Origin of the sequence: Vibrio sp. Vb2131 (assembly GCF_033338535.1) — a bacterium.
Lineage (GTDB): Bacteria > Pseudomonadota > Gammaproteobacteria > Enterobacterales > Vibrionaceae > Vibrio > Vibrio alginolyticus.
In genome coordinates this window covers 57,672-173,014 of record NZ_JAWOSW010000009.1, presented here as the reverse complement: position 1 = coordinate 173,014, position 115,343 = coordinate 57,672, and the positions used below count along the sequence as shown (strand labels likewise).

Below are 115,343 nucleotides of genomic sequence, written 5' to 3'. Positions count from 1 at the left end.
TGCCTTCATTTTTGAGCAATATCGACAGCGCTGCAAAAATGAATAACAGCGCAATCATCACCGGTGTCGTCAACCAAGCTGAAGATCGACAGTTCTACAACAGTATTCTGTCCCTCGGCATCACACCATACGGTGACTACAGCTTCGATTTAAGCGAACGTTACCATAAGCATCACCTACTACCGTTTGGTGAGTTTGTACCATTTGAAGATATTTTGCGCCCATTAGCGCCATTCTTTAACCTACCGATGTCATCGTTTAGCCGTGGGGCTTTTGTGCAGCCAAACATCGTTGCGAATGGCATGCACATGGCACCAGCGCTTTGCTATGAGATCATCTTTAATGAGCAAGTGCGTCAAAATGTGACTGACGAAACAGACTTCATTCTAACGCTTTCAAACGATGCATGGTTTGGTCACTCTATCGGCCCTCTTCAGCATATGGAGATCGCCCGTATGCGTGCCTTAGAGTTGGGCAAACCGCTCATCCGCTCGACTAACAATGGATTAACAGCGGTAACCGATCACAAGGGTAAAATCGTTGAGCAAGTTCCGCAGTTTGAAACTGCAGTACTGCGCGCAGAGCTCACCCCAACCGATGGGAAAACGCCATATCGAATCGTTGGTACTTGGCCATTGTATATTTGGGTAGGGTTAAGTTTAGCGCTGGCTTTCGGTTTAAGAAGAAAACAGAGCTGATAACAGCTTGAAAGTAGAAAAGACAAAAAAGAGGCGACTAAGCCTCTTTTTTATTCATTGCATTATACAGTCGTTACTCGCCATTTATGGCTTTAATGACTGACGAGTAAAGCCTTTGTGACCACACTTAATACACGGAATGATTACTGTTGGGTGGTTATACGTTGTCTTGTGACCACACTCATCACAGACTAAAGTGCCTAAGCCTATCACCTCTCCTGCTTCATATAGCCCTTGATGCTCTAAGTCATCGAACAACTCAACCCACTCAACTTTAGTTCGGTCTGTAATCTCTAACAGCCCTTGCCATATCGAATCCGCAATCGTTAAGTAAAACGGACCGCTTTTGCTATCCTCGTAACTCTCTGAAAACTCTTTTAAGTCTGCTTTAAGGTACGCTTTGATTAAAGCCAATTCATCTTTGGTCAAGTCATTAGCAGCATCCACCACTTTGCCCGACGTCTCAATCGCTTTGTTAACTTCTTCCGGACTGTGCTTCAAGGTTTCAATCACATCCTCGAGCATTTCCTCATAACCTGTTTTACGTTTAGGCATAACTGACCTCCATCTTTCTCCTACCTGCGTCACTTAAGGGCGCATGGGTACAGATTGGCTATTGTTGTGATCCCTAGCTTTAGGTATTCTATGACGATCTATTTAAGTCTGTTCTAACCGAACTCACAAATTCCAAGATAACGGATACCATCGATGCAAGAACAATACAACCCACAAGATATTGAACAAAAAGTTCAAAAGCACTGGGATGACAACAAAACCTTTGTTGTAAGTGAAGACCCAAATAAAGAAAAATTCTACTGTCTGTCCATGTTCCCATACCCAAGTGGTCGACTGCACATGGGTCACGTGCGCAACTACACTATCGGTGATGTAATATCTCGTTTCCAACGCCTACAAGGCAAAAACGTGATGCAACCAATCGGTTGGGACGCATTCGGTCTACCTGCAGAAAACGCAGCAGTAAAAAACAAAACTGCGCCAGCACCTTGGACTTACGAAAACATCGAATACATGAAGAACCAACTTAAGCTTCTAGGCTTTGGTTACGATTGGAACCGTGAATTCGCAACATGTACACCGGAGTACTACCGCTGGGAACAAGAGTTCTTCACTAAACTTTACGAGAAAGGTTTAGTTTACAAAAAGACTTCTTCTGTTAACTGGTGTCCTAACGACCAAACTGTTCTTGCAAACGAGCAGGTTGAAGACGGTTGTTGCTGGCGTTGTGATACGCCTGTAGAGCAAAAAGAAATCCCTCAATGGTTCATCAAAATCACTGAGTACGCTCAAGAGCTACTAGACGACTTAGACAAGCTTGAAGGTTGGCCTGAAATGGTGAAAACCATGCAGCGCAACTGGATTGGTCGTTCTGAAGGTGTTGAACTGAAGTTTGAAGTTAAGGGTCAACAAGACCTAGAAGTTTACACAACACGTCCAGATACGCTAATGGGTGTGACTTACGTGGGTATCGCAGCCGGCCACCCTCTTGCAGCTCTTGCAGCAGAGAACAATCCAGAGCTTGCAGCGTTTATCGACGAATGTAAAAACAACAAGGTTGCAGAAGCTGAGCTAGCGACAATGGAGAAGAAAGGTATGGCAACTGGCCTTACTGCTATTCATCCATTGAACGGCCGCGAAGTACCAGTATACGTAGCAAACTTCGTTCTGATGGACTACGGTACAGGCGCGGTAATGGCTGTACCTGCGCACGACCAACGTGACTACGAGTTCGCAACGAAGTACGGTCTAGACATCGTGCCAGTTATCAAGCCTGCTGATGGCAGCGAGCTAGACATCTCTGAAGCAGCATACACTGAGAAAGGTGTACTGTTCGATTCAGGTGAATTCGATGGCCTAGAATTCCAAGCGGCATTCGACGCAATCGCAGCGAAGCTAGAAGCAGAGGGCAAAGGCACTAAGACTGTAAACTTCCGTCTACGCGACTGGGGTGTATCTCGTCAACGTTACTGGGGCGCACCAATCCCAATGGTAACGACTGAAGACGGTGAAGTTCACCCAGTACCTGCTGACCAACTACCAGTGATTCTTCCAGAAGACGTGGTAATGGACGGCGTCACTAGCCCAATCAAAGCAGACAAAGAGTGGGCGAAGACAACCTTTAACGGTGAACCTGCTCTACGTGAGACAGATACGTTCGATACGTTCATGGAATCTTCTTGGTACTACGCGCGTTACTGTTCACCACAAGCGGACGACATCCTAGACCCAGAAAAAGCAAACTACTGGCTACCAGTAGATCAATACATCGGTGGTATCGAGCACGCTTGTATGCACCTACTGTACTCACGCTTCTTCCACAAACTACTGCGCGATGCGGGTTACGTAACTTCTGACGAACCGTTCAAGCAACTACTGTGTCAAGGCATGGTACTAGCTGATGCGTTCTACTTCGAGAACGAGAAAGGCGGCAAAGAGTGGGTAGCTCCAACAGACGTAGCCGTTGAACGTGATGGTAAAGGCCGCATAACTTCTGCTAAAGACACTGAAGGTCGTGATGTAACGCACTCAGGCATGATCAAGATGTCTAAGTCTAAGAACAACGGTATCGACCCTCAAGAAATGGTAGACAAGTACGGCGCTGACACAGTACGTCTATTCATGATGTTCGCGTCTCCGGCGGACATGACACTTGAATGGCAAGAGTCTGGCGTAGAAGGTGCGAACCGCTTCCTAAAACGTGTTTGGAAACTAGTGAAAGAGCACACAGCGAAAGGCGCAGCAGAAGCAGTAGATACCGCAGCGCTTTCTGGTGATCAAAAAGCACTTCGCCGTGACGTTCACAAGACTATCGCGAAAGTGACGGACGATATCGCTCGTCGTCAAACATTCAACACCGCGATCGCAGCGATCATGGAGCTGATGAACAAACTAGCGAAAGCGCCTCAAGAATCTGCGCAAGATCGTGCAATCCTTGACGAAGCACTGAAAGCTATTGTTGTCATGCTTTACCCTATCACTCCGCATATCTCATACGAGCTATGGGCAGCACTAGGTGAAACAGACATTGATAACGCGGCATGGCCGACGTTTGACGAAAAAGCGCTAGTTGAAGACGAAAAAACTATCGTTGTTCAAGTTAACGGTAAGCTACGTGCGAAGCTAACAGTCCCAGCTGATATCTCTAAAGACGATATCGAACAGCTTGGTCTAAACGACGAAAACGTGGTTAAGTTCACTGATGGCCTGACTATTCGTAAAGTTATTTACGTTCCAGGTAAACTGCTGAACATCGTTGCAAACTAATCGCAGCTGTCAATTTGTCTCTGTTTAGCGAACTTATTTGTTAACCAAGAGTCATTAAACAGGGTAGTTCGCTACCCTGTTTATTTACCTCAAACCATTCACATGAGTGGTTTAAGGTAAATAACCCCTTCAATTTAGGATGAATACAATCAATGCGCTTTTTCTCTTTGATTAAACTACCAGTGGTATTGGTATTAGCGGGGCTTCTTTCTGCCTGTGGTTTTCACCTTCGCGGCGAGTATTCCGTACCGGAAGAGCTGCACACTATGTCTTTCTCCAGCTACGATGAATACAGTGAATTAACTCGCTATGTTCGCTCTCAACTCGAACTGAACAAAGTTGAACTTGTTCAACCATCATCGACGGTACCCAACCTTCATTTGACGGAAGCGACAATCGATGAGCGTACACTATCGCTTTATCAAAATAGCCGTGCAGCAGAAAAAGAGCTGACATACGTAGTAAAATACCGTGTGACAATTCCTGGCTATGGTTCTAAAAACTTTACGACAACAGTAAACCGCAACTACCTAGACAACCCGTTGACCGCACTTGCAAAATCTGTTGAGCGTGACGTAATTGAAGACGAGATGCGCTTGCAAGCTGCAAAACAGATGATGCGCCAGTTGGGCCGTATTCGTGCCGAATATGAAGCAGGACAAATCTCTGAGCCAGCGAACAAAAACTCTTAGTCACTATGCGAATTTATGCCGATAAGCTAACGGATCATTTAACTAAACAAATTAAACAGGTTTACTTAATCTTTGGTAATGAGCCGTTACTGATTCAAGAAAGCCGCCAAGCAATCCAAAAGGCAGCGTTTCAGCAAGGTTTTGAGGAAAAACACCGTTTTTCGGTGGATGCTAGCATCGACTGGAACCAAGTTTACGACTGTTTCCAAGCGATGAGCCTGTTTTCAAACCGTCAATTGATTGAGCTTGAAATTCCTGAAAGTGGCGTAACAACCGCCGTCAGCAAAGAGCTGCAAACACTGTGTGATATGCTTCATGATGACATCATGCTCGTCATTGTTGGTAGCAAACTGACCAAAGCCCAAGAAAATGCGAAATGGTTCAAAGCATTAAGCTCAAAAGGCGATTGGGTAAGCTGCTTGTCGCCAGACCTTCAACGCCTACCTGTGTTCATTCAGACACGTTGCCGCACGTTGGGACTAAAACCCGATCAGCAATCACTGCAAATGTTGGCTCAATGGCATGAAGGTAACCTATTTGCATTGACACAAAGCTTAGAGAAATTGGCCCTACTCTATCCGGATGGTGAGCTGACCATCATACGTTTAGAGGAAGCCCTAAGTCGCCATAATCACTTCACTACCTTTAACTGGATCGACGCCTTACTGGCAGGTAAAGCAAACCGTGCACAACGCATTCTTCGCCAACTTGAGGCGGAAGGGGTTGAGACCGTGATCTTGATTCGAAGTGTACAAAAAGAGTTGAGCCAACTTTTAAATATGCATCAAGACTTAACTCAAATGGGAATGAACCAGGTATTTGAGAAATATCGAGTTTGGCAAAACAAGCGTCCACTCTATAACGCAGCACTGACCCGCTTATCGGCGAGTCGTATTTGTGCATTGCTCTCCTTGTTGGCTCAAGCAGAGATAAAAGCCAAAACTCAATATGACGAGTCTGTATGGCCAACTATTCATCAGTTGAGCTTAGAAACCTGCTCTCCTGATATTAAGCTGGCAATTTAAAAATCAAAGCGTGATATAGTGCGCGACCTGTTTTGCAAGCAAGAATGTAAAACACTGTAGAGATAAGAGACAAACCGAGGAAAACCGAGTGCTTCGCGAAGAACTGAAAGACTTTTTAGCTGATAAAGCCGACGACATGAAAGCGGAAGACATTATCGTCCTAAATGTGGAAGATAAATCAAGCGTGACAGATTACATGATCATCTGTACTGGTACATCCAAACGCCACGTTTCATCCATCGCTGACCATGTTGCAACAGAAGTGAAAAAAGCCGGTCTTGAGCCACTAGGAATGGAAGGTGAAAACGAAGGTGAATGGGTAGTCCTAGATATGGGCGACGCCATGCTTCACGTGATGCAAGAAGAGCACCGCGAACTCTACCAGCTAGAAAAACTCTGGGGTTAATCTTTTGAAAATTCAACTAATTGCTGTTGGCACAAAAATGCCAAAATGGGTTGAGGAAGGCTTTCAAGAATATCGTCGCCGTTTCCCGCATGATATGCCGTTGGAGTTGATTGAAATCTCTGCTGGCAAGCGTGGTAAGAATGCCGATATCGCTCGCATCCTGCAAAAAGAAGGAGAAGCGATGCTCGCGGCGGTACCAAAAGGCAACCGTATCGTCACGTTAGATATCCCAGGTAAAAAATGGGACACTCCTCAACTCGCTGAGCAGTTAGAAGCTTGGAAATTAGATGGCCGTGATGTATCAATATTAATCGGCGGTCCCGAAGGACTCGCTCCTGCATGCAAAGCTGCAGCAGACCAAAGCTGGTCATTATCTGCCTTAACGCTACCCCACCCTCTAGTGCGTATCGTAATGGCAGAAAGCTTATACCGAGCGTGGAGCATCACCGCTAACCACCCTTATCATCGCGAATAATCGTTGTTTAACTTTAGAGCCAAGCGTTAATGATTCGTAAACGCCGCAGTCAAATCCGAGATTATCAAGCCGAAGCGCGTCTGTTTGCCAGCCGCGCTATTGTTGCTTTTATCGGCATTGTTGTCTTGATGGGAGCTCTGGTTGCCAACATGTACAACATTCAGGTGAACCAGTTTCAAGACTATCAAACCCGCTCGAACGATAACCGCATCAAAGTAGTGCCTATCGCGCCTAACCGAGGTCTAATTTATGACCGAAATGGCGTTTTACTGGCAGAGAACCGTCCCGTCTTTAACTTAGAACTGACCCCAGAAAAAATTAAAGACATTGATGCAACCATCCAAGAGTTACAAACTATTCTGGAAATTACACCAGACCAGATTGAACGTTTCCACCACGAGCGTAAACGGACTCGTCGATTTAAATCGGTCCCACTGCTTACCCAACTGAACGAAAAACAAGTAGCGGTATTCTCCGTCAATCAGTACCGCTTTCCAGGTGTGGAAATAAGTGCGACCTTAAAGCGCTACTACCCTTTCAGCGAAGTCTTAACCCACGTGATTGGGTATGTTTCTCGAATCAATGATCGCGACATGCAGCGCCTGATCCGAGAAGAAAAAGACGCAAACTATCAAGCCACTCGCGACATTGGTAAGCTGGGTATTGAAAAATACTACGAAGACCTCTTACACGGTACAGCCGGATATCAAGAAGTCGAGGTAAACAGCCGCGGCCGAGTAATTCGTACCTTAAAGTACGTTCCACCTGTACCCGGAAAAGACATCGTTTTAAACCTTGATATCAACTTGCAGTTGTACGTACACCAATTATTGGACGGCCGCCGAGGCAGTGCTGTAGTGATCGATCCTAGAGACAACGGCGTACTGGCTATGGTTTCGAGCCCTAGCTACGATCCTAACTCGTTCGTGCACGGAATCTCAGGTAAAGACTATCGCGCCCTTTTGAACGATAAAAACCGTCCTTTGGTCAACCGCACTACACTTGGCATTTACCCCCCTGCGTCTACCATCAAACCATTTATGGCGGTAGCCGCGCTGCAAGAAGGTGTCGTCACACCTAACACCACGCGAAATGATCCTGGTTATTGGCGCATACCAAACTCCAACACTCGCCCATTCCGTGACTGGTTGCGTTGGGGGCACGGACGCGTCGATATCATTAAGTCGATCGAAGAGTCTGTTGATACCTTCTACTATCAAATCGCTTATGACATGGGTATTGACCGTATTTCGAATTGGATGATGATGTTCGGCTTTGGTGATTACACTGGCATCGATATCTACGAAGAAAGTAAGGCGAATATGCCGACTCGTGACTGGAAAATGTCTCGCCATAAAACCCCATGGTATAAAGGTGATACGATCCCTGTGGGTATCGGCCAAGGATATTGGACAGCAACACCAATGCAAATCGCCAAAGCAACCTCCGTATTAGTAAACGAGGGAGAAGTGATCGCACCTCACTTGCTCAAAGCGACGATAGAAAATGGTAACGACTTCGAAGAGCAAAAAACGACAGAATACGTGACTTACCCACCAATCAAGAATGTGCCTAAAAAGTACTGGGATATGGCGAAAGAAGGCATGCGTCGGGTAAACCATGGCACGCGCGGAACAGCTCGCCGCTCATTCTACAAAATGAATTATGAAACAGCGGGTAAATCAGGTACTGCACAGGTCTTCGGTCTGGGTGAAAACGAAGAATACAACGCCGATGAGATCGCCGAGCACTTACGTGACCATGCGTTATTTACTGGCTTTGCACCATTTGATGATCCTAAAGTGGTCGTCACTGTAGTACTAGAAAATGCCGGTGGTGGTTCTAGTAACGGTGCCCCAGTAGTAAGGAAAATTTTTGACCGAGTCGTTCTTGGTCCAGAAGAAATTGAGCCTGAAAACAATGCGAAGAAAGAGGTAAAACAGTAATGAAGATGGATCCCTCTACAGGTAAAAATCGCGCCCTGTTTGAACGCTTCCATATCGACTTACCACTCCTACTTGGCATACTGGCCCTGATGGGGTTTGGCCTGGTGATCATGTACAGCGCCAGTGGCCAAAGTTTACTGATGATGGATCGCCAAGCCATGCGAATGGTGCTTTCACTCGTTGTGATGCTCGTCCTTGCACAGCTTTCTCCACGAACTTACGAAAGCTTGGCACCTTTGATGTTCGTTGGTGGCGTTATACTACTTTTCGGCGTGCTGTTTTTCGGTGAAGCATCGAAAGGCGCGCAGCGTTGGCTTAACCTCGGTTTTGTGCGCTTTCAACCGTCAGAGCTATTGAAGCTCGCAGTGCCATTAATGGTGGCTCGCTATGTCGGTAGACAGCCCCTTCCACCAACGCTAAAAACACTCATTGTTGCACTGATTATGGTCTGCTTACCAACCATTCTCATTGCAAAGCAGCCTGACTTAGGTACCTCAATCCTGATCGCGGCTTCCGGTATTTTTGTTATCTTCCTCGCCGGCATTAGCTGGAAAATAATTGCTGGTGCTGCGATTGCATTAGGTGGTTTCATTCCAATTCTGTGGTTTTTCTTGATGCGAGAGTATCAAAAAGTGCGAGTTCGTACTCTATTTAACCCGGAGTCTGATCCGCTAGGAGCGGGCTACCACATTATTCAGAGTAAAATTGCGATTGGCTCCGGCGGTATTTCCGGCAAAGGTTGGTTGCAAGGTACGCAGTCACAACTAGAATTTCTTCCTGAACGACACACTGACTTTATCTTTGCAGTAATTGCTGAAGAATGGGGTATGATTGGCTTCCTTTGCCTTTTAGCCATCTATCTATTTATTATTGGACGAGGTTTATATCTCGCCAGCCAAGCGCAAACCGCATTTGGACGAATGATGGCAGGCAGTATTGTACTCAGCTTCTTCGTGTATATTTTTGTAAATATTGGCATGGTAAGTGGCATCCTACCTGTAGTAGGTGTACCGTTGCCACTCATCAGTTATGGCGGCACATCAATGGTAACCTTGATGGCTGGTTTTGGTATTCTGATGTCGATTCATACGCACCGAAAAGCATTCTCTAAGGCGACCTAGACATGCAAAAACGCGCTTTATATTCCTTGGTTTTCTCTGCTCTTATTTTGGCAGGCTGTTCATCAACTAGCCAAAAAGAACAAGAAGGCCGTTACGAACTCGAATCCGATGTTGCACCGGATACACCGCTTTCAGTCGAACACATCGAGGATGCGCATCCTAAATATGAACCGTACAGCCTAGGTGGGAACAAAGATTACCACTTGCGTGGCAAAGACTACAAAATAGTTCGCAATGCGAAAGGCTTTAAAGAAAAAGGCCGCGCATCTTGGTATGGGAAAAAATTCCAAGGTCATTTGACTTCTAATGGCGAAATCTATGACATGTACTCAATGACGGCAGCGCATAAAACGCTACCGTTACCAAGTTACGTAAAAGTTACCAATACTGACAACGGCAAAACCACCGTAGTACGAGTTAATGACCGAGGTCCTTTTCACGATGGTCGTATCATTGATTTAAGCTATGCCGCCGCACACAAGTTAGATGTCATAAAAACAGGCACCGCGAACGTGGAAATTGAAGTGATCAGTATCAATCAGCCCACGGACAAAAAGTCATTAGAAGCGCACCCTAGGTACGTTATTCAAGTGGCATCATCAAAAAATGAAGAACGCGCGCGAACTTTAGGTACCGAGCTTGGTCAAAAATTGGATACAGAAACTTTCCTAGAGAGTGCGAAAGAGTCTTATCGCTTGTTGTTAGGGCCATTTACTGACTATTCCCTGACGCAAGCCACATTAGATAAAGTAAAGTTGCTCGGCTATTCGTCTGCATTTATTAAAAAACACAACACTGCCAAATGACCTCGTGTCATGAATTTCTCTTTGATCCCCCTCTTACATAACTAGGGATTCTGATAAGATGTCTGCAGTTAACCCAAAAATTTGAATTACCATGAATAAAAATAAGTTTGTGAAATCTATTCTCGTTTCTTCGGTTGCCCTTTCTGCAACTTTCGCTCAATCTGCTCTTGCATCACCTATCGTTGTTCCAGATGCCCCTCAAATCGCGGCGAAGGGCTACGTGCTGATGGATTACCATTCAGGTAAAGTACTGGCAGAGAAAGAGATGAACACAAAATTGTCTCCAGCTAGTCTGACTAAGATGATGACCAGCTATGTAATCGGCCAAGAGCTAGCGCGTGGTAATATCTCAGAAGATGATGATGTCACCATCAGTAAAAATGCGTGGGCGAAAAACTTCCCTGATTCATCAAAGATGTTCATTGAAGTAGGCACAACAGTTAAAGTACGTGACCTGAACCGAGGTATCATCGTCCAGTCAGGTAACGATGCCTGTGTTGCGATGGCAGAACATATTGCAGGTTCAGAAGATGCGTTTGTTGACCTAATGAACGCTTGGGCCAACACATTGGGTATGACTAACTCGCACTTTGCCAACGTTCATGGCTTAGATAACGCAGAATTGTACTCAACACCATACGACATGGCACTGCTAGGTAAAGCACTTATCCGTGACGTACCAAATGAGTACCGAGTGTACTCAGAGAAGAAATTTACTTACAACGGCATCACCCAATACAACCGTAACGGTCTACTTTGGGATAAGAGCATGAACGTTGACGGCATCAAAACGGGTCACACAAGTAATGCGGGTTACAGCCTAGTAAGTTCAGCAACTGAAGGTCAAATGCGCTTGGTTGCGGTCGTTATGGGTACTAAAGATGCCAATGCTCGTAAGTCAGAAAGCAAAAAGCTGCTAAGCTACGGCTTCCGTTTCTTCGAAACAGTGGCACCGCACAAAGCAGGTGAAACGTTCGTAGAAGAAAAAGTGTGGATGGGTAACAAAGACACCGTAGCACTGGGTCTTGACCAAGATACTTACGTAACACTACCGCGTGGTGAAGCGAAAAACCTAAAAGCAAGCTTCGTCCTTGAAAAAGAGCTAGAAGCCCCAATTAATAAAGGTGATGTAGTTGGTAAGCTATACTATCAGATCGATGGTGAAGATATTGCCGAGTACCCACTAATGGCACTAGAAACCGTAGATCAAGGTAGTCTATTTAGCCGCATGTGGGATTACATCGTATTGTTATTCAAGAGCTTCTTCTAAAAAGAACATTAGAGTAGCAAACTTATTCGCAAAGCCGCCTGAATGGGCGGCTTTTTAAGTTTGAGCTCCTCGTCTTGAGTTCCCCCTAATTTGACTGTACTATTTCGCACCGCAACGAATATCTACTGGAGTTATCGATATGCTAACCATCAACTCTGATGCAAAATTAAAAGACCTGCTTGAGTTCCCTTGTTCATTTACTTACAAGGTAATGGGTCATGCAAAGCCTGAACTTCCAGAGCTTGTTCTTGAAGTTATTCAGCGCCATGCTCCAGGTGACTACAGCCCGACCGTTAAACCAAGTGCTAAGGGCAACTACCACTCTGTGTCAATCAACATTACTGCAACCTCTATCGAGCAGGTTGAGACACTGTACAAAGAGTTAGGTGAAATTGACATCGTACGCATGGTTCTATAATTTTTTGATATATTAAATTTTTTTTGAAAGCAGCCTTGGCTGCTTTCTTTTTATTTATCAAAGAGATAACGAGGCTTTACATCGCTTTCAGTTAAAAATCTGTTACGCAGCGGTAGAGCATCAGGGTTATCCGGTTTATAATCCAAAAACTTTATATATTAGCAACAGGAATTCCCATGCAACACCAACTTGTTGTAAAACGACTTGGCCGCCAAGACTATGAGCCTGTATGGAAGGCGATGCATGAGTTCACCGACCAACGCACAGAAGAAACCCGTGATGAAGTCTGGTTGGTAGAACATAACCCAGTATTTACGCAAGGACAGGCAGGTAAAGCTGAGCACTTGATTAACACTGGCGATATTCCTGTTGTACAAAGTGATCGCGGAGGCCAGGTTACGTATCATGGCCCTGGTCAGTTGGTCGCCTACTTCTTGATCAACCTACGCCGTAAAAAATTAGGTGTACGAGATCTCGTTACCACAATCGAGAACCTCGTGATCAACACGCTAAAAGCATACAATATTGACTCAGCCGCGCGACCTGACGCACCAGGTGTCTACGTTGCCGGTAAGAAAATATGCTCTCTCGGTTTACGCATTCGTAAAGGATGCTCGTTTCATGGTTTAGCCTTGAACGTAAATATGGATTTAACACCGTTTCTGCGTATTAACCCTTGTGGTTATGAAGGTATGGAAATGGTTCAGGTCAGCCAATTTGGCGGCCCAGACAATGTAGAAGCCGTAGAAAAACAATTAATAGAAGAACTCGTTACTTTGCTCGATTATGAGCAAGTAGAATTCAGCACAGAAGCACCTTCTCAAGGTAATAAAGCATGAGCAAACCAATCCAGATGGAAAAAGGCGTTAAATATCGTGACGCCGATAAAATGGCATTGATTCCCGTAAAGAACATGCCTACAGAGCAGAAAGAAGTGCTACGTAAGCCTGATTGGATGAAGATCAAGCTACCAGCCGACAGCCAACGAATTCAAGACATCAAAGCGGCGATGCGTAAGAATAAACTTCACTCCGTATGTGAAGAAGCATCTTGCCCGAACCTAGCGGAATGTTTTAACCACGGTACAGCAACCTTCATGATCTTAGGTGCTATTTGTACTCGTCGTTGTCCTTTCTGTGACGTTGCTCATGGCCGCCCATTACCACCGGAAGCAGAAGAGCCTCAAAAACTGGCGAAAACCATTGCCGATATGAAGCTGAAATACGTAGTAATCACTTCTGTTGACCGTGACGATCTGCGTGACGGCGGTGCACAACACTTTGCCGATTGTAACCGCGAGATCCGTGCGTTAAACCCGCATATTAAGATTGAAACACTGGTTCCTGACTTCCGTGGTCGCATGGATGTAGCGCTTGATCTAATGAAAGACAATCCGCCAGATGTCTTCAACCACAACTTAGAAACCGCGCCACGTCTTTACCGTAAAGCTCGCCCAGGTGCGAACTATAAATGGTCACTTGAGCTTCTTAAGAAGTTCAAAGAGCAGCATCCCGATGTACCGACCAAGTCTGGTTTGATGATGGGCCTTGGTGAAACCAAAGAAGAAATCATCGAAGTACTGAAAGATCTACGCGCACACGGCGTAACGATGCTGACTCTAGGCCAGTACCTAGCGCCAAGCCGTCACCACTTGCCAGTAGAACGTTACGTTCCGCCATCAGAGTTTGACGAGCTAAAAGAAGTTGCACTAGAACTTGGCTTCACGCATGCAGCGTGTGGTCCATTTGTGCGCTCTTCTTACCATGCCGATATGCAAGCTCAAGGTATCGAGATTAAATAAGCTCTCGCTTGTTTTGAAAAGCTTGTTTTGAAGAGAAAAGGTTGGCTCAGTGCCAACCTTTTTTGTATCTGGCAAATGATGATAAAAAGCCATTCTACCACCGTCATTCTGAACAGCGAGGTACGAACGTGATTCAGAATCTGTTTTCAGAATACTGAGGATTTTTAGGGAAACTCTGAGTAAAAGAGTGTGCCTCAACAAGATTCCTGATCTCGCCTCGGCTCGTCGGAATGACGTGGTTTGGATATATTGAAAAGGGACAGTGTTGGTAGCCATCCCCTTATCACACACTCTCGCTATATCTCATTCCAAACGCTAGACAAACAAAAAGGCCCTCAAATGAGGGCCTTTAGTATATCAATGTTCAAAATAGATGAGTCGAGTTCTAGAAGAACACACGGAGTTTGCGCGAGCAAATGAGTATGTTCGACACCGAAATCGACTCACTCTATGAAAAGCAGTTAGGCGTAAACTGGTAGACGCTTACAAATTTCTAGCACTTTCTGTTTTGTCGCTTCGATAACTTCTTCGTTGCCGATGTTATCTAGAACGTCACACATCCAGTTTGCTAGCTCTTTTGCATCTTCTTCAGTGAAGCCACGGCGAGTGATCGCTGGCGTACCTACACGAATGCCAGACGTTACGAATGGGCTGCGTGGGTCATTTGGTACTGAGTTCTTGTTTACAGTGATGTTTGCTGCACCTAGTGCCGCGTCTGCGTCTTTACCAGTGATATCTTTGTCGATTAGGTCAACAAGGAACAAGTGGTTTTCTGTACCGTTAGATACGATTTTGTAGCCACGCTCTTGGAACTGACCAACCATTGCTTTTGCGTTTTTCACTACGCGAGCTTGATAAGCTTTGAACTCTGGCTCCATCGCTTCTTTGAACGCTACTGCTTTACCAGCGATAACGTGCATTAGAGGGCCACCTTGACCACCAGGGAACACTGCTGAGTTCAATTTCTTGTACATATCTTCGCCAGCATTTGACAAGATAAGACCACCGCGAGGACCTGCTAGTGTTTTGTGCGTCGTTGTTGTTACCACGTGAGCATGCGGTACTGGTGTTGGGTATTCACCGGCAGCGATAAGACCAGCTACGTGCGCCATATCAACAAATAAGTAAGCTCCTGCTTTGTCAGCGATTTCACGCATGCGTTTCCAATCAACGATTTGCGAGTAAGCAGAGAAACCACCGATGATCATCTTAGGTTTGTGTTCAAGTGCTAGCTGTTCCATCTCGTCGTAGTTGATTTGACCAGCTTCATCGATACCGTAAGGGATAACGTTGTAGTGCTTACCAGAGAAGTTTACTGGTGAACCGTGAGTTAGGTGACCACCGTGCGCTAGGCTCATGCCTAAAACTGTATCGCCTGGGTTAAGAAGCGCCATGTAAACTGCGCTGTTTGCTTGAGAACCTGAGTGAGGCTGTACGTTAGCGTACTCACAACCAAATAGTTGGCATGCACGCTCAATTGCTAGTGCTTCAGCTTTATCTACGTACTCACAACCGCCGTAGTAACGCTTACCTGGGTAGCCTTCAGCGTATTTGTTCGTTAGCTGAGAACCTTGCGCTTCCATTACACGTGGGCTTGTGTAGTTTTCAGAAGCGATAAGTTCAATGTGTTCTTCCTGGCGAAGAGTTTCTTCCTGGATAGCTGCGAACAGTTCCGCATCGTAATCTGCGATGTTCATATCACGCTTAAGCATCTGTATCTCCTGACTCAGATTAGTACTGAAAGTTGCAAAAAAACTGTTGAATGACCCGACGCAAACGTTTTCGTCACCCTAATGGCGCGCATTCTACATAATTTGATTTAGGTCATAAAGAGAAATTTACAATTTTTCTCATGCAGTTTTTTCATGATGACAAGCAATGTTTATCATGCCAGCATTGCAATCGCATAACGACAATCTATTGCCTGTCAAATTTGTGCTTTACACCCTGTAAAACAGCAATTACATAGGTTTACCGTAAATTTTACCCTCTAGCTACCGAAAAGATCATCTTTTTACTACTATGCACGCCTTATTTATCACTAATGACTGCAACATTGATGGAAAAACACTCATTAAAAGAAGACTGGATAGCGATTCTCACGGGTACCTTTTTAGTAGCTCAAGGCGTTTTCTTTCTCCAATCCGCGAACCTTCTAACAGGAGGCACGACTGGATTGGCTCTGCTTATTAGCCAATTTACACCTTTTACCTTTGGTGTGCTGTACTTTTTAGCAAACAGTCCTTTTTACTTACTAGCATGGAAACGCTTCGGCCGTCATTTCGCCATTAATAGTGCCATTTCTGGCGCGTTGGTTTCTATCTTTGCCGATCATCTTTATTTGCTAATCTCGCTCGAATCGGTAAATGAAGTTTATTGCGCCGTCGCAGGCGGGCTTTTAATGGGGCTCGGTATGCTGATCCTATTCCGACATCGCTCCAGCTTAGGTGGCTTTAACGTGCTGTGTTTGTTTATCCAAGACAAATTTGGCATTTCAGTTGGCAAAAGCCAAATGGCAATCGATGCATGTATCCTGTTTTCTTCATTCTTCTTTGTTACACCAGAAGTGATTGGCCTTTCAATTTTGGGGGCGTTTGCACTCAATGTCGTGTTAGCGATGAACCACAAACCGCACCGCTATTCCGTGACCTACGGTTCATAAATTTTTGATAGTGATTGAAGCGCGATTTATAAGATTTCGCGCTCCAATCGCTATATAATACTTCGCGATTTCCAAATAGATCGGTACGGTATGCGCGACTTTCTGCAACAAGCTAAACAGACTCACAGTTGTATTGCGATTGGAGAGCTGATCTATAACCCGAAGACACAGACCCTTCATCAAGATGCTATCGCGATTGATCTTGAACCTCGCACCATTGAATTATTAGAACTGCTGCTAACAAGCGTGGGACATCCGCTCTCTGCCGATACCATTATCGAAACCATTTGGCAGAGCAAATTCATCTCTAAGAATGTGCTCACGAACCGCATTAGCACCTTACGTGCACTGCTACAGCAGTACTTACCCGGATACGATGCCGCTAAGCTTTTAGTCACTTACCCCCGCAAAGGCTACTTTCTTAACCCTGCCAATATTCGTTTAGTGCCACCAGCGAAAAGCCATCGGCGCGTTATCTCAACCCAGGTGGCGAGTAATAAGAACTTCAAGCTGATTTTTGCTTACAGCTTATGTGCCGTACTTGTAGTTTGTAGAGTGACGCTCGCAAGCTTGTTATGGCAACGCCAAGAAATCTCAACACAACAAACACGTCATCAACTACTGATTCCCAAAGTCGAGCTACTACTCAACCGTGTCGATTCAATCGGCTCTCAGGCGCGAAAATACCGCATACTGGTCAAAGCCATCTTGCTGCAACAACAGGTCGAATATCCATACACCGACATCGCCAACCAAGATGCTCCTAGTTACTTTCTTGATCCTATCGGTCATACGCCATATTTCCCTGGCGCACGAAACATGCAGACCAGCGACTACGAGCTCAATATCGAGTTAAAAGACGGCACAAAACAGGGCATCTTGAAAGCGCAGATGAACCTTATTTATCCTGCGACGGGCAAGCTGGCGTTTCGCAATGAGTACACACTGCGTTTATCTGCCTTACAATCGGATATTTTCCAAATGCACTCGGATGTCGCGCAATACTTCAATCTGCCTGCACCTTCGGCAAGTTCGTGGCAGCTTTCGGATATTCACAAAAAAATGTTATTCGAGAATGCCTTTTCTAGCCAACCTCTCCGACAATCTGATGAATTTGCGGCTATAACAACGGCAAGACATCTCGCCTTATACGAGCACGAACATCAAAAGCTGGAAGCGTATTTAACTCAAGTACAATCGTCGTTTGATGTTTTGCCAGATGAGCTGAGCCTCTGGTTAGGTCTATTGCATTTCAAATTAGGTAACTTAGACAGGGCAAAAGCTCTGTTAACGACACCAGATGGCGACTCACGTATCCAAAACGCACTGATTTATACCTTTGTGTCTCACATTGCTTATAAGCAGAACAAACTTGAACAGTTCCGTCTCAACTACATGGAATCACTGGTGGCGCTGCTGCGCGTTTTACCTTCCGAAACCTTGTTTGAGCGTCTTTCTCAATCTGAATCAAAAGAGACTTGCCTCCAACCGTGGAAAACGTTGCATGTTAGTGTGACCGATCAAGAAATCATAAGCCGATGGAAAGCGCTCATTAACGAGTATTGCACTAACGTAGCCAACGAAATAACCCCAAACAAAACAAAGACCTAAATATAAAATTAAGCTTTCATTAACCCCTGTTAGCTTTTGTTTTTTGCCCTTTTTCTCTCACTGAACTTAGCATGCTCGCATTCAAGCAACGGCCCAACATGAAACGGCCTTATCAATCAGGAATGTAAACCATGCTAAACAAAATGACGCTTATCGCAGCAGCAACTCTGGCTCTTTACGGCTGTGGCGGAGGTTCGTCTTCTGGCAGTGCGAATCCAAACAAAATGCCTCAAGAAAGTTTCGACGTCTCGATTCACAACTCAATCTTCGCTCCTGTACCAAACACACAATTGAGCTATTCGTTTAGCTTGGATGGCCAACCAGAGGGCGACATGAAACTGAGCTTCCAAGCGATGGATAGCGAGCAAATATTGGCAGCATTGGCACAAATCCCAAACAGCGAGGCAATGGTCCAGTTGGTTAATGACTTGGTGAACTACGGCGCCGAACAGTTCTACTATTCAGACGAGCAGTACAACGACGACCAAGAGAGCAATACGCTTTACTTTGCAGGATCAGATGGTGCACTCCATGAAATCACTGACGCTTATTTCATTGGTCATCAGTTTATTGCCATGCTTATGCACAGCGGTCCGATTTTCCGCCTAAACGGTGACGACGTAAAAGAGAAAAGCCCGAATATTGACATCGGTGAAGAAACTATGTCTCTGCAAACCACTCTTACAGGCTACGCAGTTCACAACCTTCTAGACCGTTTTGAAGATCATGAGTGGGTACAAAACCTTCCTATGACAGCATCTTGCCAAGTGGTTTGGCAACAGCAAATCCGAGAGACTGGTATGCGTAAAGCGTTCTCGATCTCAGGCAAGAAAATTGAAGCGGCATACCTGATGGAAGAGAACATCTACAACCTAAACTGTGATGATATGGACTCAATGGAGTTCGCCACTTCGGCAGAACGTTGGTTTAATCCGAGCTTAGGTCTGATAGAACAAATTGAACTGCTGAAAGTACAACAAGTACAAATCAACGAAGAGAAAGTGCAGCTAACAGCGATTGAAACAAAATAAGCTCGCATTTTTTATAGATATCTCAATAAAAGAAGGCTTTGGGGAGCACACCAAAGCCTTCATCTCGAACATCAATCTTAGGGGTGATGACACCCGAGTTTATTCTTCTATCAATAAAATACGAGTTTCGTAAGGTCGTAACACTTGATGGTTTGACGCGACTGCGCTCGCTGAGTTTTGATAGTTAGATAGCAAGTTTTTCGCCTTACTCATATCAAAACGTTCTGGCAGAACGCATTCCACCTCTTCAGCGTAGTAGTTATTGATACACAGCAGCGTTTGCTTATCGTTCTGACGAGCGTAAGCGAAAATACGTTTGTGCTCTGGCAGTAAATCTTCATAACGGCCATCGGTGATGACTGGAACCTGTTTACGCAGTTCAATCAGACGCTTGTAAAAGTAGAACACCGAGTTCAAATCGGCAACCGCAGCTTCAGCATTGATTTCAGAGTAATTCTGCGCCACTTCAAGCCACGGCGTTCCCTCAGTAAAGCCCGCGTGTTTTGCACTGTTCCATTGCATTGGTGTACGTGAATTATCACGCGACTTCTGTGCCAAGATCGCCATCATATCGTCATGAGATACACCATCACGGTTGACCATAATGTCGTACATGTTAGTACTTTCAACATCACGATATTGGCTGATTTCGGTATAACCCGGGTTGGTCATGCCGATCTCTTCCCCCTGGTAGACATAAGGCGTACCTTGCATCATGTGTACCGATGCAGCAAGCATCTTGGCAGATTCAACACGGTATTGCTCGTCGTTACCTAATCGGCTCACAACGCGTGGTTGGTCGTGGTTACACCAGAACAGCGCCCCCCACCCTTTGCCATTTAAGCCCGTTTGCCAATGATTGAAGATCTGTTTTAACTGAATGAAATCAAACGGCGCTTTGGTCCATTTTTCACCATTTGGATAATCGACTTTCAGATGATGGAAGTTGAACACCATGGATAGCTCTTTGCCGTCTAGCGAAGAATATTGCTGACAATGCTCTAGTGTGGTGGAAGACATTTCACCCACCGTCACGCTGCCGTATTTTTGAAACACAGATTCGCTGATCTCTTGAAGGTATTCGTGCACACGTGGACCGTCGGTGTAGAAGCGGCGACCATCACCAATATCATCACTTGGAAAATCTTGCTGCTTGGAAATCAGGTTGATAACGTCGAGACGGAAACCATCGACACCTTTGTCTGCCCAGAAGTTGATGACTTCTTTCACTTCTTCACGCACTACTGGGTTTTCCCAGTTTAAGTCCGCTTGCTCTTTAGCAAAAAGGTGCAAATAGTACTGGCCTGTTTTTTCATCCAGCGCCCAAGCGTTACCACCAAACTTAGATTGCCAGTTGTTTGGTTCTACACCATCTACCGGATCTTTCCAAATGTAGTAATCACGGTATGGGCTGTTTTTATCACCCAGTGCGGATTGGAACCACTTGTGTTCTGTCGACGTGTGGTTCACTACAATGTCCATGATAATACGAATGCCCAACTGATGCGCTTCTGCTAGCAAAGTATCGAAATCTTCCATAGTGCCGAACTCAGGGTTGATCGAGTAGTAATCGGATATGTCATAACCGTTGTCGATCATTGGTGATTGGTAAACCGGCGTCAGCCAAATCGCATCCACACCAAGATGCTTAAGATAATCCAGCTTAGAAATGATCCCTTTGATGTCGCCCGTGCCTTTACTGCCACTGTCACAAAAGCTTTTTGGGTAAATTTGATAGATGGTTGCGGTTTTCCACCAGCTCTCATCATGCTTGGTCATAGCCATTTCTAACACTCACTTACCAGTAATCGGAAACTTAAAATTTGAAAAGAAAAATAGGCGGAGGCAGCCAAGTCACTGCCTCAAATAGAATTACGCGTTTGCAGGCTCAAGCTCACCTTTGGCTTGTGCACGCTTATAAAGAATTAACGTTAATGCGGCAGGTACCAGCATTGCGACTAACATAGCCAAAGCAAAAATGCCCCAGAACTGCGGTTGGATAGATAAGATGCCAGGCAAACCGCCCACTCCGATACCGTTCGCCATTACGCCCGCACTACCACAAATAGCAGCAGCACACGCACTACCGATCATTGCGCTCAGCATTGGGAACTTGTATTTCAAGTTGATGCCGTACATCGCCGGCTCAGTCACACCAAGGTAAGCAGAGATAGCTGCAGGCACTGAGATATCACGCTCGCCGTGTTTTTTACTGATGATAATGATGCCGACGACCGCAGACGCTTGAGCAATATTTGAAAGCGCAATCAGAGGCCAAATTGGCGTGCCGCCTAGCTCTTGCATCAGTTGAAGGTCTACCGCGTTGGTTGTGTGGTGAATACCAGTAATGACCAATGGCGCGTATAGGAAGCCGAAGATGGTTGAGCCAATCATTGCGAAGTCACCCGTCATGGCTGCTTTTGCTGCGAAAGCAACGCCGTCACCCAACATACGACCGAATGGACCAATGATAGAGTGCGCAAGAATCACAGACACAATGATTGAGACAAACGGCACGACCACTAGGTAAAGGTAAGACGGAATGATGCGTTTTAAGTTGGTTTCAATAAACGCCAGAGCCATACCAGCAAGCATTGCTGGAATCACTTGCGCCTGATAGCCCACTTTCTCGATGGCGAATAAGCCAAAGTCCCACACTTCAGGTACTTGCTTACCAATTAGGTAAGCGTTCATTAACTGCGGCGAAACCAGCGTGACACCCAATGTGATACCCAAAATCGGAGTACCGCCGAGTTTTTTCACTGTCGACCAACACACGCCAACTGGTAGGAAGAAGAAGATTGCTTCACCAATTAGCCATAGGAAAGAGTGTACCGTTGCCCAAAACTGGCTGATTTCCGTTAGCGTTTGACCATCAAACATCTTGATGTCGCCAATCACGTTACGGAAGCCAAGAATCAGACCACCGGTAATGATCGCAGGTAGCAGTGGTACAAAGATTTCTGCAAGGTGGGAAATACCACGCTCAACGATATTCATGTTTTGACGAGCAGCGTTCTTCGCTTCGTCTTTGCTGGCTTCACTTTTACCCGTCAGTCCGATCAGTACCTTGTAAACTTCATCCACTTCAGTACCGATAACCACTTGGAACTGGCCTGCGTTGGTAAAACAGCCCTTCACCATCGGTAATGCTTCTAACTGTTTCGTATCTGCTTTGTCCGTATCATTTAGAACAAAACGCAAGCGAGTTAAACAGTGACTTACACTGGCAATATTGTCCGGCCCCCCGACCAGCTCAATAAGACGCTCCACGTCTTTACGCGCAATCTTACTCATAACTTTGTCCACCCTGTATTGGATACATTCGATTCATCATTTTGTTTTTATAAATGGGAACATTCCCATTTCTTAATTTTAATATTGCCATTCGAAGACAAAAAACAAAATGGGAACAGTCCCATTAATTGAGAATGATCACAGTATAATTTTAGAGCAGATCGTTTTAGTGTGGATTAACAAACGATAGGCTGTTGAGTAAAGTGAACCACTTCCTCATCACCATTTAATTGATTGATCAGCATGTTAGCGGACTTCTCACCTGCAAGGGTATAACCTGGATCGACACTAAATACTTTAGGGAAAAGGAAAGAGAGCAATTCATTACCACCAACACCTGTCACAACCACGTCTTCACGGCCTAACTCTTGAAGACGCTTAATCACGCCCAACGCGATAGTGTCACTGGCGCACACGATGGCCTGAGTATCAGATTGAAGGACTTTGTCTACCAACTGATAAGCACTTTCATGGCTCAACTTACCCGTTTGGAAACAAGGTGCAATTTGCTTGCGTTGACACCAAGCTTTATAAGCATTTAGACGAGCTAAGCCAGTGGTTTTGTCTTCAGGATCAACACCAATATAAGCAATGCGAGATAAAGATTGCTGCTCAAGGTGAGACAAAGCCATGTCTATCACACCTTGGTTATCGTAGTTGATCGAGGAAACCATTTGCGTGTCCATCGCGATCACGACGATACGATTCCCCCACTCCGCCAATGCTCGCTCATCACATCCAGTAAAACCAAACACGATCACCCCATCGACGTTGCGACGTCTAAGCACATCCAAATGCTCATTGGTTTTATCGCGATCGAATTGGCTCTCCATGATCACCGCATCATAACCAGCGGAATACAAAGCATTGAGCATGGTACCAACGGCGCGATTTTCTGATGGTGAATCTAAACGGGAGATGATAACCCCAATAACCTTTTGACTGCCACCACGCATCGACTGCGCCGACTTTGATGGGACGTAGCCTGATTCACGAATGATTTGCTCTACCTTCTCACGCGTTTGCGGTTTCACTTTTGGATCGTTAGTAAGCACACGGCTTACTGTCGATTTGCCCACGCCTGCCAATTTTGCGATATCAAGAATGGTGAGTTTTTTGCTCATAAGTGTTCAGACTAAAAGAAGGAATCAAACAAAAGGGAAGCAGTGGCTTCCCTTAACTCAGTCAGTAATGAAGATTACTTGTTTAAGTACGCAGGCACATCTGCAATGCTATCTAATACTACCGTTGCAATGGCTTCGCCCTGTTCTGTTACTGGCTTACCAGTGCGAACCAAAATCTTAGTGCCAACGCCTGCCGCTTCTGCTGCCATCATGTCTTCAGCTTTATCGCCGATCATCACAGATTTCTCCATGTCGATCTTCAAGAAGTCACGCGCAGAAATGAACATGCCTGGTTTTGGCTTACGGCACTCACAATCTTGCTTGTACTCGCCAATGCCATGTTCTGGATGATGTGGACAGTAATAGATACCATCGAACTCAACACCATTATCAGCAAAGTTCCAATCCATCCATTGAGTCAGAGACAAGAAACGGTCTTCACTGAATTTACCGCGTGCGATGCCCGATTGATTCGTCACTAACACTAGAAGGTAGCCTTTATCTTTTAGCGCTTTCGTCGCTTCAAATACACCATCAATGTACTCAAAATCATGTTCGTCATGAACGTAGCCGTGGTCAACGTTTATTACGCCATCACGATCGATAAAAACAGCAGGTTTTGCCAAAACGTATTTCTCTATTAACTCGGTTTAATCAGATTATTACATACCTTATAAACTTCAACACTATCTAATTCATTCTAGGCCTCGACAAAACGGTTGATTTGTTGGGCAAGAATCGGTAAATCTGAGAGTGCCCTGCCGTCTACCTCCTGCTTGCTATCTATACATCTCCGTTTCGAAACAGAACATCCATACATTTAGACGTCTAGACGTAAAAATATCTATTGACTTCATTCTGCTTAACCCATAGCATCAACTGAAAATTGAGATAAAGCTCAACATTAAGTTCTGTCAAAGGCCGTTTTTGACAGCGAAGTTCCCCGTATCTTTGGGCAGGTTGAAACATGATAGAAATAAAAAACGTCAATAAAGTGTTCTACCAAGGCAGTAAGGAAATCCTTGCCCTGAAAGACATTAACCTACACATCGACAAAGGCACCATCTTTGGTGTTATCGGTTCATCAGGTGCTGGTAAAAGTACGCTGATCCGCTGTGTCAACATGCTAGAAGCACCGACCTCTGGTTCCATCATCGTTGATGGTGTGGATCTAACCAAACTCAGTAAAAAACAACTAGTCGAAACACGCCGTAACATTGGCATGATCTTCCAGCACTTTAACCTGCTTTCGTCTCGTACTGTGTTTGATAATGTGGCATTACCCCTAGAACTGGCAGGTAAAGACAAATCGCAAATCACAACAAAAGTAACTGAGTTGCTAAAGCTTGTAGGCTTAGCCGACAAACACGAGAGCTACCCATCTAACTTAAGTGGCGGCCAAAAACAGCGTGTGGCAATTGCTCGTGCATTGGCATCCGATCCTAGCGTGCTGCTTTGTGATGAGGCCACTAGCGCACTAGATCCGGCAACAACTCAATCTATCCTTGAGTTATTGAAAGAGATCAACCGCAAACTCAACATCACGATTTTACTTATCACTCACGAAATGGAAGTCGTAAAAAGTATCTGTCACGAAGTAGCAATCATCGGTGGTGGTGAGCTGGTGGAAAAAGGCACCGTTGGCGATATTTTTGCGCACCCTAAAACGGAGCTGGCGCACCAATTCATTCGCTCAACACTGGATCTTTCCATTCCTGAAGATTACCAAGCACGTCTGCAAGCAGAGCGTGTTGATGGCAGCTACCCGTTGGTTCGCTTAGAGTTTACTGGCGCAACCGTCGATGCACCGTTAATGTCGCAAATTTCTCGTAAATACAATATTGATGTGAGTATTTTGAGTTCCGACCTTGATTACGCTGGTGGCGTGAAATTCGGCATGATGGTCGCAGAGCTATTTGGTAACGAAGAAGATGACAACGCAGCTCTTGAATACCTGCGTAAGCACAACGTAAAAGTAGAGGTACTTGGTTATGTCCTTTAATACGATTTCTGAATGGCTGAGTTTAAACAGCAAACTACTTTTAGGTGCAACGTGGGAAACGCTTTACATGGTTGCGGTTGCCGGATTAGTCGGCTTTGCTGTGGGTATTCCATTAGGCGTAATCCTCCATATTACTAAGAAAGGCGGCCTACTTGAAAACACCAAACTAAATAGCGGCTTAGGCGCTATCGTTAACATTGGTCGCTCAGTGCCATTCCTCGTACTGATGGTTGCGATTATTCCAGTGACAAAAATGCTGGTTGGAACCTTTATCGGTACAACCGCAGCAATCGTCCCACTGACTATTGGCGCCATTCCTTTTGTCGCTCGTCTTATTGAAGGTGCTTTATTAGAAGTACCGACAGGCTTGGTGGAAGCAGCGCAGTCAATGGGGGCGACACCAACACAGATCATCACAAAAGTTCTACTACCTGAAGCAATGCCGACTATTGTTAACTCAGTAACGATTACCTTGGTCACTCTCGTTAGCTACTCAGCTATGGCGGGTACGGTAGGCGGCGGCGGCCTAGGCGACGTAGCCATCCGTTACGGTTTCCACCGCTACGATGTAACTATCATGGCCGTGACTGTCGTGATGTTGATTGTTCTAGTACAGATTATTCAGTCTATCGGTGACGCAGTGGTGCGCCGTGTAGACCACAGATAAGCATCAAAAATACAAATTATAAGGAGATAAAGATGAAATTTAGCCTTAAAGGTCTTTTGACTGTAGCAACGGCCGCCTCTGCTCTTGCTCTAGCGGGTTGCGGCGACAAAGAAGTAGACGTAAACAAAGTAAAAGTTGGCGTTATTGCTGGTGCTGAAGCACAAGTAGCCGAAGTTGCCGCTAAAGTAGCAAAAGAGAAATACAACCTAGATGTTGAGCTAGTAACATTTACCGATTACGTAACACCAAACGCCGCTCTGGATGATGGTTCAGTAGACGCGAATGCGTTCCAGCACAAACCATACCTAGACCAACAAGTGAAAGACCGCGGCTACAAACTGGCTATCGCGGGTAACTCATTCGTTTATCCTATTGCTGGTTACTCAAAGCAAGTAAAATCAATTAATGAAATTCAAGATGGCGCACGCATCGCAGTACCAAACGACCCAACTAACCTAGGTCGCTCACTACTGCTTCTTGAGCAGCAAGGTTTAATTACGCTACGTGATGGCGTTGGTCTACTCGCTACAGTACGTGACATCGTAGGCAACCCTAAAAATATCGAAATCATTGAACTAGAAGCCCCACAGCTTCCACGTTCACTGGATGACGTAACGCTATCTATCATCAACACCACTTACGCAAGCTCTATCGACCTATCGCCAGAGCGTGACGGCGTGTTCGTTGAAGATAAAGACTCACCATACGTAAACCTAATTGTCGCTCGCGAAGAAAATGTTAATGCGCAAAACGTACAAAACTTCGTAAAAGCTTACCAAACGGAAGAAGTTTACGAAGCGGCAAAAGAGCTGTTCAAAGGCGGTGTTGTGAAAGGTTGGTAATCCCACTTTTCAAAACATGACTGAAAACAACGTTCTAAACATAAACGTTCTAAACACAAAAGGGCTGATGTGAAAACATCAGCCCTTTCTATTTGTCTATCTACCCATTTAAGTAGCTTCAATTCGCTACTTAAGATGGTCCCAAGAGATATTCGACACGATTCGGCAGTCATCACACTTAAAATGAAATATGTCATGTAGTGGCTCATCGAGTAGCCACTCGCCATCGCATTTTGGACACTTGCGCGCTTTCTCGCTCTCCAGCGACTGACCACCGACACGATACTGGTAATAGTACGTAGGGATCTTCGTGATGTATTCGATACGGCCACGTAAGTCCCAACCTCGGCGAAACAGCACACTATCCACATCGCAAATTTCGTGCAGCGTCGCATGTTCCGCTCGGCAACCCCCTGCCATTTGGATTTCATCACACGCTTGCCACTCAGTCTGCCACTTAATGACGGCTTTATGGTCTCCATTAAGTGTTGGCTCATTACGATACAAAGGAATTGGCAACAGGGTTTCACCACTTCGCAAAGGCGAACACGTATGAACATAAGTCGTGTACAACACTTGCCAGCTAGGTGTCTCTTCTTCGGCTGCTTGTTCTGAATTCAAATCACGCCCCAGCATACGCATTTTCGGTGCAAGCAAAGACGCATCCGACAAACGGTTCATGCACACTTTGACGAAATCTGAGTGATAACGTGGATGCAAGCTGTCTTGTTCTGGGCAAACAACACGAACGAAAAATTCACCTTCTCCCATCACTATCGGGAATTCACGACCTAATACTTGGCCGTTGTAACGCAGAGCATCCATCAAGCCATTAATGGCTTTGTCTACCGCGCTGACGGTGGTGTTATCAAAACACTCAAACTGCAACTCAACAACATACATACTTAGACGGCAGCCTCTAACTTATTCAAGAACTCAACCAATGAATCTGCCAATACATCACGTTTAGAGGTGCCCAAACGCTCTAGAATCACATTGCCAGTGAGGTTACAAATAGAAATCACATCCATTTCCTCATCTGTCGCTGCGATAAATACTGTTGGTTTAAGTTTCAAGCGGCGCTGCGTCACCAAATGACCAAGAATATTTTCTTGTAGACGCACGAAATCGTCATCGCTCCACACTTGCAGCAGCGTCAACGAATTACCTTGCCAAGTTGCCTCCATATCAGCGCAGTATTGAGAACCATAAAAGGCTTTAACATCATCTTGCAGTGACAACTCAATCGCATTTTCCACATTGGTGAAATCGGCCATTTCATCACGTGCGACCGCTTTCCAAAGCACCTTTCCATCACGCTTCTCTTCGACACAAGGAGAAACAAGCTCTGCAAGCTCTTCACTGCTTGGCAACTCATTGTGCTTAGCTTGCCAAGCTTGTTGGTAGCGCAGGCTGAACTCTTGTAGCGCCTGAGTAACGTTTTGGGTCATGAAGGTCTCCTCATTCCTTATTTATCAGATAGCCGTACTTGCCGGATGGCAATTGACCAGCGGATTCAGTAAAATTCTCGCCATTCTAATCGAAAACGACCACAAAGTATGAGCAAATATTCTGACGCTAAAGAGCTTGCTGGCTTAACACTAGGTAAAACGACCGAGTATGCGAACCAGTATGACCCAAGCTTGCTGCAACCAGTCCCTCGCAGCCTGAACCGAGATGACCTCCAGTTAGGCGATACTCTGCCTTTCATGGGGCACGACATTTGGACGCTGTACGAACTGTCTTGGTTAAATAGTAAAGGTTTACCACAAGTGGCCGTTGGCGAAGTATACATTCCAGCCACCAGCGCAAACTTGATTGAATCGAAGTCTTTCAAACTGTACTTAAACAGCTATAACCAAACCCGCTTTGCAAGCTGGGAAGAAGTGACTGAGCGTTTAACACAAGACCTTTCTGAATGCGCAGGTGAAAAGGTGCTGGTTGAGGTGAATCCAGTGACCCACTATACCAATCAACCTATCGTGACAATGGACGGTGAATGTGTAGATGACCAAGACATTGACATCACCAGTTACGATTTTGATGCCGATTTGCTTGAAGGTGCGGCAGGTGAAATACAAGTTGAAGAGGTGCTACATAGCCACCTATTGAAATCAAACTGTTTGATCACTAACCAACCCGACTGGGGCAGTGTAGAAATTCGCTACCAAGGCGCAAAAATAGATCGTGAGAAGCTGTTACGTTACTTAGTGTCTTTCCGCGAGCACAATGAGTTCCACGAACAGTGTGTAGAGCGTATTTTTACGGATCTAATGAAATATTGCCAACCAAGCAAACTGACCGTATTTGCCCGCTATACGCGCCGTGGAGGCTTGGATATCAACCCTTACCGCTCAACGGAACAAGATAAGCCAGCTCACAATCACCGTATGGCTCGTCAGTAAGCGCATAGGCAACAGAAATAAGTTCGGCAATCTAAAGGGTTGCCGGACGTTTTTATTGTCCAGGCATGTTACTATATCAAATGGCTTCAACCCGCATTTAAACGGCTAATTGAGGCTTTTCGCCGTTATCGCCATATCTAAAAACAGTTCGAGGGAACGAAAGGATGTTTTGGGACAGTTCGCGTCTATTCAAGTTGATTGGCTTTCTTTGCTTGCTGTTTGTACAGCCACTTCATGCTACCATTTTATCGTCCGCGTTACTCAACGAAGCACAACAATTGGCGGAAATAGAGCCATCACAAGCAAAACAAGCGGCAACCAACTATTTGTCACAGCGTGAACTAACAGAACGCAAAGAAAGTGACAGCCCTTCAGCCATGTCTCGCGACGAAACAGATCGTAGCGTTCGCACACCAAGCAGCACCATCGAAGCGCACAAGATTATCGCTCAGGCAGATTACGCCATGGGTAATGTTCGTTCGGCTATCGAGCACCTAAATAAAGCGGAACGCTTAGCGCAAGAATATCAATTGCCGTACATGGACTTAGATCTCCAGCTGATGCGCAACCAAATGATTTGGATGTACGACGAAAACTACTCAAAAGCGGAAGACACGCTTAACCAAATTGAACAACAGCTCGATGAAGCCGATGCCGTATTACAACGCACCGACAGCGTTCGCTACCGACTAGTGATGCAAAGAGCACTCCTCGCTTCACATAGTGGCGATGTCATTAAAGCGGAAAACTTGTACTCTGAAGCAAAGACCATGCTTGACGATAGCCGCTCTGAGTTAGCCTTGATCGACTACTACACTGCCGTCGGCGAGTTTTACCTCAATAGCAAGAAGTACAATTTGGCTTTGTCAGAACTGCTATACGGTTATTGGCAATCTATTGAAAGTAACAGTGGTGCAAGATTAGCAAAAGTGAATCGCCTTTTGGCTAGGCTCTTCCAGGAGCGACGAGTGTACGACAAAGCGATCGAATACTTATCTCAAGCCGCAGATTTTTATGACTCTTACCCTAGCTCTCCGATCCTAGCGGACGTCCTAGAGCAAATGGGCGACATCTACTTTTATCAGGGTAAGTTTAACCTTGCGTTAGTGCATTACTTCAACGTGCTTGACCATGAAAGTACCAGTAAGAACATCAATAGAATCATTAAAATTCGCTTAAGCTTGGCGGCTACCTACCTACAACTCTATAACTACGCGCTAGCAGAGCAGTACTTAGACCGCTCTAAAGAGCTTTTAGAATACACCAATATTCCTAAGCTTGAAGCAAAGGCTGCCCTGCTTCAGTCAGGTCTGGCTTATCATCAAAATGACAGTAAAGACGTCATTACTAATGCAAAGCTGGCGTTAGCGCTTGCTGAAAAGTCACCTGAAAATAACAACTTCATTAAGCAGCAGTCATACCGTTTACTTGGGTTGGGTTACGAGCAGGCAGGCGAATACAAACTTTCTCTGCAAGCTTATAAAAAATACACCAACCTCGTTCGTCTAGAACAAAAGCAGCTTAACCAAATCAGTGAAGATGCGTTCCGTCAGCAAAAAGAATTTGCCGAACAAACCATCCATTACATCGGTCAATCAGAACGCTTAGAGCAAGTGGAAAGAGAGCATCGTAAATTCCAGAAAATCTCATTTGCATTGTTTATTACTGTATTGGTCATGTTTTTGTTCATTATGCGCCGCGGTGTCATTATGCAGCGCCAAGCAAGTGAAATCGAAAAACTGCGTAACAACCTCTTCACCCACTCTCGCTCTCGTTTACGTAACTTGCGTATGCTGAACGTTAAGCTGTCTCGCTCATTGAAAAAGTCGAGCGAAACTTTCGAGCAATGGCAAATGGGTGAATTGATCCACGAACCACTTAATGATCGCCTACGCTTTGTTATGATCGATTTGCCATTCTTACGAAGCATGTACGTCCATAACGGCTATAAGGCAGGTCTAGAACTAGAACGTGCATTTGGCGACTTCCTTGCGGAAAAAATAGAAAAACCGTCGCGTCTTTATCATTTCTCAGATGCGAACTTACTCTACATAGAACCGAACGCTGACCGTGATGCTTCTGCCGAAGTCATGTTCGAAAAATTCCAGAGTTGGGTGGATGAGTTCGCACAGCAGCACAACGTCAATCGTATTATTCGTATGGGCATCAGTGATTATCCGTTCTTACCCCGAGCCTACACTGCAATTAACGATGAGGAATTACTCGATCTGTTGTTGCTTGCGACTCACATCGCACGAGAAGTCAGCTTGAAGGATAAGCAAAGCCACTGGGTGTTCTTAAAAGCCATCGATAATGCGCCTGCTGCTAGCTTTGCAACAGGTAACATAAGAACTGCCTGTCAACATGCCATTAGCCAAGGCCTGATCAAGATCCATTCGTCCTACAAGAATGAGGACGACATCAAGAAAATATTAAAAAATGGATAATTAAACGCCTGTTGAATGTAATAACTAATGACGCTATAAAGTTTTTTGTTATTATCAGATAATTGTCAGTAGTACATGGACTTAACCGTAGTCACTTCATGGGAATCTTGGAATCCGATATTCAGTCGCAGCTGCATCAGCTGAGTTGTCAACTTGACCAACTCAGACTGACTCATCGTGATACTTCACTCAAATTCAAACGTGAACAACAAGTTCTTAAACGCGTTGTGGCATCATTGTCTTCAGCTTGCCAGGGTTCGAATACTCAGGTATCCAACTACCTATTTGAAATCCAACAAGAGCTGCAACATCAAAAAGATATCAGCACTCTTATCCCGCGTTTAGCGGTATTAGAGAGGATGCTCAAACAGCAGTCGAAGACGATGGATAAACAGAACGGTTACCTTGACGAACAAATCAAGCACAGTGGTGAAACACTGCAACGTGTCACGGGCTTACCTGCGCAGTTAAAACGTGAACTACGGAACCTGATGAGTTTCTCTGAAGTTCACGCCAGCAATAAAGCTGATCAAGCCACTAAGCTACTGAGTATTTACGAACGCGCTCTGAAAATCATCACGTCTAATTCACGTCTACATCTTAGTGAATTTGAAAACAATCCCGACAGATCTCAGCTTGAGTGCTTAGCCAGCGACCTCCAACATACTATTACAGAGCTGGATTTCGAGGGAGAATCAGGCGATAGATTGCTGGATATTCGCGCTAAGTTGCTCCTTGGCGTGAGTGCCGAGTCTCTCATTGAGCTTACGCTCTCAACGCTGAAATTGGTTGTCGAAGCAACAAAGTTCGAGCGCGAGGCGTCTAGCCAATTCCTTGAGCAGCTGAACACTTCTCTCGCAAGTAACCTAAAAACCGTTCATCAGAACGTCGACCAGCATCATACCTACTTTGAACACCGCCAAGAGCTCAACACAGAAATGAACAGCTTGGTTGAATTAAGCCAAAAGTCACTTAATCAAGCTCAAGATATCGCGGTTGTGAAAAAAGAAATCACGCCTCTTCTCGAAAAAATGGCGTCGCTGACAGAGCGACTGAAAATGACGGAAGAGCGAGAGCAAGCGCTGCAAGAGCGGTTAAGTTACAGTAAGAACCAACTCGAAGCGGTATTTGAAACTACGCAAGATTATCGTCGACGCTTAGATGACCAAGCTCAGCGTATGTTGCTCGACCCGCTGACTAAAGTTTATAACCGCACTGCATTTAACGATCGACTAGAGCTAGAGTATCGCCGTTGGATTCGCTCTCAGCAAAACCTTCGTGTTGTGCTATTTGATGTAGACAACTTCAAAGCGGTGAATGATAGCTATGGTTATACGGCTGGCGATAAAGCGCTGAAGATCATCGCTCGTACTATTAACAAGCGCGTATCAGAAACGGAAACAGTGGCTCGCTTTGGTGGCGAGGAGTTTATTCTACTCGTCCCGGAACAATCTGAAGAATACACACTGGATCTGATTAAGCATATCCAGCGTGATATTAGCCAATTACCCTTTAAGTTCCGTGAGCAAAATATCATGATTACCTTAGCTGCTGTATCGACGTCTTTCAAAGAGTCCGATACGCCAGAGTATGTGCTCGATCGTCTTGGCAAGATGCTTGCGGACGCTAAAAAACGTGGAACAAACCAGCTTAACTGGAGCTAAGATTCGTACAAAAAGCGAGCAAACAAACCAAATTTGGTGCAATCTACGCTTTATAACCACCCATTTTCAACGAGTTATCACATTTCTTCCCTTTTAGTCTGCTAAGCTGTAAAAACCCAAGTCACTTCAAGATGATGTATTTATAAAAGGCAAATGTATCATCTTGAGGTTGCTTGGGAGTTGATAACCATAAAACCAAATCGGCCAACTACCTTTCATCAAACCATACGTATAACACCAAAAAGGTAAGTTGGTACTTTCCCTCAAATTAATGCAACACAAGGAGGCGTTATGATTACCCATATAAGCCCCGCTGGTAGCATGGACTTGCTATCTCAACTAGAAGTAGAGCGCTTAAAGAACACAGCCTCGAGTGAACTTTATCAGCTGTACCGTAATTGCACATTAGCGGTGTTGAACTCCGGTAGCCATACCGATAACTCGAAAGAACTGCTCGATAAATACCAATCGTTTGATGTCAACGTCGTGCGTCGTGAGCGTGGTATTAAGCTTGAGCTGACTAATCCGCCAGAGCACGCTTTTGTTGACGGCGAAATAATTAAAGGTATCCAAGAGCATCTGTTCTCCGTATTGCGTGATATCGTTTACGTAAACATGCATTTGGCAGACGCCCAGCGGCTCAACCTTACTAACCCAATTCACATTACGAACCTCGTGTTCGGCATTCTTCGTAATGCCAGAGCATTAACTCCAGGTATCGCACCGAATCTTGTCGTATGTTGGGGTGGTCACTCTATCAATGGAGTGGAGTATCAGTACACACGTGAAGTGGGTAACGAACTGGGCCTGCGTGAACTTAACATCTGCACAGGTTGCGGCCCTGGTGCAATGGAAGGGCCGATGAAAGGTGCAGCAATTGGGCACGCAAAGCAACGTTATACTCAGCAACGTTATCTTGGTTTAACCGAACCCTCGATTATTGCGGCCGAGCCACCAAACCCAATAGTAAATGAGCTGGTCATCATGCCCGACATCGAAAAGCGCTTGGAAGCTTTCGTCCGTATGGCTCATGGTATCGTTATTTTCCCAGGTGGCCCGGGCACAGCGGAAGAGCTACTGTACATTCTTGGCATCATGATGCATCCGGATAACGCCGATCAGCCAATGCCTATCGTATTAACAGGACCAAAAGAGAGTGAAGAGTACTTCCGCTCTATTGATGAGTTCATTCGCGACACACTTGGTGAGGAAGGGCAAAAGCACTACGAGATCATCATTGACGACCCGGCAGAAGTCGCTCGTATTATGAAACGCTCCATGGACTCGGTACGCCTTCACCGAAAAGAGAAAGGCGATGCGTACAGCTTTAACTGGTCATTGAAAATTGAGCCAAACTTCCAACTGCCATTCGAGCCTACTCATGAGTCGATGGAACAATTGGATTTAAGCCTAGATCAAGAACCGCAAGTTTTAGCGGCCAACTTGCGTCAAGCCTTCTCTGGCATAGTGGCAGGTAACGTAAAGGCTGAAGGCATTCGAGAAATAGAACGTAGAGGGCCTTTCACCATTCATGGCGACGCAGTCCTCATGAAAAAACTCGATAAGTTGCTAAAAGACTTTGTCGAACAGCACCGAATGAAATTACCTGGCGGTTCAGACTACGAACCGTGTTATCGAATCGCTCACCCGGAAATTGGTGGTCGATAGTCAGGCTAGCATTCGTTACACTAGGGGCATTACGCCCCTTTTTTATTGCTAAGTCATTATGTCTATTCATCTTGTTATCATTGATGCCCTAAACCTGATCCGCCGAGTGCACTCAGCACAACCAGATCCAACCGACATAGCAAGAACCATAACCACAACGCAAAGAACCCTCACTCGCATTCTGTCAGAGGCCAACCCGACACACATCATCGCAGTTTTTGATCACCACGAACAAGACAGAGGTTGGCGCGCTGAAATTCTCCCTGACTATAAGCAAAACCGAAAACCAATGCCTCTGCCACTACTGCAAGGGTTAGATGCGATTCAACAAGCGTGGTGGGAGCAAGGTATTGATTCATTGCTGTCTGAAGGCGATGAAGCAGATGATTTGGTTGCTACACTCGCAACGAAAGTGGCCAGCCATGGTGAAAAAGTCACCATCGTTTCGACTGACAAAGGTTACTGCCAGCTACTTTCCCCTACCCTACAAATCCGTGATTATTTCCAACATCGTTGGTTAGATGAACCATTTATCGAAAAAGAGTTCGGCGTAAAACCAAGTCAACTAGCGGATTACTGGGGATTGACAGGGATAAGCTCTAGCCAGGTTCCGGGCGTACCTGGAATTGGCCCGAAAGCAGCGAAAGAGATTCTCACTCAGTTTGAGAGTATTGAAGCTGCCTACGCTAGTGAAGATCTCGTACCGAAATACCGTAAAAAATTGGATGAGCACATTGAGTCTGCTCGTTTATGTAAACGCGTCGCCGCTTTAAAGTGCGATATAGAACTAGGCTTTAACTTGCAAGATATTCGCTTTTTAGGGCCAAACAAAGCGGAGTAGTGCCCGATGGTAGTTTCACACCATGAAACCCTCAGATATTAAAAAAGCGCCATTTGAAGGCGCTTTTTCTATTCTAATCACTATCCCCAAAAGACTCAGGGAATAAAGTTAGTAAGGTGAAATATTCGACAGACATTGGATATGAATCGTGATCTCTTCACGATCATGATACAAATGTTTAGCTTGTAGCTTGAACTTTACCTTATTATCAATGAGGAACTGCTTCAGATTTTCAAGGTCTTGCAGCACTTCGTCATAACGCCCTTTCATTGGCAGCTTAAGGTTAAAGATAGCCTCTTTTGCCCAACCTTTTAACAGCCACTGTCCCATCAGGTGAGCAACACGAGCTGGCTTTTCCACCATGTCACAAACAATCCATGTTACGTTCTTGCGGTCTGGTTCGAACTTAAAGCCATCCACCATATGGTGTTTGATCTGGCCAGTTTCCATCAAACTGTCTGCCATCATGCCGTTATCAACGCAGTGAACGAACATTGAGCGCTTCACTAATTGGTACGTCCAACCGCCTGGACATGCACCTAAATCCACACCCCACATACCTGGTGCCAAACGCTCATCCCACTCTTCACGTGGAATAAAGACATGAAATGCTTCTTCCAGTTTAAGTGTTGAACGACTTGGAGCGTCTGCTGGGAATTTAAGGCGAGGGATACCCATGAAGAACTGTGAGTTGTTGTCAGTGTAAGAGTAACCAACGTAACAGTGGCCAGGCTCAACAAAGCAAATGTGCAGTACTGGTTTTTTCGCGTTATCTTTGTTCAGCATTAAGCCTTTGCCGCGCAACGCTTGACGCATTGGGACGGTAAACTTACGGCAGAATTTCAGTAACTCTTTCGCTTCATTTGTATCTGGCGTTTCAATTCTCAAATCACCACAACGAGGGAATGCTTCGATGTCTGCTAGTTCATTCAAAATTGGACTAATTCGGTCATCACTTGGCAACGATTGAAACTCAGCTGCTACCGCAAACATTTGTCGAGCAAAAATTAAAGACTTAAAGTCTAAACCTCTCGCAAGTTTGTCGGCATCTCCATCTTGGTAACACTCGAAGACAACATAACCTGAGTTTCTCTTCACACGAGGGAAGCCATACACTTCCAACTGTGTCGCTTTGTCCTGAATTTCACCAGCACACTCTTTCTCAAAGCCAGAACGGCAATAGAGCATTAGTTGTTTCACTTGGAGACCTCTTTGATATTGAACGCAGCAAAAAAGAACAGACACCAACCAATCATGAACAGTAATCCTCCCACAGGAGTAATTGGTCCAAACCACTTAATGCCCGTCAGCGCCAGCGCGTAAAGACTGCCGCTAAAACAAAAGATGCCGATAATAAAGCAAATCGCCGCAATGAAAAAATATTTTTGTGCTTTTTGTCCCAAATTGAGCAGAAGCAGAATGGCACAAAACACAATCGCCAACGTGTGAATAAATTGATACAGAACTCCGGTCTCAAATACACCGAGCAAATAAGGGGCCAGTGTCGCTTTTAGCCCATGAGCAGCAAATGCTCCAAGAGCGACCGAAAGCAGCCCAGACAATCCAGAGAGTGAGAGTAACCACTTACTTTTCACTGTACACCTCTTTTATAAACGCCGCTAACTGCTCTATCGTGAGTGTAATGTTACCCACTTCAGTATGACCTGAGATCTTGCGCGGTTTGAAGCTGTGGTCACCATCAGGTAAAAAGCTCACCGTTACTTGCGACGAAAGGACGAAATCATCGAATTCCTCACGCTTACCAAAGGTGTCTCGCTCCCCTTGCAGAATCAGCGTAGGTTTCTCAATGGTTGCTAAGTGCTCGCCTTTGTATTTCTCTGGCTTTCCCGGCGGGTGAAATGGAAAACCTAAACAGGCAATGCCCGCCACCAGCTCATTTTCAGCCAACAAGCTCGACATACGACCGCCCATTGACTTACCACCAATAACCACGGGAGAAAAAGCAAAGTGAGCGATCACTTCGCTGTATGCTTCAAGCAACTTTGGCGCGCGATCGGGCGGACGCTTTTTGCCATCTTCCGAACGTTTCACCATGTAAGGGAAATTAAAACGCACTACACGAATACCTTGCTCCACTAATCCTTTGGCGACCGCTGTCATGAAGTCATGCTCCATCCCCGCACCTGCGCCGTGAGCAAAAATAAACAGCGGTCCGTTTTCAGGCCCCTCAGCTATCCAGTGATTCATCCAATACTTCCTCTTGTTCTTTTCTCGCGGTTGCCAACATCCAGTCTCTAAACGTTGCGATTCGGCCCATATCTGCCTGCTGTTCATGACACACCACATAGAATGCATTCTTAGATATCAACACTTCGTCGAATGGTGCAATGAGTCGTCCGGCTTCCATTTCAGGTTTGGCGAGTACGTTGTTACCGAGCGCGACCCCCTGACCGTGCGCAGCAGCCTGTAGCACCATCGTTGAGTGACTAAAAATAGGACCGTGGTTTACGTTGATGCCTTCAATGTTGTAATGACGAGCAAACTGCTTCCAGTCTTTACGCGAAGTATCGTGTAACAAAGTATGTAATTTGAGGTCACTTAAAGATTCTAATGGTTTGTTACCCAAAAGTAATGAAGGTGAACAAAGTGGGATCAAAAACTCTTGGTACAATTTATCTGCTCGCAAACCTGGCCAGTTCCCACGGCCATAGTAGATCGCCACATCAACATCATCAGTCAGTGAGCCTTCATCCATATCTACGGCTTTAATACGAACATCGATATCGGGCTCTTGAGCATTAAAATCGGCCAAACGAGGTACAAGCCATTGGATAGCAAAACTCGGCGGTAGGCTAATCGTCAATGCCCCTTTTTCGCTACGTTCCAACACCTTATCTGTCGCTTCCGCAATCGAGGTGAAGATATCTTTGATATCGAGAAAGTAACTTTGGCCTTCTTCTGTTAACAACAAAGAACGATTACGTCGACGGAAGAGCTTCAATGATAAGAACTCTTCAAGCGCTTTAATCTGGTGACTGACCGCGGCTTGAGTAACAAATAACTCTTCTGCTGCTCGTGTAAAACTGAGATGACGAGCAGCCGCTTCGAAGACTCGAAGCGAATTTAATGGAGGCAATCTGCGAGACATATGGGACCTCTAATAGGATTAGTTTTTTTAATCTGAAACATTATAAAATGTCCGTTGTCGAACAGCCAGATAAATTCTATATTTCACCCCGCAACACGGGCCTGAACGGCTTGATTTCTTTGGAAATCAATTGGCTTCGTTGTTGCGATGTTGTGTTTGCAAACTCGTATTTCGAGTTAGGTAGATTTCTACCATAATGTTTTGTCCACACTCCCTGTGACAAAACATATACTTCCTGTATTTATTTTTGACCTGTCTGTCAAATTTGTTACACCGCCTAAATTAGGCGGTGTTTTTTTATCTATCAAAAATCTCATCCGCATATCTGGCAGCAATATCACTTTATTACTCTTCTTTCGGATTAATTATCGTTATATCAACACAAAGTGTATGGCTTTGCGATAAGCCTCAACATTATGCTAAGTAATGGTTGTCTGTAACGCGATCAAAAAACAAAAAAGGCGCAAATTGATGTCTCAATTTGCGCCTTTTAACGTATTTTATCAGTCAGCTATGGACGGTAAACTTTTACGTTGCTGAAGCCTTGCTCTTGCAAGTAAAGCGCTTGCAGACGGCTCATCACACCGCGGTCACAGTAAAGTAAGTATGTCTTAGACTGGTCTAAGTCACCAAACTGTGTACCCAGCTTGTAGAAAGGGATATGTTTCACATCCACACCTTCGATTTCAAGTGGGTTATCGTCTTCCTCTTCAGGACTACGAATATCTAGCACAACCGCGTGCTCTTCTACCGCTTGAACTTGCTCTACTTCTGGTGCGGCTTGCTCAGACTCTTTCGCGATATCACGAATGTCCATCATGCGAGCTTCTTGAACCACTTGCTCAAGGATACTAAAGTCGAATTTCTCTTCTTCAGCTTCTAGCTTGCCTTTCACCGCTTTCACGGTTGGCTTCTTAGAGATAACACCACAGTATTCTGGCATTGTCTTCGCGAAATCTTCTGTGCCGATTTCACGTGCTAGATTGATAATGTCTTCTTTATCCCAGTTGATAAGCGGACGCAGAATCAGCGTGTCTGTTACGTTGTCGATGTGGCGTAGATTGGTTAGCGTTTGGCTCGATACTTGACCTAGCGCTTCACCTGTTACCAATGCTTCGATCTTCATCTTCTGAGCGATCATGCCTGCTGCACGCATGAACATACGCTTCAAGATCACGCCCATTTGGCCGTCATCGACTTTCTCTAGGATTTCCGCAACCACAGGTTCGAAATCAACTGAGATAAAACGTACTTTTGCTGAAGAACCGTATTTGTTCCATAGGTAGTGAGAAACCTGCTTAACGCCGATTTCGTGTGCTGGACCACCTAAGTTAAAGAAGCAGTAATGTACTTTTGAACCACGCTTGATATGAAGATAGCTTGAAACACCAGAGTCGAAACCACCCGAGATCAGGCTTAACACGTCTTCTTGCGTACCCAGTGGGAAACCACCTAGGCCTTTATGACGAGACAATACTTGGTTTAGCTTGTCGTTCGAGACTTCTACCTTGATCGTCACGTCTGGGTTTCGTAGCTTAACACTAGCGCTTTCAATCGCTTGATTTAAACCACCGCCTACATAACGCTCTAGTTCAATAGAGGTAAAGTCATGCTTGCCACGACGCTTCGCACGTACAACAAAGGTTTTATTTTCGAGCGCAGCACGGTTGAGTTCTAGCACTTGCTCGAAGATATCGTGCAAGTCTTTAAATTCAGTTTGCTTCACTTCCAGTACGTGGTGAATGCCTGGTGTATGAGTCAAAACCTCAAGAACTTCAGCGTGGAATTCGTTACTCTCAGAGGTCACTTCAATGTGATCACGACGGTTAAATACCGCGACAGACTCCGTGCGGCTCTTAATGATGTTACGAATGTTGCACTCTAAAATCTTTGTGAAGCGCTTACGCACAGATTCACTTTTTACAAAAATTTCTGGATGGGGCTTTACAATAAATTTCATAGTCTAATTCGCAGGTTAGTTTCGCAATCAACAAAGAGTGACACTCAACTTCAATACTTCATACGCAGTAAAACCGCGTTTCAGTCACAAAAAGTAGTCTGAGCTCACTTTTAAGGCGCAAGATTATACACCCAAGCGGATTGGAAAAACAAAAAAAGCGAGCAATCTGCTCGCTTTCTTATCTCTTTACTGACTTAAAACTAAAGCCTAGTTATTGAATTACTGGCACTTCTTCACTGTAGAGAGGCTCGCCTTGCATAATGCTGATTTCAACCCGTCGGTTAAGCGCACGATTTTCATCAGAATCATTCGGTAACAAGGGCTCCGTATCCGCCATACCCCGCACTCTCAAACGTTGATGAGAGAAGCCTCTCACTTTCTCCATCTCTTGCGCGACTGATACTGCACGCTGAGAAGAGAGATCCCAGTTAGAACGATAAAGTTCCGAGTCTAGCGGTCGATTGTCTGTATGGCCAGATACTCGAACAATGCCTGGCACGTCTTTTACTAGCTCTGCAATCTGACGAACTAAAGGACGAAACTTAGGCTGCAAGAAGGCCGAACCTTCTGGGAATGCACCTTTTTCACGCATACGTATAACAATCTGCTGACCGAGGTTTTCAACTTCAATGGCGCCTTGTTCAATCTCTCGCTCTAAGGCTTTCTTGATGCTTTCCATCAAGGTTTCCATCTCTTGCGACATCTCTTTAGATTGCTGTTGCTGCATGTCCGCTTCGGCAGATTCATTGTTTTGAGTTGACGTTTCTGGCGATTGCCCACCCGTTAACTTGCCTTCATCACGTTTTGTGCCACCAGCTCGATCAGACTCCCCTTCATGAAATTCGAGCGTCTGCTGAGTGATGTCCATGGTTTGCTGCATGATGACATCAATCGGAGTTGGTTCCGGCCGACCCGGTCGAAACTCTTGGGCAATAATGCTAGTACCTTTGGGAATGTCTTTCACTTCAAGCTGATTTTGCACACCGAAGGCAAATTTCATTGATCCTGCAATTTGTTTGAACTTCAGTACATCCATCTCAGAAAAAGAGAGCAGAAGAACAAAGAAACACATCAGTAGCGACATCAAATCTGCGAATGTCCCCATCCATAACGGGAGGCCAGGTGGCGGACAATCGCATTTGTTATCTTCATCATCCATCACGACTCTCCAAGTTACTCGTCAATCTCAAGGGCACGTTTACCTTCATTGAGGTAGTTCTTCAAGTAACTATCGATCACTCGCGGGTTTTGGCCATCTTGAATCGCTAATACGCCATCCATGATCAAACGGCGATTTAGCGTTTCTTGGTCACGGCGAAGAGAAAGCTTATCCGCAATAGGGAAAAACACCATATTGGACAGGATCGCGCCATACAATGTGGTCAAGAGTGCAACGGCCATTGCTGGTCCAATCGCTTTAGGGTCATCCATGTTTGAAAGCATCGCAACAAGACCAACCAAGGTGCCAATCATTCCCATCGCAGGAGCAACGTCGCCAAAGGCGCGAAATACACCAGTTCCTTGCGTATGTCGTTCATCCGTAAGCGCGATGTCTTTTTTGAGTGCCACTCTCACAACGTCGGCATCATGGCCATCAACCAGTAGATCAATGCCTTTCTGCATGAATGTGTTGTTTATTTCCATCTCTTCAAGAGCAAGAAAACCACCTTTACGCGCCGCGTCGGCCATTTCCACAATTTTTGCGATCAGGTCTTCGGGTTCATCCGCTTTAAACATGAAGGCTTTGCCAGCAATCTTTGTCGCACCAAAAAACTGTCCCATTGTGAACTTCATCAACACGACGAATATTGAGCCACCAACGACAATAAGGATCGACGTGACATCGACAAACATGCCGATGCTGCCACCAAGCACCATCGCCATAATGACGAATGCAAAACCACCAATCAAACCTAATAGGGTTGCTAAATCCACAAAGCACTCCTCACGCTATACTCAAATACTGCCATTGGGCGGATTATTACCTGTATCGACAACTCGCGCAGAATTTTTAGAAAAATCTTAGCTAATGGATCACAAATTACACTTAACAACCTCAACCAAAATATGGGGTTTCATCGCTTAGACTCGTTGAACGCTAATTTTGTGACAATTATATAAGGTTAAATTTGACCAAGTTACTAGGCTAAGGTAACTTTCGTGCATCTTACCCGAGGCTTGATTAAGGCAGAAAAAAGATGGCGGTCAAGAAACCAGAAAACATGACCTTTGAAGCAACCATTGAAGAACTTGATAGCTTGGTTGATCAATTAGAAAATGGCGATCTTGCTCTAGATGATGCCCTGCGTAAGTTTGAACGAGGCATTGCCTTAGCTCGTGCAGGCCAAACTAAATTAAGCGACGCCGAACAACGCGTGAGCATTCTTCTTAGTGAAGATGATGAAGCACCACTGAGTGACTTCAAACCAGATTCAGAATAACAATCAGTAGTGAGCAATGTGATGCAACAGACATTGACGTCTTTTCAACAAAGAAACAATCAGCAATTGAATTTGTGGCTCGATCAGCTTCCATATCAAGAGCAGCCATTGATTCAAGCAATGAAATACGGCCTTTTGCTAGGTGGAAAACGCGTTCGCCCTTTTCTTGTTTACATCACAGGTCAAATGCTCGGCTGTAAACCTGAAGACTTAGACACCCCCGCCGCTGCTATCGAATGTATACATGCCTACTCACTCATTCATGATGATCTGCCAGCCATGGACGATGATGAACTGCGTCGAGGTCAACCAACTTGTCATATTAAGTTTGATGAAGCAACCGCAATACTGACAGGTGATGCACTACAAACCCTTGCCTTCACTATTATTGCTGATGGTCAATTAAGCCCGGCGGCAGAAGCTCAACGCATCAACATGATCAAAGCCTTAGCGCATTCCTCTGGTGCCAGCGGCATGTGTGTAGGGCAAGCCTTAGATTTAGGCGCGGAAAATCGCCAAGTTTCTCTTGAAGAAATGGAAGAGATACACCGTAAAAAAACCGGAGCTCTGATTGATTGTGCGGTAAAATTAGGTGCATTAGCTGCTGGTGAGAAAGGTATCGAGGTTCTACCTCACTTGGAGCGCTACTCAAAAGCAATTGGTTTGGCGTTTCAGGTTCAAGACGATATTCTTGATATCATCAGTGACACAGAAACACTGGGTAAGCCTCAAGGTTCCGACCAAGGTCTGAATAAGAGCACTTATCCTTCCCTACTGGGTTTAGAGGGAGCCATAGAGAAAGCTCACACTCTGTTACAGGAAGCACTTCAAGCATTGGAAGCTATCCCATACAATACTCAGTTACTCGAAGAGTTCGCCCGATATGTCATCGAGCGCAAAAATTAACACTATAAGCGCGCATTTATATGACTCTTGATATTTCAAAGTACCCAACACTGGCGTTAGCAAATACACCGGAAGAATTACGTCTCCTTCCGAAAGAAACATTACCAAATCTGTGTGATGAACTGCGAACGTATCTGCTAAATTCAGTGAGCCAATCTAGCGGACACTTAGCGTCTGGCTTAGGCACCGTAGAGCTAACTGTAGCTCTGCATTATGTTTACAACACTCCTATCGACAAATTGATCTGGGATGTTGGTCATCAGGCTTACCCGCACAAAATCCTCACCGGACGTCGCGATAAAATGCCAACAATTCGCCAAAAGGATGGTCTACACCCTTTCCCTTGGCGTGAAGAAAGTGAATATGACACCTTATCTGTCGGCCACTCTTCGACATCGATTAGTGCAGGTCTTGGCATGGCCATCAGCGCACAAAAAGAAGGTAAAGGTCGCAAAATCGTCAGTGTGATTGGTGATGGCGCAATTACAGCAGGCATGGCATTCGAAGCCATGAACCACGCTGGCGACGTTCATCCTGATATGTTGGTGATTTTGAACGACAACGAAATGTCGATTTCAGAAAACGTCGGCGCCCTGAATAACCACCTTGCGAAAGTACTTTCTGGCAGCTTGTACACTTCTATCCGTGAAGGCGGTAAAAAAGTGTTGTCTGGTGTTCCACCTATTAAAGAGTTGGTTCGCCGTACGGAAGAACACCTCAAAGGCATGGTAGTGCCTGGTACTCTGTTCGAAGAGTTCGGCTTTAATTACATTGGCCCGATTGATGGACACGACGTCAATGAACTCGTCAAAACGCTAAAAAACATGCGTGAGCTCAAAGGCCCTCAATTCCTGCACATCATGACCAAGAAAGGCAAAGGTTATGAGCCTGCCGAGAAAGATCCTATCGGCTACCATGGTGTTCCTAAATTCGATCCAACGCATAATTGTCTGCCGAAGAGCAGTGGCGGTAAGCCAACTTACTCAAAGATCTTCGGTGACTTTTTATGTGACATGGCGGCCCAAGACCCTAAGCTAATGGCAATTACGCCAGCAATGCGCGAAGGATCAGGTATGGTGCGTTTCTCAAAAGAGTACCCAGACCAATACTTTGATGTGGCGATTGCTGAGCAGCACGCTGTGACACTGGCAACAGGCATGGCAATTGCGGGCGATCATCCAATCGTTGCTATCTATTCGACTTTCTTGCAACGTGGTTATGACCAGCTGATCCACGATATCGCGATCATGGATTTACCAGTAATGTTTGCGATCGACCGCGCAGGTCTCGTTGGCGCAGATGGTCAAACTCACCAAGGTGCGTTCGATTTGAGCTTTATGCGCTGTATTCCGAACATGGTGATCATGGCGCCAAGTGACGAAAACGAATGTCGACAAATGCTTTACACTGGTCATAAGCATTCTGGCCCGAGTGCGGTTCGATACCCTCGTGGTAGCGGGATGGGCGTAGAAATCGAAACTGAGTTTACGGCGTTAGAAATCGGTAAAGGGCGCATGGTTCGCCAAGGTGAAAAAGTTGCTATTCTGAACTTTGGTACTTTCTTGGGTAACGCGCTAGAAGCGGCAGAATACCTTAACGCCACTGTTGCTGATATGCGCTTTGTGAAGCCGCTCGATGAAGCATTAATTCGTCAATTAGCCGCAGATCATGACGTGCTCGTGACGTTAGAAGAAAATGTTATCGCGGGTGGTGCTGGTGCTGGTGTCGTTGAGTTCATGATGAAAGATAAAATCATTAAACCTGTGTTGAACCTAGGTTTACCAGATGAGTTTATTCATCAGGGAACACAAGATGAACTGCATGAAGAGCTTGGTCTCGATGCAAAAGGAATTGAAAAATCCATCTTGGATTATTTAGCAAAATAGAATGTAAAAAGGGATGCTCATAGCATCCCTTTTTTTACGGTCAACGTTTAGTTCATCCAGCCCGCATATTTTGCGACTAGAAACAGGGCAACACCGGCCATAACTCCCGCCACGATATCATCAACCATAATACCCAGCCCACCGTGAACTCGCTTATCTAGCCACCCAATTGGCCAAGGTTTTACCATATCGAAAAAACGAAATAAGATGAAGCCAGTGATCAACCACTTCCATTCAGTGAGTGGAATATTCAGTGCAGGTACAATGCTCATCGTAATCCAAAAGCCTGCAAACTCATCCCATACGATTGAACCATGATCATGCACCTTCATGTCTGCAGACGTCACTTGGCATATTTGAATGCCGATCACACACGAAATCAGAACAACAATGACATACGCCGTAAATGGTAATTGTGCCAACAACAAAAAGAAAGGCACGGCCGCCAGTGTGCCCATTGTTCCAGGGATAAACGGGGATAATCCACTGCCAAAACCCGTCGCCAATAGATGCCACGGGTTCTTTAATGAAATCAGAGAAAGAGGGTTGGTCATATCCTTAAACCTATACTGCTAGTTTGGTTTCAATCGTCATGCCTGCGAGTTACTCAATAGTAACAGGCTCTTGGCTAGAGCTTAGCTCAGATCATTTAAAGTGGTCGAAGCCACTTAAGTCCCAATCAAGTGGTTGATTGTTATCATGCAGCTCGAAGGTTCCATTTGGTCGGATTTGACCAATACATGTGACCTTACAGCCAGTATGAGATAAAGCGCTTTGTAACGAGCCTCGATTTTGCTCCGGCACGGTAAAACACAACTCGTATTCTTCGCCACTTGCTAAAGCATACTGCTGCGCGCTGATCTTATCATCTAAAAACTGGACTAATTCTGAAGAGATCGGTAGCTGAGAGACATCAATACTCACCCCAACCTGAGATCGCTGTAAAATGTGCTTAATATCAGAGATTAAACCATCTGAAATATCTATCGCCGACGAGGCTAAGCCAACAAGAGCTTGTCCAGCAAGCACACGCGGAGAACTAAGGTAATGAGCTCGCTCTAGTGCTTCCGCGCCGGCTCTGCTGCGCAGAGAGTCATCTAGAATCACATCCAAGCCAGCTTTTGCATCGCCAAGGTTTCCCGTTACATATACCCAATCCCCAGGCTTGGCTCCGGATCGCGTGAGCGCTTTGTCTTCAGGTACAAAACCTTGCACCGTGAGTGTCAGACACAATGGCCCTTTGGTGGTATCACCGCCTATTAACTGAATACCATAGTAATCAGCCAGTTCGAAAAATGCATCACAGAAAGGAGCAAGCCATTCTTCATCTGGCTCAGGCATCGTTAATGCAAAGCTCACCCACGCAGGCGTTGCGCCCATCGCCGCCAAATCACTGATGTTAGAAGCCAATGCTTTGTGTGCGACCCATGCTGGGTTCGCGTCGGCTAAGAAATGCGTTCCAGCTACCAATGTATCCGTGCTAATCGCAATCTGAACATTAGCTGGCGCTTTGACCAAAGCGCAATCATCACCAGCGGCTAGATGGACATCTTTACGTTGGCTCTGACGACCGACGAAGTATTTGTCTATCAGATTAAATTCACCAGACATAATTCACTTACTTTTTGATGTAAAAGCTTTTGATACAAAAAAGGTCAGCATGTGCTGACCTTTTCATTGAAGAAATCGTTATTTCTTACGAATGTGAGGTGCTGCTTTATCAAGTACACCATTCACAAACTTGTGGCTATCTTCTGCTGCGAAAACTTTTGCAAGTTCAATCGCTTCATTGATAACAACTTTGTAAGGAACATCTTCGCGACGAGTCATCTCGTACATAGCAAGGCGAAGAAGAGCAAGTTCCATCATATCTAAATCCTGCATAGGACGAGAGATGTATGGACGAATTTTGCTATCTAGCTCAGCGTGGCTAAGTACAACACCGCTTAATAGTTCACGGAAGTAAGCTACGTCTGTCTCTGGAGCAGCAAGCGCTGGCTCAGATGCATGAAGTTCTTCTTCATCGTATTTGTCGCCAGACAAAAACTGTTCTTCAATCTTGGCAACATTCTCTTTAGTAATTTGCCATGAGTAGATCGCCTGTAGAGCGAATTGACGTGCGTTACGACGTGCGGCTGGTTTCACACTGGCCCCCATTAGGAATCAATTTCAGATAGTACATTAATCATTTCAAGTGCGCTTAGTGCAGCCTCTGCACCTTTATTACCAGCCTTGGTTCCTGCGCGTTCAATCGCTTGATCGATCGTATCAACAGTCAAAACACCAAATGCTACTGGAATGCTGAATTCCATAGACACTTGTGCTAGACCTTTGTTCATTTCACTACAAACATAGTCAAAGTGAGGCGTTCCACCGCGAATAACAGACCCTAGAGAAACAATAGCGTCGAATTTGCCAGTTTTAGCAACACGCTGAGCTACTAGAGGTAGTTCTACGGCACCTGGACAACGCACAACCGTGATGTTGTCTTCGCTTACTTGTCCGTGACGCTTTAGTGTATCGATCGCACCAGAAAGTAGGCTTTCGTTAATAAAACTGTTGAAACGAGAAATAACGATAGCAATTTTTGCATTTGGCGCTGGGAAGCCACCCTCGATCACTTTCATAAGCTTTCCTTTAACTCTATTTATAAGTGAAATATGTTCATCAAGTGAGAATCGCCGGATTCTAGCACAAATTTGTGAGCAATATCTAATGGAAATTGGAGGCAAATCACTGGTTCCTAGCCATTGACGAGTTAAGCACGTCAAAGACTAGGAACTTATTGTTCGGTTGTTACTCGCAGACGTACTCAACAACATTCAGACCAAAACCACCTAACGCGTGGTACTTTTTGTTGGTCGATGACAGAAGACGCATATCATGTACACCGAGATCCGCAAGAATCTGTGAACCAACGCCAACACGGCGAGACGTGCCTTGTTTTTTAGCAAGCGTTGGTGCTTCACCTTTGTCTTGCGCTTCGAACATCTTCACGCGATGAATAAGTAGATCGGTCGATTCTTCATGGCCAAGAACAACCAGTACACCGCCCTCTTCACCAATGCGTTTCATTGCCTTATCTAGTGTCCAGCTGCGCTCTGCATTACGATCGCTACGTAGTAAGTCGGTAAAAACGTCTTGAAGATGAACGCGAACCAGTGGCGCTTTTTCTTTCAAATCGCCCTTGCACATTGCGTAGTGCACTTGGTTATCAATGGTGTCTTTGTACGTGACTAACGTGAACTCGCCAAACTCTGTCGGTAACTTGCACTCTGCCACACGTTCAATCGTTGTCTCAGTGTTATTGCGGTACTCAATTAGGTCGGCAATAGTGCCCAATTTAATACCGTGCTTCTCTGCAAAGATCTCTAGATCTGGGCGACGAGCCATCGTGCCGTCGTCATTTAAGATCTCAACAATCACCGATGCTGGCTCTAAACCAGCAAGACGAGCCAAATCACAGCCAGCTTCAGTGTGTCCTGCGCGAGTCAGTACACCGCCGTCTTGAGCTGCGAGAGGGAAGATGTGACCAGGCTGCACCAAATCCGCAGCTTTAGCGTTTGGCGCGACTGCTGCTTGAACGGTACGTGCGCGATCTGCGGCTGAAATACCAGTCGTTACCCCTTCTGCTGCCTCAATCGAAACAGTAAAGTTGGTGGTGTATTGCGCATTATTGTCTTGCACCATTGGTGGCAGACCTAGACTTTCGCAACGATCTTTGGTCATGGTTAAACAAATCAGGCCACGGCCATAGGTTGCCATAAAGTTGATGGCTTCCGGCGTAATATGCTCGGCAGCCATGATCAAGTCACCTTCATTCTCGCGGTCTTCATCATCCATTAGGATGACCATTTTGCCCGCGCGAATATCATCAATAATTTCTTGTGGCGTACTGATTGGCATAGTCTGTTATCCCGTTATTCTAAATTTGTTATTGCGACAGCAATGAAAAATTACGTTGCAGTGAATGCTTAGTTAGGTCAATAGTTTGAGCTTTGCATTAAGCAAGTCAATGAATCTCGCGGTGTTCTGTGAGTCTGCTCTTTATCGCATGCCTCACGCAGCCACTCCCAAGACTTATGCAAAACCGTTTTGCTGTAAAAAGTCCATCGTGATACGAGACTCGGCCTTATCTTCTTGTTGTCCTTGCAGTAAACGCTCCATATAACGCGCAAGTACATCAACTTCTAAGTTGACTTTGCGCCCCACTTGAAACTGGTCAATCGTAGTTTCTTCACTCGTATGAGGAACGATCGTCAGCTTAAAAGCATTTTTACGTAAGTCGTTGACGGTTAGGCTAATACCATCAACAGTAATCGAGCCTTTCTCTGCAACGTACTTGCTAATTTCCGCAGGCATTGCAACCCAAAACTCTATCGCACGGCCAACTGAATTGCGTTCGACAATTTCACCAACCCCATCGACATGGCCAGAAACGATATGTCCACCCAATCGCGTTGTTGGCAACATGGCTTTTTCTACATTCACCTTATCGCCTACTTGGTATTCAGCAAACCCAGTTTTCTTCAAGGTTTCTAAGGACAGATCAGCACTGTAATAGTGGCTTCCGAAGTCAACTACCGTTAAGCAAACACCATTGGTCGCAATGCTATCGCCTAACTTAACGTCTGACATATCAAGCGTACCCGTTTCAACCGTGACGGTGATGTCTTCGCCCTTCGGCGTAATCGCAGCTAACTTGCCAACTGCTTCTACTATTCCTGTAAACATACTATTTCTTATCTAATTTCATTACGTTTTATGGTGGCGGTGATGCGAATGTCTACCCCAACCATACGAACGTCTGTAATGTTTAAATCTATGACGTCAGCCATAGCGCTTAACCCTAAAGCACCGATAAGCCCCCGACCATCGCTGCCCATGAGTTTTGGCGCAAGGTAAACAATGAGCTCATCTACAAGATTAGCCTTTATCATCGCACTCGCTAGCGTAGCTCCAGCTTCAACCCATAAGTGATTGATGTGGTGCTCATCCGAGATACGTTTTAATGTCGTTGATAAGTCAATTTGGTGAGCGCTGTCCAATAGAGGGATACAGTCTCCATCAGAGCGAACAATAACTCGTTCTCCATCGGTATGGAACAGCTTGAGCGCATCAGTTAAATGGTTCTGACGGTCTAAGATTACACGTACTGGTTGACGAAGCTCTTCTTGTAAATACTGCGCTTGAACACTATTAGGTAAGTCATCCCAGCGCACATTGAGTGATGCATTATCATCAATCACCGTTTTGCTAGTAGAAAGAATGCCACCACTTATCGCTCGATAACGCTGCACATCTTGGCGGGCCGCTGGGGAGGTGATCCATTGGCTCTGACCATTACTGAGTGCGCTTTGCCCATCCAAACTGGCTGCCATTTTTAATTGAACAAACGGCATGCCTGTACGCATGTACTTTATAAAACCAGGGTTAAGGGCAAGGGCATCTTGCTCTAACAAGCCGATTTGTACTTCAATTCCGGCATCACGTAACATCTGGATGCCGCGACCTGCAACTTTCGGGTTTGGGTCTACCATGGCGCAAACCACACGTGCCACTTTGGCTTTAATCAGCCCTTCGGCACATGGCGGTGTACGGCCGTAATGAGAGCAAGGTTCTAGCGTCACATAAGCGGTTGCACCAACTGCTTTTTCACCCGCCATGCGCATCGCGTGCACCTCGGCATGCGGCTCACCAGCACGATGGTGATAACCTTCACCGACAATTTCTTCATCACGAACGATGACACACCCTACATTTGGATTAGGGGCGGTGGTATAAATGCCACGTTTCGCTAACTTAATAGCTCGTGACATCATGGCGAAATCTAAATCAGAAAACGCTCTTTCAAGAGTGTGTTGAGTCATGAGCTACTCAGTCTTCTAGGCGGGCAATCTCTTCGCCAAACTCGCGAATATCTTCAAAGCTGCGGTAAACGGAAGCGAAACGAATGTAAGCCACCTTATCGAGCTCTTTGAGCTGGTCCATGACTAAATTACCAATCATTTCACTCGGAACCTCTCGCTCACCCGTCGCACGCAGTTGTGATTTGATCATACTGATCGCTAACTCTATAGAATCGGCACTCACTGGGCGTTTCTCTAAAGCTCGTTGAATACCGCCAACCATTTTATCTTCATCAAATGGTTCACGGTTGCCATTCGATTTGATCACTTTAGGCATCACTAACTCTGCGCTTTCAAACGTAGTGAAACGCTCGCTACACGCCAAGCACTGACGGCGACGTCGAACTTGATGGCCATCAGCCACTAAGCGGGAATCAATAACTTTGGTATCGTTCTCGGAACAAAAAGGACAATGCATATCACCTCCATATCTATACCAAAATAACCTCATGAGCAATCACGGATAACCACGCGTTCATGGTTATACGGACTCTATTAAAGCTATTTGGGTATAACGCTTTCAAACCGAAATAAAAGCTCATGTAGTGTAGCGGAATTGGTATGTTAGACAAAACAAAAAGGGGCGCAAAGGCCCCTTTTTCACTCAAGATCTCGTCGAATGTGTTAACTGCGTGCTAAGTAGTTCGCTTTACCAACCCACTTGTAGCTAGTTAGCTCTTCTAAGCCCATCGGACCGCGTGCATGTAGCTTTTGCGTAGATACTGCGACTTCTGCGCCAAGGCCAAATTGCGCACCGTCTGTAAAGCGCGTTGAAGCATTCACATAAACCGCCGCCGAACCGACAGAATTGATGAACAGTTCTGAGTTTTCCAAACTATTGGTCATGATCGCATCTGAGTGGCTCGCGTTATGGACACGCATATGAACAATGGCATCTTTCACATCAGACACAACTTTTACACCAAGAGTGTAGCTCAACCATTCCGTATCAAAGTCACCTTCAACAGCATCGCGAATTTGTGTTGCTTGAGGCATCAGTGCTTTTGCCTTAGGCTCTGTCACGAAGGTCACTTTATCGTTCATGCGCTCTACGATCATTGGTAGGAATTGCGCTGCAATTTTTTCATGCACGAGCAGCGTATCTAATGAGTTACACGCAGATGGACGTTGAACTTTAGAGTTCTCAACCACATTCAGGGATTTCTCTAGATCAGCGGATTCGTCGACAAAGATATGGCTGATACCAAAGCCACCAATAATCACCGGAATCGTGCTGTTTTCTTTACACATTTTGTGTAGGCCAGCACCACCGCGTGGAATGATCATGTCGACGTAATCGTCCAACTTAAGCAATTGAGAAACAAGCTCACGATCTGGTTTTTCAATGTACTGCACAGAAGCGGCTGGAAGGTTCGCCTTTGCGAGCGCAGACTGAATAACCTTCACTAATTCCATATTCGAGAAAAATGTCTCTTTGCCACCACGTAAAATGCTTGCGTTGCCGGTTTTCAAGCACAACGCTGCAATATCAATGGTTACGTTTGGACGCGCTTCATAAATTACGCCTACGACACCAAGCGGCACACGACGACGAGACAGTGACATCCCATTTTCCAGTACCTTACTGTCTATTTCGCTGCCTACAGGATCGTTCAAGCTAATGACGTTGCGAACATCATTCGCAATTGCAGTCAATCGTTCTTCATTAAGCAAAAGGCGATCGAGCAGCGCATCGGTTAAACCCGCTTCACGGCCAAGTTCGATGTCTTTAGCGTTTGCCGCCAAAATAGCAGCGGAGTTTGCTTCTAGCTCATCAGCGATGATGGCTAATGCTTGGTTCTTTTGCGCAGTTGACGCTGTCGCTAATTCGAAAGCTGCATCTTTAGCAGCTTTACCCATATTCGTTAAATCCACTTTGCTTCCCTCTAATTCTATTCCTGAATGACGACCAGATCATCGCGGTGAATCACCTCAGAGCCATAATCATGCCCCAAAATAGAGATGATATCTTTACTGTGTTTGCCCGTAATTTTAGTTAGGTCATCACTTGAGTAGGCGCTGATGCCACGAGCCACCAACTTACCGTGAGCGTTTGTTACACGCGCCACTTCGCCTCGTGCGAAGTCACCACTAACTTTGATGACCCCTTTAGCAAGTAGGCTACTCCCCTTGCCGACCACAGCATTGACTGCACCATCATCAATAACGATGTCGCCCGATGCCGCAGGTCCCGCTAGAATCCAGCGTTTACGGTTCTCTAAGGCTTCAGCGCAAGGTAGGAAGCGCGTGCCCTGAGGTTCAGCACTTAGAGAGTCAAAGATAACATTCGGCGCACTACCAGCAGCAATAATAACCTCGATACCTGCGCGGCGAGCGATGTCTGCGGCTTGCAGCTTCGTTGCCATACCACCAGTACCCAATGTTGTACCGCTTCCACCTGCGATTTTACGCAGCGTGTCGTCGATGGTTTTTACTTCCTTGATAAGCTCTGCGTTCGGATCTTTACGAGGGTCAGCAGTAAACAGACCTTTTTGGTCCGTTAAAAGCAAGAGCTTATCTGCACCACATAAAATGCCTACCAAAGCGGAAAGGTTGTCGTTATCGCCAACTTTAATCTCGCTAGTCGCAACGGCATCATTTTCGTTTACGATAGGAACAATATCGTTCGCGACGAGCGCATTAATAGTGTCACGCGCGTTAAGGAATCGCTCACGATCTTCTAAATCGGCACGGGTTAGTAACATTTGGCCGATCTTGATACCATAAATACCAAACAAAGACTCCCATGTTTGAATCAAGCGGCTCTGCCCCACCGCGGCAAGTAACTGCTTACTCGCCATCTCGTTGGGCAATGCGGGGTAACCAAGATGCTCACGGCCTGCTGCAATCGCACCAGACGAAACCATTACGATTGAATGGCCTTGTTTTTTAAGCTCAGCACACTGGCGTGCTAACTCAACCATGTGTGCACGGTCGAGTGCCAGAGTGCCGCCTGTCAGCACACTTGTACCCAGTTTCACAACGACAGTTTGTGGTTGTGAAACAACTGCATTTTGTTGATTCGTTGTCATGATGTCTTCTGAAGTGAAAAACAAATAAAGAGAGGATGTTTTAACAATCAAATAGGGAATTAACAAGAGAAAAGGTGCGTTTTCGCACCTTTTTGTTTGGTATTAAATGAAAACAACCAAATTAAGCGAAATCGAAAGACTCCGTGTGATATTCGACTTCTAATTTGAAGTGTTCTTCTAAAGTATCAACCAGCTTTTGATGGAATGTGCTCTGCGTGAGATACACTTCCTCTACCACTTTTTTGGGAAGGGCTTCAGATACCCATTGCCCTTCTTTGTTGTACTTGCCAATATGATATTTAGCAGTAAAGCCTCCCTCGATGGATTCCAAATCCATCCACCAGCCCCAAAATTCACGCTTCTCAGGCGATTTTTTGTCGTCTACACATACAGATAAACAATCAAAATAATAGCGCCCTTCTTGCGATTGTGGTTCGCGCAGGTAAGGCCCTATCGCCTTCAACTTTGACATCAAGCGAAAGTGAGTCGGGCCCTGAGTCGTCTCTGACATATGAATCTCCGTTTTCATAGTTAAAAGTAAACACCCAAGAATGATTATTATTTTTAATTATCATGAGCTTATTTTTTGCTCAGATATATCACTCTTAACTAATTTAGGAGAATTGTCACCCTAATAATTCATCTTCTAGCCACTTTATGGCTAAATCGAGGGATTGCTCATATCCTTTTGTAATTGTTTTGGAACTGATTTTTTTCGCTCTACCATACTGGCTAAATAGAGCAACAAGTTGATTATCACTGTGTGGCGACACTGGATCGCCTTCAAGACTCAAAGCCAAAATAGGCACTTTGGTTTTTCGACTGCTCAGGAAGCCCTGAACCTTCAATGACCACGCCATCATCTGACCTGCCATGCTATTAATATCAACCGCATTTTTCCCCAAACGGGAAGCCAAAAGATCTAAGTACATCTTCGGCATTTTTTGTAACTTCTGAGGGGAAGTAAAAATATCATGTACGGGTGCGCCTAGAGCGACACAAGCTTTGATCTTTTCCTGCTCGACAAAAGAGAGTCTGATCATGGCATTACCACCAAAACGAAACCCAACTAACCCCACTTTGTGATGATCAACCCAAGGTAGCGAGTAAAGCTCATTCAATACCGCTTGGTGTAGGCAACTTGAATTCTCGGTCAAGGGCCAATGAGAGCTATGCCCTACCGAAGGCATATCCACGGTTAACATTGCAATATCTCGCGGTGCAAGACGATTACGGAACAAACGCCACATGTCGGTTTGTAGAGTATCCAAACCAGCGCTCACCATGACCACAGGCAACTGTTTATCCGTTCTTGGTAAATGGAGGTTCGCGATGATTTTGCGATTTTGGTAAGGCACTTCAATTTGCTTGATGGTGTACTTAGTTTTTTCTGCGCCGTCAGAATACGCTTTGTTTGCCAGTACTTGAGCCTGCGATGCCAAGTTATCATTTTTTAAATGTGGGTAGCCTGCAATACTAAAACACAAAGAAGCAGTGAAGAGTTCATCCGCTGCCTCTTCTCCTTGCATTTCATTTGCTCGCTTCTGATGATCCATACCAAGCTTGATCCACTCAAATGTCCAGTTACCACTGTGATAACCCATTACAGTGTCTAACCAATCATCATTGGTTCGCGAGTGAGAAGATGAAGCAATTTTGGACAGTACGCCTTCCATTTCGATCGGAGACAATCCTTGCCAAGCCCATTGCAAGCGACGCAAATGACGATACCAAGCACGATCACCCTGCGCTTCTCGTTCATCAAGTATTTTTTTACTGGTCGGCATGTACTGGGTAAGCGCGGAGGTTTCTTTTGCTTGCTTATGTTTCACGAACAAAGTTTCGGAAAGATTTTTACTGACGTCTTCAGACATAGGAAGAACCCTAGGCTATTAGCATGATTTAATATCATAATAAAAAAAATGCCCCTATAAAGGGGCATTTCTCAATATTCTTTAACCGCGCTTATTTTTGCTTGCGGTTTACTGGCTCAGCATACTGGATTGACATATCCCAAGGCTGCTCGATCCAAGTGTCTTGAGCAATATCTACAACGTAATCATCCAGCAGCTCTTTGCCTGATGGTTTCGCACACACAGCGATCATTTTCGCTTTTGGATACATCTCACGTAGTTTGCGCGCTGTATCACCACTGTCTACTAGGTCTTCAACGATTAGGTAACCTTCGCCATCACCTTCAGGTGCTTTTAGTACCGTCATATCGCGCTGATGATCATGGTCGTAGCTTGAAATACAGATTGTATCAACATAACGAATACCAAGTTCACGAGCCAAAATAGCGCCAGGAACCAAACCGCCGCGGCTTACCGCCCAAATTCCTTTCCATTGCTCAGCTGGCATTTGTTTTTCAGCCAGTTCACGGCAGTAAGTCTGCATTGCATCCCAAGTGATAATGAATTTTTTACTCATTGTAATAACCTAATAATTTGAAAATATGCATCCTCAAAATCTAGCGAAGTCACTCAAAAGCGGAATGCTCACTAACTTCTCCAAAATGTTTGGAGACGAGGATTTCAAGCTGCGCAAACGATTATTCTACCGAAACACACCGCTAATACCAACGGTGATATCAAAATTCTCTGCCTATTCCGCAGAAAAACCGTCTTCTGTGAACAACGTAAAAAAGAAAAAGCCAGCGTGAATAAATCCACACTGGCTTTTTGCTCGAGAAATTAACCGACGAGGTATTTAACGATGAAGATGGCTGACATCACCCATACACTCATCGACACTTCACGGCCCTTGCCGCTAAATAATTTGATCGCCGCGTATGCGATAAAGCCTAACGTGATACCTTCTGCAATCGAGAATGTTAGCGGCATCACCAAACAAGTCACAACAACTGGCGACGCTTCAGTTAAGTCACGCCAATCAATGCTTACTAGCCCAGACAGCATCAAGATCGCCACATAGAATAACGCACCTGACGTTGCATAAGCAGGGATCATACCCGCAAGTGGTGAGAACAATAGAGCAAGTAGGAAGAGTACACCAACAACCACGGCTGTTAGACCAGTACGCCCACCCGCAGCCACACCAGAAACGCTTTCAATATAAGATGTCGTGTTAGAGGTACCAAGTAATGCGCCTACTGACGTTGCTGTTGAGTCTGCAAGTAACGCTTTGTTTAAACGAGGGATGTTGCCATTCTCATCAGTTAGACCTGCTTTTTGAGAAACGCCAACGAGCGTACCTGCGGTGTCAAATAAATCGACAAATAGGAAAGCAAATACGACGGAAATCATGCCTACTTCAAACAAACCAGAGAAATCCAGTTGCATGAAAGTTGGCGCAATGCTTGGTGGCGTTGACATAATACCGCCCCACTGCACATCACCAAATAGAAGACCAAGCGCTGTAACGCCAAGAATGGCGATCATCACCGCACCTTTCACACCACGGTGAACCAGTGCAATCGTAAGAAAGAAGCCAATCGCGGCCAATACAGATGGCAATGATGTGATCTCTCCCATAGAAACTAATGTCGCTGGGTTATCAACGACGATACCTGCATTTTTTAATGCGATAAACGCTAAGAAAAGACCAATACCAGCTGAAATACCTGTTCGTAGAGAATGCGGGATCGAGTTAATAATCCACTCACGGATCTTAAATACGCTTAAAAGAATGAACAGAAGGCCAGAAACAAATACAGCCGCTAACGCAACTTGCCACGTATAACCCATTCCCAATACAACAGAGTAAGTGAAAAATGCGTTCAGGCCCATTCCTGGTGCCTGTGCGATTGGGTAATTCGCAACAAATCCCATAATAAAACAGCCGATTGCGGCAGCAAGACAAGTCGCGACAAAAATGGCACCACGGTCCATACCGGTATCCGACAGGATCGCTGGGTTTACAAAAATAATGTAAGCCATAGTTAGGAAGGTCGTAACACCTGCAATGATCTCAGTACGCACATTTGTGCCATTTTCACTGAGTTTAAAAAGCCTCTCGAGCATGATCGAATCCTGTAAAGGTAAAAAGTAAACGGTTGCGTAATCGATTGGCGGGAATTATAAAGTTATCAAATAGCAAATTCTAGATAGAATCTTCACTCTAATGCGTTTTTTTTCTTTGGATATGAAACATATTCTCTAACCCATCAAAGCAAGTAAAGAAATATATTCTTATAAAACAATAGGTAACCCAGATAACACAGTTCCCTAAAAGAGAATGAAAACTGAGCAATGTACTAAACTTTCAGATGAAAAAGGCCCATTTTAAACATGGTATCTAACAGATTTGATGGAAAAGTCGATAAAACCGAAGAATGGGGAATAGAAGAAGGCTTTGATGGCAATAAGTGAGTCAGGAAGAGAAAATAGAGATAAAAAAACGCCACCCAATTTGGGTGGCGGTGAATCATGTCAGCACTATCACTGAAAAAAAATTCCAATTTATAGGGGTGAACAAACTGTTCGAGTCACATGCGTTGACTTCACTTAGTAGCCAAAGCTTGTTGGGTATACAAAGTTACCGGTGTAAACAGACTTGCTATTCCAGAACATTGTACTTGGTAAACCTTTCATAACTATCACCTTTTAAATCAATTAAACATTCGTTGATTTCTCGGTTCCTTGGAGGCGATAAAACGGACTCATCCTTTGAGCATTTCATTCTTCTCTCAGAAGCTGGTTACAAATATACCACCAAGAAATTTAATTACAAGCATTTTAGTGATTGGAATCACAAAAAAATGCACAAACTGACCTTTATCAAAGTTTATGTGTAATTAAATTACAATTTTATGAATTAAAAAATAAAGCCACTTTCAGAATATATGATAGAGAACACATAGTGCTTGTTATTGTATTCACAAACTGTGACAGTTCTGAGAGAAATCCTTGTGATCGCGACTACTCGTACTCCTTATCTGGTGGTATGCTAACGGCAATTTGAAGGCCAAATCGTATAGCATTTAATGCTACCTTGATAATATTTTTACGGTATATATTTGGCAAAGCACATCAAAAGGAGTCCTCCGTGTCTGAGTTCCATTCTGAGATCAGTACCTTATCACCTGCTCCACTTTGGCAGTTTTTCGATAAGATTTGTTCTATCCCTCATCCATCGAAACATGAAGAAGCATTAGCACAGTACATTATCAACTGGGCAACAGAGCAAGGCTTTGACGTTCGCCGTGATCCAACCGGTAACGTGTTCATCAAAAAGCCCGCGACACCAGGAATGGAAAATAAGAAGGCTGTTGTACTTCAAGCACACATCGACATGGTGCCGCAGAAAAACGAAGACACTGAACACGACTTCACCAAAGATCCAATCCAACCTTACATCGATGGCGAATGGGTAACTGCGAAAGGCACGACGCTTGGTGCAGATAACGGTATTGGTATGGCTTCTTGCCTTGCTGTATTGGCATCTAAAGATATTAAGCACGGTCCACTCGAAGTTCTGCTGACGATTGATGAAGAAGCAGGCATGACTGGCGCATTTGGCCTTGAAGCTGGTTGGTTAGAGGGTGAGATTCTTCTAAATACAGACTCTGAACAAGAAGGCGAAGTCTACATGGGTTGTGCAGGTGGCGTTGATGGCACCATGACTTTCGATATTTCTCGAGAATCAACGCCTGCAGGTTTTGTAACACGCCAACTGACGCTGAAAGGCCTAAAAGGTGGTCACTCAGGTTGTGACATTCACACAGGTCGCGGTAATGCCAACAAATTACTTGGTCGTTTCCTTGCCGGTCATGCTCAAGAGCTTGATTTACGTTTAGTCGAATTCCGTGGTGGTAGCTTACGTAATGCAATCCCTCGCGAAGCGTTTGTTACTGTCGCGCTTCCTGTCGAAAACCAAGACAAGCTTGCTGAGCTGTTCAACCACTACACTGAGCTGCTTAAAACTGAATTGAGTAAAATCGAAACAGGTATCGTAACCTTTAATGAAGTTATCACGACTGACGCGCAAGTATTTTCAATCGCCGATCAGCAACGATTCATTGCGGCACTTAACGCTTGTCCAAACGGCGTAATCCGTATGAGTGATGAGGTGGAAGGCGTTGTTGAAACTTCTCTAAACGTTGGTGTGATCAGCACAGAAGAAAATAAAGTCACCGTGCTTTGCTTGATTCGTTCTCTCATTGACTCTGGCCGTAGCCAAGTGGAAAGCATGCTGCGCTCGATTACTGAGCTAGCAGGCGCACAAATTCAGTTCTCAGGCGCTTACCCTGGCTGGAAGCCAGATGCAGATTCCGAGATCATGGCAATTTTCCGTGATATGTATGAAGGCATTTACGGTCATAAGCCGAACATCATGGTCATCCATGCTGGTCTTGAGTGTGGCCTATTTAAAGAACCATACCCACACATGGATATGGTTTCTTTCGGTCCAACAATAAAATTCCCTCACTCTCCAGATGAGAAAGTGAAGATTGATACTGTTCAGTTGTACTGGGATCAGATGGTCGCGCTTTTAGAAGCGATTCCAGAGAAAGCATAATTCAATCACGAAAAACGACAAAGGGTGCCATACGGCACCCTTTTTTTGGTTTAGTTGAACCCAACTACACACGGTTTTGCGCGTAAGCGGCTAATTCATCCATTGAGGTTTGTGCAACAACTTCACCATCAATGTAGTAAGTAACAAACTCACCATCGCGTACACCCATGAGTGTCGCCTTTTCACCGTTACTGTAAGTAATATCCATTTGAACAGTGTTCTCATCGATTTGCTGCATTCGCCCCTGCTCAATGACACGGTTATCCGCTAATGGTGCGATTGGTGCTGTCGTTAACGACTTATCTAACTGGTGATTGACATCAATGTAAGTATCTACCTTTGTATCGAAGATATGTGGCTTACCATTTAACGGGTTCTTACCCGTCCAAAATTCTAGAGAGTTAAACACGATATAATCCGCTGCGATCGCGACACCATAAACAGGCGCTAAAAGCATATTTAGGCCACCTCGAGCGTAACGGTTGTCAACAGCTTTCAAGTTAAACCCCATGACATAACCTGTCACGGCATTACTACCTACGCAACCTGAAAGTGAAACTGCTACCGCAGTCAATGCACCAATTTTAGCAATTGCCTTTTTCATCAAAACCTCTAGTTAGAAAGTGTGAAACCTCAAATTCGGCGCGGATATTATCGGATAAAAAGTAGGGTTAAAAGTCCGTTTTTTTGTCCTCCATGAACAGTATTATTTTTAATACAGTCACATTTTTTAAGGCTATTATTGCGCTCTCTTCTCTATGGCTTGTTATGTATTAAACTGATAGAAAAGATCATATTGAAAACAAAAACTTCACACATACCAAAATTTCACGCATGACGATTAAAGTAATTTGTCGTGTCCTTAATGAGAATGATTAGTGCGATTTTGCAGCAATTGTTACATTGCTGATGACGCATTTGACAGAGATGGTTTATGGCCAGAAGTAAAAAAAGCAAAGTATTTGAGCTCTTAGGACATCAAATACAACCAGGACAACGATTAGAGATCGAATTTGAAGCAGCGAAGCTATATACACATTCGCCTTTATCTATTCCTGTGGAAATCATCCATGGGAAACAAGAAGGACCAGTGTTAATGGTGAATGCCGCTATCCATGGTGATGAGCTTAATGGCGTAGAAATCGTTCGTCAGATCATTAACCAACTGGATCCACAAAAACTGAAAGGCACTGTCATTGCAGTACCTATCGTTAACGTTTTTGGTTTCATCCATAAATCTCGTTACTTGCCCGACCGACGAGATCTCAACCGTTGCTTTCCTGGCAGTGAAAAAGGCGCACTTGCATCTCGTATGGCACACGGGTTCTTTAACAACATTGCCAAGCGTTGTGACTACATTTTGGATCTACACACAGGGGCCATTCATCGCACGAACTTGCCACAGATCCGCGCAAACTTAAGCAACTCAGAAACTCTGCGTATTGCTCAAGCATTTGCAACGCCAGTGATTGTTGATTCAGCATTGCGTGATGGCTCTTTACGCAGTGAAGCAGAAAAATGCGATATTCCAGTGCTCACCTACGAAGCTGGCGAAGCATTGCGTTTTGATCCACTTTCGATCAGCGCTGGTGTACTCGGGGTTCGGCGCGTAATGCAAGCCATTGGTATGTTGCGTGCGAGCAGGAAAAAGCTGCCTGAGCCTATCATAGCGAAGTCCACCAGCTGGGTTCGCGCGTCAGGTAACGGCATTTTGCGTACTGTCGTTAATCTGGGAGACAAAGTAGAACAGGGGGAAACGCTCGCTTATATTAGCTCTCCTCTTGGTCATGACGAGATAGAACTAAAAGCCCCGAAGCGTGGTTTGGTTATCGGTCAACAAACATTACCATTGGTGAACGAAGGCGATGCAATTTTCCACCTTGCCTATTTTAACCAAGGTGATAATGCTTTAGAGCAAGCAGTCGAAAGCTATATTGAAGGCCTCACTGAATTCGATGCCGAGCCGCTGACCACCGGACAGATACCGTTAGAAACTCAGTAATTCCTACCAAGTAGGCGCCTGATTAGCTCAAAAGGAGCAACAGTGCTCGCACTATCTTGTTTAAAGCCAATAAGCTCAGCGTCCATGATGCTGGGCTTTTTGTTTTATGTACGCTAACGATACTTATCGTAGTTTCCACGAATGGATAAAAAACTTTACAATCCGTCGCAAAAACACATTTGATAATTAATCTCATTATCATTTATTAATCGTAATAATGTTCTTATAATCCGAGCTTCATAAAAACACTATAAATCATCAATATGAAACGATTAAAAAGTCATCCACTCAAAGTAAATCTCATTTCACTGGCTTTGCTCTTCCCTCTTTATTCATATGCCGAGACAGCGCCAAATGAAGAGCTTGAAGTCATAGGCGTTCGTTATGCCAAACCTATTACCATTGCTGAGCCTGCGCAAACCACCATTAATTGGTCAGAGATTGAAGAGCAACAGTACTCTAATTTTGCCTCAATGATCGATGCCGTTCCCGGTGCATCAATAGATGGTGGCGGTCGTTCTGGTGGCGAACGTATTAACATTCGTGGTTTTGATGATCCAAGCGATATCGCCGTGTTTGTCGATGGCGCTCCAATTGGCTTTCAACAATACCGCTACGGTACCTTCTTTTTTGATCCGTTCTTAATTGGCGAAGCAGAAATTATCAAGGGCGCGCACGACTATCGAGCACTCAACGGGAAGTTTGGTGGCTCCATTCGCATTAAAACCAAAAGTGTCGATGATCTCCTGTACGGCGAAAGAAACTTTGGTGCTCGCATCTCAAGTGCATACAACACCAACGGCGATGAGAACGCCTACACGCTAACACTCTATGGTAAAAACGATACTGGTTTTTATTTTCTAGCGAATGGCTCGGTAAAAGATTCTGATGACATTAAAGTCGGAGGTGGTGAAACGCTGGATTACTCAGGTTATGAGCAAGAAAACATGCTCGTAAAGGTCGGTTATGAAAACAACGATCACGAGTTTGAAATTAGCCACACTCGCTACAAAGATGAAGGTCGTAAACCTTGGGCTAACCGCCGCGGAAAAATGCCTAACATCACCGAATACAATATCAAGAAATACGGCTCATTAGAAAAAGCCCAATACGCTTACACCGTCGATAACAAATACACGGACAACACCACGACCATCTCTTACCACTACATGCCGACTAACCCGTATATTGATTTCAATATCAAAATGGCACGTTCCGAAAACGATCGTCATTGGGTTCGCCCTGACGTAGCATTCGAGAAAATGTTCGTTTCTGTTGGCAGTTACGGTCATGAGTCATGGCTGAGTTACGAGCGTGATTACGTTGATGTGTTTAACCAAGCGCAATTCGGAGATCACACTCTAGTCACTGGGCTTCAATATCAAAAAACCGATAGAGACTCGTTAGTATTCAACGCATCATACGACAGTAATGAAGCGAAAAACTACGGTTGGTACACCCCTTACTACGAACCATCTGGCACGCAGTCAATTTATGCCGCTTACATTGCTGATCACTATCAAGCAACAGACCGCCTAACAATCACACCTTCTCTGCGTTACGAATACATCAAGAGTGAAGGAAAAGGGAACGCTGCGCCGGATTATAATGATCCAGCTGCCGGACATAACTACGGTGAAACGACGCATAAAGGCTTTAGCCCACGTTTGGATATCGACTTTGATGCGAGCAATAATACGCGTTTAAACGCCTCCTACGCCTACGCTTTAAAAGCACCAACCGTTGATAACATCTACTCAGTGCAATATGCGCGAGCTACCGCTACGGCTACTGCTTTGAATCTGGACGTGTCTCGTATCCATGCTTATCAAGCAAGCGTTATCAACTTAACGGAAGGGCTGGTGAACGCTCGCGATAACCTCGCAACAGAGTTAACTATGTTCTATAACGATGTTAGCGACACAGTTGATATACGAACGGGCGAAAACCTCGACAAAAATACTACTGAGTTACAAAGCTGGAATACAAACCTAGATGGCTTTAAAAACTATGGCTTTGAGCTAATTTCACAATACCGGATTGAAGATTTCTACAGTAATTTCTCAGCAAGTTACATTCGCGGCAAAAACAAAGGTAGCCTATCTGACTCTACAGGTTCAGATGATGATCATCCTGATGTACCGCCATTAAACATTAATCTGGGTTTAGGTTACGAATGGATTCCTGGTTTACGTACGGGCTGGGAAGTCCGTTGGTATGATGCGCAAACCAAAACCAAGGCAAGCGGTAATAATTTAAAAGTGAAATCGCCAAGTGAGCAATACACGCTACAAAACGCTTACGTGGTTTGGGAAATACAACAAGTCGAAGGCTTGAGCGTTGGCGCGGTTGTGAAAAACTTAACCGATCGTTACTACGAAGCATACCTATCTAATGGCGTGCCTTCGCCTGGTCGCGAAGTCAAACTGCACCTCACTTATCAATACTAACCATACCTAAAAGATGCAGGGCAGACATTAACTGCCCTGTTATATCGTATCCAATGGCCATAATTGCACGCCGTTTTATTTATCAGTATTATCATTTCCTTTTGCTTGCATACACATTATGAACAATCTAAAAACACGGCTTCTTCTGATTTGCTTCTTCCCTGTAGGTAGCCTAGCGCAAGCTTCTGAGAACATTGCAGACTACTTACAAGAACAAAGCAAGCACCAAGTTTCAGAAGATTTTTACGCACAGCCAACAGCAAATAACCTGAATCTAGATGCAAAAACTAACTCTTTAACTTGGCACGAAGATGGTAAGCCGGATCACTGTCGTTACGCCAAGCAGCCCAAAGACGTCGCAACACATTTCGACTACGGTGAAGCAAACGATCTATCTGACGGCTTACAACACTTTGATTTACCGGAAAGACATTCTGCAAAGGTCAAATCGACACATCGCACTTATGCTAATAACCCTCACCTTCTTCCTGGCAATAAACAATTTGCAGCCCCTGAAGACGGCACGTTTAGCCTGTCCGTATCATCGGATTGTTTTTAGCCGATATAAATAAAAAATGCCCTGAGACAAAACTCAGGGCATTTTCACTATTTGTTTGATGGGTAACGTCACCATCTCACCGATTTAAACTTATTCTTCGTCAGTGTCTACTTCGGTTTCACGTGCTTTGCGGGCTTCTTCTTTACGAACTTTTGCCGCTAGTTGTTCTGCTTCACGCTCTTGACGTTGCGCTGCTTTACGCTCGTTACGAACCACTTGGTTTTGGATAAATCCAGCCAGTTCTTGTTCAGCCCAAGCTTGTGCTTTCTCTTCGCTGTCAAAGCCTGTTTCACGCTTTGATACTACAGTCTTACGAGATGTCACTTGGCGAGTGATTTCTGCGCTCCAGCCGTTACGTTTTTCAGTGACGCGGATAGCAAATTTTGGATTCTTAGACATTTCTTTCATTTCCTAAGGGATTTAGGGATCAATCAGGGATTCGGTCAACTTGATAACTCCATCTAAGCTGAGCTGTTTAACACCATCCCTTGGTAAGCGCGGTATTAGAGCATAAAAGTAATCTAAACGCTGCAAGTTTTTTACGCTAGATAATAGATGACAAAGAAGAGGCAGAACAAAGCAACGTTTCGCCAAGTCACTAGAAAGAGCGACGAAGAAAAAAGAGTGATAAGAAAAAAGAAAGCGCTGGTCTCTCAACCAACGCTTCACTTAAGCTAGATTAACTTTTGGTTAATTAACCGATATTCTTACGGGCATTTTGGAACATACGCATCCAAGCGCCATTTTCACCCCAACCTTCCGGAGCCCAAGAATTTGCAACTGTGCGGAATACGCGCTCTGGGTGAGGCATCATGATAGTTACGCGACCGTCTGCTGTTGTTAAACCGGTAATCGCGTTTGGCGAACCATTCGGGTTGTTCGGGTATTGTTGTGTTGGGTTACCGAGGTTATCCACGTAACGAACCGCAACCGTACCTGATGCCTCGATCGCTGCTAGGTGCTCTGCATCACGTACTTCTACACGCCCTTCTCCGTGGGAAACCGCGATTGGCATACGCGAACCAGCCATGCCATCAAAGAATACAGAATCAGATTTCTGAACTTCAACTAGACTAAAGCGCGCTTCAAAACGCTCAGATTCGTTGCGCACAAAACGTGGCCACAAGTCTGCACCTGGGATCAGCTCTTTCAGGTTTGATAGCATCTGACAACCGTTACATACACCTAAAGAGAACGTCTCTTCACGGTTGAAGAAGGCTTGGAACTGTTCACGAGCTTGTGCGTTAAACAGGATAGACTTAGCCCAACCTTCACCCGCACCTAGTACGTCGCCGTAAGAGAAGCCACCACAAGCTACTAAGCCATGGTATTCATCCAGTACCGCTTGGCCTGTTAGGATATCGCTCATATGGATGTCGGTTGCTTCAAAACCTGCGCGGTCAAACGCTGCTGCCATTTCGACGTGGGAGTTAACGCCCTGCTCACGTAGGATTGCCATCTTAGGTTTAGCACCTTTCGCAATGTACGGTGCAGCAACGTCTTCATTTACGTCGAAGCTGAGCTTAACGTTTAGACCAGGGTCAGAGTTGTCTTTCTTAGCTTCGTGCTCTTGGTCTGCACACGCTGGGTTATCACGTAGACTTTGCATCTTATGCGTTGTTTCAGCCCAGATAACGCGTAGTTCGGTACGTGAACGTTCAAGCACAACTGCATCACCAGAAGTGATAACAAAGTCATCTGAAGCTTCAACAGAACCAATCACATGTGAGCATGCCTGTAAGCCGTTTGCCGCCAGAGTAGATAGAACTGAATCTAGATCATCATTCTTAACTTGAACAACCGCACCTAGCTCTTCGTTAAATAGAACGGCTAGCGCATCATCACCCAGCTCTGCGATGTTCGCTTTTACGCCACAGTGACCCGTGAACGCCATCTCAGCCAGTGTAACAAAAAGACCGCCGTCGCCTTTATCGTGGTAAGCCACTAGCTTGTCATCACGTACTAACGCTTGCATTGCATCAAAGAAGCCTTTTAGCTGCTCTGCATTATCTACGTCAGCAGGTTTGTCACCCAGCTGTTTGTATACTTGTGCCAATGCTGTCGCACCTAAGCGGTTTTTTCCGTTACCCAAGTCAACAAGAACTAGAGAGGTATCTCCTTTGTCAGTGCGTAGTTGTGGAGTCACGGTCTTACGTACGTCTTCCACACGACCAAATGCCGTGATAACTAGCGACAGTGGAGAAGTGACTTCTTTGCTCTCGCCGTTTTCTTCCCACTTGGTTTTCATCGACATGGAGTCTTTACCAACTGGGATCGTCAAACCTAACGCAGGACACAATTCTTCACCAACCGCTTTCACTGCTTCGTAAAGACCCGCATCTTCACCTGGGTGACCCGCTGGAGACATCCAGTTCGCAGACAGTTTAATGTGTTTAATATCACCGATGTCTGTTGCCGCAATGTTCGTTAGTGACTCACCAACGGCTAGGCGAGCCGATGCTCCAAAGTCTAGTAATGCCACTGGCGTGCGCTCACCCATCGACATTGCTTCGCCATGGTAAGTGTCGTAGCTTGCCGCTGTTACTGCGCAGTTTGCTACTGGTACCTGCCAAGGACCAACCATTTGATCACGAGCAACCAGACCCGTTACTGTTCGGTCACCGATAGTAATTAGGAATGTTTTTTCTGCAACAGCAGGAAGACGAAGTACGCGATCCACCGCTTCATTAAGCTCAATACCATCACGAACAATGGCAGGGCTTTCCACTTTTAGTGTGGTTGCGTCACGGTGCATCTTCGGTGGCTTACCAAGCAGGATATCCATTGGCATATCGATTGGCGTATTGTCGAAGTGAGAATCTTCTAGCGTTAGATGACGCTCTTCTGTCGCCACACCCACCACTGCATACGGTGCGCGTTCACGCTTACAGATGGCGTCGAATGCTTCCATGTTTTCTGGCGCTACCGCTAGAACGTAACGTTCCTGTGATTCGTTACACCAGATTTCCAGTGGGCTCATGCCCGGCTCATCGTTTGGTACATCGCGTAATTGGAACTTACCGCCACGCTCACCGTCGTCGACAAGTTCAGGCAATGCGTTAGAGATACCGCCTGCACCCACATCGTGGATAAATGCGATTGGGTTATCGTCGCCTAACTGCCAACAACGGTCGATCACTTCCTGACAGCGACGTTCCATCTCTGGGTTTTCACGCTGTACCGAAGCGAAGTCCAGATCTTCTGCTGACTGACCAGATGCCATGGAAGATGCCGCACCACCACCAAGACCGATGTTCATTGCCGGACCACCAAGTACGATTAGGCTCGCACCTACAGGGATCTCTTTCTTCTGTACGTGTTCATCGCGGATGTTACCCATACCACCAGCAATCATGATTGGTTTGTGGTAACCACGAATTTCTTCACCCGCATGAGAAGTGACTTTTTCTTCGTAAGTACGGAAGTAACCCAATAGATTTGGACGACCAAATTCGTTGTTGAATGCCGCGCCGCCAAGAGGACCTTCAAGCATGATGTCTAACGCATTCACAATACGACCCGGCTTGCCGAAGTCGGTTTCCCATGGCTGTTCAAAACCAGGAATACGTAAGTTAGAGGTTGTAAAACCAACCAGACCCGCTTTTGGCTTACCGCCGATACCCGTCGCGCCTTCGTCACGAATTTCACCGCCTGAGCCAGTCGATGCGCCCGGCCACGGAGAGATTGCCGTTGGGTGGTTGTGCGTTTCTACCTTCATCAAGATGTGCGTATCTTCATGGTGGTACGTGTATTGACGAGATTTAGGGTCAGGGAAAAAACGCCCCGCTTTAGAACCTGTCATAACGGCTGCGTTGTCTTTGTATGCAGACAGCACATAGTCAGGTGTCGTTTCAAAAGTGTTTTTGATCATTTTGAACAAAGACTTAGGTTGATCTACCCCGTCGATAGTCCAATCTGCGTTAAAAATTTTGTGGCGACAATGCTCTGAGTTCGCCTGAGCAAACATCATCAATTCAATGTCGTTTGGGTTACGCCCAAGCTTAGTAAAGTTCTCTACCAAGTAATCAATTTCATCTTCTGCGAGTGCCAAGCCAAGGGAAACGTTTGCCTCTTCAAGCGCAAGACGACCGCCAGCTAAGATATCAACATGTGCGACAGGCTTAGGCTCTGCAACAGTAAATAATGCTGATGCGGCTTCAAATTCTGTGAATACTGTTTCCATCATACGGTCGTGAATTAACGCTTTAACAGCGTCAGCTTGAGCTTCTGATAGAACAACTGAAGATTCGACATAATAAGCCGTACCACGCTCTAGACGTTTCACTTTATCCAGACCACAGTTAACAGCGATATCGGTAGATTTAGAAGACCAAGGCGAGATAGTGCCAGGACGAGGCGTGACAAGAAGTAGAAGACCTTCAGGCTCATGCTCTTCGATGGTTGGGCCGTAAGTTAGTAACTTTTCAAGTTTTTCTAACTCTTGGTCATCAAGGTCTGACTTTAGATCGGCAAAGTGCATAAACTCGGCATAAATGCCAGTTACGGGCAGATCTTGTTCACGACAAAGTTCCAGTAGTTTATTAACACGAAACTCAGAAAGAGCTGGGGAGCCACGCAAAATTCTCATGTGCTTAGGTCTCTTATGCAATTGATTAAGGTGATATTGGAATAAATTCAGACACTTAAAATAAGCCCTGTCGAACCTATGCCGATTCCACCTCGTCATTGCGAGCGCATTATATAGTAATTGTTTTTGTGATGTAACACCAAAAGCAACCGTTTGCGTCATTTTTTTTGTCAAATTTGAATTACAACTAAAATGTCGATAAAACACACAATGTCACGTTATAAGTGTGTGATTCACTTTGCCCCATGAGCTCGCTTTGATATAAAGGCAAATAGAAATTTTCCAAGATGTACCTATTAATGCAAATAAGTCACTTCAACCGGCTCAAGCGCAGTGCTCTAATTTTAGTTTCTGTTCTTTTACTCTCTGCTTGCCAGATTGAGTCGGAGCCCAAAAGTGAATTTGAAAAAATTCAAGAACGTGGTGTGCTTCGTGTTGGCACGCTAAACAATCAGCTTTCCTACTACATAGGTCCCGATGGTCCCGCAGGGTTGGATTACGAATTGGCGCGTCAGTTTGCGGAGCAGCTCGGCGTCAAACTCGAGATTAAACCAGCCTTTCGCCAGGCTGAGCTTTTTCCTGCTCTTAAGAAAGGAGATATCGATATCATCGCTACGGGTTTAAATCAAACGTCACAAGCAGTCAAACGATTTAGACCAGGCCCTGCCTATTATTATGTAAGCCAACAAGTGGTATATAAAAAAGGGCAACTTCGACCACGTGATATCGAACAACTCATTGAATACCAAGCCTCGAAAGACGACGAGTCCGACGAAGATACAAATGCAGGAGCGCAAACATTAAAGATCGTTGAACAATCGCAATATGTTCCGACCCTAACAGCGTTAAAGAAGCAGTATCCAGAACTTCAGTTTGAAATTGTTGGTGATGCTGACACGAGAGACTTACTCAAATACGTATCGACGGGTGAGTTACGTTTTACTGTGACTGATTCGGTGGAACTTTCCCTAGCTCAACGCCTTTACCCCGATCTTGCGCTCGCATTTGAACTTACAGAAGATCAACCAGTGTCTTGGTTTACTCGACGTTCTGAAGACGAAAGTTTGTATGCGATGCTGATAGAGTTTTTCGGTAACATCAAACAATCAGGAGAACTGTCCACCCTCGAAGAAAAGTACATTGGTCATATTGAAGCATTTGACTACGTTGATACTCGCGCATTCATTCGAGCTCTGGATGACAAATTGCCTAAATGGGCACCTTTATTCCAAAAATACAGCGAAGAGTTCGACTGGCGATTAATTGCAGCATTGGCTTATCAAGAGTCACACTGGAAACCAACAGCAAAATCGCCAACGGGTGTTAGGGGGATGATGATGCTGACTCTGCCAACAGCGAAAAGCGTCGGGGTAACAAACCGTTTAGACCCTGAGCAATCTGTTCGTGGTGGTGTCGAGTACTTACGTCGCATTGTAGGTCGCGTGCCTGATAGCATCAACGAGCATGAAAAAATATGGTTTGCGTTAGCTTCATACAATATTGGTTACGGCCACATGATGGACGCACGACGACTCACCAAAGCACAAGGTGGCGATCCGAACGCTTGGGCCGATGTAAAAGATAGGCTGCCTTTACTACGTCAGAAGCGCTATTACAGTCAAACTCGCTATGGGTATGCCAGAGGCGATGAAGCGCGTAATTACGTAGAAAATATTCGACGTTACTACCAATCCATCATTGGTCATGTCAGCCAACAGCCAGCGATTGATGAGAATAGCGATGACTTGCAAGTGATTCCGCCGCTCAACCCCGACATTTTGATATCGGGCACAGTAGAGACCGTCGTAGAACAAGTCTCTGGCGCTTCTGACGTCACGGTTGAAGAAGACACCGAACAAGAAAGCATTGAAGAATAAACCCGCGGTAAACTAAAAAATGACGAGCCTATGAAGCTCGTCATTTTTGTTGAGTCCTAACGAAAACTTATCTAGACTCCAATATTCTGAGTGACACCAACCACACTCAACCATTCCTTTGGTTGGTCGCCTTTTCTTCATCGTTAGTAAAACTGATTGCTTTGTAACAGATTACTTTACAACCACATGGTTTAGCTCACTTGATGAAGCGGCGCTTTCGGCTACACTCTGCCGAAATAACGTCACTCCTATTATTAAGCATCGTATTGAAATTGTTTGCTGGCTCTGTGCAATGCAGAAGTCAAATGAAGAACGTTTAAACCATACAATGTTTAGTGCGATTATCGAGCCTATTGCCAAGCATCGATGAGCCGCACTTTACTGGTAAAAGTCTTGTCTGCAGGAGGTTTTGAATATGAGAAGACGTAGAGTGCAGTCAAAGCGTTTAAATAACACAGTAGCTGCTATCCGACGTAAACGTAAACTGACATGTATGAAAAAGAAAGTAAGTTCACGTAATCGTGTTTTTGTACATTTAGTCAATCACTAGTGCGTCCAAGCAAACATCTACCACGTTGTAGGTGTTTGCTAGCCCTCACTACTCCTACTACCTTGTTCGCTCTCTCCATTTTCTAATGCTTTTTGTGCTTGCTTCTTCGCTTTAATTTCCTTTCGGCGGCGCTTAAAAAACGCTTGTAGCTGAGTACGGCACTCATCTTCTAGCAGCCCCTTTTCAACTAAGGCGTAATGGTAAGCGGCTTGGCTTTCAAACAAATTAAGCACTGTTCCTGCTGCTCCAGCTTTTAAATCTGGCGCTCCAAAAACAACCCGCTTAACGCGGCTATGCAATAAGGCTCCGGCACACATTGGGCATGGCTCAAGTGTTACATATAACGTCGTATCCAGAAGGCGGTAATTTTCTAGCTTTTGGCCTGCTTTACGCAGTGTTTGGATCTCAGCATGTGCGGTAGCGTCATTAGTACCAATAGAGCGATTCCACCCCTCAGCGATAATTTCACCATCTTTGACAAGCACTGCGCCGACAGGTACTTCCCCCTCAGCTTCTGCTTGTTCGGCAAGCGCCATCGCTCTGCGCATAAACAATTCATCTTGAGGGGTAAACGGATGGTTAGACAAAGGAGGCTCCAAAGAAACAAAAATGATTGAAGTCGGGAATTTTATCACCAACTTCGGTTTCACTACAGCGACACATCACGGGACAAAGTTTGCAACTCCAAAAAACTAGTTACAAGACCTATCGATGTTCGTTGTGCGAGAACAAAAAAGCGCAGATCGAAGACCTGCGCTTTTCGGCTGCCAATTAGTGGCTTTCACACCCTACACGTTTTTACATGGTGTAAGTGTAAGGAGCTTGAATGCCTAGTGGGATACCTACCATCCAATAAGCAACTAGGAAGATAGACCAACCGATCAGCATTGCGATCGAGAATGGCATCATTAGTGACGCAAGCGTACCGATACCAGCCGACTTCACATAACGCTGACAGTAAACCACTACAAGAGGGAAAAATACCATTAGAGGCGAAATGATGTTCGATACAGAGTCACCCACACGGTAAGCCGCTTGAGACAGCTCAGGCGAGATACCAACCGCCATTAGCATTGGCACTAAGATTGGACCAATTAAAGCCCATTTTGCCGATGCCGAACCAATAAGTAGGTTTACAGACGCGGTTAGAAGGATCATACCGATGATGGTCACTTCACCTGGTAGGTTCATCGCTTTTAAGCCTTCTGCGCCATACAACGCTAGCATCGTACCGATGTTTGACTGAGCAAATGCAGATAAGAACTGAGCACAGAAGAACGACATTACAATGTATGCGCCCATGGTTGACATGGTGTCAGCCATCGCTTTGATAATGTCGTTGCTGGTCTTGAACGTTCCAGACACTTTACCGTAAACGTAACCAGGAATGATAAACAGAATAAAGATCAGCGGAACGATAGACTTCATGATCGGTGCTGAGAAGGCCGTAATTTCACCTTCAGGCGAGCGTAGTGCTGATGTTTCTGGAATTAACGCTGCAACAAGTAAAGCAATACCCGCCATCATTGCCCAACCTGCATAACGGAATGCTTTTGATTCCAGTTCAGTAAATGAACCTAGGTTTGGCGCAGTTTCCGCATCGTCATCAATTGGCATTTTTGACAAACGAGGCTCAATGATTTTTTCTGTCACGTACCAACCAATCGCTACAATAATGATGGAAGATAGGCCAGTAAAGAAGATGTTCGCTAATGGGTTAACCACGTATTCAGGATCAAGAACCTGCGCCGCAGTTTGCGTAAAGCCTGCTAGTAGTGGATCTATACCTGAAGGGATAAAGTTTGCAGAGAAGCCACCAGATACACCTGCAAATGCTGCCGCAATACCTGCTAGAGGGTGACGACCTGCCGCATGGAAGATAATACCGCCAAGAGGAATAACCAGAACATAGCCTGCATCTGCCGCAGTATGCGATACAATGGCAACCAAAATAAGCATTGGAGTAAGAAGCTTAGCTGGCGTGAAGTTCAGCATCTTCTTAAGACCCGTCGTAATAAAACCCGAAGAATCTGCAACACCCACACCTAGCATTGCGACAAGTACGATACCCAGTGGCGCAAAGCCAGTAAACGTCGTCACCATATTAGCAAGGAAACTTGCTAGCGCTTCGCCCGTAAGTAAGTTGGTGATAGTAAGAGCTTCGCCCGTTCGAGGGTTTGGAAGATCGAATGATACATTCGACAAAAGTGCTGACGCCGCCCAAGTAATGATCAATGCCCAGAAGAACAAAATCGCAGGATCAGGAATTTTGTTACCTGTCCTCTCGATAAAGTTTAAAAAGCGCTCCATCCCGCTCGGCTTCGATGATGGTGCCTTATTTACAGCTTGGTTACTCATGGTAACTCCATAGTGAATGATGTTGGTGCCAAGGCCTATTTGAATAATTATAACGACCTACTATCCAACGAGTATTCTAGTAAACACTAATGGAGAAAGCACAAGGTTCTAGATTTTTTTTCATAATTGGAGACATATTTTGCAAAAACACCACTTCAATTAAACATAATAAAAACAGTAGAACATCAACTCAATTAACAGTTCAAAAACCATTTATTAACCGTAACAAATCCGGTATCAAACAGGAGTTACATCCGCATTTGTCTCAGCCCATGTATGCAATTGAACTTAGTTTTCGAATTCACTGTATTGTGAGATCATCGTTTTAAGCTGAACTGATCGTGTCTCGCCGATTCTATCCTTCCAGCTAGAGGTAATGGTGATAGTTTTCAGTGTTCCTGAAACCGTGGCAGCTGGAACTTCCCACTCGACGACATAAGATCCAGTAACAGAAGAGCCTGTTGCAATAGAAGCAAAATTTGCAGGTGTGATGGTAGACATCGCCGCAGAAGCACCACGCGTCCGGAACCATTCGAGCTGGTTTTCTGCTAGACGAAGTGCTTCAATACTTTTTATAGCATATTCGGATTCGCGTTCTAAATACACGTTTAGCTTAGTTAAACCTAGTGCCCCAAAACCGATAAGTAGAAAAGAAATTAGAACTTCAAGAAGGTTAAAACCTTTTTGTTTAGAGATCATTCCAGGAGCCCTTTTTCCATTTTACTTTCTTGTGAACATTGGGTACAGATGTTGAATCAAACTCCAAATTAACTGCAGCACCAAAGACACTTAACCCTCCTGGGGTGTCGAAAACATATCCACCTACAGGCTTGAAAGCGCCACGGGAAAAAAAAGTAAGCTTCTTTATTTCGTCTGTAGAGAGTCCTCCTATAAATGGAGTGACTGAGACATCTGATGTCCATCTTGCGGACATGTCACTAACTGTAGAAGTAAACAATTGGTAAACAGTTCCGGGAAAAGAGTCAACCCCATTAACCGACAATAAGCCATTCTCGATAACAAGAAGCTTAGGGCTAGAATTGAGGCTGATTCCGATACCAGTTTCTAGGTCACAATCACCAACCACCCACACTTTGTCGCTCACAGAAAATGAACTAACAATTCTATCAACACAAGATTTAACTGTTGACGAGCTGCTTGCCACACTCCCATCAATCACCACAAATCCATTCTTTATTTGAGTTAATTGGGAGCGAGGATAACCAAAAAAAGCTTCAAAAGGGTCAAGATTTGGGTCATGAACAAAATCATGCTCAAACATCTTTTCGTCGCCAATATAATTTTGATTGTTACCAATGACTTTCACTTTGTAGTCGTTTACGCCACCAGAATCATCGCAGTTAGCGTCACCAGAAACGCATAACCCTAAGCGGGCAGTGTTAGTCATATGAGATGAACTACACGTTTTTCCAGAAGGGTGTGAAGTAACAAAAGCGCCCTCCATTACTACTGATTTCATAAATCGAACAGAAACACAAGTATCCTGCTCGACAAATTCAGGTGTAAAAAGATAAGAGCCCATTAACTTCAAATCTGAGCGGGCTTGTATAGCTCCGCTTGGTCTACCAACTACTTCAATACTTTTGAAGGTCTCAACTCGGTTATTTACGCTTGAAGATAGCTCGTAGAATTTGGGATCCACCAAAGATTGAGTTGCGACAACAGTACTTTGTAAACAACTAGAGTAGTCTTGCATATTTGGTGCGATCGACATATCCGCTTTATTTATCGCATAGCCACACTCCAATCCCCCTTCTGCAAGCCAATGTTCTTGTCGTGCTTCAATTTGATTGTTGGCACGCTTGATCTGATAAAAAAGAGACTTGTAGCTACCAAGCGACATCATTAACGCTGCGACAAGTAATACACTGACAACGAGTAACGCTACTGCACCTTGTTGTTTCTTCATTACTGCCAGTTCCTTTGCATCGCAGTAAACGACTGCTGAGTGCGAATATCAGTCGCATCTTTCAATTCGGTTCCCAATGTAACGGTCACCAGTACACTTTTTGCATCAGTGCTTTCTAACAGTTCACTAGTAAGGTCAAAACGATTAACGTGAATAACTTTCTTATCAAAAAGATTTTTACATGAGCGAGTGCCTGCAAGGTTAATCACGTCATCAACATCCCATATCGTTGTTTGTTTTTTTTCACAAACAAATAGCGACTCTGGCGTGCTAACTCGTTGCTCATAAGCTACGTTTTTATATAAAGGAAAAGAGCTAGCGCCAGCGCCAGAAACACCTATGTAATAAGCATAAGCAATCACCCCTCTATCAACATCATCGAGAGTGTAAATTGTGTTTGATGAGCCAGATATTTTTATAGAATTGCCATCGTTACCATCAAAACCAGCACGCTGAATGTCACTCTTGAGCATTTGCACAACACTTTCAGAGTTCTGTAACAACATTAGCTCTTTCGACCGTTCCATTATCACCCTTTGACCACTCACATAGATTGACCCCACTGTAGCAAGAGAAATAAGCCCAAGTGCCGATGCGATCATAAACTCAACAAGGCTTGCCCCTTTTTGTTTAAACATAATCATCCTTTTAAGAGCAAGTTGAATAACCGTAATATTCTGTACTGTTGCTATCACTACACACTCGCACGCGAGCAGATAAAGTGTGAGAAATAAGTTTTAAGACTTTTGATGATTCACCAACAGGATGAAACTTCAAGCTTCCTGATGATGGTCGGCCATAAACGTCGTCAAAACTGATTTGGTCTGAATCGTAGCTAGGTGTAACGACAATACCGTCATACGGCTTACCTGATAAAGAGAACAACACAGTCCCAGCCCCCTCAGCTCCGTTATCTGTCAAATCAATACGCCAGTTTCCGTCACTAGATGAACTCCCAGACATGATGATGTGTGCCCAAAGTCTTTCACGCCGTAATACTGCTTCAGACTTGCCTTCAATAACAAAGCCATGCAATTCATTAGCTAAGCGCTGCATTTTGTTGGTTTCAAAAACATTTTGGAAAGATGGAGCTGCAAACGCCAATATAATACTCAGTACAGCAACAGTAATAAGAAGCTCCAACAACGTAAACCCGCGAGGCATTTCCCAAATTCCTATGTAAACGGCAAAAGGGCCGTAATTCATCTTGCACAGATGCTATCACCTGCCAAAAATAGGCGGAAAAGTGAAAAGGAAACTACTCGTGATGATTCGAATTTTTCGTTGTAACGGCTACAAAAAAGGATTGAGAGGGATGACATTGATCGAATTACTGGTAGCTGTAGTGATTGTCGGGATCATTGCGGCTGTCGCCTACCCTTCTTACACCAATCATGTGCTCAAGTCTCATAGGACGGTTGCCTTGAGCGATCTTAGTCGAATTCAGCTAGAGCTAGAGACATCTTATGATGGTGGGTACGACTGGAGTCATATTATCTCTGGAGGCATATGCACTCTATGCGATTCAGACACAGATAGATTTTCTTTCAATATTGCGAGCTCTGCAAGTACGGCCTATACCATTACAGCAACAGCAAAATCGGCTCTGGGACAAGACGACGACGAGTGCTTGACTGGCGCTAAAACGATTACTTTAACGTCAACAAATGTCGAAGAACCAAGTGATTGCTGGAATTAGAAGAACACCGAGATGCAAAAAGGCCTGCATTTTAGCAGGCCTTTGTATTTGTGCTTTTCACTAACGTCTTAGCTGGTTAAATCATCAAAGAACTTTTTCACACCGTTGAAAAAGCCTTCTGATTTAGGCTTGTGCTTAGTTGCCGCTTCACCACCACAAGACTCTTCAAACTCTTTGAGCAGTTCTTTTTGGCGTGAGCTTAGATTTACTGGTGTTTCGACAACCAACTTAACAATCAAGTCACCGATACCGCCACCGCGAACGCCTTTCACACCTTTACCACGCATGCGGAACATACGACCTGTTTGCGTTTCTGAAGGCACTTTTAGGCTTACGCGACCATCTAGGGTTGGTACTTCAACTTCACCACCTAGAGCTGCCATCGCAAAGCTTACTGGCACTTCACAGTATAGGTTGTTGCCATCACGCTCGAAGATATGGTGCTCTTTCACGTGCACTTGTACATACAAGTCACCCGCTGGTGCTCCCATTTCTCCCGCTTCACCTTCGCCAGATAGACGAATACGGTCGCCAGTATCAACACCTGCTGGGATCTTAACGTTAAGTGTTTTTGTTTTCTGCTTACGACCTTGACCATGACACTCATTACAAGGGTCTTTAATGATTTTACCTTTGCCGTGACAGGTAGGACAGGTTTGTTGCACTGCGAAGAAGCCCTGGCGCATCTGTACTTGACCATGACCATGACAGGTACCACATGTTTCAGCAGATGAACCTTTCTTCGCGCCACTACCATCACAGGTATCACAGTGTACTAGTGTCGGTACTTCGATCTCTTTCGTTACACCACGAACCGCTTCTTCTAGCGTCAATTCCATGTTGTAACGTAGGTCAGCACCTCGCTGGGCACGGTGGCCACCACCGCCACGACGACCACCACCAAAGATGTCACCGAATACATCGCCAAAGATGTCGCCGAAATCAGCACCGCCGCCGCCAAAGCCGCCGCCACCGAAACCACCGCCGCCTTGTTCAAAAGCTGCATGACCGTATTGGTCGTACGCCGCTTTCTTTTGAGGGTCGGTCAGAACTTCGTACGCTTCTTTTACTTCTTTAAACTTGTCCGCCGCAGAATCATCACCCTGGTTTCGGTCTGGGTGGAATTTCATCGCTAGACGCTTATACGCCTTTTTGATATCGCGCTCTGAGGCATCACGGCTTACGCCTAATACTTCGTAAAAATCACGTTTTGACATGTTCTTCGTCACCAGTTAATTACTACAAACGGCATCGATTCACCGCTTGGTGTTTGTATCGTTCTAGGTAAGTGCACTTGTCTGCAACATACTTAACTAGAAAGACAGCGTTTACAAACAGACGGGCGTAAGAGTTGCCCCAAACGCCCGCACACGAAGTCTTATCGACCCCAGATGGCTATGCAGCCATCTGGTTAAGAAATATTATTTCTTGTCGTCTTTAACTTCTTCGAACTCAGCATCTACAACGTCGTCTTCTTTAGACTGTGCACCTGCGTCAGCACCTTGTGCTTGCTGCGCTTGAGCTTGTTGTTGAGCGATTTCCATCAGCTTTTGAGAAGCAGTCATTAGTGCTTGAACTTTAGCATCGATAGCTTCTTTGTCTTCGCCTTTACGTGCTGTTTCTAGCTCAGAAATTGCTGCTTCAATCTTCTCTTTCTCTTCTGCAGGTAGCGCTTCACCAGCTTCTTCTACTTGCTTACGAGTACCGTGAATCATTTGGTCAGCTTGGTTACGTGCAGTTGCTAGCTCTTCGAACTTCTTGTCCGCTTCTTTGTTAGCTTCTGCTTCTTGAACCATTTTCTCGATGTCTTCATCGCTTAGACCGCCAGAAGCTTGGATAGTGATCTTCTGCTCTTTACCAGTCTGCTTGTCTTTCGCAGATACGTGTAGGATACCGTCCGCATCAAGGTCAAACGTAACCTCGATTTGTGGCATACCACGTGGTGCAGGCTGGATGCCTTCTAGGTTAAATTGGCCTAGAGACTTGTTGTACATCGCTTGCTTACGCTCACCTTGTAGAACGTGGATAGTTACCGCGCTCTGGTTGTCTTCCGCTGTAGAGAAAACTTGGTTCGCTTTAGTTGGGATAGTTGTGTTCTTCTCAACTAACTTAGTCATCACGCCACCCATTGTCTCGATACCTAGAGACAGTGGAGTTACGTCTAGTAGTAGTACGTCTTTAACGTCACCAGCAAGTACACCACCTTGAACTGCAGCACCCATTGCTACTGCTTCGTCAGGGTTTACGTCACGGCGCGCTTCTTTACCAAAGAACTCAGCAACTTTCGCTTGAACCATTGGCATACGAGTCTGACCACCAACTAGGATTACGTCCGTGATGTCGTTTACTGATAGGTCAGCGTCAGCTAGAGCTACTTTTAATGGCTCAAGAGAGCGTTGTACTAGGTCTTCAACTAGAGATTCTAGTTTTGCACGAGTCACTTTAATGTTCATGTGCTTAGGACCAGTTGCATCTGCAGTAACGTAAGGTAGGTTTACGTCTGTTTGAGAAGTAGAAGAAAGCTCGATTTTCGCTTTCTCTGCTGCTTCTTTAACACGCTGCATTGCTAGTGGGTCGTTTTTAAGGTTGATTCCTTGCTCTTTGTTGAACTCATCAACCAAGTAGTTGATTAGACGGTTATCAAAGTCTTCACCACCTAGGTGAGTATCACCGTTAGTTGCTAGAACTTCGAATGTTTTCTCGCCTTCAACTTCATCGATTTCGATGATTGAAATATCGAATGTACCACCACCAAGGTCGTATACCGCGATAGTGCGATCGCCGCCTTTCTTATCAAGACCGTAAGCTAGCGCAGCTGCTGTTGGTTCGTTGATGATACGTTTAACTTCTAGACCTGCGATACGGCCAGCATCTTTTGTCGCTTGACGCTGAGCATCGTTAAAGTAAGCAGGTACTGTGATAACTGCGCCAGTTACTTCCTCACCAAGGAAGTCTTCAGCAGTTTTCTTCATTTTCTTAAGAACTTCAGCAGAAACCTGAGGAGCTGCCATTTTTTGGCCTTTCGCTTCTACCCAAGCATCACCGTTGTCAGCCTTAACGATTTTGTAAGGCATGATTTCGATGTCACGCTGAACTTCTTCGTCTTCAAAACGACGACCGATTAGACGCTTAATTGCAAATAGCGTGTTTTCTGGGTTAGTTACTGCTTGACGTTTCGCTGGTTGACCTACTAGCGTCTCACCGTCAGTGTAAGCAATAACCGATGCAGTAGTACGTTCGCCCTCTGCGTTTTCAATTACACGTGGTTTGTCGCCGTCTAATACAGCAACACATGAGTTAGTAGTACCTAAGTCAATACCAATGATTTTACCCATCTGGCTATCTCCGAATAAATTCTATTTTCGTTTGGTTATAACCCCAATGTGGGGGGAGGAGAATCGGGTTTCAACCCTTGCTCACAAACAAAAATAATCAATGTTTGCTTCTCTATGCCACATAGATAAGGGCGGCAAAATGCTTTTCAAGGGCAGAATTAAAAAAAAGCGTCTTTTTTCGAAATTTATGTGTTTCTTTCTGATTAGTTGGGAACTCGTCACACTGCTGTAGCGCAACAAAACGTCATTTCCCAGATAAACTTATTTATGCCCGACTCTTCCTAAATAAAAAACGAGCTCATAAGAGCTCGCTTCAATATTAGGGTTAAAATAAATTATTCAAGGTATTAGGCGTTCGCTTGAGCAGGCTCAGCATCAACACCTTCTTCTTTACCTATCTCACCTTCTGTTTTTGCCACAATGGTGTTCACTGCCGTGTCGCCGACAACGTTAGATGATGTACAGAACATATCATTAATACGGTCGACCGCTGCAATGATTGCCAAACCTTCAGGTGGTAAACCTAGTTGGTGAAGCAAAACGCCTACCATTACCACGCCGCCCCCAGGAACGCCGCCAGCACCAATAGATAACAGAAGAATAGTTAAGCCAAGTGTGAAGATGTCTGCGGTGTTAATTGGCTGGCCAAAAGCGTTCGCAACAAACATCGTTGCTAGAGCAATATAGATAGACACACCAGACATATTCATCGTTGCGCCGAGTGGTACACCGAAGCCAGCAACCGATTTGGAGACCTGAAGCTTTTCTGTCAGTGTGCGCATCGTTACCGGGATAGTCGCGTTTGAGCTCGCGGTAGATAGAGAGAAAAGAATCTGCTCACGAGTTGCACGTAGGAAAGTCTTTGGAGAAGTTCCTGTCGCAATACTCACTGCCATTGGGTAGAAGAAGAAGATCCAGAACACCAACATCGCAACCACCAAAGCCACGTAACCGGCAACGGACATTAATGTATTGGCGTTTAGCGTTGCACCTAGTTGAATCATTAGTGCGAACACACCATATGGTGCAAGACTCATCACTAATCCAACCAATTTCATCATGATTTCATTTGCCATTTTGAATGTGCGAATAGCTGGGCCACCACGAGAATCCAAAGCTTGAATTGCAAGCCCCGTCAAAATTGCCATAAAGATGATTTGCAGCATGTCGCCGCTAGCAAACGCTTGTACAGGGTTGCTAGGAACAATGTTAACAACTAAAGAGAAAATGTCCGGCGTCTCTGTCGTTGTCAGCTGTACAGCCTCAGATACCGTTCCTGCTAGATTAGCGCCCGCTCCTGGCTGGAAGATCAAGCCGACAGTCAAAGCCGCCGTAATCGCAATGATGGTGTTAAGAATGTAAAGGGTAAAGGTTTTTCCACCAAGACGACCAAATGCACTGATGTCTTTCAAGTCAACAATGCCGCATACGATTGAAACGTAAACTAAAGGAACAACAAGCAATTTGATCAGTGAGACGAACATGCCGCCAACACCTTCTGCAGCTCCAAGTAGGTATGTATCAAAAATCGCAATACCGCTAAATAAGTACTGAATTGCTGTCCCCAGCACAAGGCCGGCAAACAAGCCTATAAAAATCTTACTAGAAAGCGATTTATCCATTATAAATCTCCGATATGTTGTGTTTGCTATTTACATCTTTGTAGTTATATATGCTTACTTTTAAAGCATTAGTCGCAAATCATACACACCGAAGTTACAAAATAAAGTGATAGTTTACATTTTTGTTAACGGAATTGTTTTAGAAAAAATGACTATATTTACATTCCTATGCAGAACAAACATTCACACAGCGAATAATTACAATCACTTATAGCCCTTTCCGTTAATAAACACGCAGCGAGGTGAGAGAAAATCTCCTATAGGAAAATAATTAACCAATAGGAAAAAACATGAAGGGGATCAAATTTTCATTTATCGATATACAACGAAGTTCGATGCAGTCATTTATGTTTAAAACAAAAAAGCGCCCATCAAAAATGATGGGCGCTTTTATATTTAAAAACAGGTAGTTAAAGTTACTTAGCAACCATTACCATTGCCGGACGAATCACACGACCGTTTAGTTCGTAACCTTTTTGCATAACAAACATAACAGTGTTTGATTCATGATCAGGGCTCTCCTGAATCGACATCGCTTGATGGAACTCTGGATTGAATGCTTCACCCTCAGGGTTGATTGCTTTCAAACCAAATTTCGCTACAACGTCTACAAACGTTTTATGGGTTAGTTCAACGCCTTCTAGGAACGGCTTCACAGTTTCATTCTCTGTATCTGCCGCTTGAATTGCACGCTCTAGGTTATCAATAACAGGAAGCAGCTCTTCTGCAAACTTGTTCAACGCAAACTTACGTGCTTTATCGATCTCTTGCTCAGTGCGACGACGCATGTTTTCTACTTCAGCTTTAGAACGCAACACCGCATCTTGTTGCTCTTTTACTTTTGCCTCGCTAGACAATAGTGCCGCTTCTAGTTGAGCAATCTTAGCGTCTGTCTCATCACCAAGCTCTTCAAGCTCAGCTTCAACTTCTTGTGCTTCAGCTTCTACTTTTTCAGCCTCTTCGATGATTTGATCAAGCTCTTCTTCTGTAACTTTGTTTTCTTCGTTGCTCATGATATCTCCAGAATTCAACATAATGCCCTTAAAGCCATGCGCGTTTTTGCGGGCTTTAACCACATAAAAATTCGCATATTTAGGTGACTTGCCATTATTATGGGGATGAAGATTCCTGATTCAAGCCTCTTTAATGCGGAAATGCTATGAAAAATCCATGTAACGTGATCGCGATTATCGGAAAACCAAGAGATCAACAAGCAATTCAAACTCATAAAGAGTTGTACCAATGGTTGACCTCTGAGGGCTATAAAGTATTCATTGACGATCGCCTTGCCGCAATACTGGATGATATCCCACAGAGTCAGTTTGCTAGCTTAGTTGAACTAGGAAAAAATGCCGATCTAGCCATTGTGGTTGGTGGCGATGGCAACATGCTAGGTGCAGCAAGAATTTTATCCCGATTTGATGTACCAGTTATAGGCGTGAACCGCGGAAATTTGGGCTTCTTAACTGACTTGAACCCAGACGACTTCCAAGCGTCTCTGCAAGCGGTACTCGACGGTGAGTACATTGAAGAGGAGCGTTTTCTTTTAGAGGCGGAAGTACACCGCCACGGACAAATAAAGAGCCATAACGCTGCGCTAAACGAAGCCGTACTTCACCCAGGGCAAATTGCTCATATGATTGAATTTGAAGTGTATATTGATGAAAGCTTCGCCTTCTCTTTACGGGCCGATGGTTTGATTGTCTCCACTCCGACTGGCTCGACGGCATATTCACTTTCTGGCGGCGGCCCAATTCTTTCTCCTAGCTTGAATGCCATTTCACTCGTGCCAATGTTCCCTCATACATTGTCGAGTCGACCTTTGGTGGTTGATGGAAAACGTCGAATTAAATTGGTGGTATCACCAGAAAACCGTGGAACACAAGAAGTTAGCTGTGATGGACAAGTCTCACTTCCAGTTACCCCTGGCGACGAAATTCACATTTATCAAAGTCCAAATGTACTAAAGCTCATCCATCCAAAAGACTACAGCTACTATCACGTCTTACGGAATAAGCTTGGCTGGTCTAGTAAATTGTTCTAACACTTGTTACTCAGGGTAATAACTTCAATAAAAAAGCCAGCAGCTCAATTGCTACTGGCTTTTGGCTTTCTTAGACAAGAAATAGACACAAAGTAGTGAGGCGACACGATATTTGTCATCATTAAAGAGAAGCTTATAAATTTTGATCCTGTGGGCAAACTTTACACAAAAGATAGAAAAGCAAATTCAATGATCTATGTCCGGTGATATTCTCACCATGAATAGAGTATTAACTCTATTTCATACAATCAATAAAGGACATATTATGAAGAAAACCATCATTCTGTCTGTTCTCAGTACATTAGCACTTATTGGCTGCCAATCAGAGGAAACGCAAGTCAACAGTGTATCCAACGCAAAAGCGGAAGATATCACTAAGACGAAGCGTGCCCTAGCTCAACAATTGAGTGAGAATTATGCTGCCATTGAACCCATGCTGAGAAGAGATATTACTCCGCAACAGACTAACGTTTCTGTATCAGCATTTGTTAAGCAAAACCCTAACTCAGAGTTCAGCCGCCAGCTTGTACAAGCTGACACTCAAATTCGTAGCTGGAAAGGTATTTCTGAATACTCAGATCCGTTGTTAGAAGTTCGCTTGGCAAATGAAGCCATGATAACAGCATGGCAAAGTGGCGAGGTCGAGCCATTATTTGCATTTGAACCAAGTGGTGATGATGAGAATTGGCAATACATCGAAGCATTTGATGTTTATGGCAACATCCATCAACTCGATGTTTACCAGCTCCCTGAGGTACCTGTACTTGTCGTTGATAACAATAGCTCTGCAGAGCTAAAAGCAGGCTTGCAAGCTATGCAAGCTGAGATGAAAAAACTCGGTCAACCAGCTTTAGTTCAACCATATATTGCTGATGAACAACGCCAAAATACACCGTTATTGTCAAGTAGCGCAGTGGGCGAAGCGGCTCCAATTCAAACCACGCAGTTGAAAAAGATCCGTCTAGCCGATGACAAAGAACCTTGGATCTCTGGCAAGGCAGAAATCTACGCTATCGTAACGGGCGTCAATCCAAGTCGTGATGAACCTACTCTCGATTTGGTGGAGCTTCCATACTTAGACTACGATAACCAAGATTACTATCCAAATCAGATCATTATTCACTGGTCTCGTTACCGCTGGGGTGCGGCAGACATTGTGCTCATGGAGCAAGATGACGGCACAGACTATAAACAATTGGCAAAACTCCTTGTTCAAGTTGCCGAAGAAGTATTGAAAGCGATTCCAGATCCAGAAGTTCAGGCTTACGCGATTATTCCGCAAATCACGAACAAGATCATCGACACTATCCCCGATGGTGTACTCACGAATGATGATGACTTCGTCGACGTTTACTACACTCTAATGCAAGATACTTCATACGTAGATCACCCAGGTGCAGGTGTGAATGCAGTCGTCACACTAGAACCACTAACGATTAACCCAACTCGTCCGTAACCTGTTCAATTTTAATGAGTCGTTGTAATCACATCGGCTCATTTTTCCCACTTCATCACAAAAAAACAGCCTACAAAGAAAATTTTCCCTACCTGACTTTACTGTATAAGAGAACAGTATATACTGTTCTCTTATACAGTGTTGTTCAGTTATACAGGTAAATAAAATGCTGGCTCATCTAAGTGTTAATAATTTTGCGATTGTTAAGTCTTTACAACTCGAGCTTTCTAAGGGCATGACCACCATTACAGGTGAAACAGGCGCGGGTAAATCCATTGCTATCGATGCTTTAGGGCTCTGCTTAGGCGGACGAGCCGATGCCGGCATGGTGCGACAAGGTGAAGAGAAAACCGAAGTTAGCGCCGCTTTTTTATTGGACAACAACTTACATGCAACACGTTGGTTAGAAGATAACGATCTGCTAGATGGCAGTGAGTGTATTTTGCGTCGTATTATCACAAAAGAAGGCCGCTCAAGAGCCTTCATTAATGGCAGCCCTGTTCCACTATCACAACTCAAATCTCTAGGGCAGCTACTTATCAATATCCATGGGCAGCACGCTCATCATCAATTGATGAAAAGTGAGCACCAAATGGCCATGCTCGACCAATATGCTGGGCATTTAAACCTACTAAAAAGCACACGAAGTGCTTACCAGCATTGGCGTCAGGCGGATAATAACCTCAAGCAGCTAAAAGAAAATAGCCAGCAAAACCAGGCGCAAAAACAGTTGCTTGAATACCAAATCAAAGAACTGAATGAGTTATCGCTAGGTGAAGAAGAATTTGCAGAGCTCGAGCAAGAGCATAAACGACTATCCAACAGTGGTGAACTCGCCACTACCTGTCAGCAAGCCATCGAACTTATTTACGAAGGTGAAGAAGTCAATGCGCTTGGTATTTTGCAATCGGCCAATCACTCCCTAATTCAATTAGCCGAATTAGATGAAAAGCTATCTGAGCTACCTAACATGCTGTCAGAAGCGATGATTCAACTTGAAGAAACGAAGAATGAATTACGCAGCTACTTAGATGGCATCGATGTTGATCCAGCTCGTATGGCTTATGTAGAAGAACGTTTTTCTAAAGTGCTGTCTGTAGCTCGTAAACACCACGTAATGCCAGAAGAACTCTACCAGCATCATCAAGATCTTCTGGCCCAAGTAGAAGCGTTAGATTGCTCCGATGAACGTTTAGATGAACTTGCTCAAGAAGTAGAACACAAGTACCAAAGCTTTCTAACACAAGCAGAAAAACTGCACAAATCACGCAGCCGTTACGCAAAAGAACTGAACAAACTGATCACACAAAGCATGCACGAATTGAGCATGGAGAAAGCAGTATTCAGTATCGAAGTTAGCAATGACAACACGCACCCATCGCCGCTTGGCATGGACAGCGTGTGCTTCTTAGTATCGACCAACCCGGGACAACCATTGCAACTTATAGCAAAAGTTGCGTCAGGCGGTGAGCTATCACGTATCTCTCTAGCTATCCAAGTGATCACCGCTCAGAAAGTAGATACACCAAGTTTAATCTTCGATGAAGTGGACGTAGGTATTAGTGGCCCAACAGCTGCCGTAGTGGGCAAAATGCTACGCAAGCTTGGCGAATCTACTCAAGTATTGTGTGTCACTCACCTCCCTCAAGTTGCCGGATGCGGCCATCAACAAATGTTTGTTGCTAAGCAAACCAAAGCAGGCCAAACCGAAACCCAAATGCACGCATTAGATGAACAACAACGTGTGGCAGAATTAGCTCGCTTACTTGGTGGTAGTCAAATAACCGACTCAACGTTGGCAAACGCAAAAGAACTGCTTATCGCCGCTTAATAAATCAACAAGGGATGAGATATGGATATCAGAGCAATACACAAAACCAACTGCTTAGATCTCATCCCTATTTTTATTGAGTTAGAACATTACTACTTCAAAGAAAAAGCTTCATCAAAACACGATCTGGTCCATTATCTAAAGAGCCAAGTCTTCTCTGAACATTCTGGTGTTAATATCATTGCGGTTTACGATAATGATGACGTCGTAGGCTTTGCATCTTATACCGTCATGTTCCCTGCCCCAAAACTCTCAGGGCAGATGTACTTAAAAGATCTGTTCGTATCTTCGAAGGTTCGAGGAAAAGGGGTTGGTCTCAAGTTAATGAAGTATCTGGCATCTTTGGCGATCAAGTGTGGATGCCAAAGGTTGGACTGGACAGCTGAAAGTAGTAACCCTACCGCAGGTCAGTTTTACCGCTCAATTGGTGCAACACTAATTCATGAAAAAGAGTATTATCGTTTTTCAGGTGATGCATTACGCGAATTCGCCAAAACCGACTAACGAGTCACTAGGCTTTGCTCACCGCTGAAAGCGTCCATCACCCTACTTCCAATTGAAATTTGCTCTTCGTCACCTAACTAATACGTCATGTGGTGACATTTACCGCCTAATATCGGTGAATAAATGCAACTCAACTCAAAATTCGTTGTCAGATTGTCTACCATACGACGCATAGCTTTTTACATCTGCGTCGAGCTTGTTTATTATCAGCGCAGTATTTTAAAGGTTACTAAGAAATTATTATGCAATTAAAGAAGTGGTTAGTTGCCGTACCATTAGCAATGACATTGCTGACAGGATGTTCGGTATTGGAAAGACTGGTTTATCGTATTGATATCAACCAAGGCAACTATGTAGAACAAAGTGCGGTTGATAAATTAAAGTTTGGGATGACTAAAGCACAGGTTCGCTTCGTATTAGGGTCGCCAATGCTTATTGAAAACGGCTATCCAAACACTTGGTATTACATCTATCATCATACTCCTGGCCATGGCGAACCAGTACAGAAAGATCTGATTGTAAACTTTAATGACCAAGGCACACTCGCAGACATCAGTGGTGACTTTCCAAAAAGTGACGCATTTTACGAGCAAATTCAGTAAACTGACTTTTGCAAAAAAACCTCCCGTTTGGGAGGTTTTTTATTACATAGAAATCACGTTAGTCAAACTTTGAGTAACTCACATGAGCTATTGGGTTTATATTAATCCTGCTTATTTTTACGTACAGAACTAGGCTTGCCACCGGTGACTGGGTCTGCACTCCCCTCGGCTTTAGCCTGCTCCGCCCGTTTACGGCGAATCTCTTTCGGATCGGCGAGTAACGGACGATAAATCTCTATTCGATCTCGATCTCGAACGGTCGCATCTAACTTCACGTTACGACTAAACACACCCACTTTGTTCTTGGACAAATCAATTTCAGGGTACAACTCCAATACACCGGATTGTCGAATGATCTCTTCTACCGTTGCGTGATTATTTACCACTAAGTTAAATACACGCTGTTCATGAGGAAGAGCATAGACAACCTCAACGTGAATCATATCTGACTCAATACTCATAACACTCGTAGACCTGTTTTGCGCGTTTAGTAAATGCATTTACCATATTACTAGTAAGCTCGTTAAAAATCTTACCGAAGGCCATCTCAATCATTTTACTTGAGAATTCAAACTCAAGCTTTAGTTCAACCTTGCAAGCTTGCTCATCTAGCGCGGTAAAAATCCAACCACCACGCAACGTCTTAAACGGGCCATCCACCAAGTTCATCATAATTGCCTGACCGGGGATCAACTCATTTGAAGTCGTAAACGTTTTGCTGATTCCAGCCTTCGCCACATCGACAGAAGCCACCATACCATTCCCCGAAGACTCAATGATTCTAGAGCCCGAGCAACCAGGCAGAAATTCAGGGTATTTAGCAACATCATTAACCAGATTGAACATCTGTTCGGCGCTAAAAGACACAAGCGCAGAACGGCTGACTTGCTTCATACATACTCCTATCGATACATGTACAGATTTAAAGCTACTCGCCAATTTTACTTTTATTCCACGATTGCGCAAATAAAAGGATTTCCTATCCGATATCCAACCCGTATAATGACGCTATTATGGCAAAGAAAAAAACGAAACAAAAAGCGGGTAGCAATACTATCGCGCTGAATAAAAAAGCTCGCCACGAGTATTTCATCGATGATGAAATCGAAGCTGGCTTGGAGCTCCAAGGTTGGGAAGTGAAAGCCCTTCGCCAAGGTAAAGCCAATATTTCTGAAAGTTACGTATTTATGCGTGACGGTGAAGCCTTTGTGAGTGGCATGACAATCACTCCTTTAAACCAGGCATCGACACACGTTGTGGCGAACCCTACACGTGTGCGTAAACTACTAATGAGTCGTCGTGAGCTGGATAACCTATTCGGACGTGTAAACCGTGAAGGTATGACATTAACGGCCCTCTCACTGTACTGGTCTCGCTCTTGGGTGAAACTAAAAATTGGCGTAGCAAAAGGCAAAAAGCTGCACGATAAACGTACGGATCTAAAAGAAAAAGACTGGGCAAGAGAAAAAGCACGCGTAATGAAGAGCGCGCTGCGTTAATCTTGACCACTTAAACGCATAGTACTGGACAGCCAATGCTTTTCTGTTACTATGCGAATATTACCTGGGGCTGATTTAGGATTCGACGGGAATTCAGAAGTCTGAGGTGCATGCCGAGGTGCGGTAGGCCTCGTTAACAAACCGCAAAAAAATAGTCGCAAACGACGAAAACTACGCACTAGCAGCTTAATAACCTGCTAAGAGCTCTCTCGCCCTAGCTTCCGCACGTAAGACGGGGAATAACGAGGGATCAAACCCAAACGCGCTAGCCCGGATTCTCCCGCCTGAGAGATGAACGGCGAATTTTAATTCAGGCTAGTCATTCATTAGCGTGTCGGTTCGCAGGTGGATGGCGAAATTAAAGATCGACTAAGCATGTAGTACCGATGATGAACGGTTTTCGGACGCGGGTTCAACTCCCGCCAGCTCCACCAAACGTTTGGAAAAGGCCACCCTCGGGTGGCCTTTTTTGTATCAACAACCCACTATCCACTATCCACTATCCACATTGTCTTCTTTTCTCACGCACTCATGCTACCTGATAACTTTTCACGAGCATTACTGCATAACTCTGAACGTACACCGATTTAAAAACTCGTTGAGTATTAAGTAACAGGCGATACGCTCATAAATACACCACCAAAAACACATGGAAGTTCAGAAGAACTCATTCAAGGACAAAAGTGTGTACTATATGCTCTTCGATTTAAAGTGTTCTAAGTTTTTGGGGTATCAACAACTACGAGTGCTAAATCTAAGTTATAGAATTATGATGGGTTAAAGTTGAACAATTTGGGTTTATCACTAACCATCAAAAGATACTCAATAAGCCTTTTCTTTTGTTCTTGGTTATCACAATTGGCGGAAAAATAAATTATCAAGTCAATCTAGCATTACGATGTAAAGTAATAAAAACACCTCTTGATCAAGCGACTAATTAACTATTTTCAATACGATTTCATTGTCTGAAACCTAGTATTTATAGAGCTCTTTCCCATTCGATAGCTCTCGTTTATTTTGCTTCCACATTACCTGATGAAAGCCTAAAAAATCCAATACAATATAACTACCTAAGGTTAGCGTAGACTGAGTATTCCAGATTTAAACTTTATTAATGCTAATAAAAATCGGTCAAGTAGATAAACATAAATCTAAAAATGTAATTTTCAAATTCACAAGTTACAAGGGCAATGCAGTACGAATCACATAGTTAGCATTAAATATTGTAAAAACACACAATACATATACATTTATAGATTTTTAAAATGAAAAAAGTCGATGTGAGAAATTACTTAGTTGGATTTATTACAATCATATTGTTGAGCATTAATATGAGTTTTGGAGAGAGTATATTGAATAGCGATAAAGTTAACCAATACACACCACAAATCAATGGTGTGCTAACAAAAAAAGGGAAGCCGATTAATAACCAAAAGGTTAGTCTTAGTATTGGTTTAAGCGCTTCAGGAAAATCAATAGACTTATCAACATTTACTAACAGCAATGGTCGGTTTGAATTTTCTCCTGTGTATGAGAACAAAGAGAGCGTTAAGATCCCGCTTATTGAACATTATGTAACTATTGTTTTAACCACAGAACTAGATATTGATGAAAGCGTTATTATTTGGGAAGGTTCGTTCGATGGCTATGAAATAGAGGATTACGTAAAAAACAATATGGCTAATCTAGTCTGTGATGCAGCAAACCCTCTTAAGTACTTTGCTTTTTCAATTGATGATGACGAAAACGATGACTACTACGTAAATAGTCAATGTGATTTATTTGGATATATTGACTCTGACTTATATGGAAATTAAAGAATGCAATCACTCTCACCAAAACTATCATCTAGAATCGCAGAAATCCCTTATTCTGTATTCGCAACTAATGTTCGTAACGTTAGTGGTTATATAGCAAAGTTTTTTACATTTGATCTAAGGAATGATGTCAAAAAAGGAACGACAAGTGGCTTTATGGGATTTGGTGGAATGACATCAGATTTTGTAGCGATAGGTCGAGGTAAGGGCGAGTTTGCCGATACTTTGGTATTTTCCTTCCGTGGCACTCAAGTAAACATCGGCGACATTATGACCGATGGAAACATTGGGATATCAGGTACCTCATCCGGTTACAGGGTACATGCAGGTTTTGTAAATCTCTTCAATACGATAAAGCCACAACTTGCAGCATACATCGCTGGTTATTCGAAAAAGAACATGAAAGCACCGAAGGCAATACACTGTGTAGGTCATAGTTTAGGTGGTGCTCTTGCTTCATTAGCGGCAGATTGGGTGAAGAGTCAGTACGGCTATAGCGTACACCTATATACTTTTGGCGCACCAAAAGTTGGCTTTAAACCATACGCAAGAAGGGAGTTAGATTCTTCCTATCGCTGCACTCATGGCGCAGATCCAGTTCCTATGTCTCCTCTTTGGCCATTTACTCACGGTGGTATTGAGTATCGGCTAGATGGAAGTTCTGGCATCTACTTCTGCGCTCATGGACTAGGAAAAAAATCTGTTCCGGGTTATGTCAATACCGCTACAAGTAATGAGTGGTCGGCACTACAACCCAAATCTCAAGCTTACCTAGAACGCAACGTATTTCTTGACTTCAACAATAGATATAATGCTCGGATGACTGATGGTTGGGTAAGTAAAATAGTCTCTTCAATTTTGACCTTATTAAGAATTTCAGGTCTGGGTCATATAATACAACAAATAGCAACTGTAGGCCTTACTGCTTGGGATCAACTAGCTAAAGCTATGGCGTACATCTCAAAACTAAAAAACGAGTATACAGAACACGTTCGCGGTATTTTAGGTCACATGAATGTAATGTCAGGTAGCGCAGCGATCGACCTATCGAGTATTACTTATAGAGTGATAAAACTTTGTTTTTCGAGACTAGTAAGAAGGTTAGATAGTCATGTTAGAAATGCTCTAAATATAGTAGAGTGACAGTAAAAGGCACGAACAATTATTCTAAAAAACGCTCTATTATCCTCAACTAGATTGAGTTCAGAAAAAGCGAAGCTATTTAGGCTTCGCTTTTTATTAGGGCTTAGAGTTGTTAACAATATTAAAATCTATATTCCACACCTAGTGATGCTTGGTTAAAGTCTGTTTCCGTGTTTGCACCGTTCGCGACATTCTCCGCATTGAGTTCTACGTCGTACCACATGTATTCTGCGTTAACTAAGAAGTTATCAGTAACTTTAAAACCAACACCGGCACCAGCGAATACACCTTCATCATCTTTGTTGCCTTGGAAGCCCGCAACGTTGTAATCCGTCGAGTACCACATTTGACCGCCTTTTGCGTAAAGGTCGACACGATCAGCAATAGGGGCTGTAACTTTTAGTGCTGCGGTGTAACCGTCCGTTTCGGCATTTGCTAGGTTATTACCATAGCTACCGAAATCAATGTAACCACCTTCCAACGCTAAGTAAGGATTAAAACGGTAACCAACTAAACCTTGAATAACATCGCTGTCATCATCAAAGTCATCTTGTCCATCAACTTTTAAGTAACCGTAGTTGGCGCCAACATATACACCATGATCGTTGGAGTCCGCAGCATGTGATAAAGTACTAAACGTTGCTAAAGAAAAAAGGCTAATCAAAGTAACAACATTGCTTTTCATTTCGTTCTCCTAATATAAGCTCCATTGAAGGTTCGAATAGTAAAGAGCAAATGCAATGCCAACTTTAAATTAATGAAAAATATATTTAATTTTATAGAATACTGACAATCCTCTAAAGAACGCCGAACAAAAACAGAAAAAAAGATCTGTCTGTTTACTTTATATAAACAATACTAAATTGAGGTTAATCGATGATGTGAAAAAGATTCTTGTTAATTTGTAGATTTTTCAAAGAAATTAAATAAACATCTAAAATACTCTTGTAGATTAATCAGTCAAAAAAACGCTTAGCTAGTTTTTATAAGAAAGGAAGCTAATCACACATACGTTGCATCTTACTTTGCTTCAAGCCGTGAATATTCTACTCTTTGCCTAAGCAGAGTTTAATGGAACAGAAGTATGTTAAAAGGCAGTGAATACCCTTCTATTCGAGCATTAAGGACGTTTGTCGCGGTCTCTAATTACCTCAGTTTCTCTAAAGCAGCGGATGCCCTATGTATTACGCAAAGCGCAGTAAGCAAACAAATCGCATCGCTGGAGCAATTGGTGGGTTTACCTTTAATACAAAGAGGGGCGAGTGGTATTGAGTTAACCGAAGAGGGCAAGCGTTATCTGCCGCAAGTCACAGAAGCTTTGGAGCTTATTCAGCATGCAACTGCCAACTTAATCCAGTCAGATTCAAAGCAAGAATTACTCACCGTGGACGTAACCCCTTCTTTTGCCAGCCTTTGGTTGATACCTAATATTGATGACTTCCACCAGCAACATCCTAACATCCGAGTAAGAGTCTGTACCGGGGATGGGAACGTCAAAGATTCGAGCAACGAAAGTGACTTACATATTCGCTGCCTTCCATTATCCACACATTATGAATACAGCAACTTACTGTGCGAAGAAACATTGTTATTAGTCGGTTGCACAAATGCTCCTGCAATTGAGAGTGTGCACGCTGTTAGCAATTATCCTTTTATACCTCAAATCACTCGCCCTCAGCTATGGGAGCAATTTAAAGCTGTCTACACTGTAGAATCTCCCGTTACCTATCAACCTGTAGGCGTCGAACATTTTTACCTAGCTTGCGAAGCTGTCAGAATGGGAAAAGGGCTCGCCTTGCTTCCCGATTTTATGGCGCAGTATTCGATTTTAAGAGGGGACATTCAGCATGTTCTCAACCTCTCTTTACAGAGCGGTTATGGTTATTACGTGATGATTCCAAATTATCGACTTTCAGCTAAAAAAGTAGTGGCATTTCACGAATGGCTGAAGAGCAAGCTAAGTTAATGTTGTTTCTTTAAACTCGTTTAGGTAAACCAAAACAACTCAAAGACTTCGGTATCTGTCTGCTCAAATTTATGGCATTCTCATCCATACTATTTAAAAAGGATAAATGGATAGTAGGATATGGACAGCAACACGCCAAGACTCTCTTTACGCACCATTGAGCCGGCCGATTACCCAGAGCTCGCGGAATTAATGGACCTTGTTTTTCCTGATGTTGGTGGCTCATGGCCACGCCTGACCATCATGGATCTTATTCATCAGTTTCCTGATGGACAAATCTGTATTGAGGATAACGGAAAAATTGTCGGCGCAGCGCTAACAATCAAAGTGGACTACAACCGATTTTCACTTCCTCACCTGTACACCGACATCATCACCGAGAACAACGTCATCCAAAACCAAGTGACCGGTGACGCCATGTATGGTCTCGATGTATTTGTCCACCCGGACTATCGAGGGCTACGTTTAGGTCGACGTTTGTATGATGCGCGTAAAGAGCTTTGCCGTAGTAAGAACTTCAAAGCAATTTTAGCCGGTGGTCGCATTCCTAATTACCACCAATACGCAGATGAACTGAGCGTTGCAGAGTACATCGACAAAATAAAACGCCGTGAGCTTCACGATCCTATTTTGTCTTTTCAGCTTGCAAACGACTTCGATGTAAAACGTATTATGCGCGGTTACTTGCCAGAGGATAGTGCTTCTAAAGGCTACGCAACTCTGCTGGAGTGGGATAACTTCTTCTACGAAGAGGATATTCAATCCGTACATGATGTAGAAAAAACGCTGATTCGTATTGGTGTTGTGCAGTGGCAAATGCGCGCCATGAATGACTTAGAGGACTTGCTCGATCAGGCTGAGTTCTTCATTTCTTCTCTTGCGAACTACAAAGCCGATTTCGCCCTATTCCCTGAATTCTTTAACGCGCCGCTGATGGGCTTGCAAAACGACCAAAATTCCGTCGAAGCAATTCGCTTTTTGGCTAGCTTTACAGAAGAGATCAAAAACCGCTTCTCGCAGATGGCAGTCACCTACAACATCAACATTATTGCTGGCAGTATGCCCGTCATCGAAGATGGCAAGTTGTATAATGTGGCCTACTTACTGCAAAGAGATGGTGAAATAAACGCTCAATATAAGATTCACATCACGCCCCATGAGCAAAAAGACTGGGTGATCGACGGTGGTGACAATGTTCAGGTGTTCGAAACCGATGCAGGCAAAGTCGGCATACTGATTTGTTATGACAGCGAGTTCCCAGAGTTGGGAAGAATGCTCGCCGAGCAAGGCGCACAAATTGTGTTCGTTCCTTTCTGGACAGACACAAAAAATGGCTACCAACGAGTACGAATCTGTTCCCAATCACGAGCCATCGAAAACGAATGCTACGTTGCAATTGGGGGCAGTGTCGGCAACTTACCTCGTGTTGATAATGTCGATATCCAGTACGCACAATCTGCCGTATTCTCACCGTCGGATATCTATTTCCCACACGATGCGACCTTGACAGAAGCAAGCGCCAACACCGAAATGATAATCTTCGCTGATGTTGATTTGACTAAGTTGAAACAGCTTAATACCGAAGGCTCTGTCACCAACTTACGTCATCGCCGCCTTGATTTGTATGGCGCATTCACCAAAGCCAAAGAGTCATAAGGTTCTCCCTAGTTCGCCGCTACCAAAGAGCGTGGCGGCGAGTAAAGCCAGCTGCAGGTTGATTCTGCGCAATTATCAGAGGCATGTCAGTTTTTCTCAACGGTGAGAAACAAGAATTGACCCAATAGGACATTCGGAGTATCACTCCAACTTCGTTCCGCTTTTATTAGGGGAAAGCTTTTGGAACATATTAACGAACTTCTCATGTCAATGAAGCCTTTGCTTGAGCAATACGGCTACGTTGCGCTGATTGTCAGTATATTTCTAGAAGGGATAGGTATCCCGATGCCTGGTCAATCACTGATGATCGCGGCATCTTTGCTCTCGTCAGAACAAGTCATGAACCTAAGTATGGTAATGATGGTATCGTGGCTGAGCTGCTTTTTTGGTAATACCTGTGGCTACTTAATCGGTTATTACTTTGAGGGGTGGTTAGATAAAAAAGGCTACATTTCCAGCCCGAAGATGCAAACGCTTCAATTGACTATCCAGAAATACGGCCCTACGTGCTTGGTGGTCAGCCGCTTTATTGAAGGAATGAAGCAATTTATGCCTCTTGCATGCGGTATCGCGAAAATGCCACGTAGAGAGTTTTTGCTCGGTAACGCCCTCGCGGCGACGGTTTGGGTATTGGTATTCAGCTTGTTAACTCACTTTGCATTTGAACATTTAAGCGTGTTGAGCAACCTGTACACCGAATACAAATATCTGGTATGGGCATTTGCTGCTGTCTTATTTACGTGGATGGTTTTAGGTATTGTTAAACGCAAAAAAGCCAAATCAATGCAATAACGACAGTCTCTTCATTAGCGCATAACTAAAGCTCGTGGTATCAGTGAGATACGCAACACGAGCTTTTATCTTTTTCTTTACGTGCAAAATTTAAACAGCCATTTAGACGTCTAGACGTTGACAATGTAGAAATGTGATATTAGTCTGCTCTTCTCTCTTATCATTAACATTGTCGTTTACATGTCCGGTTCCCAACAAACTACTAAAACAGTTGCACCGTCTGCGGTCGCACTGATCCCATTAATTGTATTCCTTGCACTATTTATTGGCGTAGGCACTTACTTATCTTTGCAAGGCGTGGAATTTGCCTTCTACCAGCTGCCTGCACCCATCGCGGTATTACCAGCCATCATCATTGCGTTTCTTTTAAGTAAAGAGAAACTTAACCGCTCAATCGAACACTTCATGCGTGGTGTTGGCCACCCAGACATCATCGCAATGTGTATGATCTATCTGCTTGCAGGTGCCTTTGCTGCGGTAGCAAAAGCCTCTGGTGGTGTTGATGCAACAGTGAACCTTGGTTTATCCGCTATTCCAACCAGCATGATTTTACCGGGCATTTTTCTGATTTCTGCTTTTATCGCAACAGCAATGGGGACTTCGATGGGTACCATCGCAGCCGTTGCCCCCGTAGCGTTGGGGATTGCTGAATCAGCAGGAATGAGCTTACCGTTAACCGCAGGCGTTGTGCTGAGCGGCGCTATGTTTGGTGATAACCTTTCTATCATCTCTGACACCACCATCGCGGCGACACGCTCTCAAGGTTGTGAGATGAAAGACAAGTTTAAAGAGAACATTCGTATTGCTTTACCTGCGGCGTTGATCGCGATTGCAGTGTTCGCTTTCAACAGTACCGCGACTCAAGTGCCTGAAACTGGCGATATTGAGTGGCTAAAAGTCTTGCCGTACATCACTATTTTGATCCTAGCGGTATCTGGTGTGAATGTGTTTGTGGTTCTGTCGATTGGCATTCTTTTGGCTGGCGGCGTGAGCTTGGCATCGATTGACAATTACGGACTAACTAATCTAGCCCAAGACGTATACAAAGGCTTTGGTAACATGCAAGAGATCTTCTTGTTATCCATGCTGATTGGTGGTTTGAGTGAACTGATGCGTCGCCAAGGTGGTCTTGCTTTTCTAACAAATTTCGTTAGTAGCCTTATCCACGCGTTTGGCTCTAGTCACTCTAAGCATGCGAACAGTCGTGCAAGCGAGCTAGGTATTGCAGGTTTGGTATCAATGGTCAATGGCTGTACGGCAAACAACACCGTAGCCATCATTGTATCGGGCAGCGTTGCTCGCCAACTGGCGGAAGAGAATAATGTCTCTCCTCGCCGCTCAGCAAGCTTGTTAGACATTTTCTCATGCGTGGTGCAAGGCGTGTTGCCTTACGGTGCTCAAGTACTGCTGCTAGGTTCCGTATTCAACCTATCGCCACTTGAAGTAGTTGCCAATTCTTACTACTGTTTTGCATTAGCGATAGCGGCTGTTGTCGCGGTGTTTATCAAACATCCCGCTCGTCAACCTGTAGCGCAAACTGAGAACTAACGACAAATACCGAAAAGGCTCCGATGGAGCCTTTTTACTTTCCTTTCTTCTTTTTTTCTTTTCCGCGAGCAGATTTACTTCAAAGCTGAACGCAAACTTTGCGCACTGTGTAAAGGAATAGCAAAGCGATGCGCCACATCGCGTAGAGCTTCCACCTGAGCCGCGTTACTGATTGCTAATTCGCCTGCCACATCGACGTGGTTATTCTCAAACCCCACTCTCACATCGAATCCAAGTAACATCGCACTCGCTAAACAGTCTTGCTCTCGCGCGCCAAAAGCACAAATGGCACATCGAATTTCTTCCTCGACAAAACGCGCCAAATTCAAACCTCGTAAATCCCATGGCGAAGACTGTTGAGCTTGGTGATAACGCCCTAACACCACTAATGCATGCTGATGCGTTTTAGGTAACACGCCCGCATCACGCAGTTGGAAATAACGTTCAATGTCGGTTGCATCGTAGAGAATAATTTGGCTCACGATGTTGTGTTCTGCCACCCAATGGAAAAAGGCATGCCCTTCTTTCTCACTTGCGCGATCAGGGATTAACTCCCTCAATGCAAAAGAAGCCGCTTCTGGTTTCACAGCTTTAACTAACGCCATCTGTTGTGGCGGAGAATACAAGCCCACCGCCTCTGTGGTGAGCTGTACCATCATGTTTTGTCCCACCGCTTCTTTCACGGCATGGTAAATTGCCATGTTGTCGTCGATGTCTAATGAATGACGTCCGTTGGCGTCTCTAGCATGTAAATGGATCATGGCAGCCCCTGCCGTTTGACAAGCGATAGCCTCTGCAACCAGTTCGTCTTTTGTCATGGGTAAGCTGGCGTGATCGTGCTTAGTTTTTCTTGCACCGTTTGGGGCCACGATAATAGCGATAGGCTCTCGTATACATCGATTTTCTAATTCCATTCCTTCGCTACCTCTTTTAGCGTTAATGAGAGTTTGCCAACTAGCTCATCAATATGGTGAGGCTGAATAATGAATGGCGGCGCAAGCAAGATATGGTGCCCATTAACGCCATCAATCGTTCCGCCCATTGGATAGCACATTAAGCCATTTTCCATTGCTCGCTGTTTGATGTGTTTGTCTGCCAATGTGGCTTTACTCAGAGGCGCCTTGCTTTCTTGATCCGCCACCAGCTCAATGCCAAAAAACAAACCTTTACCACGAATGTCGCCAATGTACGGTAAATGGGCCAATGCAGAAGTAAGCTCATTACGCAGCAAAGCACTTTGCCGATTCACCGCCGTTAACAAATTATCTTGGAAGATGGTTTGAATGGTCGCCACGGCAGCAGCGCACGCCACAGGGTGCGCCATAAAAGTATGACCATGTTGGAAAAAACCGCTTCCATCAGCAATAGCTTGATAGACTCGATCATTCGCAACCACCGCGCCAATAGGTTGATAACCCGCACCAAGCCCTTTAGCCATACACACCAGATCGGGTTCTGCCTCTTCTTGCTCAAACGCAAAAAAACTGCCACTGCGTCCAACGCCACACATGACTTCATCCAAGATCAATAACACATCGTACTGGTCGCATATTTCGCGAATACGCTTGAAGTAACCTTGTGTGGCAGGCACAGCTCCAGCGGTGGCTCCCACAATGGGCTCAGCGACAAAAGCCATGACATTATCAGCCCCCAACTCAAGAATTTTTGCCTCTAGCTCATTCGCCGCTCGCAATGAGTAATCCAATTCCGACTCATGACTCTGCTGATAACGATAAGCATAGCAAGGGGCGATATGATGGCTCGGGTGTAAGATGGGTTTGAACGGTTCACGTCGCCATTCATTACCTCCGACAGCCAGAGCCCCCAAGGTATTACCGTGATAACTTTGCTGACGCGCGATGAATTGCTTTTTTTCTGGCTTACCTGATTCCACGAAATACTGCCGCGCCATTTTTAGTGCCGACTCCACCGCTTCTGATCCTCCACTGACTAAATACACATGGTTGAACTGTTCAGGCATGTGCTGACAAACCAATTCTGCTAGGCGCTCACTGTTATCACTAGTAAAAAATCCAGTATGAGCAAACGGCACTCGCTCGATCTGTTCCAACATCGCTTTTTTAACGGCTTGATGACTGTGGCCAAGGTTTGATACCGCAGCCCCACCACAAGCATCGAGATACTGCTTTCCATGCTTATCGAATAGATAAACACCTTCACCTCTATCGATGATTGGCAGCGTGGCATGGCAGTGACGGTGAAATACGTAAGACATTTGAGTCCCTTCCAATGTGTAATACATGCACACATCATCAGGAACAAACCCAAACGTGACAAGAGAATAAATCTCACCCTCTATGAGCTTTTGGAATACCACAAACCAAAAACACCAAAACCTTTGATATTTAAACAATAAAATAAAAATAGGCCAGCTTTTTTAAAGACTGGCCTATGGGTAACCCAAAGCTAAAAAAAGAATCGTTTTACGCGTTTAGTGCCTGTTCTAAATCGGCTAGAATATCGTCAATATGTTCAATACCCACCGATAAACGAATCATCTCTGGAGACACACCAGCTTGTTTTTGTTCTGCTTCGCTCAATTGACGATGAGTCGTCGATGCAGGATGGCAAGCCAATGATTTTGCATCGCCAATGTTCACCAAACGCTTAAAGATTTTCAAAGCATCATAAAAACGCACACCAGCGTCATAACCATCTTTTAAACCAAACGACAAAATCGCAGAAGGCTTACCTTTCATGTATTTTTCGGCGAGATGGAAGTGTTCAGAACTTGGCAATCCGGCATAACTTACCCAACTGACTTTGTCATTCTGTTCCAAGAATTCAGCCACTTTGAGTGTGTTCTCGGTATGGCGCTCCATACGCAGCGGTAACGTTTCTAACCCTTGCATAAGCATAAATGCATTCATCGGTGATAATGCTGCTCCGGTATTACGCAGTGGTACGGTACGCGCACGCCCGATAAATGCCGCCTCACCAAACGCTTCGGTATACACCACGCCGTGGTAAGAAGGTTCTGGTTGGTTGAAAACAGGAAAGCGGTCTTTGTGCTGTGCCCAAGGGAATTTACCGGAATCCACAATAACGCCACCTAATGTGGTGCCATGCCCACCAACGTATTTAGTGAGAGAGTGAACTACGATATCCGCACCAAATTCGATGGGTTTGCAAAGCACTGGCGTCGCAACGGTGTTATCCACAATCACAGGCACGCCTTGTGCATGAGCAAGCTCCGCCACACGTTCTAAATCGATGATATTGCCCGCAGGGTTCCCAATGCTCTCGCAGTACACCGCTTTGGTATTTTCATCAATTAATTCGGCCAAACTTTCTGGCTTGTCATCTTTAGCAAACTTCACCTGAATACCTTGATTTGGGAGCATGTGCGCAAACAAGGTATAAGTACCGCCATAAAGTTGCGGCGTAGAAACGATGTTATCGCCCGCTTGCGCTAAGGTCAGAATTGCATAGTTAATCGCTGCACTCCCCGCACTCACGACCAATCCAGCAATGCCGCCTTCTAACGCCGCCATGCGTTTTTCCAGAACATCGTTAGTCGGATTCATGATGCGAGTGTAGATATTCCCCGGCACTTCCAAGTTAAACAGATCAGCGCCGTGCTGCGCGTTGTCAAACTCGTACGCGACTGTTTGATAAATCGGCGTCGCGACAGATTTAGTGGTAGGGTCAGTTTCGTAACCAAAATGGATGGATAGCGTTTCGTCTTTCATGTTCTTCCCTGTCTTTCATCACTCAAATAGCGGCAAGCAAAGCACTTACCTTGCTTAAAACTTATATTGCCCAATTTTTCAACAAATAACGTAGGGATGAATCACAGAGATAAAACGCTAATTCAACTGTCCAAGTAACCAGTGACGAAACGTTTCTGTCGCATTCGTACGTGTGTTCATGATCAAGTAATACCCTGCATTGGCAGGAATCGGTTTGAATGGAGAAACCAAACGCTCTGTCGTCAATTCATCCTCAATCAGTGCCATTCGTGCCATCGCAATCCCAACGCCTGCTTCGGCTGCAGACATCGCCATATCCGTTCGATTAAAAAAGTGTCCGATATCGGTTTTAAAATCCAACCCCATCGCTGACGCCCAATATAGCCACTCATAGTCACGCGTCGCTTTTTCCCATGGCATCGCATCGTGTAGTAGCGTCGCCTCTTGCCATTGCTTCACTGGCATTGAGGCTTTTTGTTCACCAAACAACGTTTTTAGCCAGCCATGATCCTCAAGGTATTTTGGACTCATCACCGGCAGCAGATGCTCATCCAAAATCAGCTCCGCGTTAGCATTTCTATAAGGATGAAGACCATAGTCAATTGCGACGTCATAGTCTTTTATCTCACTATTTACCAGCGCACCTTCCGCAAAGATTTGTACTTGGATATCCGGATTATCATGATGGAAGCTTTCGAGCTTTGGGACTAACCATTTGAAAGCAAAAGAAGGCGTCAACTTCAAACGAATTTCATTGGTTTGTTTTTCTACTTTGAGCTCATCAAGCAATTTGCTCAGTTCCGAAAAGTGAAACTGCGTCGCTTGGTGTAACTGAGAGCCTTTTACGGTTAAACGAGTACCGCGAGAGTGGCGTTCAAATAAAGTAAAACCTAATAACGCTTCCAAATGAATAATTTGTTGGCTTATGGCACCAGTGGTGAGGTGTAAATGTCTTGCAGCACCAGTAAAGCTGTTGTACTCCGCGACTTGGCTAAATAGACACAAGCCACTTATCAGATTACTTTTCATCCTTGAGCCTATAGTTTTTCTAAACGCTGTGTGTAATTTATATCGATTGTTAACAAAAGGTAAAGAAAAGAAACTGAGCACTCTGATAAATGTGTGGAGTGCATCAATGGAAGTCATCGTATTAGGCAGCGGCGTTATCGGCTTAACCTCTGCTTGGTATTTATCTCAAGCAGGCTATCAAGTTACCGTCATTGACCGCCAACCAAGCAGTGCCATGGAAACGAGCTTCGCCAATGCCGGGCAGATCTCATATGGCTATTCTTCGCCTTGGGCTGCGCCTGGTGTTCCTGTTAAAGCCATTAAGTGGTTAATGGAGGAGCATGCTCCACTTAAAATCAAACCCACTCTGAATGCCGACATGATCCGCTGGGCGAGTAAAATGGTCGCGAACTGCACCCTACCTCGCTATCAAGTTAACAAGGCTCGCATGCTTTCGATCGCTAACCACAGCCGTATTTGCTTAGAACAGTTACGCCAAGAACACGCCATTGAGTATCAAGGACGTCAGTTTGGGACCTTGCAAGTATTCCGAACACATCAACAGCTGCAAGCTATTGAAAAGGACATGCAGCTCCTTGAACAAAGCGGAACCCGATTTAAGCTAATGGACGTCGAACAATGTATTGAACAAGAGCCAGGGCTTGCACTTGTGAAAGACAAACTGGTTGGTGGCTTGCATCTACCTGATGACGAAACGGGCGATTGCCATCAATTTTGCCAACAACTAACGGAGCTTGCTAAGGCACACGGTGTCCGATTTGAGTTCGATACTGAAGTAAGCAATTGGGTTACAGTAGGTAAAAAGATCATAGGTGTCCAAACGAACCGAGGACAATTTAAAGCAGACCAATATGTGGTGGCCTCTGGCAGCTACTCTACAGCGCTACTCAAGCAACTCGATATTGATATTCCGGTCTACCCTGTCAAAGGCTATTCACTCACCATCCCGATGGAAGATGAACACTTCTCTCCTCGATCTACTGTGATGGATGAAACCTATAAAGTCGCTATGACTCGATTTGATGACCGAATTCGCGTAGCTGGCACCGCAGAATTAGCAGGGTTTGATGCTTCCCTTCCACAAAAGCGCAAAAACACCATCGAAATGGTCATCCGTGATCTTTTTCCTCGTTGTGGTGACTTCAGCCAAGCTGAGTTTTGGAGCGGCTTTAGGCCAATGACGCCTGATGGCACACCAATTATCGGCGCGACTAAATACGATAACCTTTTTACTAACACCGGGCACGGAACTCTGGGCTGGACGATGGCTTGTGGTTCAGGTCAATTGCTAGCAAGCGTAATGAAAGGTGAAAAAACAAAAGTGATGGATAATGCGGAGCTTAACCTTTGTCGTTACGCCTGAGGACATGACTGAACAAAAAACAGGCAGACACTTACTCCACAAAATGCATAACCACTGGCATTTTTAACTCATCAAAATCGCAGCACATTTAAATGACAATGTGCTGCATAATTAATCATAAGGCAAATCTTCTACCTAAAAGGAGCAAATAAGCAACAAGAACCAAATTTTAACAACTACTCTCCATTCTGTGTTCATCATCACGCTACAAAGGATTTGTAGCTAAAAAAGTTAACAATTGCATTACATAAAGGGTAATGTATTGTGTGAAAAACAACCACAAACACAACTAACAGGGAAAATACTCATGCAGTCATTAGTTGATTTTCTGAATGGAATTATTTGGAGCCCGGTACTGATCTATTTGTGCCTTGGCGCAGGTTTGTTCTATTCAATCATGACGCGTTTTGTACAAATTCGTCACTTCTTTGAGATGTGGCGCTTATTACTTTCAGGGAAGAGTTCAACAAAAGGGATATCATCATTTCAGGCACTTGCCGTTTCACTGTCTGGCCGTGTAGGTACAGGTAACATTGCTGGTGTTGCTGCTGCTATCGGTTTCGGTGGCCCAGGCGCCGTATTCTGGATGTGGGTCGTAGCCTTCTTTGGCGCTGCAACCGCATACGCAGAATCAACACTTGCACAAATTTATAAAGAAGAAGACGAAGGCGAGTTCCGTGGTGGCCCTGCTTACTATATTGAGAAAGCAATGGGACAAAAATGGTACGCTTGGATCTTTGCTATCGCGACCATCTTTGCTTGTGGTGTTCTACTTCCTGGCGTTCAATCGAACAGTATCGGTAACGCAGTAGAAGCCGCATTTGGCTCAGGTGACATGATTGAAACCGCTATTGGTACCTTCAGTTTTGCTAAAATTTTCACTGGTACGGTTGTTTGTGTCATTTTGGCTTTCATCATTTTTGGTGGCGTAAAGCGTATCGCGAACTTTACCCAAGTCGTTGTGCCATTTATGGCGTTAGCTTACATCATTACTGCGTTTGTCATCATCCTTCTAAACATTGGTGAGGTTCCACGCATTTTCGGCATGATCATTGGTGACGCATTCACACCAATGGCAGGCGTTGGTGCAGCAATCGGCTGGGGTGTAAAACGTGGTGTCTACTCCAACGAAGCAGGTCAAGGTACTGGTCCTCACGCAGCAGCAGCAGCGAGTGTTGATCACCCAGCTCAGCAAGGTCTTGTTCAATCTTTCTCTATTTACATCGATACACTACTTGTGTGTTCAGCAACCGCGTTCATGATTCTTATCACTGGCGCGTACAACGTAAATGGTGCGATTGAAGGTACATTCCTGGTTCAAAACCTACCAGCGGATATTGGTGCAAATGGTCCTGTGTTTACACAGATGGCGATCGAAAGCGCACTACCTGGCGTGGGTAAACCATTCATCGCAATCGCTCTATTCTTCTTCGCGTTTACGACCATTCTGGCTTACTACTACATTGCAGAAACGAACATTGCTTACATTCGTCGTACGTTCAAAGTAAATGGACTGATGTTTATTCTGAAAGTCATCATTATTTCATCCGTGTTCTACGGAACCGTGAAAACCGCCAACTTAGCATGGGCGATGGGTGATGTAGGCGTAGGACTGATGGCGTGGCTAAACATCATCGGTATTTTGATCATCTTCTTTATGTCGAAGCCTGCACTCAAAGCACTGAACGACTACGAAGAGCAACAAAAACGTGGTGTGACCGATTTTACATTTAACCCTGTTGCACTGGGCATTAAAGGCGCAGATTACTGGGAAGATAAGTACCGACGTAAAACGGGTAAAGCACCAACGGCAGACAGCAATAGCGCAGAAACTGTTGAGCAACCATCAACATAGCGTTATCACATAAATAAGAAAAAGCAGTGGTCCGATTGAGGACATAAAAAAGGGGGATTAACCAATGGTTAATCCCCCTTTCTTCATTATGAGTAGCAGCTTAGGCGATAACCGCTTCAACTTTACGAGCGATTTTTGCTTTACCTACAGGTAACACTTCACGACCAAATTCGTTGTTCAGTACTTGTGCCATTGCGAAGTAAATTGCACTTGCGCCACAGAAGATACCCTCGAAGCCAGCGATAGCACCGATCACTTCGCTACCAGTGAAATCACGAGCAGCAAGCAAGAAGAACAGGATAGTTAGAGAGCCAAATACCACTTGCTTCGCTGTTGGGTAACATAGAGAACCAATGAACATGAAACCAGTGAAGATGCCCCAAAGCGCTAGGTACCAACCCATAAAGCTTGCAGGGCTTGCAGGAAGACCCATGTGAGGCATTACGATTAGACCAACCAATGTTAGCCAAAATAGACCGTAAGAAGTAAACGCAGTTGTGCCGAATGTATCACCGCGTTTAAAGCACAAGATGCCAACGATTACTTGGCTAAGGCCACCGTAAAAGATGCCCATCGCTAGAATCATAGAGTCAATTGGGAAAAATCCTGCATTATGAATATTGAGCAGAATAGTGGTCATACCGAAACCCATAAGACCTAGCGGTGCTGGGTTAGCCAGTTTTGTCGACATGTACAAATACCTTTTTTCAAAAATGTTGATAAAAAATGCGCGCGAATTTTAATGGGCTCCAGAACAAAAGAGAAAAGCTGTTATTGAAAACTTAGATTCCATAAATAAACCACTACATATATAAAAAAAGACCCTGCAAAAAAGCAGAGTCTTTATAGATGGTTAGGTTGTTTTTTACTCGGTCACTGACAAGAAATCTCGTCCCAGAACCAGTTGCTTTGCGTTGGGCTTTCCCACACTCCTGGGCCATTTTTCGCAACAAAACATTTGTTTTGGTACGTCACTTTATCGCCGTTAGCGACTTGCGTTACACCCGGCTCCCACTGAATAAAATTGCCTGTCACTGGTGGTTCTGGCTCGGTTACTGGCGGCTCTGGCTCAGTCACCGGTGGTTCAGGTTCCGTTGTAGGCGGCTCCGTAGGAGTGCCTGAAACCAGCTTCCAAGGGTCTCCTTTCGTTGGCTCATTACCTTGTGACCACCATTTCGCTTCGTAAACAGCACCTTGGTAAGAAACTTGATCACCCGTGTTATATACTTTGCCAGAATCCCAAGCTGCCACACCACCTACAGGCGGATCGACCGGATCCACTGGGTCTAACTTGTCAACTACACGAACTTCTGGCCAACCCGCATGAGATTGGTAGAAGTTAGTTACACATTTCTCATAGTCACCCGCAACTAGCGCAGAGTAAGCCGTTTGGAAACCAACAAGTTCACATTCAAAAGAGTGGCCTCCCGGACGATCTGAGTAGTATTTCCAGTTCCCATCCCAGTTGGTGTACAACACGTCTGTCGCACCATTCAGATTTAAGCTGCCGTAAGGCGTCTGCTGCCAACAGGTATTGGTCTCATCGGCTTCAATTGGAATTTGATAATGAGCGGCAAGTCCTTCCCAATAGCGAATACGGTTAACAGGTTGACCTTTATCTTTGTTTTGCTCTCCACACTCAATACCACCATTGATCACGTTGATGGTGGTACCAAAGCCGTAACCAATGCCAGCATCAAGCTCACGCTGTGAAGGCACCCAAGTACGGTCAATCACATGTAGCATTGCAGGTTTCGGTGCTTGTGGGGTTAGGAAGAACCAGATAGCCGATGCTAAGTTCAGCCACGAATCCGCAACCAAGCCTGGATTTTTCAGCAATACAGATGCATCGCCATCAAACATCACTTCAGAGAACGCGCCATAGTTAAAATGGTAAGAAAGCTGCTTTGCACCACGTCCAAAGTAACCTTGTCCAGACTCACATGGCCAGCGTTTGTTTTGCCAGTCATTTTGACCACAACCTGTTGTGTAACCTTCTTGCCCTTCAGACCATCCCATTTCTCGCACATGAACCAAAGCTTGCTGCCACTCTTCCAACCCTAGCGGATTATCCGATACGTTATCAATCGAAATATGGCCACCGGTTTCTTGTGCAAAGTGAGCAAACGCTGTCACGATCGATTTTTTACAAATTGCATCCGAATCACGACCGTCTGTGTACTCACCACAGAATGCAGGGAACTTACCAATTGCACGTAGGAAACGCGTGTAAGTGTATTCAGGTGCCGCCATTTGAGTCAGGAAGTCCCACTCACTTTCGGGGAATACACGCTCTACACGCTTCACGTTTTCTGGGTTGGTTGTCGCCCCTGGAACAATCGCTTCAACCACTGAGTTCGGGCGTGTCTCTAATGCTTGTGACCAAATGGCATACATAGGATCAGAAGTTTTGCTTTGCTCTACGGCTTGAACGTCACCACGAGCAATAACATAACCATTCGGATTTTGCGGATCGGGCTGAATATTCATACTCGCATTCACTTGTGCTGCTAAGACACAACTCAATGCAAGAGGAAGATGTTTGAGTGCAAACATGTCTAGTCTCCGGATTTCAACAATACAATATACGAGGAATAACTAGACATATAGTGGATCATATATACGAAACACCGAGCCAAGTACGTTGATTCTGCGAGACAAAATGAATAAATAGGTCCTCACACACATTTTGTCACAAGAAAAATGTTACCTTGACTCAAAAGAAAAGCGGAGACCCTGTGAGCCTCCGCTTTGTGATGTTTCTCTCTTTATTGTTCTGCCGAAACCACCTCTAGCTTCGCGGTTGACTTTTGTTTAGACAGCACAAAATAAACCACACACTGAGAAATAATTGCGGCAAGCACAATCACTGGTGAGGCGTTGATTCCAGCTAAAAGAAAACACCCCAATGCGATCATTCCATTGAGTAATGCGTAAGGCAATTGTGTACGGAAGTGCTCATACTGTTCACACCCCGCTCCTGTCGACGACAAAATCGTAGTTTCAGAGATGGGAGAACAGTGATCGCCAAACAAGCCACCAGATAATACCGCACCAATACAAACCAACAGTGGTGCATCAATCGCGACGGCAGTTGGGATCACTAATGGCATCATGATGGCAAACGTCCCCCAAGATGATCCCGTAGCGAACGAGATAATACCGGCCAGTAAAAACGCAACCGCTGGCAATAACCAGTAAGGGAAACCGGCTTGAGCTTGTTCAGCAATGTATGCAGCTGCACCTAATTCTTTCCCAACCGAGCTAAGCGCCCAAGCCAAGACCAGAATCACCGCCACTGACATCATGTTTGACATCCCTTTCAGATAAACCTGAATACCATCCGAAAGCTTTCTTACGCCATAAAACGCCATCAGCGCAATCAAAGTAAAGGCTGCGAAGAAATATGCCGAAGAAAGTGCAGCCCTGAACGTTGAGCCTGCTACTTTTTGAAATGGAAAACCGTGTGGCACCAGAATGGTACATAGAACCACCAGCATAACGAGCAAAGGTGCCCATACAAAACTGGATTTTGCATTTTTATGCGTAAACACATTCATGGACTCCTGCACTTTCCCAAAGTCGGAGCCCTGCTCTGCTAGTTGTTCAGCCTTCGCCATCGGTCCGAAGTCTAATTTGAAGAAAGAGACAATCGGCACAATCGCGATCGCAAGAAAGGCGTAAAACTGATACGGGATCGCGCCAATGAAAGCATCCCAATCACTCATACTGACATTCAGGGCAGTAAACTCTTTTTGAATCAATCCCATGATGTAAACGCCCCATCCGATAAAAGGGATCAAGATTGCGACGGGAGAGGAAGTAGAGTCGATAATAAAAGCTAATTTTTGGCGTGATACTTTTAACTTATCAAATAAAGGGCGAAAAACAGGACCAACAATCAACGGTGTACCAAGGTCAGAGAAGAAAATAACCACACCACCGAACCATGCGGACAGTTGAGCTTGGCACTTACTCGCCACCCATTGAGTGACCTTTTTAGCAAACGCCACACCACCGCCAGATTTCTCCATCAAGGCAACAAAGCCACCAATAAAGACCAAGAGCAAAATGACGCCCGCATTGTAGCTGTCAGTTAATTGCGGCAGTAGATAGCTTTTCATCAATGCACTAAACGAGTCTAGTGGCCCTTTTTCGACAAATGTCCCTTCGAGCATAGCGACACCACTCACCACACCCGCGAATAAACCAACAACGACATTTCTTGTGGTCAGCGCGAGGAAAAGAGTAATAAGGATGGGAATGAGAGAGGTAACGTCAGCCTGTTCCATAGCAATACCATTTATGATAATTAAACAATTAAAATGAATATATATTTAATTTAACCGCATGTATATATCTCTCACAAAAAAGTTGAGCCACCTCTTCACAAACTTGAAGTACAAAAAAACCAGCCCGAAGGCTGGTTCTTATAAACTCAACTGTCTAGAGGAAAATTATTCCCACTCGATAGTCGCTGGTGGCTTACCTGAAATATCGTAAACAACACGAGAAATGCCATCAACTTCGTTGATAATACGGTTAGAAACCTTACCTAGGAAGTCGTATGGTAGGTGTGCCCAATGAGCAGTCATGAAGTCGATAGTTTCTACCGCACGTAGAGACACAACCCAATCGTACTTACGGCCATCGCCCATTACACCAACAGAACGTACTGGTAGGAATACCGTGAACGCTTGAGATACTTTGTTGTATAGATCAGCTGCGTGAAGCTCTTCAATAAAGATAGCATCAGCACGACGTAGCAAATCACAGTACTCTTTCTTGATTTCACCAAGAACACGAACACCTAGACCAGGACCCGGGAATGGGTGGCGGTAAAGCATGTTGTAAGGCAGGCCTAATTCTAGACCAATCTTACGAACTTCATCTTTGAACAACTCACGTAGTGGCTCAACAAGACCCATTTCCATGTCATCTGGAAGACCGCCCACGTTGTGGTGCGATTTGATCACGTGCGCTTTACCAGTCTTAGATGCAGCTGACTCGATTACATCAGGATAAATCGTACCTTGAGCTAGCCATTTCGCGTTTTTCAGCTTCTTAGACTCTTCATCGAATACATCTACGAATACGTGACCGATAGTCTTACGCTTCTCTTCTGGGTCAGACTTGCCTTCAAGTGCTTTTAGGAAGCGTTCTTCAGCGTCAACCTTGATGATGTTCAAACCAAATTGGTCGCCGAACATATCCATTACTTGTTGACCTTCGTTTAGACGAAGTAGACCGTTATCAACAAATACACACGTTAGCTTGTCGCCGATTGCGCGGTGAACCAGCATCGCAACTACCGATGAATCAACACCACCAGATAGACCTAGGATAACTTCGTCGTCACCCACTTGCTCTTTAACGCGAGCAACCGCGTCTTCGATGATAGATTCCGAAGTCCATAGACGCTCACAGCCACATACGCCAAGAACAAAGTTCTCAAGCATTTGTAGGCCACCTTTTGTGTGTGTCACTTCTGGGTGGAACTGAACACCGTAGTATTTCTTCTCTTCGTTCGCCATCGCAGCGTAAGGACAAGTGTCTGTCTCACCAACTTTTACGAAATCGGCTGGGATCTCTACTACTTTGTCGCCATGGCTCATCCAAACGTCTTGAGTT

General features: G+C 44.7%; 100 protein-coding genes and 1 other RNA gene (2 of these 101 cut by a window edge). 48 read left to right on the top strand and 53 right to left on the bottom strand.

The window, feature by feature from the left end:
• Positions 1-698, top strand: partial view of an apolipoprotein N-acyltransferase gene (lnt, locus tag R7E38_RS12165; RefSeq protein ID WP_005384119.1) — the final stretch only. Its footprint begins 820 nt before the window's first position; the window shows 698 of its 1,518 coding nt (coding positions 821-1,518); its start codon lies off the left edge, out of view; the stop codon is at positions 696-698.
• 84 nt (positions 699-782) lie between these two features.
• Here lnt and R7E38_RS12160 read toward each other — a convergent pair whose 3' ends face one another.
• Positions 783-1,253, bottom strand: a complete 471-nt coding sequence (locus R7E38_RS12160) for a zinc ribbon-containing protein (protein WP_005373024.1) — start codon at positions 1,251-1,253, stop codon at positions 783-785.
• A gap of 153 nt (positions 1,254-1,406) precedes the next feature.
• Between R7E38_RS12160 and leuS the strand changes: the two genes are divergently transcribed.
• The 12 genes from leuS to lipA all read left to right on the top strand — a co-directional run bounded on the left by leuS (position 1,407) and on the right by lipA (position 13,940).
• The gene (gene leuS / locus R7E38_RS12155; protein ID WP_226084102.1) at positions 1,407-3,980 is read left to right on the top strand and encodes a leucine--tRNA ligase; all 2,574 of its coding nucleotides are present in this window, start codon (positions 1,407-1,409) and stop codon (positions 3,978-3,980) included.
• A 152-nt stretch (positions 3,981-4,132) separates the two neighbouring features.
• Positions 4,133-4,672, top strand: coding sequence for an LPS assembly lipoprotein LptE (gene lptE / locus R7E38_RS12150; RefSeq protein ID WP_005384122.1), 540 nt, complete (start codon positions 4,133-4,135; stop codon positions 4,670-4,672).
• 5 nt (positions 4,673-4,677) lie between these two features.
• A complete protein-coding gene (holA, locus tag R7E38_RS12145) occupies positions 4,678-5,697 on the top strand; it encodes a DNA polymerase III subunit delta (protein ID WP_226084103.1) in 1,020 nt (339 codons plus the stop codon).
• Positions 5,698-5,785: 88 nt separating this feature from the next.
• Entirely contained in the window at positions 5,786-6,103 is a 318-nt protein-coding gene (rsfS, locus tag R7E38_RS12140) for a ribosome silencing factor (protein ID WP_005373015.1), read from the top strand.
• Between the two features lie 4 nt (positions 6,104-6,107).
• On the top strand, positions 6,108-6,578 hold the full coding sequence (gene rlmH, locus R7E38_RS12135) for a 23S rRNA (pseudouridine(1915)-N(3))-methyltransferase RlmH (protein ID WP_017821762.1): 471 nt from the start codon (positions 6,108-6,110) through the stop codon (positions 6,576-6,578).
• 29 nt (positions 6,579-6,607) lie between these two features.
• Positions 6,608-8,524 (top strand): penicillin-binding protein 2, encoded by a 1,917-nt coding sequence (gene mrdA, locus R7E38_RS12130; protein ID WP_042521231.1) that lies wholly within the window; start codon positions 6,608-6,610, stop codon positions 8,522-8,524.
• Positions 8,524-9,645, top strand: a complete 1,122-nt coding sequence (rodA, locus tag R7E38_RS12125) for a rod shape-determining protein RodA (protein ID WP_005373004.1) — start codon at positions 8,524-8,526, stop codon at positions 9,643-9,645. Before mrdA ends, rodA begins: the two co-directional genes overlap by 1 nt.
• Before the next feature lie 2 nt (positions 9,646-9,647).
• Entirely contained in the window at positions 9,648-10,451 is an 804-nt protein-coding gene (locus R7E38_RS12120; RefSeq protein WP_005384131.1) for a septal ring lytic transglycosylase RlpA family protein, read from the top strand.
• A gap of 91 nt (positions 10,452-10,542) precedes the next feature.
• Positions 10,543-11,721: a serine hydrolase gene (locus tag R7E38_RS12115; protein ID WP_042521229.1), complete on the top strand. Its 1,179-nt coding sequence runs from the start codon at positions 10,543-10,545 to the stop codon at positions 11,719-11,721.
• A 139-nt stretch (positions 11,722-11,860) separates the two neighbouring features.
• On the top strand, positions 11,861-12,139 hold the full coding sequence (gene ybeD, locus R7E38_RS12110) for a DUF493 family protein YbeD (protein ID WP_005384135.1): 279 nt from the start codon (positions 11,861-11,863) through the stop codon (positions 12,137-12,139).
• A 176-nt stretch (positions 12,140-12,315) separates the two neighbouring features.
• A complete protein-coding gene (gene lipB / locus R7E38_RS12105) occupies positions 12,316-12,978 on the top strand; it encodes a lipoyl(octanoyl) transferase LipB (protein WP_005384137.1) in 663 nt (220 codons plus the stop codon).
• Entirely contained in the window at positions 12,975-13,940 is a 966-nt protein-coding gene (gene lipA / locus R7E38_RS12100) for a lipoyl synthase (protein WP_005391329.1), read from the top strand. Before lipB ends, lipA begins: the two co-directional genes overlap by 4 nt.
• 461 nt (positions 13,941-14,401) lie before the next feature.
• Here the strand turns inward: lipA and glyA are convergent, their stop codons facing one another.
• A complete protein-coding gene (gene glyA / locus R7E38_RS12095; RefSeq protein WP_005381985.1) occupies positions 14,402-15,652 on the bottom strand; it encodes a serine hydroxymethyltransferase in 1,251 nt (416 codons plus the stop codon).
• Positions 15,653-15,999: 347 nt separating this feature from the next.
• Here glyA and R7E38_RS12090 point away from each other — a divergent pair, with 347 nt between their 5' ends.
• The 3 genes from R7E38_RS12090 (at position 16,000) to R7E38_RS12080 (ending at position 19,244) form a co-directional block, all read left to right on the top strand.
• Complete coding sequence (locus R7E38_RS12090) at positions 16,000-16,602, top strand: YitT family protein (RefSeq protein ID WP_213964612.1); 603 nt, start codon at positions 16,000-16,002, stop codon at positions 16,600-16,602.
• 90 nt (positions 16,603-16,692) lie between these two features.
• A complete protein-coding gene (locus R7E38_RS12085; protein WP_226083967.1) occupies positions 16,693-18,213 on the top strand; it encodes a transcriptional regulator in 1,521 nt (506 codons plus the stop codon).
• A 131-nt stretch (positions 18,214-18,344) separates the two neighbouring features.
• Positions 18,345-19,244 carry a hypothetical protein gene (locus R7E38_RS12080; protein ID WP_226083964.1) on the top strand — a complete coding sequence of 300 codons (900 nt, stop codon included), beginning with the start codon at positions 18,345-18,347 and terminating at the stop codon, positions 19,242-19,244.
• Between the two features lie 99 nt (positions 19,245-19,343).
• On the opposite strand, the gene treC is transcribed toward R7E38_RS12080, so the two are convergent.
• The 4 genes from treC to gmhB all read right to left on the bottom strand — a co-directional run bounded on the left by treC (position 19,344) and on the right by gmhB (position 24,291).
• Positions 19,344-21,029 carry an alpha,alpha-phosphotrehalase gene (gene treC / locus R7E38_RS12075; RefSeq protein WP_065274236.1) on the bottom strand — a complete coding sequence of 562 codons (1,686 nt, stop codon included), beginning with the start codon at positions 21,027-21,029 and terminating at the stop codon, positions 19,344-19,346.
• An 87-nt stretch (positions 21,030-21,116) separates the two neighbouring features.
• Positions 21,117-22,541: a PTS trehalose transporter subunit IIBC gene (gene treB / locus R7E38_RS12070; protein ID WP_005381959.1), complete on the bottom strand. Its 1,425-nt coding sequence runs from the start codon at positions 22,539-22,541 to the stop codon at positions 21,117-21,119.
• 176 nt (positions 22,542-22,717) lie between these two features.
• Complete coding sequence (gene treR, locus R7E38_RS12065; RefSeq protein ID WP_226083962.1) at positions 22,718-23,665, bottom strand: trehalose operon repressor TreR; 948 nt, start codon at positions 23,663-23,665, stop codon at positions 22,718-22,720.
• 74 nt (positions 23,666-23,739) lie between these two features.
• Positions 23,740-24,291: a D-glycero-beta-D-manno-heptose 1,7-bisphosphate 7-phosphatase gene (gene gmhB, locus R7E38_RS12060; protein ID WP_005381961.1), complete on the bottom strand. Its 552-nt coding sequence runs from the start codon at positions 24,289-24,291 to the stop codon at positions 23,740-23,742.
• Positions 24,292-24,632: 341 nt separating this feature from the next.
• Here gmhB and metN point away from each other — a divergent pair, with 341 nt between their 5' ends.
• From metN to R7E38_RS12045, 3 genes are read left to right on the top strand one after another with little or no spacing between them, the layout of a single operon-like run.
• Positions 24,633-25,667, top strand: a complete 1,035-nt coding sequence (gene metN, locus R7E38_RS12055) for a methionine ABC transporter ATP-binding protein MetN (protein WP_005381962.1) — start codon at positions 24,633-24,635, stop codon at positions 25,665-25,667.
• Positions 25,657-26,334 (top strand): methionine ABC transporter permease, encoded by a 678-nt coding sequence (locus R7E38_RS12050; protein ID WP_005383604.1) that lies wholly within the window; start codon positions 25,657-25,659, stop codon positions 26,332-26,334. Before metN ends, R7E38_RS12050 begins: the two co-directional genes overlap by 11 nt.
• A 32-nt stretch (positions 26,335-26,366) precedes the next feature.
• Positions 26,367-27,176, top strand: coding sequence for a MetQ/NlpA family lipoprotein (locus R7E38_RS12045; RefSeq protein ID WP_318081799.1), 810 nt, complete (start codon positions 26,367-26,369; stop codon positions 27,174-27,176).
• A gap of 126 nt (positions 27,177-27,302) precedes the next feature.
• On the opposite strand, the gene R7E38_RS12040 is transcribed toward R7E38_RS12045, so the two are convergent.
• Both R7E38_RS12040 and syd read right to left on the bottom strand, forming a co-directional pair.
• Positions 27,303-28,079, bottom strand: coding sequence for a Zn-ribbon-containing protein (locus R7E38_RS12040; protein WP_226083960.1), 777 nt, complete (start codon positions 28,077-28,079; stop codon positions 27,303-27,305).
• A gap of 2 nt (positions 28,080-28,081) precedes the next feature.
• A complete protein-coding gene (gene syd, locus R7E38_RS12035; protein WP_005381970.1) occupies positions 28,082-28,627 on the bottom strand; it encodes a SecY-interacting protein in 546 nt (181 codons plus the stop codon).
• Positions 28,628-28,735: 108 nt separating this feature from the next.
• Between syd and queF the strand changes: the two genes are divergently transcribed.
• From queF to xni, 5 genes are all read left to right on the top strand, one after another.
• Complete coding sequence (gene queF / locus R7E38_RS12030; protein WP_149192382.1) at positions 28,736-29,581, top strand: NADPH-dependent 7-cyano-7-deazaguanine reductase QueF; 846 nt, start codon at positions 28,736-28,738, stop codon at positions 29,579-29,581.
• Between the two features lie 164 nt (positions 29,582-29,745).
• Positions 29,746-32,028 (top strand): tetratricopeptide repeat protein, encoded by a 2,283-nt coding sequence (locus tag R7E38_RS12025; protein WP_182039320.1) that lies wholly within the window; start codon positions 29,746-29,748, stop codon positions 32,026-32,028.
• A 98-nt stretch (positions 32,029-32,126) separates the two neighbouring features.
• Complete coding sequence (locus R7E38_RS12020; RefSeq protein WP_226083958.1) at positions 32,127-33,692, top strand: GGDEF domain-containing protein; 1,566 nt, start codon at positions 32,127-32,129, stop codon at positions 33,690-33,692.
• A 291-nt stretch (positions 33,693-33,983) separates the two neighbouring features.
• Positions 33,984-35,360, top strand: a complete 1,377-nt coding sequence (gene ppnN, locus R7E38_RS12015) for a nucleotide 5'-monophosphate nucleosidase PpnN (protein WP_005383611.1) — start codon at positions 33,984-33,986, stop codon at positions 35,358-35,360.
• Positions 35,361-35,418: 58 nt separating this feature from the next.
• Entirely contained in the window at positions 35,419-36,201 is a 783-nt protein-coding gene (xni, locus tag R7E38_RS12010) for a flap endonuclease Xni (protein WP_005381982.1), read from the top strand.
• Positions 36,202-36,309: 108 nt separating this feature from the next.
• Here the strand turns inward: xni and rlmM are convergent, their stop codons facing one another.
• The 7 genes from rlmM to pomA all read right to left on the bottom strand — a co-directional run bounded on the left by rlmM (position 36,310) and on the right by pomA (position 43,205).
• On the bottom strand, positions 36,310-37,401 hold the full coding sequence (gene rlmM / locus R7E38_RS12005) for a 23S rRNA (cytidine(2498)-2'-O)-methyltransferase RlmM (protein ID WP_017820611.1): 1,092 nt from the start codon (positions 37,399-37,401) through the stop codon (positions 36,310-36,312).
• Positions 37,398-37,796, bottom strand: coding sequence for a DUF423 domain-containing protein (locus R7E38_RS12000; RefSeq protein ID WP_053306526.1), 399 nt, complete (start codon positions 37,794-37,796; stop codon positions 37,398-37,400). The genes rlmM and R7E38_RS12000 overlap by 4 nt, the downstream gene beginning before the upstream one ends.
• A complete protein-coding gene (locus R7E38_RS11995) occupies positions 37,786-38,409 on the bottom strand; it encodes an alpha/beta fold hydrolase (protein WP_226083956.1) in 624 nt (207 codons plus the stop codon). Before R7E38_RS11995 ends, R7E38_RS12000 begins: the two co-directional genes overlap by 11 nt.
• On the bottom strand, positions 38,390-39,310 hold the full coding sequence (locus R7E38_RS11990) for a transcriptional regulator GcvA (protein WP_005383616.1): 921 nt from the start codon (positions 39,308-39,310) through the stop codon (positions 38,390-38,392). The genes R7E38_RS11995 and R7E38_RS11990 overlap by 20 nt, the downstream gene beginning before the upstream one ends.
• 511 nt (positions 39,311-39,821) lie before the next feature.
• Positions 39,822-41,270 carry a tRNA uracil 4-sulfurtransferase ThiI gene (thiI, locus tag R7E38_RS11985; RefSeq protein WP_005383617.1) on the bottom strand — a complete coding sequence of 483 codons (1,449 nt, stop codon included), beginning with the start codon at positions 41,268-41,270 and terminating at the stop codon, positions 39,822-39,824.
• Between the two features lie 211 nt (positions 41,271-41,481).
• Positions 41,482-42,429, bottom strand: a complete 948-nt coding sequence (locus tag R7E38_RS11980) for a flagellar motor protein MotB (protein ID WP_042521210.1) — start codon at positions 42,427-42,429, stop codon at positions 41,482-41,484.
• 14 nt (positions 42,430-42,443) lie between these two features.
• The gene (pomA, locus tag R7E38_RS11975) at positions 42,444-43,205 is read right to left on the bottom strand and encodes a flagellar motor protein PomA (RefSeq protein WP_132937048.1); all 762 of its coding nucleotides are present in this window, start codon (positions 43,203-43,205) and stop codon (positions 42,444-42,446) included.
• Between the two features lie 263 nt (positions 43,206-43,468).
• Here pomA and xseB point away from each other — a divergent pair, with 263 nt between their 5' ends.
• Genes xseB through dxs form a run of 3 tightly spaced genes read left to right on the top strand, consistent with a single transcriptional unit; the run spans position 43,469 to position 46,503 of the window.
• The gene (gene xseB, locus R7E38_RS11970) at positions 43,469-43,711 is read left to right on the top strand and encodes an exodeoxyribonuclease VII small subunit (protein WP_005381566.1); all 243 of its coding nucleotides are present in this window, start codon (positions 43,469-43,471) and stop codon (positions 43,709-43,711) included.
• Positions 43,712-43,732: 21 nt separating this feature from the next.
• Positions 43,733-44,617, top strand: a complete 885-nt coding sequence (ispA, locus tag R7E38_RS11965; protein ID WP_005383621.1) for a (2E,6E)-farnesyl diphosphate synthase — start codon at positions 43,733-43,735, stop codon at positions 44,615-44,617.
• A 20-nt stretch (positions 44,618-44,637) separates the two neighbouring features.
• Positions 44,638-46,503: a 1-deoxy-D-xylulose-5-phosphate synthase gene (gene dxs / locus R7E38_RS11960; RefSeq protein ID WP_005383623.1), complete on the top strand. Its 1,866-nt coding sequence runs from the start codon at positions 44,638-44,640 to the stop codon at positions 46,501-46,503.
• A gap of 47 nt (positions 46,504-46,550) precedes the next feature.
• On the opposite strand, the gene pgpA is transcribed toward dxs, so the two are convergent.
• The 14 genes from pgpA to R7E38_RS11890 form a co-directional block, all read right to left on the bottom strand.
• Positions 46,551-47,057 carry a phosphatidylglycerophosphatase A gene (gene pgpA / locus R7E38_RS11955; protein ID WP_031780838.1) on the bottom strand — a complete coding sequence of 169 codons (507 nt, stop codon included), beginning with the start codon at positions 47,055-47,057 and terminating at the stop codon, positions 46,551-46,553.
• A gap of 91 nt (positions 47,058-47,148) precedes the next feature.
• Positions 47,149-48,114, bottom strand: a complete 966-nt coding sequence (thiL, locus tag R7E38_RS11950; protein WP_005381570.1) for a thiamine-phosphate kinase — start codon at positions 48,112-48,114, stop codon at positions 47,149-47,151.
• Between the two features lie 78 nt (positions 48,115-48,192).
• Entirely contained in the window at positions 48,193-48,660 is a 468-nt protein-coding gene (nusB, locus tag R7E38_RS11945; protein ID WP_005381571.1) for a transcription antitermination factor NusB, read from the bottom strand.
• On the bottom strand, positions 48,660-49,130 hold the full coding sequence (gene ribE, locus R7E38_RS11940) for a 6,7-dimethyl-8-ribityllumazine synthase (RefSeq protein WP_005381572.1): 471 nt from the start codon (positions 49,128-49,130) through the stop codon (positions 48,660-48,662). The genes nusB and ribE overlap by 1 nt, the downstream gene beginning before the upstream one ends.
• 169 nt (positions 49,131-49,299) lie before the next feature.
• Positions 49,300-50,409 carry a bifunctional 3,4-dihydroxy-2-butanone-4-phosphate synthase/GTP cyclohydrolase II gene (gene ribBA / locus R7E38_RS11935; RefSeq protein WP_005381573.1) on the bottom strand — a complete coding sequence of 370 codons (1,110 nt, stop codon included), beginning with the start codon at positions 50,407-50,409 and terminating at the stop codon, positions 49,300-49,302.
• Between the two features lie 174 nt (positions 50,410-50,583).
• Entirely contained in the window at positions 50,584-51,237 is a 654-nt protein-coding gene (locus R7E38_RS11930; RefSeq protein ID WP_171344832.1) for a riboflavin synthase, read from the bottom strand.
• Between the two features lie 8 nt (positions 51,238-51,245).
• The gene (ribD, locus tag R7E38_RS11925; protein ID WP_171344833.1) at positions 51,246-52,373 is read right to left on the bottom strand and encodes a bifunctional diaminohydroxyphosphoribosylaminopyrimidine deaminase/5-amino-6-(5-phosphoribosylamino)uracil reductase RibD; all 1,128 of its coding nucleotides are present in this window, start codon (positions 52,371-52,373) and stop codon (positions 51,246-51,248) included.
• Between the two features lie 7 nt (positions 52,374-52,380).
• Entirely contained in the window at positions 52,381-52,830 is a 450-nt protein-coding gene (nrdR, locus tag R7E38_RS11920) for a transcriptional regulator NrdR (protein ID WP_005381578.1), read from the bottom strand.
• 206 nt (positions 52,831-53,036) lie between these two features.
• Positions 53,037-54,287 (bottom strand): glutamate-5-semialdehyde dehydrogenase, encoded by a 1,251-nt coding sequence (locus R7E38_RS11915; RefSeq protein WP_054730326.1) that lies wholly within the window; start codon positions 54,285-54,287, stop codon positions 53,037-53,039.
• A 17-nt stretch (positions 54,288-54,304) separates the two neighbouring features.
• Positions 54,305-55,444 (bottom strand): glutamate 5-kinase, encoded by a 1,140-nt coding sequence (gene proB, locus R7E38_RS11910; RefSeq protein WP_005383771.1) that lies wholly within the window; start codon positions 55,442-55,444, stop codon positions 54,305-54,307.
• Positions 55,445-55,565: 121 nt separating this feature from the next.
• Complete coding sequence (gene crl, locus R7E38_RS11905; protein WP_005381584.1) at positions 55,566-55,955, bottom strand: sigma factor-binding protein Crl; 390 nt, start codon at positions 55,953-55,955, stop codon at positions 55,566-55,568.
• Positions 55,956-56,070: 115 nt separating this feature from the next.
• Complete coding sequence (gene frsA / locus R7E38_RS11900) at positions 56,071-57,318, bottom strand: esterase FrsA (protein ID WP_005381586.1); 1,248 nt, start codon at positions 57,316-57,318, stop codon at positions 56,071-56,073.
• Between the two features lie 91 nt (positions 57,319-57,409).
• A complete protein-coding gene (gene tet(34) / locus R7E38_RS11895) occupies positions 57,410-57,874 on the bottom strand; it encodes an oxytetracycline resistance phosphoribosyltransferase domain-containing protein Tet(34) (protein WP_005381590.1) in 465 nt (154 codons plus the stop codon).
• A gap of 263 nt (positions 57,875-58,137) precedes the next feature.
• The gene (locus tag R7E38_RS11890) at positions 58,138-59,427 is read right to left on the bottom strand and encodes an NCS2 family permease (protein WP_005381592.1); all 1,290 of its coding nucleotides are present in this window, start codon (positions 59,425-59,427) and stop codon (positions 58,138-58,140) included.
• Positions 59,428-60,451: 1,024 nt separating this feature from the next.
• On the opposite strand from R7E38_RS11890, the gene R7E38_RS11885 reads away from it, so the two are divergent.
• The gene (locus tag R7E38_RS11885; protein WP_104978846.1) at positions 60,452-61,924 is read left to right on the top strand and encodes an aminoacyl-histidine dipeptidase; all 1,473 of its coding nucleotides are present in this window, start codon (positions 60,452-60,454) and stop codon (positions 61,922-61,924) included.
• A 64-nt stretch (positions 61,925-61,988) separates the two neighbouring features.
• Here the strand turns inward: R7E38_RS11885 and R7E38_RS11880 are convergent, their stop codons facing one another.
• Positions 61,989-62,528: a DUF3332 domain-containing protein gene (locus R7E38_RS11880; RefSeq protein ID WP_005383765.1), complete on the bottom strand. Its 540-nt coding sequence runs from the start codon at positions 62,526-62,528 to the stop codon at positions 61,989-61,991.
• Positions 62,529-62,858: 330 nt separating this feature from the next.
• On the opposite strand from R7E38_RS11880, the gene R7E38_RS11875 reads away from it, so the two are divergent.
• From R7E38_RS11875 to R7E38_RS11865, 3 genes are all read left to right on the top strand, one after another.
• On the top strand, positions 62,859-63,926 hold the full coding sequence (locus R7E38_RS11875; protein WP_017635689.1) for a succinylglutamate desuccinylase/aspartoacylase family protein: 1,068 nt from the start codon (positions 62,859-62,861) through the stop codon (positions 63,924-63,926).
• A gap of 263 nt (positions 63,927-64,189) precedes the next feature.
• Positions 64,190-66,376: a TonB-dependent receptor domain-containing protein gene (locus R7E38_RS11870; RefSeq protein ID WP_104978844.1), complete on the top strand. Its 2,187-nt coding sequence runs from the start codon at positions 64,190-64,192 to the stop codon at positions 66,374-66,376.
• Between the two features lie 118 nt (positions 66,377-66,494).
• Positions 66,495-66,935 carry a hypothetical protein gene (locus tag R7E38_RS11865; protein ID WP_005381599.1) on the top strand — a complete coding sequence of 147 codons (441 nt, stop codon included), beginning with the start codon at positions 66,495-66,497 and terminating at the stop codon, positions 66,933-66,935.
• A 90-nt stretch (positions 66,936-67,025) separates the two neighbouring features.
• Here R7E38_RS11865 and R7E38_RS11860 read toward each other — a convergent pair whose 3' ends face one another.
• Together R7E38_RS11860 and purL are read right to left on the bottom strand one after the other, a co-directional pair.
• Positions 67,026-67,334 carry a DUF3622 domain-containing protein gene (locus tag R7E38_RS11860; RefSeq protein WP_025998700.1) on the bottom strand — a complete coding sequence of 103 codons (309 nt, stop codon included), beginning with the start codon at positions 67,332-67,334 and terminating at the stop codon, positions 67,026-67,028.
• Positions 67,335-67,629: 295 nt separating this feature from the next.
• Positions 67,630-71,523, bottom strand: coding sequence for a phosphoribosylformylglycinamidine synthase (gene purL, locus R7E38_RS11855; protein ID WP_226083975.1), 3,894 nt, complete (start codon positions 71,521-71,523; stop codon positions 67,630-67,632).
• A 299-nt stretch (positions 71,524-71,822) separates the two neighbouring features.
• Between purL and mltF the strand changes: the two genes are divergently transcribed.
• On the top strand, positions 71,823-73,400 hold the full coding sequence (gene mltF, locus R7E38_RS11850) for a membrane-bound lytic murein transglycosylase MltF (RefSeq protein WP_318081795.1): 1,578 nt from the start codon (positions 71,823-71,825) through the stop codon (positions 73,398-73,400).
• A 588-nt stretch (positions 73,401-73,988) separates the two neighbouring features.
• Here mltF and tadA read toward each other — a convergent pair.
• The 6 genes from tadA to R7E38_RS11820 all read right to left on the bottom strand — a co-directional run bounded on the left by tadA (position 73,989) and on the right by R7E38_RS11820 (position 79,402).
• The gene (tadA, locus tag R7E38_RS11845; RefSeq protein WP_411978676.1) at positions 73,989-74,498 is read right to left on the bottom strand and encodes a tRNA adenosine(34) deaminase TadA; all 510 of its coding nucleotides are present in this window, start codon (positions 74,496-74,498) and stop codon (positions 73,989-73,991) included.
• A 250-nt stretch (positions 74,499-74,748) separates the two neighbouring features.
• Positions 74,749-76,308 (bottom strand): AbgT family transporter, encoded by a 1,560-nt coding sequence (locus R7E38_RS11840; RefSeq protein ID WP_005383758.1) that lies wholly within the window; start codon positions 76,306-76,308, stop codon positions 74,749-74,751.
• 288 nt (positions 76,309-76,596) lie between these two features.
• A complete protein-coding gene (locus R7E38_RS11835) occupies positions 76,597-77,007 on the bottom strand; it encodes a type IV pilin (RefSeq protein WP_226083947.1) in 411 nt (136 codons plus the stop codon).
• A complete protein-coding gene (locus R7E38_RS11830) occupies positions 76,997-78,238 on the bottom strand; it encodes a hypothetical protein (RefSeq protein ID WP_064353666.1) in 1,242 nt (413 codons plus the stop codon). The genes R7E38_RS11835 and R7E38_RS11830 overlap by 11 nt, the downstream gene beginning before the upstream one ends.
• On the bottom strand, positions 78,238-78,876 hold the full coding sequence (locus R7E38_RS11825) for a PilW family protein (RefSeq protein ID WP_064353665.1): 639 nt from the start codon (positions 78,874-78,876) through the stop codon (positions 78,238-78,240). Before R7E38_RS11825 ends, R7E38_RS11830 begins: the two co-directional genes overlap by 1 nt.
• A 10-nt stretch (positions 78,877-78,886) precedes the next feature.
• Positions 78,887-79,402, bottom strand: coding sequence for a GspH/FimT family pseudopilin (locus R7E38_RS11820; protein ID WP_064353664.1), 516 nt, complete (start codon positions 79,400-79,402; stop codon positions 78,887-78,889).
• A gap of 103 nt (positions 79,403-79,505) precedes the next feature.
• On the opposite strand from R7E38_RS11820, the gene R7E38_RS11815 reads away from it, so the two are divergent.
• Complete coding sequence (locus tag R7E38_RS11815; RefSeq protein ID WP_104975920.1) at positions 79,506-79,937, top strand: type IV pilin protein; 432 nt, start codon at positions 79,506-79,508, stop codon at positions 79,935-79,937.
• A 68-nt stretch (positions 79,938-80,005) separates the two neighbouring features.
• Here the strand turns inward: R7E38_RS11815 and dnaJ are convergent, their stop codons facing one another.
• The 4 genes from dnaJ to grpE all read right to left on the bottom strand — a co-directional run bounded on the left by dnaJ (position 80,006) and on the right by grpE (position 85,907).
• Positions 80,006-81,154 carry a molecular chaperone DnaJ gene (gene dnaJ, locus R7E38_RS11810; protein ID WP_017635700.1) on the bottom strand — a complete coding sequence of 383 codons (1,149 nt, stop codon included), beginning with the start codon at positions 81,152-81,154 and terminating at the stop codon, positions 80,006-80,008.
• A gap of 204 nt (positions 81,155-81,358) precedes the next feature.
• Positions 81,359-83,272: a molecular chaperone DnaK gene (gene dnaK / locus R7E38_RS11805; RefSeq protein ID WP_005381623.1), complete on the bottom strand. Its 1,914-nt coding sequence runs from the start codon at positions 83,270-83,272 to the stop codon at positions 81,359-81,361.
• Positions 83,273-83,619: 347 nt separating this feature from the next.
• Complete coding sequence (locus R7E38_RS11800; RefSeq protein WP_005381625.1) at positions 83,620-84,894, bottom strand: dicarboxylate/amino acid:cation symporter; 1,275 nt, start codon at positions 84,892-84,894, stop codon at positions 83,620-83,622.
• A gap of 416 nt (positions 84,895-85,310) precedes the next feature.
• Positions 85,311-85,907 (bottom strand): nucleotide exchange factor GrpE, encoded by a 597-nt coding sequence (grpE, locus tag R7E38_RS11795; RefSeq protein ID WP_021034134.1) that lies wholly within the window; start codon positions 85,905-85,907, stop codon positions 85,311-85,313.
• A 146-nt stretch (positions 85,908-86,053) separates the two neighbouring features.
• On the opposite strand from grpE, the gene nadK reads away from it, so the two are divergent.
• The 5 genes from nadK (at position 86,054) to bamE (ending at position 91,331) form a co-directional block, all read left to right on the top strand.
• Complete coding sequence (gene nadK / locus R7E38_RS11790) at positions 86,054-86,938, top strand: NAD(+) kinase (RefSeq protein ID WP_005381631.1); 885 nt, start codon at positions 86,054-86,056, stop codon at positions 86,936-86,938.
• A 265-nt stretch (positions 86,939-87,203) separates the two neighbouring features.
• Entirely contained in the window at positions 87,204-88,394 is a 1,191-nt protein-coding gene (locus R7E38_RS11785) for a DUF3103 domain-containing protein (protein ID WP_226083939.1), read from the top strand.
• A gap of 166 nt (positions 88,395-88,560) precedes the next feature.
• A complete protein-coding gene (recN, locus tag R7E38_RS11780) occupies positions 88,561-90,225 on the top strand; it encodes a DNA repair protein RecN (RefSeq protein ID WP_226083937.1) in 1,665 nt (554 codons plus the stop codon).
• Between the two features lie 21 nt (positions 90,226-90,246).
• Entirely contained in the window at positions 90,247-90,729 is a 483-nt protein-coding gene (locus R7E38_RS11775) for a GNAT family N-acetyltransferase (RefSeq protein WP_005381636.1), read from the top strand.
• A 242-nt stretch (positions 90,730-90,971) separates the two neighbouring features.
• Positions 90,972-91,331 (top strand): outer membrane protein assembly factor BamE, encoded by a 360-nt coding sequence (bamE, locus tag R7E38_RS11770; RefSeq protein WP_017820585.1) that lies wholly within the window; start codon positions 90,972-90,974, stop codon positions 91,329-91,331.
• 101 nt (positions 91,332-91,432) lie between these two features.
• Here the strand turns inward: bamE and R7E38_RS11765 are convergent, their stop codons facing one another.
• A complete protein-coding gene (locus R7E38_RS11765) occupies positions 91,433-91,792 on the bottom strand; it encodes an RnfH family protein (protein WP_005381640.1) in 360 nt (119 codons plus the stop codon).
• Entirely contained in the window at positions 91,782-92,225 is a 444-nt protein-coding gene (locus R7E38_RS11760) for an SRPBCC family protein (RefSeq protein WP_005381641.1), read from the bottom strand. The genes R7E38_RS11765 and R7E38_RS11760 overlap by 11 nt, the downstream gene beginning before the upstream one ends.
• 119 nt (positions 92,226-92,344) lie before the next feature.
• Here R7E38_RS11760 and smpB point away from each other — a divergent pair, with 119 nt between their 5' ends.
• The 4 genes from smpB (at position 92,345) to R7E38_RS11740 (ending at position 95,790) form a co-directional block, all read left to right on the top strand.
• Positions 92,345-92,830: an SsrA-binding protein SmpB gene (gene smpB, locus R7E38_RS11755; protein ID WP_005381642.1), complete on the top strand. Its 486-nt coding sequence runs from the start codon at positions 92,345-92,347 to the stop codon at positions 92,828-92,830.
• A 66-nt stretch (positions 92,831-92,896) separates the two neighbouring features.
• Positions 92,897-93,264: a transfer-messenger RNA gene (gene ssrA, locus R7E38_RS11750) on the top strand.
• A gap of 831 nt (positions 93,265-94,095) precedes the next feature.
• Entirely contained in the window at positions 94,096-94,647 is a 552-nt protein-coding gene (locus tag R7E38_RS11745; protein WP_226083928.1) for an Ig-like domain-containing protein, read from the top strand.
• Positions 94,648-94,650: 3 nt separating this feature from the next.
• A complete protein-coding gene (locus R7E38_RS11740; protein ID WP_005383744.1) occupies positions 94,651-95,790 on the top strand; it encodes a lipase family protein in 1,140 nt (379 codons plus the stop codon).
• 121 nt (positions 95,791-95,911) lie between these two features.
• Here the strand turns inward: R7E38_RS11740 and R7E38_RS11735 are convergent, their stop codons facing one another.
• The gene (locus R7E38_RS11735) at positions 95,912-96,475 is read right to left on the bottom strand and encodes a porin family protein (protein ID WP_005381668.1); all 564 of its coding nucleotides are present in this window, start codon (positions 96,473-96,475) and stop codon (positions 95,912-95,914) included.
• A 399-nt stretch (positions 96,476-96,874) separates the two neighbouring features.
• Here R7E38_RS11735 and R7E38_RS11730 point away from each other — a divergent pair, with 399 nt between their 5' ends.
• The 4 genes from R7E38_RS11730 (at position 96,875) to R7E38_RS11715 (ending at position 101,752) form a co-directional block, all read left to right on the top strand.
• Positions 96,875-97,756 (top strand): LysR family transcriptional regulator, encoded by an 882-nt coding sequence (locus R7E38_RS11730; protein ID WP_226083927.1) that lies wholly within the window; start codon positions 96,875-96,877, stop codon positions 97,754-97,756.
• Positions 97,757-97,876: 120 nt separating this feature from the next.
• Complete coding sequence (locus R7E38_RS11725) at positions 97,877-99,412, top strand: GNAT family N-acetyltransferase (RefSeq protein WP_226083925.1); 1,536 nt, start codon at positions 97,877-97,879, stop codon at positions 99,410-99,412.
• 204 nt (positions 99,413-99,616) lie between these two features.
• Entirely contained in the window at positions 99,617-100,204 is a 588-nt protein-coding gene (locus tag R7E38_RS11720; RefSeq protein WP_226083973.1) for a DedA family protein, read from the top strand.
• A 180-nt stretch (positions 100,205-100,384) separates the two neighbouring features.
• Complete coding sequence (locus tag R7E38_RS11715; RefSeq protein WP_017635705.1) at positions 100,385-101,752, top strand: Na+/H+ antiporter NhaC family protein; 1,368 nt, start codon at positions 100,385-100,387, stop codon at positions 101,750-101,752.
• A 74-nt stretch (positions 101,753-101,826) separates the two neighbouring features.
• On the opposite strand, the gene R7E38_RS11710 is transcribed toward R7E38_RS11715, so the two are convergent.
• The 4 genes from R7E38_RS11710 to R7E38_RS11695 form a co-directional block, all read right to left on the bottom strand.
• Entirely contained in the window at positions 101,827-102,666 is an 840-nt protein-coding gene (locus tag R7E38_RS11710; protein WP_053306537.1) for a 3-keto-5-aminohexanoate cleavage protein, read from the bottom strand.
• Positions 102,657-103,988 carry an aspartate aminotransferase family protein gene (locus R7E38_RS11705; RefSeq protein WP_047102134.1) on the bottom strand — a complete coding sequence of 444 codons (1,332 nt, stop codon included), beginning with the start codon at positions 103,986-103,988 and terminating at the stop codon, positions 102,657-102,659. Before R7E38_RS11705 ends, R7E38_RS11710 begins: the two co-directional genes overlap by 10 nt.
• 208 nt (positions 103,989-104,196) lie before the next feature.
• Positions 104,197-105,465, bottom strand: coding sequence for an O-acetylhomoserine aminocarboxypropyltransferase/cysteine synthase family protein (locus R7E38_RS11700; protein WP_005381677.1), 1,269 nt, complete (start codon positions 105,463-105,465; stop codon positions 104,197-104,199).
• 117 nt (positions 105,466-105,582) lie between these two features.
• Entirely contained in the window at positions 105,583-106,494 is a 912-nt protein-coding gene (locus tag R7E38_RS11695) for a LysR substrate-binding domain-containing protein (RefSeq protein WP_226083923.1), read from the bottom strand.
• A 106-nt stretch (positions 106,495-106,600) separates the two neighbouring features.
• Between R7E38_RS11695 and R7E38_RS11690 the strand changes: the two genes are divergently transcribed.
• Both R7E38_RS11690 and R7E38_RS11685 read left to right on the top strand, forming a co-directional pair.
• Positions 106,601-107,857 (top strand): D-amino acid dehydrogenase, encoded by a 1,257-nt coding sequence (locus R7E38_RS11690; RefSeq protein ID WP_017820572.1) that lies wholly within the window; start codon positions 106,601-106,603, stop codon positions 107,855-107,857.
• A 307-nt stretch (positions 107,858-108,164) separates the two neighbouring features.
• Positions 108,165-109,712, top strand: coding sequence for an alanine/glycine:cation symporter family protein (locus R7E38_RS11685; protein ID WP_005381681.1), 1,548 nt, complete (start codon positions 108,165-108,167; stop codon positions 109,710-109,712).
• Between the two features lie 100 nt (positions 109,713-109,812).
• Here the strand turns inward: R7E38_RS11685 and R7E38_RS11680 are convergent, their stop codons facing one another.
• The 4 genes from R7E38_RS11680 to guaA all read right to left on the bottom strand — a co-directional run.
• Positions 109,813-110,403 carry an acetate uptake transporter gene (locus tag R7E38_RS11680; RefSeq protein ID WP_226083915.1) on the bottom strand — a complete coding sequence of 197 codons (591 nt, stop codon included), beginning with the start codon at positions 110,401-110,403 and terminating at the stop codon, positions 109,813-109,815.
• A 182-nt stretch (positions 110,404-110,585) separates the two neighbouring features.
• On the bottom strand, positions 110,586-112,268 hold the full coding sequence (locus R7E38_RS11675) for a chitinase (RefSeq protein WP_005381683.1): 1,683 nt from the start codon (positions 112,266-112,268) through the stop codon (positions 110,586-110,588).
• A 212-nt stretch (positions 112,269-112,480) separates the two neighbouring features.
• A complete protein-coding gene (locus R7E38_RS11670; protein WP_005381684.1) occupies positions 112,481-114,004 on the bottom strand; it encodes a Na+/H+ antiporter NhaC family protein in 1,524 nt (507 codons plus the stop codon).
• Between the two features lie 165 nt (positions 114,005-114,169).
• Positions 114,170-115,343, bottom strand: the 3' portion of a protein-coding gene (gene guaA, locus R7E38_RS11665) for a glutamine-hydrolyzing GMP synthase (RefSeq protein ID WP_226083913.1). It continues 380 nt past the right edge of the window; the window shows 1,174 of its 1,554 coding nt (coding positions 381-1,554); its start codon lies off the right edge, out of view; its stop codon occupies positions 114,170-114,172.

Bases quoted from the DNA above. Each gene is read 5' to 3' on its own strand.
- holA (WP_226084103.1), top strand. From the start codon at position 4,678: ATGCGAATTTATGCCGATAAGCTAACGGATCATTTAACTAAACAAATT.
- rodA (WP_005373004.1), top strand. From the start codon at position 8,524: ATGAAGATGGATCCCTCTACAGGTAAAAATCGCGCCCTGTTTGAACGC.
- R7E38_RS12160 (WP_005373024.1), bottom strand. From the start codon at position 1,253: ATGCCTAAACGTAAAACAGGTTATGAGGAAATGCTCGAGGATGTGATT.
- xseB (WP_005381566.1), top strand. From the start codon at position 43,469: ATGGCGGTCAAGAAACCAGAAAACATGACCTTTGAAGCAACCATTGAA.
- R7E38_RS11710 (WP_053306537.1), bottom strand. From the start codon at position 102,666: ATGGAATTAGAAAATCGATGTATACGAGAGCCTATCGCTATTATCGTG.
- R7E38_RS11860 (WP_025998700.1), bottom strand. From the start codon at position 67,334: ATGTCTAAGAATCCAAAATTTGCTATCCGCGTCACTGAAAAACGTAAC.
- R7E38_RS11835 (WP_226083947.1), bottom strand. From the start codon at position 77,007: ATGATCTCTAAACAAAAAGGTTTTAACCTTCTTGAAGTTCTAATTTCT.
- treC (WP_065274236.1), bottom strand. From the start codon at position 21,029: ATGGCTATGACCAAGCATGATGAGAGCTGGTGGAAAACCGCAACCATC.
- xni (WP_005381982.1), top strand. From the start codon at position 35,419: ATGTCTATTCATCTTGTTATCATTGATGCCCTAAACCTGATCCGCCGA.
- tadA (WP_411978676.1), bottom strand. From the start codon at position 74,498: ATGCGCAGAGCGATGGCGCTTGCCGAACAAGCAGAAGCTGAGGGGGAA.
- R7E38_RS11670 (WP_005381684.1), bottom strand. From the start codon at position 114,004: ATGGAACAGGCTGACGTTACCTCTCTCATTCCCATCCTTATTACTCTT.
- lipA (WP_005391329.1), top strand. From the start codon at position 12,975: ATGAGCAAACCAATCCAGATGGAAAAAGGCGTTAAATATCGTGACGCC.
- metN (WP_005381962.1), top strand. From the start codon at position 24,633: ATGATAGAAATAAAAAACGTCAATAAAGTGTTCTACCAAGGCAGTAAG.
- R7E38_RS11980 (WP_042521210.1), bottom strand. From the start codon at position 42,429: ATGGATGATGAAGATAACAAATGCGATTGTCCGCCACCTGGCCTCCCG.
- R7E38_RS12090 (WP_213964612.1), top strand. From the start codon at position 16,000: ATGGAAAAACACTCATTAAAAGAAGACTGGATAGCGATTCTCACGGGT.
- R7E38_RS11745 (WP_226083928.1), top strand. From the start codon at position 94,096: ATGAAAAAAGTCGATGTGAGAAATTACTTAGTTGGATTTATTACAATC.
- R7E38_RS12045 (WP_318081799.1), top strand. From the start codon at position 26,367: ATGAAATTTAGCCTTAAAGGTCTTTTGACTGTAGCAACGGCCGCCTCT.
- R7E38_RS11815 (WP_104975920.1), top strand. From the start codon at position 79,506: ATGATTCGAATTTTTCGTTGTAACGGCTACAAAAAAGGATTGAGAGGG.
- R7E38_RS11715 (WP_017635705.1), top strand. From the start codon at position 100,385: ATGTCCGGTTCCCAACAAACTACTAAAACAGTTGCACCGTCTGCGGTC.
- R7E38_RS11825 (WP_064353665.1), bottom strand. From the start codon at position 78,876: ATGTTTAAACAAAAAGGGGCAAGCCTTGTTGAGTTTATGATCGCATCG.
- thiI (WP_005383617.1), bottom strand. From the start codon at position 41,270: ATGAAATTTATTGTAAAGCCCCATCCAGAAATTTTTGTAAAAAGTGAA.
- syd (WP_005381970.1), bottom strand. From the start codon at position 28,627: ATGACCCAAAACGTTACTCAGGCGCTACAAGAGTTCAGCCTGCGCTAC.
- R7E38_RS11890 (WP_005381592.1), bottom strand. From the start codon at position 59,427: ATGCTCGAGAGGCTTTTTAAACTCAGTGAAAATGGCACAAATGTGCGT.
- R7E38_RS12050 (WP_005383604.1), top strand. From the start codon at position 25,657: ATGTCCTTTAATACGATTTCTGAATGGCTGAGTTTAAACAGCAAACTA.
- R7E38_RS11930 (WP_171344832.1), bottom strand. From the start codon at position 51,237: ATGTTTACAGGAATAGTAGAAGCAGTTGGCAAGTTAGCTGCGATTACG.
- ribD (WP_171344833.1), bottom strand. From the start codon at position 52,373: ATGACTCAACACACTCTTGAAAGAGCGTTTTCTGATTTAGATTTCGCC.
- R7E38_RS11695 (WP_226083923.1), bottom strand. From the start codon at position 106,494: ATGAAAAGTAATCTGATAAGTGGCTTGTGTCTATTTAGCCAAGTCGCG.
- pgpA (WP_031780838.1), bottom strand. From the start codon at position 47,057: ATGACCAACCCTCTTTCTCTGATTTCATTAAAGAACCCGTGGCATCTA.
- purL (WP_226083975.1), bottom strand. From the start codon at position 71,523: ATGAGAATTTTGCGTGGCTCCCCAGCTCTTTCTGAGTTTCGTGTTAAT.
- R7E38_RS11680 (WP_226083915.1), bottom strand. From the start codon at position 110,403: ATGTCGACAAAACTGGCTAACCCAGCACCGCTAGGTCTTATGGGTTTC.
- R7E38_RS12040 (WP_226083960.1), bottom strand. From the start codon at position 28,079: ATGTATGTTGTTGAGTTGCAGTTTGAGTGTTTTGATAACACCACCGTC.
- thiL (WP_005381570.1), bottom strand. From the start codon at position 48,114: ATGTCTGGTGAATTTAATCTGATAGACAAATACTTCGTCGGTCGTCAG.
- R7E38_RS11865 (WP_005381599.1), top strand. From the start codon at position 66,495: ATGAACAATCTAAAAACACGGCTTCTTCTGATTTGCTTCTTCCCTGTA.
- R7E38_RS11740 (WP_005383744.1), top strand. From the start codon at position 94,651: ATGCAATCACTCTCACCAAAACTATCATCTAGAATCGCAGAAATCCCT.
- R7E38_RS11735 (WP_005381668.1), bottom strand. From the start codon at position 96,475: ATGAAAAGCAATGTTGTTACTTTGATTAGCCTTTTTTCTTTAGCAACG.
- dxs (WP_005383623.1), top strand. From the start codon at position 44,638: ATGACTCTTGATATTTCAAAGTACCCAACACTGGCGTTAGCAAATACA.
- R7E38_RS11725 (WP_226083925.1), top strand. From the start codon at position 97,877: ATGGACAGCAACACGCCAAGACTCTCTTTACGCACCATTGAGCCGGCC.
- nrdR (WP_005381578.1), bottom strand. From the start codon at position 52,830: ATGCATTGTCCTTTTTGTTCCGAGAACGATACCAAAGTTATTGATTCC.
- R7E38_RS11785 (WP_226083939.1), top strand. From the start codon at position 87,204: ATGAAGAAAACCATCATTCTGTCTGTTCTCAGTACATTAGCACTTATT.
- R7E38_RS11775 (WP_005381636.1), top strand. From the start codon at position 90,247: ATGGATATCAGAGCAATACACAAAACCAACTGCTTAGATCTCATCCCT.
- R7E38_RS12080 (WP_226083964.1), top strand. From the start codon at position 18,345: ATGCTAAACAAAATGACGCTTATCGCAGCAGCAACTCTGGCTCTTTAC.
- recN (WP_226083937.1), top strand. From the start codon at position 88,561: ATGCTGGCTCATCTAAGTGTTAATAATTTTGCGATTGTTAAGTCTTTA.
- glyA (WP_005381985.1), bottom strand. From the start codon at position 15,652: ATGCTTAAGCGTGATATGAACATCGCAGATTACGATGCGGAACTGTTC.
- grpE (WP_021034134.1), bottom strand. From the start codon at position 85,907: ATGAGCAACGAAGAAAACAAAGTTACAGAAGAAGAGCTTGATCAAATC.
- nadK (WP_005381631.1), top strand. From the start codon at position 86,054: ATGAAAAATCCATGTAACGTGATCGCGATTATCGGAAAACCAAGAGAT.
- R7E38_RS11720 (WP_226083973.1), top strand. From the start codon at position 99,617: ATGTCAATGAAGCCTTTGCTTGAGCAATACGGCTACGTTGCGCTGATT.
- ribE (WP_005381572.1), bottom strand. From the start codon at position 49,130: ATGAAAGTGATCGAGGGTGGCTTCCCAGCGCCAAATGCAAAAATTGCT.
- R7E38_RS11830 (WP_064353666.1), bottom strand. From the start codon at position 78,238: ATGAAGAAACAACAAGGTGCAGTAGCGTTACTCGTTGTCAGTGTATTA.
- R7E38_RS11880 (WP_005383765.1), bottom strand. From the start codon at position 62,528: ATGAAAAAGGCAATTGCTAAAATTGGTGCATTGACTGCGGTAGCAGTT.
- treB (WP_005381959.1), bottom strand. From the start codon at position 22,541: ATGAGTAAGATTGCGCGTAAAGACGTGGAGCGTCTTATTGAGCTGGTC.
- queF (WP_149192382.1), top strand. From the start codon at position 28,736: ATGAGCAAATATTCTGACGCTAAAGAGCTTGCTGGCTTAACACTAGGT.
- R7E38_RS12115 (WP_042521229.1), top strand. From the start codon at position 10,543: ATGAATAAAAATAAGTTTGTGAAATCTATTCTCGTTTCTTCGGTTGCC.
- R7E38_RS11705 (WP_047102134.1), bottom strand. From the start codon at position 103,988: ATGTCTTACGTATTTCACCGTCACTGCCATGCCACGCTGCCAATCATC.
- R7E38_RS12120 (WP_005384131.1), top strand. From the start codon at position 9,648: ATGCAAAAACGCGCTTTATATTCCTTGGTTTTCTCTGCTCTTATTTTG.
- nusB (WP_005381571.1), bottom strand. From the start codon at position 48,660: ATGGGGGCCAGTGTGAAACCAGCCGCACGTCGTAACGCACGTCAATTC.
- dnaK (WP_005381623.1), bottom strand. From the start codon at position 83,272: ATGGGTAAAATCATTGGTATTGACTTAGGTACTACTAACTCATGTGTT.
- R7E38_RS11730 (WP_226083927.1), top strand. From the start codon at position 96,875: ATGTTAAAAGGCAGTGAATACCCTTCTATTCGAGCATTAAGGACGTTT.
- R7E38_RS11690 (WP_017820572.1), top strand. From the start codon at position 106,601: ATGGAAGTCATCGTATTAGGCAGCGGCGTTATCGGCTTAACCTCTGCT.
- frsA (WP_005381586.1), bottom strand. From the start codon at position 57,318: ATGTCTGAAGACGTCAGTAAAAATCTTTCCGAAACTTTGTTCGTGAAA.
- dnaJ (WP_017635700.1), bottom strand. From the start codon at position 81,154: ATGTCAAAACGTGATTTTTACGAAGTATTAGGCGTAAGCCGTGATGCC.
- R7E38_RS11760 (WP_005381641.1), bottom strand. From the start codon at position 92,225: ATGAAGCAAGTCAGCCGTTCTGCGCTTGTGTCTTTTAGCGCCGAACAG.
- ybeD (WP_005384135.1), top strand. From the start codon at position 11,861: ATGCTAACCATCAACTCTGATGCAAAATTAAAAGACCTGCTTGAGTTC.
- R7E38_RS12020 (WP_226083958.1), top strand. From the start codon at position 32,127: ATGGGAATCTTGGAATCCGATATTCAGTCGCAGCTGCATCAGCTGAGT.
- R7E38_RS11800 (WP_005381625.1), bottom strand. From the start codon at position 84,894: ATGGATAAATCGCTTTCTAGTAAGATTTTTATAGGCTTGTTTGCCGGC.
- R7E38_RS11700 (WP_005381677.1), bottom strand. From the start codon at position 105,465: ATGAAAGACGAAACGCTATCCATCCATTTTGGTTACGAAACTGACCCT.
- R7E38_RS11995 (WP_226083956.1), bottom strand. From the start codon at position 38,409: ATGAATCACTGGATAGCTGAGGGGCCTGAAAACGGACCGCTGTTTATT.
- lptE (WP_005384122.1), top strand. From the start codon at position 4,133: ATGCGCTTTTTCTCTTTGATTAAACTACCAGTGGTATTGGTATTAGCG.
- ispA (WP_005383621.1), top strand. From the start codon at position 43,733: ATGCAACAGACATTGACGTCTTTTCAACAAAGAAACAATCAGCAATTG.
- R7E38_RS11840 (WP_005383758.1), bottom strand. From the start codon at position 76,308: ATGAGTAACCAAGCTGTAAATAAGGCACCATCATCGAAGCCGAGCGGG.
- R7E38_RS11685 (WP_005381681.1), top strand. From the start codon at position 108,165: ATGCAGTCATTAGTTGATTTTCTGAATGGAATTATTTGGAGCCCGGTA.
- mrdA (WP_042521231.1), top strand. From the start codon at position 6,608: ATGATTCGTAAACGCCGCAGTCAAATCCGAGATTATCAAGCCGAAGCG.
- treR (WP_226083962.1), bottom strand. From the start codon at position 23,665: ATGAGCAAAAAACTCACCATTCTTGATATCGCAAAATTGGCAGGCGTG.
- ppnN (WP_005383611.1), top strand. From the start codon at position 33,984: ATGATTACCCATATAAGCCCCGCTGGTAGCATGGACTTGCTATCTCAA.
- R7E38_RS11675 (WP_005381683.1), bottom strand. From the start codon at position 112,268: ATGTTTGCACTCAAACATCTTCCTCTTGCATTGAGTTGTGTCTTAGCA.
- R7E38_RS12025 (WP_182039320.1), top strand. From the start codon at position 29,746: ATGTTTTGGGACAGTTCGCGTCTATTCAAGTTGATTGGCTTTCTTTGC.
- crl (WP_005381584.1), bottom strand. From the start codon at position 55,955: ATGTCAGAGACGACTCAGGGCCCGACTCACTTTCGCTTGATGTCAAAG.
- R7E38_RS11765 (WP_005381640.1), bottom strand. From the start codon at position 91,792: ATGAGTATTGAGTCAGATATGATTCACGTTGAGGTTGTCTATGCTCTT.
- mltF (WP_318081795.1), top strand. From the start codon at position 71,823: ATGCAAATAAGTCACTTCAACCGGCTCAAGCGCAGTGCTCTAATTTTA.
- bamE (WP_017820585.1), top strand. From the start codon at position 90,972: ATGCAATTAAAGAAGTGGTTAGTTGCCGTACCATTAGCAATGACATTG.
- R7E38_RS12085 (WP_226083967.1), top strand. From the start codon at position 16,693: ATGCGCGACTTTCTGCAACAAGCTAAACAGACTCACAGTTGTATTGCG.
- ribBA (WP_005381573.1), bottom strand. From the start codon at position 50,409: ATGCCAATCAGTACGCCACAAGAAATTATTGATGATATTCGCGCGGGC.
- proB (WP_005383771.1), bottom strand. From the start codon at position 55,444: ATGACAACGAATCAACAAAATGCAGTTGTTTCACAACCACAAACTGTC.
- smpB (WP_005381642.1), top strand. From the start codon at position 92,345: ATGGCAAAGAAAAAAACGAAACAAAAAGCGGGTAGCAATACTATCGCG.
- R7E38_RS11870 (WP_104978844.1), top strand. From the start codon at position 64,190: ATGAAACGATTAAAAAGTCATCCACTCAAAGTAAATCTCATTTCACTG.
- R7E38_RS11990 (WP_005383616.1), bottom strand. From the start codon at position 39,310: ATGTCTCGCAGATTGCCTCCATTAAATTCGCTTCGAGTCTTCGAAGCG.
- leuS (WP_226084102.1), top strand. From the start codon at position 1,407: ATGCAAGAACAATACAACCCACAAGATATTGAACAAAAAGTTCAAAAG.
- R7E38_RS11875 (WP_017635689.1), top strand. From the start codon at position 62,859: ATGGCCAGAAGTAAAAAAAGCAAAGTATTTGAGCTCTTAGGACATCAA.
- R7E38_RS11820 (WP_064353664.1), bottom strand. From the start codon at position 79,402: ATGCCTCGCGGGTTTACGTTGTTGGAGCTTCTTATTACTGTTGCTGTA.
- lipB (WP_005384137.1), top strand. From the start codon at position 12,316: ATGCAACACCAACTTGTTGTAAAACGACTTGGCCGCCAAGACTATGAG.